The 115,343-nt window shown below is 57.6% G+C and carries 70 protein-coding genes and 4 tRNA genes; 49 read left to right on the forward strand and 25 right to left on the reverse strand.

Annotated elements, in window-relative coordinates:
• Nucleotides 1-126: hypothetical protein (locus Q6A51_RS17745; protein ID WP_304574676.1), on the reverse strand; the 126-nt coding region annotated here is incomplete at its 3' end.
• A gap of 366 nt (nucleotides 127-492) precedes the next feature.
• Between Q6A51_RS17745 and Q6A51_RS17750 the strand changes: the two genes are divergently transcribed.
• From Q6A51_RS17750 to Q6A51_RS17765, 4 genes are read left to right on the forward strand one after another with little or no spacing between them, the layout of a single operon-like run.
• Complete coding sequence (locus Q6A51_RS17750; RefSeq protein ID WP_304575380.1) at nucleotides 493-3,906, forward strand: amino acid adenylation domain-containing protein; 3,414 nt, start codon at nucleotides 493-495, stop codon at nucleotides 3,904-3,906.
• Nucleotides 3,903-11,717, forward strand: coding sequence for a non-ribosomal peptide synthetase (locus Q6A51_RS17755; protein WP_304575381.1), 7,815 nt, complete (start codon nucleotides 3,903-3,905; stop codon nucleotides 11,715-11,717). Before Q6A51_RS17750 ends, Q6A51_RS17755 begins: the two co-directional genes overlap by 4 nt.
• 14 nt (nucleotides 11,718-11,731) lie before the next feature.
• Complete coding sequence (locus Q6A51_RS17760; RefSeq protein WP_304575382.1) at nucleotides 11,732-18,187, forward strand: non-ribosomal peptide synthetase; 6,456 nt, start codon at nucleotides 11,732-11,734, stop codon at nucleotides 18,185-18,187.
• Nucleotide 18,188: 1 nt separating this feature from the next.
• Nucleotides 18,189-26,816 carry a non-ribosomal peptide synthetase gene (locus tag Q6A51_RS17765; RefSeq protein ID WP_304575383.1) on the forward strand — a complete coding sequence of 2,876 codons (8,628 nt, stop codon included), beginning with the start codon at nucleotides 18,189-18,191 and terminating at the stop codon, nucleotides 26,814-26,816.
• Between the two features lie 243 nt (nucleotides 26,817-27,059).
• Here Q6A51_RS17765 and Q6A51_RS17770 read toward each other — a convergent pair whose 3' ends face one another.
• The 6 genes from Q6A51_RS17770 to pvdM form a co-directional block, all read right to left on the reverse strand.
• Complete coding sequence (locus tag Q6A51_RS17770; protein ID WP_304575426.1) at nucleotides 27,060-29,411, reverse strand: TonB-dependent siderophore receptor; 2,352 nt, start codon at nucleotides 29,409-29,411, stop codon at nucleotides 27,060-27,062.
• A gap of 343 nt (nucleotides 29,412-29,754) precedes the next feature.
• The gene (locus tag Q6A51_RS17775; protein ID WP_374063493.1) at nucleotides 29,755-32,193 is read right to left on the reverse strand and encodes a TonB-dependent siderophore receptor; all 2,439 of its coding nucleotides are present in this window, start codon (nucleotides 32,191-32,193) and stop codon (nucleotides 29,755-29,757) included.
• Between the two features lie 308 nt (nucleotides 32,194-32,501).
• On the reverse strand, nucleotides 32,502-34,166 hold the full coding sequence (locus Q6A51_RS17780) for a cyclic peptide export ABC transporter (protein ID WP_304575384.1): 1,665 nt from the start codon (nucleotides 34,164-34,166) through the stop codon (nucleotides 32,502-32,504).
• Between the two features lie 199 nt (nucleotides 34,167-34,365).
• Complete coding sequence (gene pvdO, locus Q6A51_RS17785; protein ID WP_371856538.1) at nucleotides 34,366-35,226, reverse strand: dihydropyoverdine dehydrogenase; 861 nt, start codon at nucleotides 35,224-35,226, stop codon at nucleotides 34,366-34,368.
• A gap of 41 nt (nucleotides 35,227-35,267) precedes the next feature.
• A complete protein-coding gene (pvdN, locus tag Q6A51_RS17790; protein ID WP_304575385.1) occupies nucleotides 35,268-36,548 on the reverse strand; it encodes a pyoverdine-tailoring periplasmic protein PvdN in 1,281 nt (426 codons plus the stop codon).
• A 42-nt stretch (nucleotides 36,549-36,590) separates the two neighbouring features.
• The gene (pvdM, locus tag Q6A51_RS17795) at nucleotides 36,591-37,934 is read right to left on the reverse strand and encodes a pyoverdine-tailoring dipeptidase-like protein PvdM (RefSeq protein WP_304575386.1); all 1,344 of its coding nucleotides are present in this window, start codon (nucleotides 37,932-37,934) and stop codon (nucleotides 36,591-36,593) included.
• A 183-nt stretch (nucleotides 37,935-38,117) separates the two neighbouring features.
• Between pvdM and pvdP the strand changes: the two genes are divergently transcribed.
• Nucleotides 38,118-39,761, forward strand: coding sequence for a pyoverdine maturation tyrosinase PvdP (gene pvdP, locus Q6A51_RS17800; protein WP_304575387.1), 1,644 nt, complete (start codon nucleotides 38,118-38,120; stop codon nucleotides 39,759-39,761).
• A gap of 146 nt (nucleotides 39,762-39,907) precedes the next feature.
• Here the strand turns inward: pvdP and Q6A51_RS17805 are convergent, their stop codons facing one another.
• The 6 genes from Q6A51_RS17805 to Q6A51_RS17830 form a co-directional block, all read right to left on the reverse strand.
• On the reverse strand, nucleotides 39,908-41,302 hold the full coding sequence (locus tag Q6A51_RS17805; protein WP_304575388.1) for an efflux transporter outer membrane subunit: 1,395 nt from the start codon (nucleotides 41,300-41,302) through the stop codon (nucleotides 39,908-39,910).
• Nucleotides 41,303-41,309: 7 nt separating this feature from the next.
• On the reverse strand, nucleotides 41,310-43,283 hold the full coding sequence (locus Q6A51_RS17810; protein WP_201020428.1) for a MacB family efflux pump subunit: 1,974 nt from the start codon (nucleotides 43,281-43,283) through the stop codon (nucleotides 41,310-41,312).
• Nucleotides 43,284-44,456 carry an efflux RND transporter periplasmic adaptor subunit gene (locus tag Q6A51_RS17815; protein ID WP_221607172.1) on the reverse strand — a complete coding sequence of 391 codons (1,173 nt, stop codon included), beginning with the start codon at nucleotides 44,454-44,456 and terminating at the stop codon, nucleotides 43,284-43,286.
• A 201-nt stretch (nucleotides 44,457-44,657) separates the two neighbouring features.
• The gene (locus Q6A51_RS17820) at nucleotides 44,658-45,152 is read right to left on the reverse strand and encodes a hypothetical protein (protein ID WP_201002610.1); all 495 of its coding nucleotides are present in this window, start codon (nucleotides 45,150-45,152) and stop codon (nucleotides 44,658-44,660) included.
• 175 nt (nucleotides 45,153-45,327) lie between these two features.
• Nucleotides 45,328-45,744 carry a hypothetical protein gene (locus tag Q6A51_RS17825; RefSeq protein WP_201002608.1) on the reverse strand — a complete coding sequence of 139 codons (417 nt, stop codon included), beginning with the start codon at nucleotides 45,742-45,744 and terminating at the stop codon, nucleotides 45,328-45,330.
• Nucleotides 45,745-45,933: 189 nt separating this feature from the next.
• Nucleotides 45,934-47,130, reverse strand: coding sequence for an amino acid aminotransferase (locus tag Q6A51_RS17830; protein WP_201020426.1), 1,197 nt, complete (start codon nucleotides 47,128-47,130; stop codon nucleotides 45,934-45,936).
• 344 nt (nucleotides 47,131-47,474) lie between these two features.
• Between Q6A51_RS17830 and uvrB the strand changes: the two genes are divergently transcribed.
• The 10 genes from uvrB to Q6A51_RS17880 all read left to right on the forward strand — a co-directional run bounded on the left by uvrB (nucleotide 47,475) and on the right by Q6A51_RS17880 (nucleotide 54,647).
• Nucleotides 47,475-49,490, forward strand: coding sequence for an excinuclease ABC subunit UvrB (gene uvrB, locus Q6A51_RS17835; protein ID WP_201002605.1), 2,016 nt, complete (start codon nucleotides 47,475-47,477; stop codon nucleotides 49,488-49,490).
• A gap of 152 nt (nucleotides 49,491-49,642) precedes the next feature.
• Entirely contained in the window at nucleotides 49,643-51,124 is a 1,482-nt protein-coding gene (gltX, locus tag Q6A51_RS17840) for a glutamate--tRNA ligase (RefSeq protein WP_201002603.1), read from the forward strand.
• A gap of 178 nt (nucleotides 51,125-51,302) precedes the next feature.
• Nucleotides 51,303-51,378: transfer RNA gene (locus Q6A51_RS17845), tRNA-Ala, on the forward strand.
• 85 nt (nucleotides 51,379-51,463) lie between these two features.
• A tRNA-Glu gene (locus tag Q6A51_RS17850) sits at nucleotides 51,464-51,539 on the forward strand.
• Nucleotides 51,540-51,591: 52 nt separating this feature from the next.
• A tRNA-Ala gene (locus tag Q6A51_RS17855) sits at nucleotides 51,592-51,667 on the forward strand.
• Nucleotides 51,668-51,712: 45 nt separating this feature from the next.
• Nucleotides 51,713-51,788: transfer RNA gene (locus Q6A51_RS17860), tRNA-Glu, on the forward strand.
• Between the two features lie 204 nt (nucleotides 51,789-51,992).
• Nucleotides 51,993-52,532, forward strand: a complete 540-nt coding sequence (locus Q6A51_RS17865; protein ID WP_304575389.1) for a TetR/AcrR family transcriptional regulator — start codon at nucleotides 51,993-51,995, stop codon at nucleotides 52,530-52,532.
• Nucleotides 52,533-52,643: 111 nt separating this feature from the next.
• The gene (locus tag Q6A51_RS17870; RefSeq protein ID WP_304575390.1) at nucleotides 52,644-53,102 is read left to right on the forward strand and encodes an acyl-CoA thioesterase; all 459 of its coding nucleotides are present in this window, start codon (nucleotides 52,644-52,646) and stop codon (nucleotides 53,100-53,102) included.
• 29 nt (nucleotides 53,103-53,131) lie between these two features.
• Nucleotides 53,132-54,091, forward strand: coding sequence for a tRNA dihydrouridine synthase (locus Q6A51_RS17875; protein WP_304575391.1), 960 nt, complete (start codon nucleotides 53,132-53,134; stop codon nucleotides 54,089-54,091).
• Between the two features lie 112 nt (nucleotides 54,092-54,203).
• The gene (locus tag Q6A51_RS17880) at nucleotides 54,204-54,647 is read left to right on the forward strand and encodes an Hsp20 family protein (RefSeq protein ID WP_304575392.1); all 444 of its coding nucleotides are present in this window, start codon (nucleotides 54,204-54,206) and stop codon (nucleotides 54,645-54,647) included.
• Nucleotides 54,648-54,689: 42 nt separating this feature from the next.
• Here Q6A51_RS17880 and Q6A51_RS17885 read toward each other — a convergent pair whose 3' ends face one another.
• Together Q6A51_RS17885 and Q6A51_RS17890 are read right to left on the reverse strand one after the other, a co-directional pair.
• Nucleotides 54,690-56,864 (reverse strand): putative bifunctional diguanylate cyclase/phosphodiesterase, encoded by a 2,175-nt coding sequence (locus tag Q6A51_RS17885; RefSeq protein ID WP_304575393.1) that lies wholly within the window; start codon nucleotides 56,862-56,864, stop codon nucleotides 54,690-54,692.
• Between the two features lie 107 nt (nucleotides 56,865-56,971).
• Nucleotides 56,972-57,841, reverse strand: a complete 870-nt coding sequence (locus Q6A51_RS17890; protein ID WP_095066917.1) for a LysR family transcriptional regulator — start codon at nucleotides 57,839-57,841, stop codon at nucleotides 56,972-56,974.
• A 149-nt stretch (nucleotides 57,842-57,990) separates the two neighbouring features.
• Between Q6A51_RS17890 and leuC the strand changes: the two genes are divergently transcribed.
• The 4 genes from leuC (at nucleotide 57,991) to asd (ending at nucleotide 62,449) form a co-directional block, all read left to right on the forward strand.
• The gene (gene leuC, locus Q6A51_RS17895; RefSeq protein WP_095066918.1) at nucleotides 57,991-59,415 is read left to right on the forward strand and encodes a 3-isopropylmalate dehydratase large subunit; all 1,425 of its coding nucleotides are present in this window, start codon (nucleotides 57,991-57,993) and stop codon (nucleotides 59,413-59,415) included.
• A gap of 10 nt (nucleotides 59,416-59,425) precedes the next feature.
• Nucleotides 59,426-60,067, forward strand: coding sequence for a 3-isopropylmalate dehydratase small subunit (gene leuD / locus Q6A51_RS17900; RefSeq protein ID WP_095066919.1), 642 nt, complete (start codon nucleotides 59,426-59,428; stop codon nucleotides 60,065-60,067).
• Nucleotides 60,068-60,178: 111 nt separating this feature from the next.
• Nucleotides 60,179-61,261: a 3-isopropylmalate dehydrogenase gene (gene leuB, locus Q6A51_RS17905; RefSeq protein WP_095066920.1), complete on the forward strand. Its 1,083-nt coding sequence runs from the start codon at nucleotides 60,179-60,181 to the stop codon at nucleotides 61,259-61,261.
• Between the two features lie 75 nt (nucleotides 61,262-61,336).
• Nucleotides 61,337-62,449 carry an aspartate-semialdehyde dehydrogenase gene (gene asd, locus Q6A51_RS17910; protein WP_201002591.1) on the forward strand — a complete coding sequence of 371 codons (1,113 nt, stop codon included), beginning with the start codon at nucleotides 61,337-61,339 and terminating at the stop codon, nucleotides 62,447-62,449.
• 58 nt (nucleotides 62,450-62,507) lie between these two features.
• On the opposite strand, the gene Q6A51_RS17915 is transcribed toward asd, so the two are convergent.
• Nucleotides 62,508-63,674, reverse strand: coding sequence for an acyltransferase family protein (locus Q6A51_RS17915; protein WP_201020421.1), 1,167 nt, complete (start codon nucleotides 63,672-63,674; stop codon nucleotides 62,508-62,510).
• Nucleotides 63,675-63,951: 277 nt separating this feature from the next.
• Here Q6A51_RS17915 and Q6A51_RS17920 point away from each other — a divergent pair, with 277 nt between their 5' ends.
• The 4 genes from Q6A51_RS17920 (at nucleotide 63,952) to Q6A51_RS17935 (ending at nucleotide 68,188) form a co-directional block, all read left to right on the forward strand.
• Entirely contained in the window at nucleotides 63,952-64,956 is a 1,005-nt protein-coding gene (locus tag Q6A51_RS17920) for a 2-dehydro-3-deoxygalactonokinase (RefSeq protein ID WP_304575394.1), read from the forward strand.
• 1 nt (nucleotide 64,957) lies between these two features.
• Nucleotides 64,958-65,584, forward strand: a complete 627-nt coding sequence (locus tag Q6A51_RS17925) for a 2-dehydro-3-deoxy-6-phosphogalactonate aldolase (RefSeq protein WP_304575395.1) — start codon at nucleotides 64,958-64,960, stop codon at nucleotides 65,582-65,584.
• 51 nt (nucleotides 65,585-65,635) lie between these two features.
• Entirely contained in the window at nucleotides 65,636-66,784 is a 1,149-nt protein-coding gene (gene dgoD / locus Q6A51_RS17930; protein ID WP_198725817.1) for a galactonate dehydratase, read from the forward strand.
• A gap of 93 nt (nucleotides 66,785-66,877) precedes the next feature.
• Nucleotides 66,878-68,188 (forward strand): MFS transporter, encoded by a 1,311-nt coding sequence (locus Q6A51_RS17935; protein WP_201002584.1) that lies wholly within the window; start codon nucleotides 66,878-66,880, stop codon nucleotides 68,186-68,188.
• Nucleotides 68,189-68,279: 91 nt separating this feature from the next.
• Here Q6A51_RS17935 and Q6A51_RS17940 read toward each other — a convergent pair whose 3' ends face one another.
• The 4 genes from Q6A51_RS17940 to Q6A51_RS17955 all read right to left on the reverse strand — a co-directional run bounded on the left by Q6A51_RS17940 (nucleotide 68,280) and on the right by Q6A51_RS17955 (nucleotide 77,939).
• Nucleotides 68,280-69,218, reverse strand: coding sequence for a diguanylate cyclase (locus tag Q6A51_RS17940; protein WP_201020418.1), 939 nt, complete (start codon nucleotides 69,216-69,218; stop codon nucleotides 68,280-68,282).
• Complete coding sequence (locus Q6A51_RS17945; RefSeq protein ID WP_304575396.1) at nucleotides 69,215-74,080, reverse strand: PAS domain S-box protein; 4,866 nt, start codon at nucleotides 74,078-74,080, stop codon at nucleotides 69,215-69,217. The genes Q6A51_RS17940 and Q6A51_RS17945 overlap by 4 nt, the downstream gene beginning before the upstream one ends.
• Nucleotides 74,081-74,301: 221 nt before the next feature.
• The gene (locus Q6A51_RS17950; protein WP_304575397.1) at nucleotides 74,302-75,369 is read right to left on the reverse strand and encodes an HD domain-containing phosphohydrolase; all 1,068 of its coding nucleotides are present in this window, start codon (nucleotides 75,367-75,369) and stop codon (nucleotides 74,302-74,304) included.
• 44 nt (nucleotides 75,370-75,413) lie between these two features.
• Nucleotides 75,414-77,939 carry an ATP-binding protein gene (locus tag Q6A51_RS17955; RefSeq protein ID WP_304575398.1) on the reverse strand — a complete coding sequence of 842 codons (2,526 nt, stop codon included), beginning with the start codon at nucleotides 77,937-77,939 and terminating at the stop codon, nucleotides 75,414-75,416.
• Nucleotides 77,940-78,179: 240 nt separating this feature from the next.
• Between Q6A51_RS17955 and Q6A51_RS17960 the strand changes: the two genes are divergently transcribed.
• Nucleotides 78,180-78,989 carry an IclR family transcriptional regulator gene (locus Q6A51_RS17960; RefSeq protein WP_201020414.1) on the forward strand — a complete coding sequence of 270 codons (810 nt, stop codon included), beginning with the start codon at nucleotides 78,180-78,182 and terminating at the stop codon, nucleotides 78,987-78,989.
• A gap of 48 nt (nucleotides 78,990-79,037) precedes the next feature.
• Here Q6A51_RS17960 and Q6A51_RS17965 read toward each other — a convergent pair whose 3' ends face one another.
• Complete coding sequence (locus tag Q6A51_RS17965) at nucleotides 79,038-80,090, reverse strand: NAD(P)-dependent alcohol dehydrogenase (protein ID WP_304575399.1); 1,053 nt, start codon at nucleotides 80,088-80,090, stop codon at nucleotides 79,038-79,040.
• A gap of 177 nt (nucleotides 80,091-80,267) precedes the next feature.
• Here Q6A51_RS17965 and Q6A51_RS17970 point away from each other — a divergent pair, with 177 nt between their 5' ends.
• Nucleotides 80,268-81,173: an AraC family transcriptional regulator gene (locus tag Q6A51_RS17970; RefSeq protein WP_304575400.1), complete on the forward strand. Its 906-nt coding sequence runs from the start codon at nucleotides 80,268-80,270 to the stop codon at nucleotides 81,171-81,173.
• 61 nt (nucleotides 81,174-81,234) lie between these two features.
• On the opposite strand, the gene Q6A51_RS17975 is transcribed toward Q6A51_RS17970, so the two are convergent.
• Nucleotides 81,235-82,890: an electron transfer flavoprotein-ubiquinone oxidoreductase gene (locus Q6A51_RS17975; protein ID WP_201020411.1), complete on the reverse strand. Its 1,656-nt coding sequence runs from the start codon at nucleotides 82,888-82,890 to the stop codon at nucleotides 81,235-81,237.
• Nucleotides 82,891-83,408: 518 nt separating this feature from the next.
• Between Q6A51_RS17975 and Q6A51_RS17980 the strand changes: the two genes are divergently transcribed.
• The 9 genes from Q6A51_RS17980 (at nucleotide 83,409) to Q6A51_RS18020 (ending at nucleotide 90,630) form a co-directional block, all read left to right on the forward strand.
• The gene (locus Q6A51_RS17980) at nucleotides 83,409-84,158 is read left to right on the forward strand and encodes an electron transfer flavoprotein subunit beta/FixA family protein (protein WP_201020410.1); all 750 of its coding nucleotides are present in this window, start codon (nucleotides 83,409-83,411) and stop codon (nucleotides 84,156-84,158) included.
• Entirely contained in the window at nucleotides 84,159-85,088 is a 930-nt protein-coding gene (locus Q6A51_RS17985) for an electron transfer flavoprotein subunit alpha/FixB family protein (RefSeq protein WP_201002564.1), read from the forward strand.
• A gap of 102 nt (nucleotides 85,089-85,190) precedes the next feature.
• Complete coding sequence (locus Q6A51_RS17990) at nucleotides 85,191-86,021, forward strand: substrate-binding periplasmic protein (protein WP_201020409.1); 831 nt, start codon at nucleotides 85,191-85,193, stop codon at nucleotides 86,019-86,021.
• Nucleotides 86,022-86,031: 10 nt separating this feature from the next.
• Nucleotides 86,032-86,385 carry a DUF4398 domain-containing protein gene (locus Q6A51_RS17995; protein WP_201020408.1) on the forward strand — a complete coding sequence of 118 codons (354 nt, stop codon included), beginning with the start codon at nucleotides 86,032-86,034 and terminating at the stop codon, nucleotides 86,383-86,385.
• On the forward strand, nucleotides 86,382-87,197 hold the full coding sequence (locus Q6A51_RS18000; RefSeq protein WP_201020407.1) for an OmpA family protein: 816 nt from the start codon (nucleotides 86,382-86,384) through the stop codon (nucleotides 87,195-87,197). The genes Q6A51_RS17995 and Q6A51_RS18000 overlap by 4 nt, the downstream gene beginning before the upstream one ends.
• Before the next feature lie 219 nt (nucleotides 87,198-87,416).
• Nucleotides 87,417-88,856, forward strand: a complete 1,440-nt coding sequence (locus Q6A51_RS18005; RefSeq protein WP_201020406.1) for an aminotransferase-like domain-containing protein — start codon at nucleotides 87,417-87,419, stop codon at nucleotides 88,854-88,856.
• A gap of 96 nt (nucleotides 88,857-88,952) precedes the next feature.
• Nucleotides 88,953-89,621: a translation initiation factor 2 gene (locus Q6A51_RS18010; protein WP_304575401.1), complete on the forward strand. Its 669-nt coding sequence runs from the start codon at nucleotides 88,953-88,955 to the stop codon at nucleotides 89,619-89,621.
• Nucleotides 89,622-89,711: 90 nt separating this feature from the next.
• Nucleotides 89,712-89,969 (forward strand): YkgJ family cysteine cluster protein, encoded by a 258-nt coding sequence (locus tag Q6A51_RS18015; RefSeq protein WP_201020404.1) that lies wholly within the window; start codon nucleotides 89,712-89,714, stop codon nucleotides 89,967-89,969.
• Nucleotides 89,970-90,024: 55 nt separating this feature from the next.
• Nucleotides 90,025-90,630 (forward strand): START domain-containing protein, encoded by a 606-nt coding sequence (locus Q6A51_RS18020; protein WP_201002551.1) that lies wholly within the window; start codon nucleotides 90,025-90,027, stop codon nucleotides 90,628-90,630.
• A 66-nt stretch (nucleotides 90,631-90,696) separates the two neighbouring features.
• Here the strand turns inward: Q6A51_RS18020 and gltA are convergent, their stop codons facing one another.
• Nucleotides 90,697-91,986, reverse strand: a complete 1,290-nt coding sequence (gltA, locus tag Q6A51_RS18025; RefSeq protein ID WP_201002549.1) for a citrate synthase — start codon at nucleotides 91,984-91,986, stop codon at nucleotides 90,697-90,699.
• A gap of 364 nt (nucleotides 91,987-92,350) precedes the next feature.
• On the opposite strand from gltA, the gene sdhC reads away from it, so the two are divergent.
• The 10 genes from sdhC (at nucleotide 92,351) to brnQ (ending at nucleotide 105,567) form a co-directional block, all read left to right on the forward strand.
• Nucleotides 92,351-92,725, forward strand: coding sequence for a succinate dehydrogenase, cytochrome b556 subunit (gene sdhC / locus Q6A51_RS18030; protein WP_122317824.1), 375 nt, complete (start codon nucleotides 92,351-92,353; stop codon nucleotides 92,723-92,725).
• Nucleotides 92,719-93,087 carry a succinate dehydrogenase, hydrophobic membrane anchor protein gene (sdhD, locus tag Q6A51_RS18035; protein ID WP_201020403.1) on the forward strand — a complete coding sequence of 123 codons (369 nt, stop codon included), beginning with the start codon at nucleotides 92,719-92,721 and terminating at the stop codon, nucleotides 93,085-93,087. The genes sdhC and sdhD overlap by 7 nt, the downstream gene beginning before the upstream one ends.
• Nucleotides 93,088-93,090: 3 nt before the next feature.
• Nucleotides 93,091-94,863 (forward strand): succinate dehydrogenase flavoprotein subunit, encoded by a 1,773-nt coding sequence (gene sdhA, locus Q6A51_RS18040; protein ID WP_201002545.1) that lies wholly within the window; start codon nucleotides 93,091-93,093, stop codon nucleotides 94,861-94,863.
• Nucleotides 94,864-94,874: 11 nt separating this feature from the next.
• Nucleotides 94,875-95,579 carry a succinate dehydrogenase iron-sulfur subunit gene (locus tag Q6A51_RS18045; protein ID WP_117164259.1) on the forward strand — a complete coding sequence of 235 codons (705 nt, stop codon included), beginning with the start codon at nucleotides 94,875-94,877 and terminating at the stop codon, nucleotides 95,577-95,579.
• Between the two features lie 259 nt (nucleotides 95,580-95,838).
• On the forward strand, nucleotides 95,839-98,670 hold the full coding sequence (locus Q6A51_RS18050) for a 2-oxoglutarate dehydrogenase E1 component (RefSeq protein WP_201002543.1): 2,832 nt from the start codon (nucleotides 95,839-95,841) through the stop codon (nucleotides 98,668-98,670).
• A gap of 41 nt (nucleotides 98,671-98,711) precedes the next feature.
• Nucleotides 98,712-99,938, forward strand: coding sequence for a 2-oxoglutarate dehydrogenase complex dihydrolipoyllysine-residue succinyltransferase (gene odhB / locus Q6A51_RS18055; protein WP_201020402.1), 1,227 nt, complete (start codon nucleotides 98,712-98,714; stop codon nucleotides 99,936-99,938).
• Nucleotides 99,939-100,112: 174 nt separating this feature from the next.
• Entirely contained in the window at nucleotides 100,113-101,549 is a 1,437-nt protein-coding gene (gene lpdA / locus Q6A51_RS18060; protein ID WP_201002539.1) for a dihydrolipoyl dehydrogenase, read from the forward strand.
• 209 nt (nucleotides 101,550-101,758) lie between these two features.
• Complete coding sequence (gene sucC / locus Q6A51_RS18065; RefSeq protein ID WP_201002537.1) at nucleotides 101,759-102,925, forward strand: ADP-forming succinate--CoA ligase subunit beta; 1,167 nt, start codon at nucleotides 101,759-101,761, stop codon at nucleotides 102,923-102,925.
• Entirely contained in the window at nucleotides 102,925-103,809 is an 885-nt protein-coding gene (sucD, locus tag Q6A51_RS18070) for a succinate--CoA ligase subunit alpha (protein WP_025260628.1), read from the forward strand. Before sucC ends, sucD begins: the two co-directional genes overlap by 1 nt.
• A 444-nt stretch (nucleotides 103,810-104,253) precedes the next feature.
• Nucleotides 104,254-105,567 (forward strand): branched-chain amino acid transport system II carrier protein, encoded by a 1,314-nt coding sequence (brnQ, locus tag Q6A51_RS18075; protein WP_304575402.1) that lies wholly within the window; start codon nucleotides 104,254-104,256, stop codon nucleotides 105,565-105,567.
• Between the two features lie 108 nt (nucleotides 105,568-105,675).
• Here the strand turns inward: brnQ and Q6A51_RS18080 are convergent, their stop codons facing one another.
• Nucleotides 105,676-105,933, reverse strand: a complete 258-nt coding sequence (locus Q6A51_RS18080; RefSeq protein WP_304575403.1) for a hypothetical protein — start codon at nucleotides 105,931-105,933, stop codon at nucleotides 105,676-105,678.
• 366 nt (nucleotides 105,934-106,299) lie between these two features.
• On the opposite strand from Q6A51_RS18080, the gene htpG reads away from it, so the two are divergent.
• From htpG to Q6A51_RS18105, 5 genes are all read left to right on the forward strand, one after another.
• Nucleotides 106,300-108,207, forward strand: coding sequence for a molecular chaperone HtpG (gene htpG, locus Q6A51_RS18085; protein WP_304575404.1), 1,908 nt, complete (start codon nucleotides 106,300-106,302; stop codon nucleotides 108,205-108,207).
• Nucleotides 108,208-108,290: 83 nt separating this feature from the next.
• Nucleotides 108,291-109,019, forward strand: a complete 729-nt coding sequence (locus Q6A51_RS18090) for a dienelactone hydrolase family protein (protein WP_201002530.1) — start codon at nucleotides 108,291-108,293, stop codon at nucleotides 109,017-109,019.
• Between the two features lie 1,072 nt (nucleotides 109,020-110,091).
• Nucleotides 110,092-111,309, forward strand: coding sequence for a glycosyltransferase family 4 protein (locus tag Q6A51_RS18095; protein WP_236250280.1), 1,218 nt, complete (start codon nucleotides 110,092-110,094; stop codon nucleotides 111,307-111,309).
• 19 nt (nucleotides 111,310-111,328) lie between these two features.
• The gene (locus tag Q6A51_RS18100; protein WP_201020399.1) at nucleotides 111,329-111,952 is read left to right on the forward strand and encodes a hypothetical protein; all 624 of its coding nucleotides are present in this window, start codon (nucleotides 111,329-111,331) and stop codon (nucleotides 111,950-111,952) included.
• Nucleotides 111,953-111,957: 5 nt separating this feature from the next.
• Nucleotides 111,958-114,099 carry a hypothetical protein gene (locus Q6A51_RS18105; protein ID WP_304575405.1) on the forward strand — a complete coding sequence of 714 codons (2,142 nt, stop codon included), beginning with the start codon at nucleotides 111,958-111,960 and terminating at the stop codon, nucleotides 114,097-114,099.
• Nucleotides 114,100-114,232: 133 nt separating this feature from the next.
• On the opposite strand, the gene Q6A51_RS18110 is transcribed toward Q6A51_RS18105, so the two are convergent.
• Nucleotides 114,233-115,213, reverse strand: a complete 981-nt coding sequence (locus Q6A51_RS18110; RefSeq protein ID WP_304575427.1) for an IS5 family transposase — start codon at nucleotides 115,211-115,213, stop codon at nucleotides 114,233-114,235.
• Nucleotides 115,214-115,343 lie beyond the last annotated feature (130 nt).

Below are 115,343 nucleotides of genomic sequence, written 5' to 3' on the forward strand. Positions count from 1 at the left end.
CAGTTCCAGCTCAAAGACAAAGGGCTGGTTGATGGCCTCCGTGCCGGTAAAGGCCAGCACCTGAAAGTCGTGTCTGACGTCCTCCAGATGCAGGCTGAAATGTGTTTGATGGGCGGGTGCGGACATCCCTTGTTCCTCCGTCTGTATGGGCAATAACGCCCGTTGAGCGGAGAGACGTATGTCAAAAATCATGCCGACTGGTTTTTATCCAGCAAATACAAGCACATGGCATTTTGCTGCTTGAAAAAGAGGCGACTTTTTCAGCAAAAAGTGCGCAAGAGCTTGCGCACCCGCGCAATTCTTTGCGCAGTGATCGAAAGCCTTTAAATACGAGGCTTACAGCGATTATTAGCGTTTTTGCATGCGCATGTTTTTGCGCATAAGGGCGATGTGCTACCGACCATTAATTTCCGTTAAATATTTTGCTTCCAATTCGTTCTTGTTCATACGACCAAGCCTCATGGTCAGGCCTATTCAGCAAGGACCCAATGCATGAATCCCGAACACGCCCATAAACTGGCTCGCCGTTTTGTCGAGCTGCCCCCTGAAAAACGTCGGTTGTTTCTCGACGGTATGCGCCAAGAGGACATGGACTTTTCGTTGTTCCCGATCCCGTCCTGCGTTGGGCTTGTTGAGCGTGATGGCTTGTCCTATGCGCAGCAGCGCATGTGGTTTCTCTGGCAACTCGACCCTGAAAGCTCAGCCTATAACCTGCCGATGTCGGTGTGCCTGAACGGTTCGCTGGATGTTGCCGTGCTGGAGCGCGCATTCAGTGCCTTGGTAGAGCGCCATGAAAGCCTGCGCACGACCTTCGGTCAGGACGGCGAACGTGCATTCCAGCGGGTGGCCGAGCCTGCGCCGGTGACCATCGAATTGCTGGACCTGAGCACCTTGCCACTGGAACAGCGCTGGTCGAAGGCTCATCGGGAAATGGCTCGCCAGGCCGAACAGTCTTTCGATCTGGAGAAAGGCCCGCTGTTCAGCATTCGCCTGTTGCGTCTGCAAGAGCAGGAGCATGTGTTGCTGTTGAACCTGCATCACATGATCACCGACGGCTGGTCGATGAATGTACTGATCGATGAATGGTTGCGCGGCTACGATGCGCTGATTGCCGGCAAGCCTCTGCAACTGAATCCGCTGGCCGTGCAGTACCGCGATTATGCGTTGTGGCAGCGCAGTTGGCTGGAGGCGGGTGAGCAGGAACGTCAGCTCGATTACTGGCGTGCGCATCTGGGGGAAGAGCATCCGGTGCTGGAGCTGCCCACCGACCGGCCACACCCGGCGTTGCCGACGCATCAGGGCGCGCGTCTTGAAATCTCGTTGGATACCGCGCTGTTGCGCGACCTGAAAACCCTGGCCCAGCGCCAGGGCGTCACCTTGTTCGTGGTGTTGCTGGCCTCCTTCAAGAGCCTGCTGCATCGCTACAGCGGGCAGACCGATATCCGCGTCGGCGGGTTGATTGCCAACCGTACGCGCAGTGAAACCGAAGGCCTGATCGGCTGCTTCATCAACACCCAGGTGCTGCGCAGCGAAGTGACGGCGGGCACCCGTTTTGTCGATCTGTTGCAGACCGTGCGTCAGGCGGCGATGGGCGCGCAATCGCATCAGGAGTTGCCGTTCGACGCCGTGATCGATGCCTTGCAGCCTGAGCGTAGTCAGAGCCATAACCCGCTGTTCCAGGTGATGTTCAACCATCAGCCGGTGGTTGCCGATCTGTTGGACAAGCAATTGGAAAGCGGCCTGCGGGTCGCGAATCTGCCAGCGGAACAACAGGCCGCCGCCGGGCGCGCCCATGCCGCTGCCAGTGACCTGATGCTGGCCACCAGTGGTGAAGGCGAACAGCTCAATGCCGCCTTTACCTATGCCACCGATATCTTCGACGAGGCGACCATCGCCCGTCTGGCCGGGCATTGGCGCAATCTGCTGGCCTCGGCTTGTGCCAATCCGCAGCAGTCGGTGGGTGAGTTGTCGATGCTGGCGGCTGAAGAGCGTCAGCAGTTGCTGGATGTGGATGCCGCGCCACGAGCCAGCATTTCCACGCCCGCGCATCGTCTGTTCGAGGCACAGGTCAAGCGCACGCCCCAGGCTCAGGCTCTGGTCATGGCGGGCGAACGCCAGGCTCCCGGCCTGAGCTACGAACACCTGAATAAACTCAGCAATCGTCTGGCTCATCGCTTGCGCGAGCAGGGCGTTGGTCCTGACGTATTGGTAGGCATTGCGCTGGGCCGTTCGCTGGAAATGGCCGTGGCGTTACTGGCCGTTCTCAAGGCGGGCGGGGCCTATGTGCCGCTGGACCCCAAGACACCAACCGAGCGCTTGAGCCATGTGTTGCAGGACAGCGGTCTCAAATGGCTGCTGACCCGCAGCGAGCTGCTGGCGAGCCTGCCGCCGCTGGGTGATATGCAGTGCCTGTGTCTGGACCTGCTGGATGGGCAGGCTGAAGCCACTGAACATGATCTGGATGTAAACGTCGATCCGGCCAATCTGGCTTACGTGATCTACACCTCCGGCTCCACCGGTCGTCCCAAGGGCGTGGCCATCAGTCATGGGGCGCTGGCCGAGTTCGTCACCCTGGGGGCGGCCTACAGCGATTTGCGCGAAGGCGATAAGGTCCTGCAATTCGCAACCAACAGTTTCGACGGCTTTGTAGAGCAGTTCTATCCGCCGCTCTGCAATGGCGCCTGTGTGGTGCTGCGCGATGATCGGCTCTGGGACAGTGCCACTTTCCATCAAGCGGTTGTCGAGCACGGTATTACCCTGGCGGACTTGCCAGCCGCGTACTGGCTGACGCTGGTTCAGGATTACGCTGCCCGGCCACCCGCTCACTATGGCGCGTTGCGTCAGATCCACGTGGGCGGCGAAGCCATGGCGGTTGAAGGTTTGCGCTTGTGGCGCAAGGCCGGGCTGGGCCATGTGCGTCTGCTCAACACTTACGGGCCGACCGAGGCCTCGGTGGTTTCGAGCATCTACGATTGCAGCGCATTGACGCCTGAAGCCGTTTCCTGGCGTGGCGTGCCGATTGGTCAGGGGCTGGCGGGACGTCGCCTTTACGTGCTCGACGACCAGTTGAACCTGCTGCCGCAAGGCGCGGTGGGTGAGTTGTATATCGGTGGGCCGGGTCTGGCCCGGGGTTATCACGGCCAGCCGGCACTGAGCGCCGAACGCTTTATCGCCGACCCGTTCGTGGCGGGTGAACGGCTTTATCGAACCGGCGACCGGGCGCGGCTGGGAGCCGATGGTGCGCTGGAATACATCGGTCGCGTCGATCATCAGGTGAAGATCCGTGGGTTCCGGATCGAGCTGGGAGAAATCGAATCGCGCCTGCAGCAGTGCTCCGGCATTCGCGAAGCCGTGGTTCTGGCGCTGCCACTGGCAGGCAGCACGCAACTGGTGGCTTATCTGGTACCTGAAACCGCTGCGACCAGCGATGCCGAGCAGGTGGCGTTGCGTCAGAACATCAAGTCCCAGCTGCAAGCCAGCCTGCCGGACTACATGGTGCCGACTCATCTGCTGTTATTGCCGGACCTGCCGCTGACCCCCAGCGGCAAGCTCGACCGCAAGGCCTTGCCGGTTCCTGACCCAAGCCAGTTGCAGGCCACGTATCGCGCACCGCAAACCGAGTTGCAGGTCTGTCTGGCCGCCATCTGGGTGGAAGTGCTGCACGTCCCTCAGGTTGGTCTGGACGACCAGTTCTTCGAGCTGGGCGGTCATTCCCTGCTGGCCGCGCAAGTGATTGCCCGGATCAAGACGCAACTGGGTGTCAGCCTGCCGCTGCGCACGCTGTTCGAGAAACCTGTACTGAGCGATCTGGCCGCAGAAGTGGCGTTGCTCACCGATGACACCGCCGACAACGACTGGAGCGATATGGACCAGTTCATGGATTCACTGGAGGAATTTGGCGCATGACCGGGACTACTGCTGCACGTATCGCTAAACGCTTTGTCGGGCTGCCCCTCGAACAGCGTCAACAGTTCCTCGCCAGGCTGCGCCAGGAAGGCAAGGACTTCAGCCTGTTGCCGGTGCCGGTCAGTCGTCATGATTTTGCGCAGATCCCGCTGTCCTTCGCACAACAGCGTCTGCTGTTTCTCTGGCAGCTTGATCCGCTGAGCGATGCCTACAAGATGACCACCGGCCTGCGTTTGCGCGGTGAGCTGGACGAGTCGGCCTTGTTGCACTCGTTCGATCATCTGATCGAGCGCCATGAAGTGTTGCGCACGGTGTTCCACACCGAAGGCGATCAACCGCATCAAGTGATTCTCGACAACCAGCATGTGGCGCTGGAGCGTGTCGATCTGTCGGCGTTGTCGGTGGATGTGCGCGAGATCGAGCTGGCTCAGCAGGTCGAGCAGAGCACCCGTCAGCCGTTCGATCTGCAAAAGGGGCCGTTGCTGCGTGCCAGCTTGTACCGCCTGGCTGCCGACGAGTACGTGCTGGTGGTGAGCATGCACCACATCGTCTCCGATGGCTGGTCGATGGATGTGATGATTCAGGAGTTCGTGCATTGCTATCAGGCTTACAGCGAGATCCGTGAACCTGTGTTGCCGGAATTGCCCTTGCAGTATGCCGACTATGCGATCTGGCAGCGCAAATGGCTGGAGGCGGGCGAGGGCGAGCGGCAGCTCGATTACTGGCGTCAGCAACTGGGTGATGAGCAGCCACTGCTGGAGGCTGCCCATGACTTTCAGCGGCCTGCGACCCAGAGCTTTCAGGGCGAGCGCCTGCACTTCGACTTCGGCCTCGACCTGTCCAGGCAACTGAACACCTTTGCCCGTAGTCAGGGCATGAGCCTGTTCATGCTGGTACTGGCCGGTTTTTCCCTGTTCCTGTCCCGTAAGGCCGGGCAACGGGATATCCGTATCGGTGTACCCAATGCCAACCGTGGCCGGGCTGAAACCGAAGGCCTTATCGGCTTTTTCATCAACACTCAGGTGCTGCGCTGCGAAGTGGACGAACGCCTGAGCTATCTCGATCTGCTGGCCCGGATTCGTGAGACTTCCTTTGGTGCCCAGGCTCATCAGGATGTGCCGTTCGAGCAACTGGTGGATCAACTGGCACCGGAGCGCAGCCTGGGTCACAACCCGCTGTTCCAGGCCAAGTTCAACCAGAACGTGGTCCTCAAGCAGAAAGTGGCGCTCAAGCTGCCGGGGCTGGAAGTCAGCGAGTATGAGTTCCACAAGGATGGCGCGCATTTCGATCTGGCGCTGGATATCACCGACGACGGCACGTTGATCCATGGCGACATGACTTTCGCCAGCGATCTGTACAAGCGCTCGACCATCGAGGGCTTCATTCCTGCCTTGCTGGAGCTGTTCAAAACCTTGCTGGCGGCTCCCGAAGCGCCTTTGTTCAGTCTGGGCGCGTTGCCGGTCCAGCAGCCGCAAGTTGCCCGTGAACCTGCTGCGCAGGTGCTGCAACAATGGAATGTTCAGGTCGAGAAGCAGCCCCATGCCTTGGCCGCTCGTTGCCTTGAACATACCTTGAGCACTGCCGAGCTGGATCAGGCGGCCAACCGCCTCGCACATCATCTGGCGAGCCTGGGCGTGGGCGAAGGCCAACCCGTGGCCGTGCTGATGGAGCGTTCGCTGGAATGGCTCACGGCGGTGTTGGCGATCTTCAAGGCGGGCGGCGTCTACATGCCGCTGGACGTCAAGGCGCCGGATGCGCGCCTGCAACAGATGTTGGAGGGTGCCCGCGCGCGGGTACTGCTGTGTGCCGAAGGCGATCAGCGCCAGACCTCGCTGGCAGTCGCTGGCTGTCAGGGCCTGGCCTATGCGCCGACGCAGTGGCAGCACCAGTCTGTGAGCAGTCCGGTTATTGAGGTTTCGGCACAGTCGCCAGCCTATGTGATTCACACCTCCGGCTCCACTGGCCAGCCCAAGGGTGTACTGGTCAGTCATGGCGCGCTGGCCAGCTATGTGCGCGGCCTGCTTGAACGTCTGGGTCTGGCGCCGAACGCCAGCATGGCGCTGGTCTCGACCATCGCCGCCGACCTGGGCCATACCGTGCTGTTCGGTGCCCTGTGTTCAGGGCGTCCGTTGCACGTGCTGACCGAAGCACTGGGTTTCGACCCGGACGGTTTTGCCGAGTACATGGCCGAGCATCGCGTCGGCGTATTGAAAATCGTGCCCGGCCATCTTGCGGCCCTGTTGCAGGCCGCGAATCCCGCTGACGTGCTGCCACAGCATGCGCTGATCGTGGGTGGCGAGGCTTGTCCGCCAGGCTTGTTCGAGCAGGTTCGTCAGCTCAAGCCGGGCTGCCGTTTCATCAACCATTACGGCCCCAGTGAAACCACGGTCGGTGTGCTGACCCATGAAGTCCGGGCCATCGATCCGTCCCGCTCCGTGCCGGTGGGGACGCCGTTGCCGGGTGCTCACGGTTACGTGCTGGACGATGTGCTGAACCTGAGCGACGAACAGGTTGCGGGCGAGTTGTACATTGGTGGCGACAGCGTGGCGCTGGGTTATCTCGGGCAACCGGGCCTGACGGCCGAACGTTTTGTGCCGGACCCCTTTGCCGGTGAAGGACAGCGCGCCTATCGCAGTGGTGATCGGGTGCGTCGCAGCCGCCAGGGGCTGCTGGAGTTCATCGGTCGCAGCGACGATCAGGTGAAAGTGCGCGGTTATCGCGTGGAGCCTGCCGAAGTGGCGCGGGTACTGCTGCGTTTCGAGTCAGTGGCCGAGGCTGCGGTGGTGGCGCAAGCGGTTGAAGGTGACGAGTCCCGTCTGCAACTTGTGGCTTATTGCGTGGCCGCTGCGGGCACGACGTTGCAGGTCGAAGACCTGCGCGAACAACTGACCGCCAGCCTGCCGGAATACCTGGTGCCTGCGCAGTTCGTGGTGCTGGAGCGTCTGCCGCTGACCGCCAACGGCAAGCTGGATAAACGCGCCTTGCCCAAGCCGGGCGTGGTCAAACAGCGCTATACCGCACCGGTCGGCGAGATCGAGGAAAAACTCGCGGCGGTCTGGGCCGATGTACTCAAGCTGGATAAGGTCGGCACCACCGATAACTTCTTCGAGCTGGGCGGGGATTCGATCCTCAGCCTGCAAATCATCGCCCGTGCCAAGCGTCAGGGCCTCAAACTGAGCCCCAAGCAACTGTTCGAGAAACAGACCATCGCCCAGTTGGCGACGGTGGCCAAGCTGATCCAGAAGAAGCCTGCTGCGGTGGTCGAGCAGGTCAGCGGAAACCTGCCGCTGCTGCCGATCCAGGCACGCTTCTTCGAGATGAAGATTCCCGAGCGCCATCACTGGAACCAGTCGGTGATGCTCAAGCCCAACAGCCCGCTGGAAGCCAGTCATCTGCTGGCCGCCTTGCAGGCCTTGATCGAGCAACATGACGCCTTGCGCCTGGGTTTTGCCCAACAGGATGGCGAGTGGCAGGCGACCTTCGGGCCGCTGTCCACCCGCGACCTGCTGTGGGTGCATGAGCTGGACGATCTTTCGCGCCTGACCGAACTGGCCGACGAAGCCCAGCGCAGCCTGGACCTGAAGAGCGGCCCGCTTGTGCGCGCAGTGCTGGTGAGCCTGCCCGAAGGCGAACAGCGCCTGCTGCTGGTCATCCATCACTTGGTAGTGGACGGCGTATCGTGGCGTGTCTTGCTGGAAGACCTGCAACAAGCCTATGTCGCCCTGAATACCGGCAAGGCCCTGGCGTTGCCTGCCAAGACCAGCTCTCTCAAGGCCTGGGCCGAGCAACTGCATCGTTATGCCGCCAGCGAAACCCTGGCTGCCGAACGTGATTACTGGCGACAAACCCTCAGTGGCGATATCCAGCCGCTGCCCCGCGATAAGCCCGAGGGCACGCAGCGCAATCGTGACGTTGCCCATGCTTCGTCCTGGCTGAGCAAAGACCTCACCCACAAGCTGCTCAAGGTGGCGCCAGCGGCTTACCGGACTCAGGTCAACGACCTGCTGCTGACCGCGCTGGCGCAGGTGCTGTGCCAGTGGAGCCAGCAGCCATCGGTGTTGATCCAGCTTGAAGGCCACGGCCGCGAAGACCTGTTTGACGATATGGACCTGAGCCGCACGGTCGGCTGGTTCAGCAGCCTGTTCCCGGTCAAGGTGACACCGCAGGCCGATACGGGCGCCAGCATTTGCGGCATCAAGGAGCAATTGCGGGCCGTGCCGAACAAGGGTGTCGGTTATGGCGTTCTGCGTTATCTGGGCGATGCCGGTTTTGGTCGTGAACTGGCTGCCTTGCCGCAAGCGCAGGTTACCTTCAACTACCTGGGACAATTCGACGGCAGCTTCAGTGAACGTGACGGCGCATTGTTTGTGCCGAGCGCGGACAGCTGCGGCCATGCCTTGAGTGAAGACGGGCCGTTGAGCAACTGGCTGAGCATCAATGGCCAGGTATTCGATGGACAGTTGCAACTGGACTGGGCATTCAGTGCCGAGGTCTATCAGGCTTCGACCATCGAGGCTCTGGCGCGTCAGTACGAGCAGGCGCTGACAGAGGTCATCGAACACTGCCTCAATGGCCAGCAGGGCGTTACGCCATCGGACTTCCCGCTGGCGGCCCTGACTCAGGCGCAGTTGGACCGCTTGCCGATTGCCGCCGCAAATATCGACGATATCTACCCGCTGGCACCGATGCAGCAAGGCATGTTGTTCCATAGCCTTTTCGAGCATGAAGCAGGCAACTACATCAACCAGTTGCGCGTCGATGTGTCGGGTCTGGACGTCGAACGCTTCAAGGCTGCCTGGCAAGCTTCTGTGGATGCTCATGAGGTGCTGCGCAGTGCATTCGTCAGTCATCTTGAGCACTCGCTGCAAGTGGTGCAGCGTCAGGCAACCCTGCCGTTCATTGAACTGGACGCTCGCGGACAACAGGCGACATGGCTGGATGACTGGGCGCAGGCCGACCGCCAGAAAGGCTTCGATCTGACCCAGGGGCCATTGTTGCGTCTGGCGCTGCTGCGTACGGCGGACAATACCCATCACCTGATCTACACCAGCCATCACATCCTCATGGACGGCTGGAGCAGTTCGCGCTTGCTGGGCGAAGTGCTGCAACGCTACAGCGGCCAGCCGCTGCCACAGCAGGGCAGCCGTTATCGCGATTACATCGAATGGCTGCAACGCCAGGATGCCCAGGCCAGCGAGCGCTTCTGGACGGAACAGGTGGCCGAACTGGACGAGCCGACCCGTCTGGTCCAGGCGCTTAAATCCAGTGCAGGCGGGCAGGGTTATGGCGATTACTTCCACCTGATCGATGCTGCCGGCACCCAGCGCCTGAGCGAGTTTGCCCGCGAGCAGCGCGTGACGCTCAACACCTTGGTGCAATCGGCGTGGCTGTTGCTGTTGCAGCGCTACACCGGTCAAGCCAGCGTGACCTTTGGCGCAACCGTGGCAGGACGCCCGGCGGACTTGCCAGGGGTTGAAGAGCAGCTTGGCCTGTTCATCAATACCTTGCCGGTCATCGCCAGCCCGCGACCTGAACAGACCGTCGCTGACTGGGTGCAGCACGTGCAGGCCAAGAACCTTGCCCTGCGCGAGTTTGAGCACACGCCGCTGTACGAAATCCAGCGTCTGGCGGCCAGCGGCGGCGAGGCGTTGTTCGACAATATTCTGGTGTTCGAGAACTACCCGGTGTCCGAAGCCTTGCAACAGGCCCCGGCAGGCTTGGCTTTCAGTGGGTTGCACAATCAGGAACAGGCGCATTATCCGCTGACGCTGGTTGTCGAGGCTGCCGATGTGCTGTCGGTACGTTTCAGCTACGACCGCCAGCACTTTGGTGCAGAGGCCGTGGCGCAACTGGCCAGCCATTTCGATCACTTGCTGCAAACCCTGAGCGCTGCACCATCGGCCTCGTTGGGCGAACTGGCATTGCCCACCGGCTGGACGCAAGCCGTGCAGGCGTGGCCAAGCGCGCAGTGCGCTCACCAGTTGATCGAAACCCAGGCCGCTCGTGTGCCTCAGGCCATTGCCCTGACTCTGGGCAATGAGCAACTGACCTACGATGCACTGAACCGTCGCGCCAACCAGTTGGCTCACAAGTTGCGCGAGCAGGGCGTTGGCCCGGATGTGCGGGTCGGTCTGGCGGTGGAGCGCAGCCTGGAAATGATCGTCGGCCTGCTGGCGATTCTCAAGGCGGGTGGCGCCTATGTGCCGCTGGACCCGGATTCCCCATCTGAGCGCCTGAACTACCTGATGGACGACAGCGGCATTGCCTTGCTGCTGACCCAGGATCACCTGCTGGCCAGTCTGCCGCTGCCGCCGCAGGTGCAGACCTTGTCGCTGAGCGATTCCCTGAGTGGTTATGCCGACAGCAACCCGGTCAACCTGACGACGCCGGATAACCTGGCCTACGTGATCTACACCTCGGGTTCCACTGGCAAACCGAAAGGCACGCTGCTGCCGCATCACAACCTGATGCGTTTGTTCGCGGCCACCGATGACTGGTTCAAGTTTGACGATCAGGACGTGTGGACGCTGTTCCATTCCTACGCCTTCGACTTCTCGGTCTGGGAGATTTTCGGCGCATTGCTGCACGGCGGTCGCCTGGTGATTGTGCCTCGCGACGTCAGCCGTTCGCCGGAAGATTTCCATGCCTTGCTGGCGCAGGAAAACGTCACGGTGCTGAACCAGACGCCATCGGCGTTCAAGCAATTGATGCGGGTGGCTTGCGACAGCGACAAAGCGCTGGCCCTGCGCTCGGTGATCTTTGGCGGCGAGGCGCTGGACGTCACCAGTCTGGCTCCATGGTTCGAGCGATTCGGCGATCAAAGCCCGCAACTGATCAATATGTACGGCATCACCGAAACCACGGTTCACGTGACCTATCGCCCTATTACCCAGGCGGACACCCTGAGTGCCGCCAGCCCGATTGGCGAGGCGATTCCTGATCTGTCCTGGTACGTGCTGGACGCGGATTTCAACCCGGTAGCGCTGGGTTGCAGTGGCGAACTGCATATCGGTCATGCCGGTCTGGCGCGGGGTTATCACAATCGTGCAGCCCTGACGGCCGAACGCTTCGTACCGGACCCGTTCTCTCAGGACGGCGGTCGCCTGTATCGCACTGGCGACCTGGCCCGCTATCGCGCCGAAGGGGTAATCGAGTACGCCGGACGTATCGACCATCAGGTGAAGATTCGCGGCTTCCGTATCGAACTGGGTGAAATCGAGGCGCGCTTGCAGGCTCAGGCCAGCGTTCGCGAAGTCACCGTGCTGGCGCTGGACGGGCAACTGGCGGCGTATCTGGTGCCTCAGGATTCAAGCATCGATCCGCAAACCTTGCGTGAAGAACTGAAAGCCGAACTCAAGGCGCATCTGCCGGATTACATGGTGCCTACCCATTTCGTGTTGCTGGACGCCATGCCGTTGACCGGCAACGGCAAGCTGGACCGCAAGGCCTTGCCGAAACCGGATGCCAGCCAGTTGCAGAACAGCTATGTCGCGCCGCAAAGCGAGCTGGAGCAGCAACTGGCAGCCATCTGGGCGGACGTGCTGAAAGTCGAGCGAGTCGGGCTGAATGACAACTTCTTCGAGCTGGGCGGTCATTCGCTGGTGGCGGTGCAGGTGCTGGTCCGTGTGCGCGAGCAATTGCAGCACGAGGTTTCGCTCAAAGAGTTGTTCGAACAACCTTGTGTGGCGGGTCTGGTTGCCGTGATCGAGCAAAAAAATGGCAAAAGTGACCCTGCACTGGACGAATTGACTAAATCGCTAGAGGCACTCAAACGTTTATCAGCGGAGGAAATTGATAATTTGATTGCTTAGCAGGAGATACCCCCGTGCAAGAGTTGCTTGAGTCCGTAAAATCGCTGTCCGCCCGTGAACGCAAGGCGCTGGCGGTACTGCTGAAGCGACAGGGGGTGAATCTCTACGCCGTCACGCCAATCTTCAAGAGAGAGTCGCAGGAAGGTTCTGCGCTCTCTTTCGCCCAGCAGCGGCAATGGATCATCTGGCAGCTTGAGCCACAAAGCGCCGCCTACAACATCCCCCTGGCCCTGCGCCTGCACGGCACCCTGAATGTCGAGGCCTTGCGCCGCAGTGTCGAGCACTTGATCGCCCGTCATGAAACCCTGCGCACGACCTTCGAGCAGCAAGGCGATAACGCCCTTCAAGTGGTTCATCCGGCTGGCGCTTTTGCCCTGAGCGTGGACCGGCTTCAGAGCGGTGCAACGGTCGAGACGTACGTCGAACAGGAAGTGCAACGGCCCTTCGATCTGCAACAAGGGCCGCTCTTGCGGGTCAAGCTATTGAGCTTGAGCGATGACGAGCATGTGTTGGTCCTGACCCAGCACCATATCGTCTCAGATGGTTGGTCGATGCCGATCATGGTCGATGAGCTGCTGCGCTTTTACGAAGCCTGCAGCCAGGGACGCGAGCCGGAACTGGCCGCGCTGCCGATCCAGTACGCCGACTATGCGCTCTGGCAACGTAACTGGCTGGAGATGGGTGAGCAGGAGCGCCAGCTGACCTATTGGAAAAACCAGTTGGGCGACCAGCCGCCAGTGCTTGAACTGCCCACCGATCGTCCACGCCCGGCCGTGCGGACCTATGGCGGCGCACGCCTCAATGTCGAACTGGATGGCGCATTGCTGGGCCGTTTGAAGGACGTGGCGCGGCAACAGGGCGTTACCTTGTTCATGCTGTTGCTGGCGTCGTTCCAGACCCTGCTGCATCGCTACACCGGGCAAAGCGATGTGCGTGTCGGCGTGCCGATTGCCAACCGCAACCGCGCCGAAACCGAGGGCCTGATCGGCTTTTTCGTCAACACCCAGGTGCTCAAGGCAGAGTTCGATCCGCAGACAACGGTTGTCCAGTTGTTGCAGCAGATCAAGCAGACTGCCTTGCAGGCTCAGGCTCATCAGGACCTGCCATTCGAGCAACTGGTGGAAGCCTTGCAGCCGGAGCGTGACTTGAGTCGCAGCCCGTTGTTTCAGGTTGCCTATAACCATCAGACCCAAGGCCGGAACGAGGCTCGCCAGTTGCCCGGCTTGCGTCTGGAATATCAGGTGTCGGACAAGCACACCGCGCAGTTCGACCTGACCCTGGATACCTGCGAGCGGGAAGACGGCCTGGGTGCTTCGCTGATCTACGCCACTGACCTGTTCGATGCCGCCACCATCGAGCGCATGGCCGAGCACTGGCGCAATGTGCTGCACGCCATGACGGCCAATCTCCATCAGCGCATTGCGGACCTGCCCTTGCTGAGCGCAGCAGAGCGTGAGCAAACGTTGCAGGACTGGAACCGTGATGTGGCGGTTTACCCCAGCGAGCAGTGTGCCCATCAAGTGATCGAAACCCAGGCCACTCGCGTGCCGCAGGCCATTGCCCTGACTCTGGGCAATGAGCAACTGACTTACGACGCACTGAACCGTCGCGCCAACCAGTTGGCTCACAAGCTGCGCGAGCAGGGCGTTGGCCCGGATGTGCGGGTCGGTCTGGCGGTGGAGCGCAGCCTGGAAATGATCGTCGGCCTGCTGGCGATTCTCAAGGCGGGTGGCGCCTATGTGCCGCTGGACCCGGATTCCCCATCCGAGCGCCTGAACTACCTGATGGATGACAGCGGCATTGCCTTGTTGCTGACTCAGGATCACTTGCTGGCCAGCCTGCCGGTTCCGCCGCAGGTGAAAACCCTGTCCCTGAGCGATTTGCTGGAAGGCTATGCCGACAGCAACCCGGTCAATCTGACGACGCCGGATAACCTGGCCTACGTGATCTACACCTCGGGTTCCACTGGCAAACCGAAGGGCACGCTATTGCCCCATCACAACCTGATGCGTTTGTTCGCGGCCACCGATGACTGGTTCAAGTTTGACGATCAGGATGTCTGGACGCTGTTCCATTCCTACGCCTTCGACTTCTCGGTCTGGGAGATTTTTGGCGCGTTGTTGCACGGCGGTCGCCTGGTGATCGTGCCTCGCGACGTCAGCCGCTCGCCGGAAGATTTCCATGCCTTGCTGGCGCAGGAAAACGTCACGGTGCTGAACCAGACGCCGTCGGCGTTCAAGCAGTTGATGCGGGTGGCGTGCGACAGCGAAAAAGCTCTGGCCCTGCGCTCGGTGATCTTCGGTGGCGAAGCGCTGGATGTGGCGAGTCTTGCTCCATGGTTTGAACGTTTTGGCGACCAAAGCCCGCAACTGATCAATATGTACGGCATCACCGAAACCACGGTTCACGTGACCTATCGCCCGATCACCCAGGCCGACACCCTGAGTGCCGCCAGCCCGATTGGCGAGGCGATTCCTGATCTGTCCTGGTACGTGCTGGACGCGGATTTCAACCCGGTAGCGCTGGGTTGCAGTGGCGAACTGCATATCGGTCATGCCGGTCTGGCGCGGGGTTATCACAATCGCGCAGCCCTGACGGCCGAACGCTTCGTGCCGGACCCGTTCTCTCAGGACGGCGGTCGCCTGTATCGCACTGGCGACCTGGCCCGCTATCGCGCCGAAGGAGTAATCGAGTACGCCGGACGTATCGACCATCAGGTGAAGATTCGCGGCTTCCGTATCGAACTGGGTGAAATCGAGGCGCGCCTGCTGGCTCAGGCCAGCGTTCGCGAAGTCACCGTGCTGGCGCTGGACGGGCAACTGGCGGCGTATCTGGTGCCTCAGGATTCAAGCATTGATCCGCAAACCTTGCGTGAAGAACTGAAAGCCGAACTCAAGGCGCATCTGCCGGATTACATGGTGCCGACTCATTTCGTGGTGCTGGACGCCATGCCGCTGACCGGTAACGGCAAGCTGGATCGCAAGGCCTTGCCGAAACCGGATGCCAGCCAGTTGCAGAACAGCTATGTGGCGCCGCAAAGCGAACTGGAGCAGCAATTGGCAGCCATCTGGGCAGACGTGCTGAAAGTCGAGCGGGTTGGTTTGAACGACAACTTCTTCGAGCTGGGCGGTCATTCGCTGGTGGCAACTCAGGTGATTTCCCGGATTCGTCAGCAGCTGAACCTCGAACTGTCATTGCGTAACCTGTTTGAAGCTCAGAGTCTGGCCAGTTTTGCTCAGGCTGCGGATCAGGGCCAGAGCAGCAAGGCTCCAGGATTCGTTAAAGCAGACCGAAGCCAGCCGCTGGGCTTGTCCTATGCCCAGCAACGTCAGTGGTTCCTCTGGCAACTGGAGCCGGAAAGCACCGCGTACAACATGCCTGCGGCCTTGCGCCTGAGCGGGTCGCTGGATATCGAGGCTTTGGAGCAGAGCTTTACGGTCCTGATTGCCCGTCATGAAACCCTGCGCACGACCTTCCGCCAGAACGGCGAGCAGGCTGTACAGATCGTGCATCCTGCGTCGCTGTTCACCCTGCCTGTCGAACACGTGCCTGCGGGGCAGACACTGCAAGCCTGCGTGCAACAGGAAGTGCAGCGTTCCTTCGATCTGGAGCAAGGGCCGCTTTTGCGGGTCAAGCTGCTTAACCTGGGCGAGAACGAGCATGTGCTGGTTCTGACCCAGCACCATATCGTCTCCGATGGCTGGTCGATGCCGATCATGGTCGATGAGCTGGTGCGCCTGTACGAAGGCTACAGCCAGGGGCATGAAGTCGATCTGGGTGAACTGGCGATTCAGTACGCCGATTACGCCCTGTGGCAGCGCACCTGGATGGAGGCGGGTGAACAGGCCCGTCAACTGGCGTACTGGAAAGAACAGCTGGGCGACGAGCAGCCGATTCTGGAATTGCCTGCGGACCGGCCAAGGCCCGTCGTGCAAAGCCATGCTGGTGCAAGATTCGGCCTTGAGCTGGAAAACGGTCTGGTGGATAGCCTCAGAAACGTGGCGCGTCAGGAAGGCGTGACGCTGTTCATGTTGCTGCTGGCCTCTTTCCAGAGCCTGCTGCATCGCCATTCGGGACAAAACGATATTCGGGTCGGTGTGCCGATTGCCAACCGTACCCGTGCTGAAACCGAAGGTTTGATTGGCTTCTTCGTCAACACTCAGGTGCTGCGCGCCGGGTTCGACCTGCACACCACGTTCAGCGAGCTGTTGCAGCAGGTCAGGCAGACGGCCTTACAGGCTCAGGCCCATCAGGAACTGCCATTCGAGCAACTGGTGGAAGCCTTGCAGCCACAGCGCAGCCTGAGCCATAGCCCGTTGTTCCAAGTGATGTTCAATCACCAGACCCAAGGCAATGCCGAGGTTCGTGAGTTGTCCGGGCTGAGTGTTCAGGGCCTTGAGTCGGACAGCCATGCGGCGCAGTTCGACCTGAGCCTTGGCACCACGGAGCATGCCGATGGCGTGAGCGTAGGCCTGACTTACGCGACCGCGCTGTTCGACAGCGCCACCATCGAGCGCATGGCCGAGCACTGGCTGAGCTTGCTGAAAGCCATCTGCATCAACACCCGCCAGCGGGTCAGCGAACTGCCGATGCAAAGCGAGGCCGAGCGTCAGCAGATTCTGCAAGGCTGGAACCACAGCGCCGCCGCTTACCCGAGCGAGCAATGCCTGCCGGCACTGATCGAGGCTCAGGTTCAGGACACGCCGGATGCGGTGGCATTGGTTCTCGGCAATGAACAACTGACCTATCGCCAGCTCAACAGCCGCGCCAACCAACTGGCCCACAAGCTTCGCGAACTGGGCGTCGGCCCGGATGTGCTGGTGGGTGTCGCGGTGCAGCGCAGCCTGGAGCAGGTAGTCGGTCTGCTGGCAATCCTCAAGGCGGGCGGTGCCTATGTGCCGCTGGACCCGGATTTCCCTCAGGACCGTCTGGCCTACATGATCGAAGACAGCGGCCTGCAATTGCTGCTGACCCAGACGGCGCTGCGCGAGCGTCTGCCGATCCCGGCATCTGTCCAGAGCCTGTGCCTGGATCAGGCCGGTGAGTGGCTGGCAGGCTACAGCGACGAGAACCCGATCAACCCGGCGCATCCGCAAAACCTGGCCTATGTGATCTACACCTCCGGCTCCACCGGTCTGCCAAAAGGCGTGACCATCGGCCATCAGGCGCTGGTCAACTTCCTCCATAGCATGGCGGAGCAGCCGGGGCTGAGTGCTCAAGATAAAGTCCTGTCCCTGACTTCGCTCTCGTTCGATATCGCCGGGCTGGAGCTGTACCTGCCGCTGATGCGCGGCGCTTCGGTGGTGCTGTTGCGCCCTGATGAAAACAAGGACCCGCAAGCCTTGCTGGCGGTGATCGAACAACAGGCTGTCAGCGTGATCCAGGCCACACCGTCTACCTGGCGCATGCTGCTGGACAGCGCTCCGGCAGGCGCCTTGCACGGCAAGACTCTGCTGTGTGGCGGCGAGGCCTTGAGCGTCGAGCTGGCCCAACGGCTGATCGATCAGGCCGGGCATGTCTGGAACGTCTACGGGCCGACGGAAACCACCATCTGGTCGGCGCGCCATTACCTGACCCGCAGTGACGATATCTGGCTGGGCCGGCCTTTGGCCAATACCCGTCTGCACATCGTCAGTGACGATATCAATGTGTTGCCGATCGGCACCCGAGGCGAGCTGCTGATCGGTGGCGATGGCCTGGCTCGCGGTTATCACCAGCGTGCTGCGTTGACCGCCGAGCGCTTCATTCCCGATCCGTTCGGCCCGCCCGGTTCGCGGCTGTACCGCACCGGCGACCTGACGCGCTATCACGCCGACGGTGTGATCGAGTACGTCGGGCGCCTGGACCATCAGGTGAAGATTCGCGGTTTCCGTATCGAGCTGGGTGAAATCGAAGCCAGCCTGCAGGAGCACCCAGGCGTGCATGAAGGGGTGGTCATCGATATCGACGGGCCGGCGGGCAAGCAACTGGTGGCTTATCTGGTTCCCGCCGAGGAGGGGCAAGACCCCAACACCCTGCGCGATGAACTGAAGGCGCATTTGCGGGCCGGTCTGCCGGATTACATGGTACCGAGCCACTTCGTCTGCTTGCAGCATATGCCGCTGACCCCCAACGGCAAGCTGGACCGCAAGGCACTGCCCAAGCCCGATGCCAGCCAGTTGCAGCGCAGCTATGTCGCGCCGTCCACCGAGCAGGAACGGCAGATCGCCGAGATCTGGGCGCAGGTGCTGAAGGTCGAGCGTGTCGGCCTGACTGATGACTTTTTCGAGCTGGGCGGGCACTCGCTATTGGCGGCCCAGCTCATTTCCAGAATCCACTCGGGCCTGGGGATCGATGTCCCCCTGCGCCTTATTTTCGAGAAGCCGCAATTGAACGAATTTATCCAGGCATTTGAAAACAGCGGCTTGTCGCTGACCGAGGACGGTTTGTCCGATATCGAAAAAATGATGAATGAAATGGCGGGTATCTGACATGGACAAGTCTGCAGCAGAACGTATTGCCCAGCGTTTCGTCGGCCTGCCTGTGGAGCAGCGCCGCCAGATCCTCGCCAAGATGAGCGAGACCGGGCAAAGCTTCAGGTTGTTGCCCATCGCGGTGACTCGCCATGACGTACAACGTATTCCGTTGTCCTACGCGCAGCAGCGCATGCTGTTCCTCTGGCAACTGGAGCCGGGCAATATCGCCTACAACGTGCCGCTGGCTGTGCGTCTGAATGGCCCGCTGGATGAGCGCTCCCTGGCGCAGGCTCTTGAACTGCTGGTGCAGCGCCATGAAACCCTGCGCACCCGATTCGTATCGGTAGACGGCGAGTTTCATCAGGAAATCCTTGAACAGGCGACCGTCGCACTGGACGTCGCCTATGCCAGCCACGACGACATTGAGGCGCAGGTCAAAGCCGAATTGCAGGCGCCCTTTGATCTGCTGAGCGGCACGCTGCTGCGGGTGAAACTGTTCCGCCTGAACGACGCCGAGCATGTGTTGACCGTGTGCATGCATCACGTGGTCTCCGATGGCTGGTCGGGTGAGTTGCTGATTCGTGAATTCGTTCAGCTCTATGAGGCGCAGGTCGCCGGACAGCCTGCTCAATTGCCGCCACTGGCGATTCAATATGCCGACTACGCCATCTGGCAGCGCGCCTGGCTGGAAGCCGGCGAGGGTGAGCGTCAACTCGAATACTGGAAGCAACAACTGGGCACCGAGCATCCATTGCTGGAATTGCCGCTGGACCATGAACGGCCTGTCCAGCCGAGCTATCGCGGTGCCATTGTGCGGGCAGACCTGCCGGAAAAACTCTCCGCCCGGCTCAAGACTCTGGCGCGCAACAACGGTCAGACCGTATTCATGCTGACCCTGGCCGCGCTGTCGGTGGTGTTGTCGCGCTACAGCGGTCAGGCCGATATCCGCATCGGCGCGCCCAATGCCGGTCGTACCCGCAATGAACTGGAAGGCCTGATCGGCTTCTTCATCAATACCCAGGTGCTGCGCATTCAGGTGGATGAGCGCCAGACCTTCGTCGAGCTGCTGGATCAGGTCAAGAACGTGGTGATGGGGGCGCAGTCCCATCAGGAGTTGCCGTTCGAGCATCTGGTGGATGCCTTGGCCCCCGAGCGTAATCTGGGCCACAACCCGCTGTTCCAGTTCAAGATCAACCAGCATGTCTTTGCCGGTGATCAAGGCAACGCCGGTACGGCTGTGGCCGGGCTGACCGTGGCCGAGTTCCCGGTGGGCGGCGGTGATGCGCGTTTCGACCTGGCCTTTGACTTCACCGACACCCCGTCGGGGTTGCGCGGTTATTTCACCTACGCCACCGACCTGTTCGAGGCTTCGACCATCGAGCGTATCGCGGCGTCGTTGCATGACGTGCTGGAAGCGCTGGTGGCGCATTCCGGCGAGCGCCTGGCGGATCATCCGCTTGCCGTCACGGCTCCGGCTGCACCTCGAACTGCCGATTTCGCCAGTTCCGATTTCCTGACCCTGTGGCAAAAAGGCCTGCAAGCCGGGCAGGGCAAGCCGGCATTGCGTGTTGGTCAGCAAGTGCTGAGCTATGACGAGCTGGAACAGCGCTCCAGCCAGTTCGCCCGTTATCTGCAAGGCGAAGGCATTGCCTCTGGCATGACCGTGGCGCTGTGTCAGGACCGTTCGGTGGAGTGGGTGGTCAGTCTGCTGGCTGTGCTGAAACTGGGTGCGGTTTACCTGCCGCTGGATACCCAGCAACCTGCCGAGCGCTTGCAGCAACTGGCCAGAGACAGCGGCGCGGTGCTGCTGATCCACGCCCGAGGCGATGACAAGGCTGCCAGCCTGGGTGTCTGCCCGGTGCTGGCCTATGACGCCAGCCTGTGGGCCGATGTCGATAAAAGCCCGTTGAATATTCAAGTGCTGGCGCAGCAACCGGCCTACATCATCTACACCTCCGGCTCCACCGGGCAGCCCAAAGGCGTGGTCATCAGCCATGGCGCGCTGGCCAACTATCTGCAAGGCGTGCTCCAGCGTCTTTCTCTGAGCGCCGAGGCGAGCATGGCCATGGTGTCCACCGTGGCTGCGGACCTTGGGCATACGCTGTTGTTCGGCGCCCTGGCATCCGGTCGTCAACTGCATTTGCTGTCCCATGAACAGGCATTCGATCCCGATGGTTTCGCCGCGTACATGGCCGAGCATCAGGTGGCAGTGTTGAAGATCGTGCCGAGCCACCTGCAAGGCTTATTGCAGGCGGCAAGGTCCTCCGATGTGCTGCCGGAGCAGATGCTGATTCTGGGTGGCGAGGCCAGTTCCTGGGCCTTGATCGAACAGATCAGAACCCTCAAACCGGGTTGCAGGATCGTCAACCACTACGGCCCGACCGAAACCACGGTGGGTATTCTGACCCATGAGGTGCAGGAAAAACTCGAGGCCTGCCGCAGCGTGCCCGTGGGACAACCCCTGGCCAACGGCAAGGCGCGGGTGCTGGACGCCTGGCTGAACCCGATGGCCGAGCGGGTGGCCGGTGAGTTGTATCTGGGTGGTCGCGGCCTGGCTCAAGGTTATCTGGGACGCGCGGCCATGACTGCCGAGCGTTTCGTGCCGGACCCGCAAGGCGATGGCGAGCGTCTGTATCGCGCCGGTGACCGTGCGCGCCGGGTAGACGGTTTGCTGGAATACCTGGGCCGTGCCGACGATCAGGTAAAGATTCGCGGCTATCGGGTCGAGCCGGGTGAGGTCGGCCAGGTGCTGCAAGCGCTGGATGGCGTGGCCGAAGCCGTGGTGCTGGCCTTGCCGCTGGAAAGCGACGAATCCCGCCTGCAACTGGTGGCCTATTGCGTGCCAACGGCGGGTACGAAGCTGGAAGTGGAAGCCCTGCGCGAACAATTGACCGCCAGCCTGCCGGAATACCTGGTGCCTGCGCAGTTCGTGGTGCTGGAACGCCTGCCGCTGACCGCCAACGGCAAGCTGGATAAACGCGCCTTGCCCAAGCCGGGCGTGGTCAAACAGCGCTATACCGCACCGGTCGGCGAGATCGAGGAAAAGCTCGCCGCCGTCTGGGCCGATGTACTCAAGCTGGAGAAGGTCGGCACGACCGACAACTTCTTCGAGCTGGGCGGGGATTCTATCCTCAGCCTGCAAATCATCGCCCGTGCCAAGCGTCAGGGCCTCAAGCTGAGCCCCAAGCAACTGTTCGAGAAACAGACCATCGCCCAGTTGGCGACGGTGGCCAAGCTGATCCAGAAGAAGCCTGCTGCGGTGGTCGAGCAGGTCAGCGGAAGCCTGCCGCTGCTGCCGATCCAGGCACGTTTCTTCGAGATGAACATTCCCGAGCGCCATCACTGGAACCAGTCGGTGATGCTCAAACCCAACAGCCTGCTGGAAGCCAGTCATCTGCTGGCCGCCTTGCAGGCCTTGATCGAGCAACATGACGCCTTGCGCCTGGGTTTTGCCCAACAGGATGGCGAGTGGCAGGCGACCTTCGGGCCGTTGAACACCCGTGACCTGCTTTGGGAACACGAACTCAATGATCTGTCGCGCCTGACCGAACTGGCCGACGAAGCCCAGCGCAGTCTGGACCTGAAAAATGGCCCGCTGCTGCGAGCAGTGCTGGTGGGCCTGCCCGAAGGCGAACAGCGCCTGCTGCTGGTCATCCATCACTTGGTAGTGGACGGCGTATCGTGGCGTGTCTTGCTGGAAGACCTGCAACAAGCCTATGTCGCCCTGAATACCGGCAAGGCTCTGGCGTTGCCTGCCAAGACCAGCTCTCTCAAGGCCTGGGCTGCGCAGTTGCACACTTACGCCCAAAGCCCGGCGCTAGAATCGGAACTGGCTTACTGGCAAGCGCAGTTGCAGCACGTCAGCGATGCCTTGCCGGTCGACCATCCGGACGGCGGGCAGCAGCAGAAACACGCCACCTCCGTGACCACTCACTTGAACGGCGACCTGACACGGCAATTGCTACAGGACGCTCCGGCCGCCTATCGCACCCAGATCAACGACCTGCTGCTGACCGCACTGGCCCGTGTGATCAGCCGCTGGACCGGCAAGCCCGATGCCTTGATCAAGCTGGAAGGCCATGGCCGCGAAGACCTGTTCGACGACATTGACCTGAGCCGCACCGTTGGCTGGTTCAGCAGCCTGTATCCGGTCAGGCTTACTCCGCATGCGGAGCTTGCCGATTCGATCATGTCGATCAAGGAGCAACTGCGTGCCATCCCCAACAAGGGCATCGGTTACGGCGTGTTGCGTTATCTCGGCGCAGAACCTGTGCGGCAGAGTCTGCAACAACTGGCGCAGGGCAGCATTGTCTTCAATTACCTGGGCCAGTTCGATGGCAGTTTCGATGCCAGCGATGCGCTGTTCGCACCCTCGGGGGAAAGCAGTGGCACGTCCCAGAGCAGTGAGGCCCCGCTGGCGGCCCCGATCAGCATCAATGGTCAGGTCTACAACGGCGAGTTGCGCCTGAGCTGGAGTTTCAGCGCGGCGGTTTTCGAGCCCGATACCGTACAGCGCCTGGCCGATGAATACGCCCGGGAATTGCAGCAACTGATCGCCCATTGCACCACCGAGGGTGCGAGCGGCATTACCCCGTCCGACTTCCCGCTGGCCCGTTTGAGTCAGAAACAACTGGGGCAACTGTCGATCAACCCGCGTGAAATCGAAGACATCTACCCGCTCTCGCCGATGCAGCAAGGCATGCTGTTCCACACCCTGTTCGAGGAAGAGGCGGGCAACTACATCAACCAGATGCGCGTCGATGTGGCCGGTCTTGATGTCGGGCGTTTCCAGGCTGCGTGGCAGGCGACGGTGGATGCCCATGAAGTGTTGCGCAGCGGATTCGTCAGCCATCTGGAACACTCGCTGCAAGTGGTGCAGCGCACAGTGAACGTGCCGTTTGTCGAGCTGGATGCTCAGGGGCAATCCTCTGTCTGGCTGGATAACTGGGCACAAACGGATCGGCAGAAAGGTTTCGATCTGGCTCAGGGGCCGCTCTTGCGTCTGGCGGTATTGCGCACCGGCGACAATACCCATCACCTGGTCTACACCAGCCATCACATCCTCATGGATGGCTGGAGCAGTTCGCGTCTGTTGGGCGAAGTGCTGCAACGCTACAGCGGTCAGCCAATGCCACAACAGGGCAGCCGTTATCGCGATTACATCGAATGGCTGCAACGCCAGGATGCACAGGCCAGCGAGCGCTTCTGGACCGAGCAGGTGGCCGAGCTGGATGAGCCGACCCGCCTGGTGCAGGCGCTCAAGTCCCATGCCGGCGGGCAGGGCCATGGCGATCACTTCCAGTTGATCGATGCTGCCAGCACTCAGCGCCTGAGCGAGTTTGCCCGCGAGCAGCGTGTGACACTGAACACGCTGGTGCAATCGGCATGGCTGCTGCTGTTGCAGCGCTACACCGGGCAATCCAGCGTGACCTTCGGTGCAACCGTGGCAGGACGCCCGGCGGATTTGCCGGGGGTTGAAGAGCAGCTTGGCCTGTTCATCAATACCTTGCCGGTCATCGCCAGCCCGCGACCTGAACAGACCGTCGCTGACTGGGTGCAGCAAGTGCAGGACAAGAACCTTGCCCTGCGTGAGTTTGAGCACACGCCGCTGTACGAAATCCAGCGTCTGGCGGCCAGCGGTGGCGAAGCGTTGTTCGACAACATTCTGGTGTTCGAGAACTACCCGGTGTCCGAAGCCCTGCAACAGGCGTCGCCGGACGGCCTGGCCTTCAGTGGCCTGATCAACCAGGAACAGACGCATTACCCGCTGACCCTGGTGGTGAATCTGGGCGAGACGCTGTCCCTGCGCCTGAGCTACGCCCGTCAGTACTTCAGTGAAGACGTGGTGACGCAACTGGCAACCCACTTCCAGCACCTGCTTCAGGCGCTGGTGCGTGATCCGGCTGCTGCCATCGGCGAGCTGTCGTTGCTGGATGAACGGGAGCAGCAACAGATTCTGCACGAATGGAACGCCACCTCTGCCGAGTTCCCGGGCGAGCGGTGCGTACAAACCCTGATCGAAGCCCAGGTGCTGGCGACCCCCGATGCTCCGGCGCTGATCTTCGACAATCAGCAGATGAGCTATGCGCAACTGAACGCCCGCGCCAACCAGTTGGCCCACAAACTGCGCGAGTCGGGTATCGGCCCGGATGCGCTGGTGGGGATCTGTATCGAACGCAGCCTGGAACTGGTAATCGGCTTGCTGGCGATTATCAAGGCCGGTGGGGCTTATGTGCCGCTGGACCCGGATTATCCGCAGGATCGTCTGGCCTATATGCTGGCTGACAGCGGCATTGGCCTGTTGCTGACCCAGACTTCGCTGCTGCAAGGCCTGCCGGTGCCCGATCATGTTCAGTCGTTGTGCCTGGATCAGGAAGGTGACTGGCTGGAGGCTTACAGTCAGGACAACCCGGTCAATCGCACCCATCCCGAAAACCTGGCGTATGTGATCTACACCTCAGGTTCGACGGGTAAACCCAAAGGCGCTGGCAATAGCCATCGTGCCCTGGTCAACCGCCTGCACTGGATGCAGAAAGCCTACGGGCTGGATGCCAGTGACACCGTGTTGCAGAAAACCCCGTTCAGTTTCGACGTCTCGGTCTGGGAGTTCTTCTGGCCGCTGCTCACCGGCGCACGTCTGGCGATAGCCTTGCCGGGGGATCATCGGGACCCTGAGCGTCTGGTGCAGACCATTACCCGCTACAACGTCACGACCCTGCACTTCGTACCCTCGATGCTTCAGGCCTTCATGACCCATGAGCAGGTGGAAAACTGCCATAGCCTGCGCCGCGTGGTGTGCAGTGGTGAGGCCTTGCCGGCTGAGCTGGCGTCGCAAGTGCTCAAGCGTTTGCCGCAAGCCGGTCTGTTCAACCTCTATGGCCCGACCGAAGCCGCCATCGACGTGACCCACTGGACCTGCACGCCGGACGATACCCTGAGCGTGCCGATCGGCCAGCCTATCGATAACCTCAAGACGCACATTCTGGATGACGGCCTGCTACCGGCAGCCCGTGGCGCTGCGGCCGAGTTGTACCTGGGCGGTGTGGGGCTGGCGCGGGGTTACCACCAGCGTGCTGCGCTGACTGCCGAACGCTTCGTGCCCGATCCGTTCTCGGCCAATGGCGGTCGCCTGTATCGTACTGGCGACCTGGCACGCTACGGTGCCGATGGGGTGATCGACTATGCAGGCCGGATCGACCATCAGGTCAAGATCCGCGGGCTGCGCATCGAGCTGGGTGAAATCGAGGCGCGGCTCAATGAACATCCGGGCGTGCGCGAAGCCCATGTGATCGATATCGACGGCCCGAGCGGCAAGCAGCTTGCAGCCTACTGGGTCGCGAACGATGGCGCGCAGGATGCGAATGGATTGAAGGAGCATCTCAAGACGCTGCTGCCGGATTACATGGTGCCGACGCACTTTGTCGCGCTGGAAGTCATGCCGCTGACCGCCAACGGCAAGCTGGACCGCAAGGCCCTGCCAAAGCCCGATGCCAGCCAGTTGCAACAAGGTTATGTGGCGCCACGTACCGAACTGGAAGAGCGGCTTGCCGGTCTCTGGGCGGACGTGCTGAAAGTCGAGCGTGTGGGCCTCAACGACAATTTCTTTGCTCTTGGTGGCCACTCGCTGTTGGCGGTGTCCCTGGCGGGCAGGATTCGCGAAGCGTTCGATATCTCCATCAAACTGCATGATTTCCTGTTGATGCAGACTCTGGGCGAACTGGCTGACTTCCTGCGGGCAGGCAAGGCGAAGGTCAAGTCTGCGGTCATCCGCATGAACAACAGCCAGTCTGACAAAACCCCGCTGTTCTGCTTGCCGCCCGGTGGCGGCGGCACTTACTCCTATTACCCGCTGGCAGGCAGGCTGAGCGAAGATCGGCCGGTGTATGGTCTGGTCAACAAGGCCTATGTGGTGCCGGGCTGGTTCGACAGGTCATGGGAGGAAATGGTCGGTTACTTCGTCGAGCAGATCAGACTCACCCAGCCTGTCGGACCATACAACCTGCTGGGCTGGTCCCTGGGCGGAGCCTTGGCCATCGATGTCGCTCATATCCTGGAGCGCGGCGGCGACAAGGTGAACTTCCTGGCGCTGGTGGACACGATGCTGCCAGCTTGCGCAGGCCTGAGCTGGATCGAGGAAGACCCTGAAGTCCGGGCACGGAATCAGGACCAGAACCTGTTCCAGAGCCTGATCCAGAGTCTGGTGGCGTTCGTGCCGGGGCTGGCCCGTGAGCGTGTTATCGAGTTGATCGCAAGCGCCAGGGTATCGCTCAAGGATGAACGTGAAATCGCTGACCGGGTGATCGAACAGGTTGCACAGGATGCCGGTATCGGCGTCGAAAGCCTGCGCAGCGTGTTCCAGGACATCGCGATCCAGGATGAAATCGAAACCGGCTACAAACTGCTGCACGCCAATGCCGTACTGGCCGAAGCCTTCACCCTCAAGACACTGGACGTGAAAGTGGATTGCTGGTGGGCAGGACAAAGCCGCGAACCGGATCAGATCCTCAAGGCGCAAGCCGTGGTTGAAGAACAATGCTCGGTAAACGGGCTGCGCTCCTCGACCACAATTCAGGAGCGACACGACAATATTGTGATAGGGGAGGCGTTTTTGGATGGGGTTGTAGAAGAACTGAAGGGGAGGTGAGCGGCAAGTGGCAAGTGGCAAGTGGCAAGTGGCAAGCTTTAAGCTTTAAGCTTTAAGCTTTAAGCTTTAAGCTTTAAGCTTTAAGCTTTAAGCTTTAAGTCAAAAGCTTGTAGCTTGTAGCTTGTAGCTTGTAGCTTGTAGCTTGTAGCTTGTAGCTTGTAGCTTGTAGCTTGTAGCTTGTAGCTTGTAGCTTGTAGCTTGTAGCTTGTAGCTTGTAGCTTGCCGCTGCTGCCTTCGGCAGCTCTAAAACTCCCCACGCAATGTGAGCATGTAATTGCGCGGGTCGCCGTAATAATTCCCTCGGTCGACATCCCCGGTCGCCTTGTAATACTTGCGATCCAGCAGGTTATTGCCGTTCAGGGCCACGCTCCAGTTTTCGTCGATTTTCCAGGAGGCTCTGGCGTCCCAGATAGCGCGGCCGGGGTTTTTGATTTCTGCTGATGATTCCGCTTCCGAATAGCCGCTCTGGGCCGAAACCCCGGCGCCGAGGGTCAGACGGTTCCAGGTGCCGGGCAGGGTGTAGTTGCCGGTCATGCGGAACAGGTGTCGGGGTGTTTCGGCCGAAATGGACTGGCCGTCGCTGCCACGGGTCATATTGAAGGTGTAGCCCGCCACGGTTTGCAGGCCGGGCAAGGGTTCGCCGCTGGCTTCTACTTCAAAGCCCTTGCTGCGCCGGATATTGCCGTTCAGGTAGCAGGTGCCGTAGATATCGTTCATCAGGCACTCGCCAGGGTGGGTGTTGTCCTCTATGGCCACATCCTTTTGCTTGACGTAGAACAACGCAAACGAAAGGTTCAGGCGCTGATCGAACAGTTCGCCCTTGATGCCGGTTTCGTAGTTGGAGCCTATGGCCGGTTCCAGCAGGTTGCCAGCGGCATCCCGGTAAACGCTTTGCGGCAGAAAGATATCGGTGTAGCTGGCATACAGCGACCAGTTCGGGTCCAGGTCGTAGATCGTGCCTATGAACGGCGTGACTTCATGTTCCTCCCTGGACTTACGGGTGACGCCTGCCGCCTGGGTCTGGTAGTCATACCAACTGAGGCGACCGCCCATGACCAGGCTCAACGATTCGGAGAGATGCAGGCGCAGATTGGTGTAGGCACCATAGCGTTTGTCGCTGAAATCGGTGATGGAAGTCCAGTCGGGCTGTGCCGGTTCGGCAATCAGGTGGTTGTCGGGGTTGAAGATGTCGATTGGCTGGTTGGACGTTACGTTGACCTGCCTGGACTTGCGCGTCTGCTCCGACCAGTTGCCGCCGAAGGTCAGTTGGTGCTCCAGGCCGAAGGCCTCGAAATGACCATCCATGTGCGCGTCGAAGCCGTTGCTTTGCAACTGGTCGGAGCGAAACAGGGTCCGGGCGATACGGGAGCCGGTCAATGTCGTCGGGTCGATGGCGCCTTGGGCATAAGCCACTTTCTGCTCGAATGAACCCGTGGAGTGGGTGGCGGACAATGTGCCCGACCAGCTCTCGCTGAAGTGATGATCCAGCTCCGTGAACACTTCGTCCGTACTGGTCTGGTGACGGTTCCAGTCCTGAGCCAGAGAGGTCGAGCGCGGCAGGTCGATGGCACCGCCATCGCTGTAGCGGGGCAGGCCGAAGATGGTGAATCCTTTGATGTCGGCTTCCTGGCGACGCAGACCTACAGCCAGGGTCGTGTCGTCACTCAGATCGGTTTCCAGGATGCCGTACAGCAGAGGTGCAGACTTCTCCAGGCCATCGATGAAGTAACCACGATCCGCATAGGACGCCACGAAACGGCCACGAATGCTGCCTGAATCGTTCAGCTTGCTGCTGCCATCCAGATCGACCCGATAGTTGTCCCAGGTGCCGGCGCGGGTAGTGATCGAAAACTGCGGTATGGCGGTAGGACGTTTACGTACCAGATTCACCGTGCCGCCGGGGTTGCCTGCGCCGATCAGCAGCCCTGCAGCGCCCCGGAGGATTTCCACCCGGTCATAGATTTCCATATCGGGGGTCATCCAGCCGGTCACGCTATAGCCCTGACCGGATATGCCGTCGATGGTGTAGCTCTCGTCCTCCATGGCAAAGCCACGGGAACTGAAGACATGGGAACCGAAATTGCGCTGGGAAAAGGTGACGCCGGTGGCCTGGGCCATCACGTCTTCCAGGCTGTAGAGGTTCTTGTCGTCCATCAACTGGCGGGTCACGACACTCACCGACTGCGGAATTTCACGCAGGGACTGGGCGCTTTTGGTGATGCTCACTGCGGACGTGGTGTAAGAACCCGAGCCTTCGGTCGTCAGGCCTGTCGGCGGCGCCTGAATCGACAAGGGCTTGAGGCTGACCGGAGGCACAATGGCGGTTAGCGTCAGGGTGTTGTTTTCAAGGTTGTAAGGCACTCTGGCCTGTTCGAGCAGGTTTCTGGCTGCCTGCTCGGGGGTGAACCTGCCGCGCACGGTCTGGCTGCTTTTGCCCTTGATATCGTCCGGGTTGTACAGCACTTGCAGATCACCCTGGCGCCCCAGCTCATTCAGGGCGCTGTTCAGGGGTTGGGCGGGGATATCGAACTCGATTTCCTGAGCCAGGGCCTCACCCTTGAACGCCATCAGCAGCGCAAGGCTCACCACTCTCATCGCAGGCCTTGGCTGGAGCAGCAGGCGGACAGGCAGTGGAGGGCGGGTGCGTGATTGCATAGTGATGGCTCTTCGATCAGTAACGCAGGGTAAACCATACAGCCGTATGGGGCACTGCCTCTGGTCGTCCTTTACCAGGCTATGTGAAAACTACTGCGTTCGGTCATGCTGCGTTGAAAGCAGTCTGTTCACGGCACGTTTTTTCAGCGTGATTCATAAAGAATCCATACGAATGAGGTCGGAATCAATTTAGTGAATTCTGTAAATAAAAAAGACCAGAGGTTGGCCTCTGGTCTTTTTGTGGTGCGCTGCGGATCGATTCATCCGCAGACAGTGAGCGGGATCAGAAGTCGCCGCGCAGGGTCAGGACGTAGCTGCGTGGTTCGCCGTACAGGTTGGAGCGATCCAGAGCCACGGCTGTGGTGTAGTACTTGCGATCAAACAGGTTGTCGGCGTTCAGAGCGACGGTCCAGTGCTCGTCGAGCTTCCAGGAGGCGCGTGCATCCCAGATGGCGCGGCCTGCAACACCCAGTTGATCGTTGGACGGTACTGTGTAACCGGAGTCAGCCGATACGCCAGCGCCCAGAGTCAGACGGTTCCAGGCGCCGGGCAGGTTATAGCTGGTGTTCAGACGCAGCATGTGTTTTGGCGTCTCGTAGGCCACTTCCATATCGGAACTGTTTGCCAGCTGGTTGAAGGTGTAGCCGCCAAAGACCTGAAGCCCTGGCAGTACTTCGCCACTTGCTTCGATTTCAACACCTTTGCTGCGCTTGATGCCGCCCTGGACGTAGCAGGTGTTGTCAGAGCCGCCTGGGCAGAGCTCTTCTGTCGTCTGGTCGACATAGGCCACGTCTTTCTGCTTGATATAGAACAGAGCCATCGACAGGTTCAGTCGCTTGTCGAACAGTTCACCCTTGATACCCGTTTCGTAGTTGGAGCCAATGGCCGGGTCCAGCGGGGCGCCGCCGACCTGTCTGTAAGCGGCTTGCGGGGTGAAGATATCCGCATAGCTGGCATACCAGGACCAGTTGTCGTTGATGTCATAAATCAGGCCGGCGAAAGGTGTAAATTCCTGAGTCTGTTTGGATTCATAGGACAGGGCCGGGCCGTATTTGGCGTTGTAGTCATACTCGAACCAACTGAGGCGTCCTCCCAGTACCAGGCTCAAAGGCTCGGTCAGGTGGATGCGGGTATTGGCGTAGAGGCCAGCTCGTTCTTCAGTCGAGACGTAATTGCTTGTCCAGCCTGTATTCACCGGTTTGGCAAGTGAGCTGGTGTCGACATCGAAGATATTGATGGCAAGGGGAGTCGCGATTGTGACGTTCTTGTTGTCTGCTCTCTGTCTCGACCAGTCAGCACCCAAAGTGACCTCATGGGACAGGCCGAAGGCGTCGAACTTGCCTTCCAGCTGGCTGTTCAAGCCCAGGCTGTTGACTTCATCATCGCGAAACAGCGTGCTCTGGAAGCGTGAGCCAGCCAGTGTTGTCGGGTTGACTGCACCACGTGCAAATGCAACGGCCTGATCGAATCCGCCTTCGGAGTAGGTCAGGGAGGTCTTGTTGAGCCAGTTTTCGTTGAAGCGATGCTCGACTTCAAAGAAGGCTTCGTTCATGTAGGTTTCGAGACGGTTCCATTTGGGAGCCAGGTTCGTCGAACGGGAAAGATCCAGCGACTGCCCGTTGCTATAACGCGGCAGGCCGTAGATCGAGTAGCCGTTGATGACCTTTTCCTGACGACGCAGGCTCATGGTCAACGTGGTGTCGTCGGTCACATCGGCTTCGAGGATGCCATACAGCAGGGGCGTGCGGCTGTTGCGGTTATCCTGATACGAGCCGTTGTCTTCATAAGCGGCCACCATGCGGCCACGGACAGTGCCCGAATCATTGAGCTTGCCGCTGCCATCCAGATCGACGCGGTACTGATCCCATGAACCCGCACGGGTGGTGATCGAGAACTTGTTCTCGGCGGTCGGACGCTTGCGCACCAGATTCACTGCACCACCGGGTTGGCCTGCGCCCACCAGCAGGCCCGAAGCGCCGCGCAATACTTCAACACGGTCATAAATCGCCATGTCCGGCTGCATCCAGCCGGTGATCTGGTAGCCCTGGCCGCCAATGCCATCGACCAGGAAGCTTTCCGCCAGCAGCGAGAAGCCACGGGAGGTATACACGTGACCACCGAAGTTACGGTACTGGAAGCTGATGCCAGGGGTGTCTTCCAGCACTTCGCTCAGGCTGGTGAGGTTATTGTCGTCCATGACCTGACGGGTCATGACCGTGACCGATTGCGGCGTTTCACGCAACGATTGTGCTGCGCCCTTGCCGATAGTGGTCGCACCGGTGGTGTAGGAGCCGGTGCCGTCAGTGGTGGTGCCCAGAGACTGGGAGTCAATCGCGGTCGGTGCCAGGTTGATGGCCGCCGATGAGTCCTGCGCACTCAGGGTCAGTGCATTGCCTTGCAGGCTGTAGGTCAGGCCTGCTCCGGCCAGCAGTTTCCCCGCTGCCTGTGCCGGAGTGAACTTGCCTTGTACTGCGCCGCTGGTTTTACCTTGTACGTCCGCCGGGCTATAAACCGCGCGCACACCACCCTGGCTTTCCAGTTGACTCAGGGCACTGCTCAGCGGTTGGGCCGGGATACTGAACTCGATTTCCTGGGCTTGTACCTGGGCGGCCATGGGCATGCTCAGCGCCAGACCAATTGCTGCCATGGCAGGTCTTGGGCGGAACATGCGGCTGATCAGCAAGGCCTTGCTCAGTGGTGTGAGTCGTGATGGTGTGTACATGGAGTGGCTCTTTCTAGTTGGTATTGGCAGGGAGATCAAAGAGCGTTGTTCAGGCCTGTCCGGAGGCTGGCTTGTGCAGAATCGGAGCAAACGCTGTTCAACTTTTTACAGGGAGCCAGGCTGACGACAGATGCCCGCGCAGGTTTGTTGCTAAAGAGAACGAAAATGCCTCTCAGTTATTTAATGAATTTTTCACATTTGCCTTTAAAAAGATGGCGCAAGGCCATTTCTGGTGTTTCCCAAGAGCAAAAAAAGCCCCGCTCGCGGTCTGAGCCGGGCGGGGCCATGTCATGGATAACGGGCTGGATTCAGGCAGATACCTGTTCGGCCTGCACCTGTTCCACGTCGATCTTGCCGGCCTGCATGCGCACCAGTTGGTCGGCAATCGGGAAATACCGGTCGTCGTGGGAGATGACGATGATGGTCTTGCCTTGCTGCTTGAGTTCGGGCAACAGCTCGGTGTAGAACACGCGGCGGAACGCCGGGTCCTGATCGGCGGCCCATTCGTCGAACACCAGCACCTGACGCTCGTCCAGCCAGGCATTGATCAGGGCCAGGCGCTTGCGTTGGCCGGTGGACAGGTCGGTGGTGGTAAAAGCGCCATCGCGGATGCTGACCTTGTGAGCGATATCCAGACGCTCCAGGTATTTACCCGCATCGGCAGGCAGTTTCGCTTCGCCCTGCATCGGTTCGTCGAACAGGTGGTAGTCGGCAAAGATGGTGGTGAACAACTGGCGATAATCGTCCAGCTCTTCTGGCATGACCGCTTTGCCGTTGAGGCGGATTTCACCTTGCTGTGGCTTGTACAGCCCCAGCAGCAGCTTGATCAGCGTGGTCTTGCCGCAGCCGTTCTCGCCCACGATGAATACGATATCGCCCTGTTTGATGCTCAGGTTGACCGGGCCGAGATGGAAGGACTCGCTGCCTTCCACGGGTGGGTAGTCATAACGCAGTTGATGCAATTCCAGGGTCTGCATGTTTGCCAGCGTATTGGGGCGATCGCTGACCAGCAGGTGCGGCTCGGGGCTGGAGAACTTCCACGACAGTTCGGCGATGCGGCGCATGGCGATCTGTGCGCGGCTGATGCCGGGCAGGGCGGTGATCAGGCGTTCCAGTGGGCCTTTCATATACAGCATGACCAGCACGAAACCGCCCAGCACAGTCTTTTCGGTGCTTGGCCATAGCGCCTGAAAGGCAATGGCGATGCCGATGACGGCGAAGAACAGCATCGAACCGAAGGTTTCTGCGCTGACGAAAATGTTGGCGGCGCGTACGTTGGATCGGCAGATGCGCTCGGTCGCGCCATGGATCTGCTCATCAAGCATGTGCTGACGGCGTTTGCGCTGGATGCGCAGTTCCTTGGCACCGGCCGACAGGGCCTGATAGTGCTTTTGCAATTCGTCTTCGCCGTTACGTGCTGCGATGATGCTGCGGGTTCCGAAATGATGAGCCAGGTACTGCGCGCCAGTGCCCAGCACCACGGTCAGTACCGTCAGGGCCAGAATTTGCCACGAGAGCAGGGCCAGATACGTCAGGCAGCCCAGAGTGACGGTGAACGAAATCACCATCGGCGCAATCGACAAGGCGAAGGTGCTGAGGGTGTTCACGTCATTGAGCAGCACCGGGATCAGGCGATGTGAGCGGTAGCGCTCCAGTTGCTCGATGGGCGCGACCAGCACCTTGGCGGCCAGCTCCCGGCGCAGGTTGGCGACCACACGCTGGCCGACATAGTTGGTCGACAGGTTCGAGACGGTAGAGCAGGCCAGGGTCAGCACGCACAGGCCGGCGAACAGCAGAGCGGTGTGGGTGTCGGGGCCGCCTGCCATGTTCATCGCATTGTTGATGGTGGCCAGCAGGGCGGTCACGCTCAGGCCGCTGACAACCCCCAGCACAGTGGAGAGAGCCACCAGCCACCAGAATGGCTTGAGGATCCTCAGGGTTTCCCGGGCGAGGCTTTCTGATTTGGGTGTCATGCTGTTGTCTCGTTATTGTCCGTTGTAGCGGTAATGCCGATCAGTCAAGGCACAAGCAAAACCTGTGGGAGGCAGCTTGCTGGCGAAAAGGCCTGAAAACTGGCAGATATTCTGCGTCTGTACGCCAGAGTCGCCAGCAAGCTGCCTCCCGCAAAGTGATTCATTGACCTTGACTGATCGGCATTGCGTTGTGAAAGCGTCAGAGTTCGCGAACGACCCGAAAGCCCAGCCAGTCGCCACGTACATCGGGCTTGCGGCTGTTGCGGTTACCGGAGCGGGAGAAGATCGGCGCTTCGGTCCAGTCGTTGCCGCGAATCATCTTCCAGCTGCAATCACCGGCCAGCCAGGCACTGCCATCGGTGGGGGCGCCGTTGTAGTTGCTGGTTTCGCAATCGGCGGTCCACTCATACACGTTGCCGTGGGCGTCATAGATGCCGAAGTCATTGGGGCTGTAGCTGCCGGCGGGGGCTGTGACGCTGAAGCCGTCTTCCGGGCCGTAGGTGTTGGCATGCTTGGCGATGCCGTATTGCTTGCCTTCATCCATGGGGAAGGGGAACGGCCCGGTGCTGCCGCCACGGGCTGCATACTCACGCTCGGCCTCGCTGACCAGCCGGTAGGTTTTGCCGGTCTTCTTCGACAGCCAGGCGGCGTAGGCCTTGGCTTCGTTCCAGTCCATGCACACCGCAGGCTGGCGATCGGTCAGTGGATAGCGCGGCTGTCCGGCCTTGCACTCGCGACCCGGACGGGTATCGCCATCGGGCATCTTGTAGCCGGTGCTTTTGATATAGGCCTTCCACTCGCCGCTCAGCACCTGGAACTGACTGATGGCGAACGGTTTGGCAAAGGTCACTTCATGCAGCGGGCCTTCGTCGGGCTGGCGGCCGAGTTCGGATTCCGGTGCGCCCATGGTGAAGGTGCCGGCAGGCAACACGACCATTTCCGGACAGTCCTTGCAGTCCTTGAACACCTTGCCCGGTTCGGGCGTGGCGGCCATGGCGGCTGCGGGCAACAGCGCACCCAGCAGGGCGGTCAGGGACAGAGTGGACAGCATGTTGTTCATAACGGGCCTCAAGGCAGAAAACTGAAAGCGGGTGACAAGCGTCATGGGCGTTGGCCGAGGACGGCCAGGAAGCGATCTATTTCGGCCTCGTTATTGAGCAGGCCCGGAGCGGTGCGCACGACCGGTCCTATATCTCGATCCACGGCATCGACCACTACATGGTTTTTCATCAGCCAGGCCGCCACGTCGTCGCAGTTGCGGTCCTTGACTCTGAAGAAACTGAACCCCGACGACAGTTCGGGCGCCATGGGCGTGACCAGTTCTATGCCCGGCTGTTCTTTCAGGCGTTGCTTGATGTAGGTGTTGAGCTGGTGGATGCGCGACTGGACATCGGCCTTGCCCAGTTGCAGGTGCAACTCAAAGGCCTTGTCTACCGCCCATCGGTGCTCGAAGGAGTGGTAGCCGCCGGGTGTCATGATCGTGCCGAAGTGGGTCGCTTCCGAAAAACTGGGGATCAGCGGGGTGACATCTTTCAACTGCTCCGAGCGGGCGCAGATGATGCCGGTGCCTCGTGGTCCGAACATCCATTTATGGGTCCCGGCGACGAAGAAGTCGCAGTTCATGCTCGGGAAGTCCAGGTTCTCGACCCCGAAACCGTGTACGCCATCGATCACGTACAGGATGCGGTCCTTGTCGTCGCGATTACGGTTCTGCTCCTGAACCAGGGCACCAATCTCACCGACCGGCAGCTTGACGCCGCTGCCCGATTGCACCCAGGTCATCCCCAGTACGCGGGTTTCGGGACGAATGGCCCGGGCGATATTGCCGATGATTTCGTCGGTCGAAACGGTGCTGGAATCCTTGAACAGGCGGATCTTGCGGACCTGTGTGCCTTCTCTCTTCTTGCGCGAGTTCAGGATGTTGCGGGTACAGAAGTGTTCATGTTCGGTGGTGAGAATTTCCTGATCCGGCCGTACATGAATGCCGCCATAGATAATGGCCAGACCTTCGGTCGTGCTGCCGGTCAGGGCGATCTGACCGGGCCTGGCATTGAAGTACTTGCCGGCCCACTCGCGAACCTTGTCTTCGCGGCGGCTGGTTTCCTGCAGGTCCCAGTCCATGGCCAGGCCGGGGTTACGATCGATATTGGCCCGGTGTTGCTCGATGGCATCTTTTACCGGCCTGGGGTGCGAAGTAATCAGGAAGTTGGCGAAGTGGATATAGTCCGGGTCCTGATTGAACAGGCCGCGCAAGGTGGTCCATTTGTCCTTGGGAGCCAGTTCGATAGCGGCCGCCGTGGCCGAGTGGGTCAGGCTGGCACCCATGGGCAGTGCAGCCGCGAGCAGGCCAGCCTGTTTGAGAAAGGTTCTGCGGTCAGTCATGAGCGGCCATACCTGAAATGTCGGTGTGCAAGCTGTAGAGGTTCATTGGCGGGTGACCGGTCTGGCCGAGTTCTGCACCTGCTCCCAGACCCGCAGGAAGTTGCCACCCCAGAGCTTGGCAATGTCGGCTTCGGCATAGCCGCGCTCGATCAGTTCGGCGGTCACGTTGCGGATCTCGCTGACATCCTTGAAGCCATCCACGCCGCCGCCATCGTTGAAGTCGGAGCTGATGCCCACGTGATCGATGCCGATCTTCTTCACCGTGTAATCGATGGCGTTGACGAAGTCCTTGACGGTGGCCTTGGGCTCTTCTTCGAGGATGGCGTACAGCTTGCTGGCGTAAGCACCGAAACGTTGCTCCGGCCAGACGGTAATGATCGCGTCGCCCGGCATCAGCGCCATGGCCAGGTTCGGCAGTGGCGGCAGGTCGAAGTCCTTGCGCAGCTTGTTGAGCTTGTCCTGGGTCTTCTGGGTCAGGGGTTTCAGGTAGGCCGGGAACGCCACGACCTGCACCACGCCGCCACTCTGCTTGATGAGCTGCAATTCCTCGTCGCTCAGATTACGTGGAATGTCCACCAGCGCTCGTGGCGCGGAGTGTGAGGCCACCAGTGGCGTGCGGCTCAGCTTGCTGACCTGTTCCAGGCCTTTGCTCGACATTTGCGACACATCGATGATCACGCCCAGATCATTCAGGCGATGCACCGCCTGCTTGCCGATCTCGGACAGCCCGCCCAGCGGGTCCTGGGAGTCATTGAAGAACGGCAACGGACGAGAAGAGTCCGCCCAACTGTTGTTGCCCACATAGCTGAAGCCGAACATGCGCATGCCGCGCGCCGTCCACTGGTCCAGCAGATTGATGTCGTTGCCCAGCGGGTAGGCGTTGAGCATGCTGATGAAAATCGCAAACTTGCCTTCGCCATGCAGGCGGCGCATGTCGTCCGGGGTGTAGGCGATGCCGACCTGGTTCGGGAAATCGCGGACCATGCCGGTGATGATCTTGTAGCGGACCTCTTGCTGATGGCGCGCCTCATCCACGAAGCCCGGTGTCGGGCGGTGCGGTGCATTGGGGCCGTTCCAGATTTCCGGCCAGCCAAATACCGTCAGTGCCGCACCCGACAAACGCCCGCGTGCGGTCTTCACCAGATCGAATTGCCCGGAGCCATCCTTGTCCGCTTCGTTGCGCTCGCTGCCGAACTTCAAAGGCACGGTGATGTGGCTGTCAAAGGAAATGATTCGTTCCTGCAGCTCTTCGGCCTGTTTCATCACCTTGACCGGGTAACCCGATGGCGACCAGTAATTCCAGGCCAGCCAGCCTGCGCCTGCACTGATCGCCAGAGCCAGGGGCAGGCCAATGAAAAGAGCCTTTTTCCAACGCGGTTTTGTCATTGCCATCTCTTTCAGGTTCGCCGTTCAGAAGCACGCACAAGGGCCTTTGCTATCTGGGGAGAACGAGCGGATGACGGAAAAATTTAGCGCGGATGCAGTTCGCGGTTCTGCCCCTAAATTTCTCCGTCGATGCTACGTCCTAGCTTGGATAAAGACCGTTTCGGGGCGTTAACAGGTAGGGCAATGACGATTTCTCGACGAGGTTTTATAGCGGGCCTGGCGCTGACCGGTGCTGCGGTACCGGCTGCTTATTACGCACATCGCGAACTCACGCGCGTCGAAGAGCCCGTTACACCGGGGGAAGCGACTGCCGCAGCGGCCGACACCGCCACCCAGAGGCTGGCCGATAAGCTGCGCGGGATATGGGATATCCGTTTCGAGGGGCGTGATGCTGGACTGGCCGGAGCACCGCTCAAGGGCCTGGAAATGTTCCTGGACATTGCCCCGCGTGGTCGTGGCCTGCGGGGTTATATCGACACCGCTGAGCGTCTGCGTGGCGAGGCTGAGCCGCGCTTTCGGGTGATCGGCGACCTGCGTTCTGCCGACGCCTCGAAGCTGTATTTTCGGGTCATTGACGGCCATCTCGATGACAGCCCGCAAAGCGATGCGCCGGACTATGAATTCAGCATGGTTCTGGATGAAGTCTGGGGCAGCTTCGGTAATGCGGGCAGCGGCACCTTGAGTGGGCGCATCGAGCGTCTGGATCGTCCGCTGGCGTTGCCTGAGCTGGAAAATCGTTTTATTGCCACCAAGCAAGTGTTCCCCGAAGCCCGTGACCGTATCGGGCTGACGCCGCCGTTTCTGGCCTGGCTGGTTTCAAAGGAGCATCGCCTGTTTCACCAGCTCTGGCATGCCAGCCGCGACAAGTGGCATCGCCTGCCCGAAGAAAAACGCAATGCCCTGCGCGGTATCGGCTGGCAGCCAGGTCCGCGAGACAAGGAGCGCGATGCCCGTGGTGAGCGCAAGGACCGTAATGGCTCGGGCATCGACTTTTTCTATATGCATCGGCACATGCTGATTCAGGCCCGTCAGTTTCAGGAGCTTCCTTCCTGGCCGCGCTTTCCCTTGCCGCAACCGGAGCTGGAGCGGGATCGTCAGGGCTTTGCCCGTTACTTCGATAATCACGATGGCTGCGCGTTGCCACCGCCCTGGCAGGCCAATGGCGATGCGGAATATAGCCAGTTGGTCAGCGATATCAAAAGCGACGAGACATTCAGCACGCATTTTCAGGCGTGGGAATCCCAATACCGGGACCCGCGCTTCTTGTCGAAACTGACCCTTGGCCAGTTCGGTTCCCAGGTTGAGCTGGAGCTGCATGACTGGTTGCACATGCGCTGGGCGTCCGTTGCGCGAGACCCTTCAAATGGCGAGCCGGTGCCCATGGCCCGTGACTCGGCGGATTTCGCGGCACGCTGGTTCGAGCCGGAAAACGACTTTCTCGCTGACCCGTTTTCATCCCATGTGCATCCGGTGTTCTGGATGTTCCATGGCTGGATCGATGACCGGATCGACGACTGGTTCCGTGCCCATGAGCGCTTTCATCCGGGAGAGGTGAGCCGTCTTGAGGTCAATGGCGTGCCATGGTTCGCGCCGGGGCGCTGGGTTGAGATCAGCGATCCCTGGCTCGGCCCGCAGACTCATGGATGCAGCACCACACCGGGCCTGAATGCCGGGACCACCATGGAAATGGAACCGGAGGTCATGAAACTGGCGCTGCGCATTACTTTTGCGGCTGATGACAAGCTCGGTAACCTCCTGCGCCGCGTGCCGCGTCGGCCGTGGTATGCGAGGAACCTGCTGCCGGAGAAGTGGTTTGGCGGGGTTTGATTCCTGAATCTGTAGGATCGAATTTATTCGGGAAGGCATTATTTCTTCAGATAAAGATGCGGCGGATGTACAGGCCCTTTCCCGGATAAATCCGGTCCTACTCTAGTACGGTGCAAATCTGTAGGAGCGAATTTATTCGCGAGACATTAGTGAAGGGTTTGTGTCCAACCGCCACCCAGGGCCTTGTACAACGCAATACTTGCCTGCACCCTCGACAGCCGAAGCTGCACGCTCACATCCTGGGCCAGATACAGCGTGCGTTGGGTTTCCAGCACGGTCAGCAAATCCTCCGCGCCAGCCTCGTAACGGCTCTGGGCGATGCGGAATGCGGTCTGGGCCTGTTTGAGTTCTTCGTCGTGCCAGTACCTTTGCTGGTCCAGGCCGCTGATGCTGTTCAAGGCTTTCTCCACGTCGGCGAAGCTGTTGATGATCGCGCCGCGATAGGTTTCCAGCAGTTCTTCCTGACGGGCCGTGGCCTTGTCGCGCTCTGCGCTCAGGCGTCCGTTATTGAAGATCGGTCCGGTCAGGCCGGCAGCCAGACTGCTGAAGGGCGCTCGCAGCCAGTCTTCGGCCCGAACCACCTCCGTGCCTAAAGTAGCGCTCAAGGTCAGTTTGGGCAGCAGGGCAGCGCGGGCTACGGTGACATCGGCTTGGGCGGCGGCCAGTTCGGCTTCGGCCTTGGCGATGTCAGGACGACGGGTCAGCAGTTCGCTGGGCAGCCCTGTGCCGATCTGTGGCCAGCTCAGGTTCTCGAAATCCTGATTGCCCAACTGCAGATGTTGCACGGGTTGGCCGAGGAGGGCAGCGAGGGTGATCTGTTGCTCATTGGCCAGTTGCTGAATACGCGGCAGTTCACGTTGCTGAGTCGCAACCAGGTTCTTCTGCTGAGCCAGTTCCAGTGCCGTGGCGGAACCCGAGTCGTAGCGAGTCTGCACCAGTCTCAGCACGTTCCTGGCATTGGCCAGGTTCAGCTCGGCGATATGGCTCTGCTCTCTGGCTGACAGGGTTTGCGCGTAGCGATCGGCCACGCTGCTGAGGAGGGTCAGTTCCACCGTAGCCCTGTCGAACTCACTGGCCTTCAGGCTCTGTAGCGCACTGTCGCGAGCAGCCGATACGCCACCCCAGAAATCCACTTCGTAACTGGCGGTCAGGCTGGTGGTAAAGGCGTCGGTATTGTTGTCATCCGAAGGGCTGGCCTTGCGGTCGCTGCTGCGCAGGAACTTGTTGCGCTCGCCCCGGATGTCGTAAGTGAGTTCAGGGCGCGTGGGTGCTCCGGCGATGGTCGCCGTTGCCTGAGCCTGACGTACACGGGCCATGGCGGCGGCGACTTCATGGCTGTTGACCCGGGCCTGTTCGATCAGGCGGTTCAGGTCCGGGCTGCCGAATTGTTGCCACCACTGAGCATCAGTGCGCTGCAAGGCGGCGCCTTGGGCGAATTCCCAACTTGGCGGTGGCTGGATGCCGCTGTCGATGGAGGGTGTAGAAGTGTTGCAGGCCGCCAGCAGCAGGCAGCAGGTCAGCAAGGTGAGGGTTGGCTTCATCGATAGATCATTCGCTGGTTAGGGCTGCAACCGGATCGAGCCGGGCAGCTTTGCGGGCAGGCATGAAACCGAAGACCACGCCGGTCACCAATGCACAGGCAAAGGCCCCGACAACGGCAAACAGCGAAAACGCCACGGCGATCTTGCCGAGCAGCAGCGCTGCGCCCATGCCGAGGGCCAGTACGATGCCAGCCAGCCCGCCGACCACCGAGAGCATCACGGCTTCGGTGAGGAACTGACGCAGAATGTCGCCCTGGCGTGCGCCGGTGGCCATGCGGATACCGATTTCCCGAGTGCGTTCCCGTACGGTCATCAGCATGATGTTCATTACGCCGATACCGCCCACCAGCAGCGAGATGGCGGCAATCGAGCCGAGCATCAGCGACAGGGTGTTCTGGGTCCGGGCTTCGGCCTGGATCATTGCGGCGTTGTTGGTCAGTTCATAATCGTTCTTGCCGTTGTGCAGGCGCTGCATCAGGTCATTGATCGAACGTTCGGCTTCCTTGACCTTGCCGGCATCCTTGGTGGCGATGGCGATGTATTCCGGGTTCTGGGTACCGAACAGCCTGATGCTGGCCGAGGAGTAGGGGATGGCAATGCGGTTGTCGCTGTCCAGGTCGCCGGAACTGGCGCCTTTTTCCTGCAGGACGCCAACCACCTGGAAGGGCACGTTCTCGATCAGGATGTACTGGCCGATGGGGCTGGCCATATCCTTGAACAGCTTTTGCCGGACCTTATGGCCGATCACTGCCACGGCTGCTGCGTTTCTTTCGTCGGCTTCGGTGAAGTAACTGCCTTCGACCACCGGCCAGTTGAAGATGGCCGGGAAGTGCGTGTCGTTGCCGCCCACGTAGCTGGAGTGATCGGCATTGCCAAAGCGCACGCCTGCCTGTCCGCCATTGACCGGCATGATCATTTTCACCTCGGGCAGTTCGCCCAGTGCGGCGACTTCCTCCAGCGTGATGATGCCTTTGGGAGTGCGCGGGCTGGGGGACTTGCCGTTGAGGTAAATGATGTTGGAGCCGAAGGACGACATCTGCGCCATGACCTGACGCTTGCTGCCTTCGCCCACCGCCAGCATGACCACCACCGAGGCAACGCCGATCACGATGCCCAGCAAGGTCAGTGCGGTACGGAACCGGTTGATCCACATCACCCGCCAGGCGGCCTGGATGGCATCGAGCAATTCACCTTTCCAGGCGCCATTGCGGGTACTGCCTTCGCTCAGGCGCTGGCGCAGGTCGACGGCCTGCAAGGCGGCCGGATTGGTCGGGGCTTGTGCCTGCGGGTTGCCGGATGCCGTATCGCTGACGATCAGGCCGTCACTGACTTCAATGACGCGCCTGGCGCGGGCGGCGACTTCCCGGTCGTGGGTGATCAGAATCACCACATGCCCCTGGCTGGCGAGTTCGTCCAGCAGGGTCATGACTTCTGCGCCGCTATGGCTGTCCAGTGCGCCGGTAGGTTCGTCGGCGAGGATGATATGCCCGCCATTCATCAGCGCCCGTGCGATGGAAACCCGTTGCTGCTGGCCGCCGGATAGCTGGTGCGGGCGGTTTCCGGTGCGCGAGGCCAGCCCCAGTCGGTCGAGCAGGGCGGCGGCGCGGGCATGGCGTTCAGCAGCGGGTGTTCCGGCGTAGATGGCTGGCATCTCGACGTTTTCCTGGGCCGAGCCCGACGGAATCAGGTGATAGCCCTGAAACACGAAGCCAAAGGCTTCACGCCGCAACCAGGCCAGTTCGTCGCTGTCCAGCCCGGCCACATCCTCTCCGGCGAACAGATATTGCCCGGAGCTTGGGCGGTCGAGGCAGCCGAGAATATTCATCATGGTCGACTTGCCCGAGCCGGAGGCGCCGACAATGGCCACAAACTCGCCGGCATGGATCGACAGGTCGATCCCTCGCAGCACGTTGACCAGCGGGCTGTCGCCACCCCCGTAGGATTTGCGGATATCCCGCAGGTCGATCAGCGGCGTTTGCATTCAGCCTCCGCTGCCGATGGACGGGCCGATCAACAGCCGGTCACCTTCATTCAGCCCTTCGAGAATCTGCACCCGCAAACGGTCGCTGATGCCGGTACGGACTTCACGGTTCTGTATGTCGCCGCTGGCGGTGAGAACCCGTGCGGTCTGCAGATCGGCCTGTGGTCCGCTTTTCAGGGCGGCAAGAGGAGCGGTCAGGGTGTTCTGGGCGCTATTGGCGACAAAGAAGATCTGCGCGGTCATTTCCGCCATCAGTGCCTGATCGGCGTTATCGACATCCAGCAACACGGTATAGAGCACCACGCGGCCGCTGCCGTTCTTGCCCGAGCTGCTCGGGCTGCCGCCACCCTGATTGGCTTGCTCCAGAGGCTTGGGCGGCACCGGGAGAATCTGCCGCACCGTACTGCTCCAGCGCCGGGTACCGCCGCTCAAGGTGGTGAAGTAGGCGTTCATGCCGGGTTTGACGTGGCCGATATCGGCTTCGGACACCTCGGCCCAGACGGTCATGGGCGAGAGGCGGGCGATGCGCAGGATCAGCGGTGTCTGCTGCTGGGCATTGAGGGTCTGGCCTTCCCGTGCATCCAGCGCGACCACGGTGCCGGACATCGGCGCGTAGATGCGGGTGTAGCCCAGCGCGGCTTCGTCACTGCGCAGGCTGGCCTGGGCCTGGAGAATCTGCGCCTTGAACATGTCGACCCGTGCCTGAGTGGCGCGAAACTCGGATTCGGCGGCCTGCACATCCTCGGCGCGAGTGGCACCACCGGCAGCCAGGCTTCTCTGACGCTGCTGTTTCTGCTGGGCCAGTTCGTGCAGGGCACGCTGCTCCTGAAGTTGCGCCTTGAGGTTCTCAATGGCATAGCGTGCGGCGTCGAGCCGGGCCTTTTGCGTGGACGGATCGATCTCCACCAGCAACTGGCCTTCCTTGACCTGATCGCCGACCTGCGCGTGGATCTTCATGATCTGGCCGGTGGCCTGGGAACCCACATCCACATAACTGCGCGGTTGCAGAGTGCCCAGCGCCGTCACGCTGCTTTGAATGTCGCTGCGGGTGACGAGCGCGGTGGCTGCATCGTTGTTGCCCGAAGGCATGATTTGCCAGGCGCATACGGCGATGACCGGAAACATGCACAGCGCCAGAAGGACGGCGCGTCCAGGGTGTCGAGAGCGTTTCATGCAGGGTTCCTGCTTGGAGAATTCAGCCCGTCGGCAGGCGACGGCCACGGGAACTGTCCATTAAACGAGGAGCGGGGGCGGGAATTTAGCGGTATGAGTCAGCAGGTAAGGGCGCCGTGTCTTTTGTCGGAAGGCTCCAGAAGGGGGGTGGTATGGGTAACAGGAGCCCATACCACCCAGGCTTTCTGTTTTGCGTCGCAATCAATAAAAAAGCCCGACATTGTCTTGTTTTCTACCTTCCAGCTTTCCCCAGGGGTCACTAGGGAGGTAGACCTGGACTTTCGTCGCCGTTGAATTACTGAAAGGGAGAGTGGCAAGTTGGGAGTTGGTATTAGTGGTTTTCCCCAGTAAACCATTGGCCACGGCGCGAACCAGAAGGTGCTCGCAGTTGTTGGCCCCTTTCAGATACATGGAGTGCCCGCCCGACACGGTCGGCAGGCAATAGGCGCACAAGATGTTTTTCGCATAGGCATTGGGTATGCCCATGATATGGAAGACTTCCGTACGGCTTTTCCATCTGTCAAAGGCATTATCGGCATAGCCCACATAGGTTGAGTTCTCATGGGTGTTATGAATGATATATATGCAGGCGGTGGTAGCCGGTGCCGGGTTACTTGAATTCGTGATGGTGGTGCCGCAGGCAGGTCCCATGTTCCATGCGTTCTGTGTCTGGAAGTAAAATTCTACTGTGGCCATAAAACGCTCCAATGCCTGACCTGAAATCAAAGAAGTGATACGCAGTTTGTAAATAAGGTGTTGTGTTGTTTTTCCATGCTCAAAGCGTTGCGGTTTTACAGGAGCACACTCATGAAAAAGGGAAGCCAGACTTGCGTCTGCTTCCCTTGTTGTCCTAATCGGCGTGCGCCAATACTTACTGCGACATCATGAAATGGATTTTGTAGTTGTAAGGTGCCGACCATTTCTTGGAAACGTATTCATAGCAGGCACCATCCGAGAGTTGTCCGTAACCCTTGGCGCTGCTGGTGTATTGCGGGCCGGTCGAATATTCCTTGTGGCCTGCCTGGAATCGGCATCCGCCGGTGGACTGGCCGCTCGCATAATCAGCCTGCACATCGCTGCTGCTGAAGCCGGATGGCGCGATGAACGTGACGGTTTGATAAGGAGCCAGAGTGGACGGGAAGCCGCTGGTTGAAGAAACAAGCGTCAAGGTCTTTGGCGTGTTGTTCTGCATGGTGACTTCAATGACGGCCGCCATCGATGCCAGTGGGCTCAGCGACAGGGCCAGGGCTGCTGCAGTGAAGGGGAGTTTGAAAGATTTGAACTTCATGTAATCTCCGTATTGTCCTGAATACATTCTGATGCAGGCGATATCGCCTGCTTGTCCATGTGGGCTTTCATCCAGAAAACCACGGACAGATTAGCGGCCCTGCCGGAAATAACTTGAGGTGTTTTTTGCAGGTACAAAAAAAGGAAGCCGGATTCTCGCCCGGCTTCCCTTTCATGTTGCAGTGCAGATTTACAGCACTTGCTTGATCGCGTCACAGACCGCGTCGATGTTCTTCTGGTTCAGTGCTGCCACGCAGATACGGCCGGTATCCAGAGCGTAGATACCGAACTCGTTGCGCAGGCGTTGAGCCTGTTCGGCAGTCAGGCCCGAGTAGGAGAACATGCCGCACTGACGGCCGACAAAGCTGAAGTCCTGACCGGCCGGGTTGTTGGCCAGACGCTCGACCATGGCTTTGCGCATGCCGTGGATGCGCACGCGCATTTCGCCCAGTTCTTCTTCCCACATGGCACGCAGTGCCGGGTCATTGAGGACCGCAGCAGAGATGATTGCGCCGTGGGTCGGCGGGTTGGAGTAGTTGGTGCGGATCACGCGCTTGACCTGGGACAGGACGCGGGCGGTCTCTTCCTTCGACTCGGTGATGATCGACAGTGCGCCGACACGCTCGCCGTACAACGACAGGGACTTGGAGAACGAGCTGGAGGCGAAGAAGGTCAGGCCCGAATCGGCGAACAGACGGACTGCCAGTGCATCTTCGTCGATGCCTTGACCGAAGCCCTGGTAAGCCATGTCCAGAAACGGTACGTGACCTTTGGACTTGACCACTTCCAGAACCTTTTTCCAGTCTTCCAGAGTCAGGTCGACGCCGGTCGGGTTGTGGCAGCAGGCGTGCAGCACAACGATGGAACCGTTCGGCAGGTTTTGCAGGTCTTCGAGCATGCCGGCACGGTTGACGTCGTGGGTCGGAGCATCGTAGTAGCGATAGTCCTGAACCGCGAAGCCCGCCGCTTCGAACAGGGCACGGTGGTTTTCCCAGCTTGGGTCGCTGATGGCGACTACGGCATTTGGCAGCAGGCGCTTGAGGAAGTCTGCGCCTATTTTCAGAGCGCCAGTACCGCCGACGGACTGGGTGGTCAGCACGCGGCCGGAGGCGATCAGTGGCGAGTCGGCACCCAGCAGCAGTTTCTGCACGGCCAGGTCGTAGGCCGAGATACCGTCGATTGGCAGGTAGCCGCGAGGAGCGTGTTGTGCCACGCGAATCTTCTCGGCCTCGGCAACTGCGCGCAGCAGCGGAATGCGCCCGTCTTCGTCACAGTAGACGCCCACGCCAAGGTTGACCTTGGTGGTGCGGGTGTCGGCGTTGAATGCTTCGTTGATACCCAGGATCGGATCGCGGGGCGCCATTTCGACAGCGGAGAACAGGCTCATTGTTTGCGGCAGCTCTGAATGAAGAGTGAAGGGGAGTGCAGTGCATGCTCCGACAGAATGCGCCAGAGCGGTGCACAAACGGGGAGTCAGTATAAAGAGCATCCACTCCGGGAGCGACAGGGCGTAACAGGTTTTTTCAAGGTTTTTCCGGCTTATGGGACAACGTTCGTCTATTCGATAGGCAATCGATGACTTGAAAGATGAGTATATGGCTCCATCTACACTGCATCACTTCAAGCACTGCACGTCCTTCCCGGCGGGATCGGGCGTTGGCGGTGATTTCGTTTTTGCGTGTAGGCTCTGCGCAGACGAACCCTTTGCGCGAACGAATCAAGAGGTAGGTCATGTCCGAGTTTCAGCTCGTCACCCGTTTTGAGCCAGCCGGCGATCAGCCCGAGGCCATTCGCCTGATGGTGGAAGGGATCGAGGCCGGGCTGGCGCATCAGACCCTGCTGGGTGTGACCGGCTCGGGCAAGACCTTCAGCATTGCCAACGTCATTGCCCAGGTGCAGCGCCCGACGCTGGTCCTGGCGCCGAACAAGACCCTGGCAGCCCAGCTATATGGCGAGTTCAAGACGTTCTTCCCCAATAACGCGGTGGAATATTTCGTCTCTTATTACGACTACTACCAGCCTGAAGCCTATGTGCCGTCGTCGGACACCTTCATCGAGAAGGATGCCTCGATCAACGACCATATCGAGCAGATGCGTCTTTCCGCGACCAAGGCTCTGCTGGAGCGCAAGGACGCCATCATCGTCACCACGGTGTCCTGCATCTATGGCCTGGGCAGCCCGGAAACCTATCTGCGCATGGTCTTGCATATCGACCGTGGCGACAAACTCGACCAGCGGGCCTTGCTGCGCCGTCTGGCGGACCTGCAATACACCCGCAATGACATGGATTTTGCCCGGGCGACCTTCCGGGTCCGTGGCGATGTCATCGATATCTACCCGGCCGAATCCGATCTGGAGGCGATCCGCGTCGAACTGTTCGATGACGAAGTGGAGAGCCTGTCGGCGTTCGATCCGCTGACAGGGGAGGTGATTCGCAAGCTGCCGCGTTTTACCTTCTACCCCAAAAGTCACTATGTAACGCCGCGCGAGACGCTGCTTGAAGCGATGGAAGGCATCAAGGTCGAGCTTCAGGAGCGTCTGGAATACCTGCGCAACAACAATAAGCTGGTGGAAGCCCAGCGTCTGGAGCAGCGAACCCGTTTCGATCTGGAAATGATTCTGGAGCTGGGTTACTGCAACGGCATCGAAAACTACTCGCGCTATCTTTCGGGCCGCCCGTCGGGAGCACCGCCGCCCACGCTTTACGACTATCTGCCGCCTGACGCCTTGCTGGTGATCGATGAATCCCACGTCAGCGTGCCGCAGGTCGGCGCGATGTACAAAGGCGACCGCTCGCGCAAGGAAACCCTGGTGGAATATGGCTTCCGGCTGCCTTCGGCGCTGGATAACCGGCCCATGCGTTTCGACGAGTGGGAGGCGGTCAGCCCGCAGACCATATTCGTTTCGGCCACGCCCGGCAATTACGAGGCCGAGCATGCGGGGCGTATCATCGAGCAGGTGGTGCGCCCGACAGGGCTGGTGGACCCGCAGGTCGAGATTCGTCCGGCGCTGACTCAGGTCGATGACCTGCTCTCGGAAATCACCAAGCGTGTGGCGCTGGAGGAACGGGTGCTGGTCACGACCCTGACCAAGCGCATGGCCGAGGATCTGACCGATTACCTGGGCGACCATGGGGTGCGGGTCCGGTATCTGCACTCGGACATCGATACCGTTGAGCGCGTCGAGATCATCCGCGATCTGCGTCTTGGGGCTTTCGATGTGCTGGTGGGGATCAACCTGCTGCGTGAAGGCCTGGATATGCCGGAAGTGTCGCTGGTGGCGATTCTCGATGCCGACAAGGAAGGTTTTTTGCGTTCCGAACGCTCCCTGATCCAGACCATTGGTCGGGCCGCGCGTAACCTCAATGGTCGGGCGATTCTGTATGCCGACCGTATTACAGGCTCCATGGAGCGGGCCATTGGCGAGACTGAGCGGCGTCGTGAAAAGCAGATCGCCCACAACCTGGCCCATGGCATCACGCCCAAGGGCGTCATCAAGGACGTGGCGGACATCATGGAAGGCGCGACGGTCCCCGGTTCGCGCAGCAAGAAACGCAAAGGCATGGCCAAGGCCGCCGAAGAAAATGCCCGCTACGAGAACGAACTGCGTTCGCCCAGCGAAATCACCAAGCGTATCCGGCAACTGGAAGAGAAGATGTACCAGTTGGCCCGGGATCTGGAGTTCGAGGCCGCGGCGCAGATGCGCGACGAGATCGCCAAATTGCGCGAGCGGTTATTGGCAGTTTGATGGGGTATTGGGGCCGCCTCTGTCGCTGCCAAGGCCCCTCCCACTTCAGCCTTGTGCAAGTTTCGTGGGAAGGGGCTTGCCCGCGAAGCTTTTACCCGTGCTGGAGCGCCTGTTAAGATTCCGCGCTTGATCGATCTATTTCGGAATTTTTCATGACCACCGTTCGCACTCGCATTGCGCCATCACCCACTGGCGATCCCCACGTTGGCACCGCCTACATCGCGCTTTTCAACTACTGCTTTGCCAAGCAGCACGGTGGCGAGTTCATCCTGCGTATCGAAGATACCGATCAGTTGCGTTCGACTCGCGAGTCAGAGCAGCAGATTTTCGATGCATTGCGCTGGCTGGGCATTGAGTGGAGCGAAGGTCCGGATGTTGGCGGGCCTCATGGTCCGTATCGGCAGAGCGAGCGGGGCGAGATTTATCAGAAGTACGCTCAGCAACTGGTCGATCTTGGTCATGCCTTCCCTTGCTTCTGTACCGCTGAAGAGCTGGACCAGATGCGCGCCGAACAGATGGCCAGGGGCGAGACGCCGCGCTATGACGGTCGTGCCTTGCTGCTCTCCAAGGAGGAAGTGCAACGTCGTCTGGATGCAGGCGAACCGCACGTCATCCGCATGAAAGTGCCGACCGAAGGCGTTTGCGTGGTGCCGGACATTCTGCGTGGCGAAGTGGAGATCCCTTGGGATCGCATGGACATGCAGGTGCTGATGAAGACCGATGGCTTGCCGACCTACTTCCTGGCCAACGTGGTCGATGACCACCTGATGGGCATCACCCACGTACTGCGTGGTGAAGAATGGCTGCCGTCCGCGCCGAAACTGATTCTGCTCTATGAGTACTTCGGCTGGGACAAACCGCAGCTGTGCTACATGCCGCTGCTGCGTAACCCCGACAAGAGCAAACTGTCCAAGCGCAAGAACCCGACGTCGGTGACGTTCTACGAGCGCATGGGCTTCATGCCCGAGGCGATGCTCAACTACCTGGGTCGCATGGGCTGGTCGATGCCGGACGAGCGCGAGAAGTTCTCTCTGCAGGAAATGGTCGATAACTTCGACCTGTCCCGTGTCTCCCTGGGCGGTCCGATATTCGATATCGAGAAGCTGTCCTGGCTCAATGGCCAGTGGCTGCGCGAGCTGCCTGTCGAAGAGTTTGCCAGCCGGGTGCAGAACTGGGCGCTGAACCCCGAATACCTGATGAAGATCGCGCCCCATGTTCAGGGTCGTGTCGAAACCTTCAGCCAGATTGCGCCATTGGCCAGCTTCTTCTTCGCGGGCGGCGTGACGCCGGATGCGAAGCTGTTCGAGCACAAGAAGCTGTCGGGCGATCAGGTCCGCCAGTTGATGCAGTTGATCCTCTGGAAGCTTGAGTCCCTGCGTCAGTGGGAGAAGGACCCGATCACGGCCTGTATCCAGGCCGTCGTCGATCATCTGGAGCTGAAGTTGCGCGATGCCATGCCGTTGATGTTCGCTGCGATTACCGGGCAGGCCAGTTCGGTTTCGGTGCTCGATGCGATGGAAATCCTCGGTCCGGACCTCACTCGTTTCCGTCTGCGTCAGGCCATCGATCTGCTCGGTGGCGTTTCCAAGAAGGAAAACAAGGAGTGGGAAAAACTGCTGGGCGCCATAGCCTGATGCAGTAGAGGATCACTGTGCGCTCGCAGGGCAGGGCGCACAGTGGTCGATTCGACCTCGGTTTTTCGGGGGCGAAGCGTTAAGTGTTTGTTATGTCGACGAAAAATTTTCAAAAATGTTGAAAATAAATTTGACAGGTTAGCGACTCACGCTTAACATGCGCCCCGTCCACTGATGTGGGGCTATAGCTCAGCTGGGAGAGCGCTTGCATGGCATGCAAGAGGTCAGCGGTTCGATCCCGCTTAGCTCCACCAAACAAAGAGTTTCAAGGTCGGCTACATTACCTTGAAACAGTACGATGACCGGAACCAGCGCCGGTCATGTACGAAAGAAGGTTTTGTCCCCTTCGTCTAGTGGCCTAGGACACCGCCCTTTCACGGCGGTAACAGGGGTTCGAGTCCCCTAGGGGACGCCATTTTCAAAGAGTGATGCCGCAAGGTTGATCTCCGCCGCGAGGCGATAAATCCGGGGCTATAGCTCAGCTGGGAGAGCGCCTGCATGGCATGCAGGAGGTCAGCGGTTCGATCCCGCTTAGCTCCACCAATTTTGCCAGGGTTCGCTGTTAGCGAATCTGCTCGAAGGTTTTGCGTCCCCTTCGTCTAGTGGCCTAGGACACCGCCCTTTCACGGCGGTAACAGGGGTTCGAGTCCCCTAGGGGACGCCACGATTTCTCGCTATGCGAGACCAAGGGTCATTCGATTATTGAATGGCCCTTTTGTTTTTTGGGCCTGTTTTAATTTCGCCCGCTCTGCTGCCACTTCCTCTTTTCCTTTCAGGCAACTTCTCTGTCTTCGGCAGATAAGCCGCGTTGCGCTTGTCATTCGGGATTATGCGAATAATATTATCTGCGTAATTTCTGGAGGTCGGCATGACAGATAAAAAAGCGCAAACTCGTGAGCGGATTCTCGATGCTGCCAGCGCGGCCATGATCAGTCGTGGCCTGGAGCAGCCGAGCGTCAATGAGATCATGAGTGCTGCCGGGCTGACGGTGGGTGGTTTCTATGCCCACTTCGATAGCAAGGAGTCGCTCATGCTTGAGGCCTTCGACCGACTGTTGAAGCAGCGACGGTCTTCCATTGCTCAAATCGATGAGCAGCTTCCCTGTCATGAACGGCGTGCCTTGCTGGCAGCGTTCTATCTGTCACGCAAGCACCGCGACGCCACCGATGAAGCGTGTCCGCTCCCTTCTACGGCGGGGGACGTGCCGCGCTTGCCGGAAGGCTTTCAGGCGGCCTTGGCCGAGCATGTGGAGTTGATGGTGGCGCAATTGTCCTCGAACCCTGAAGAGGCGGACAAGGCCCTGGCTGACCTCGCTCTGATGGTGGGCGGTCTGGTGCTGGCCCGTGCGCTGGGCACCGGAGAGTTGTCGGATCGTGTGTTGCGGGCGGCCAAGTCGGCAGTGGTTTAGACTGACCTTTGCCAACTTGTCCGGTGCAGCTGTGCGTAGGAGCGGATTCGTCCGCGAAGACGTCGGTGCAGGGATATAGAGGGCATTCCCTTCGCGACAACAGGAGCAAGTATGGTCTGGGATCGGGCAACGCCTTTTGTGATCGACCTCAATGTGGCAGCCGATGATATCGATGGCCTGGGACACGCCAATAACGCGGTGTATGTTTCCTGGCTGGAGCGCTGCGCCTGGCGGCATTCCCAGCATCTCGGGCTGGACCTGAGCGAGTATCGGCGTCTGGACCGGGCCATGGCGGTGGTGCGGCATGAAATCGATTACCTGGCCAGCGCCTACGAAGATGACGAACTGCAACTGGCCACCTGGATTGTCGACTGGGACAAGCGTCTGAAAATGACCCGCTGCTTTCAATTGAGGCGTCCGGTGGACGGCGTGACCCTGCTGCGCGCCCAGACCACCTTTGTCTGTATCGAGTTGTCCAGCGGCAAGCCCAAGCGCATGCCCGGCGAGTTTATTGAGGGTTATGGGGCTGCCATGTCGGGCGACATTCCAAATCCCGCCGCCGGGCAGTAAACTGCCGGACTTTTTTTCGAGTGTGACCCATGCAAATTGCTCTGGCGCCCATGGAGGGGTTGGTCGACGACATCCTGCGTAATGTGTTGACCCGCGTCGGCGGCGTTGACTGGTGCGTGACCGAGTTCATCCGGGTGACCGAGCGGGTCATGCCTGCCGCCTATTTCTACAAGCTGGCCTCGGAGCTGCACACTGATGCCAAGACAGCGGCAGGTGTGCCGTTGCACCTGCAATTGCTGGGTTCGGACCCTGTCTGTCTGGCAGAAAATGCCGCGTTTGCCTGTGAGCTGGGCGCGCCGGTGCTGGACCTGAACTTCGGCTGCCCGGCCAAGACCGTCAACCGATCTCGTGGCGGTGCGATCCTGCTCAAGGAGCCTGAGCTGCTGCACTCCATCGTCAGCCATGTGCGACGTGCTGTGCCCAAGGGCATTCCGGTCACTGCCAAGATGCGTCTGGGTTACGAAAATACCGACGGTGCCCTGGATTGTGCGCGAGCGCTGGTGGATGGCGGTGCCGAGCGGATCGTGGTTCATGCCCGGACCAAGGTCGATGGCTACAAGCCGCCTGCCCATTGGGAGTGGATTGCCAGGATTCAGGAAGTGGTCAAGGTCCCTGTGGTTGCCAATGGCGAGATCTGGACGGTGGATGACTGGCGGCGCTGCAAGGAGATTTGCGGTGCGCGGGACATCATGATCGGTCGCGGGCTGGTGGCACGTCCGGATCTGGCCCGGCAGATCGCTGCGGCGAATGCGGGTGAAGAGGTTGTCGAGATGACCTGGGCCGAGCTGCAGCCGATGTTGCGCACTTTCTGGAAGGATTGCCTGGCCAAGATGACTCTGGTCCAGGCGCCCGGACGTCTCAAGCAATGGCTGGTGCTATTGACCAAGAGCTACCCGCAGGCGGTTGTCATGTTCGATACCCTGCGCCGCGAAACGGACTGCGACCGGATCAGTGCATTGATCGGTTTTTCTCCCGACGAACGGTCGTAAACGCTGTAAAAAACGGCTCTTGAAATCTGCAGGGCAGACCTTAATTTGGTGGTTAAGCGATACCGGATACGGATCGCATGACTACCGTCTCACTGATTAAGGAGAACCATTTATGGCAACTGCATTCTCTTTGGCCCCACTCTTTCGCCATTCAGTGGGCTTCGACCGCTTCAATGACTTGTTCGAGTCCGTGGCCCGAAATGATTCAACCAGCAGTTATCCGCCTTACAACGTGGAAAAGCACTCCGACGATCACTATCGCATCGTGATTGCGGCTGCCGGCATGCAGGAAGAGGATTTCGAACTGCAGATCGAAAACGGCGTGCTGACCGTCAGTGCGGGCAGGCGGGGTGATGAAGTCGAAGGTATTACCTATCTGCACCAAGGCATTACCCGGCGAGAGTTCAAGCTGTCCTTCCGCCTGGCGGACCATATCGAAGTCAAGAATGCCAGCCTTTCCCACGGCCTTCTGAATATCGATCTGATCCGGCTGGTGCCTGAAGAGGCCAAGCCAAAGCGTATCCCCATCAATCAGCAGAAAGTTCTGCAGCATTAATGTCAGGTACAGGAAGGCATCCCGCGGATGCCTTCCTTTTTTCTATTCCTGCTCCAGCAGGGAGTGCATGTTGTTTTCGGGCAATCCTCTTTCCAGTCGCAGCAAGGCTTCAAACTCCGCATGGGGCACGGGTTCGCTGAACAGGTAGCCCTGATAGGTGTGGCAATCCAGTTGTTCGAGAAACGCCAGTTGCTCGATGGTTTCCACCCCTTCGGCGATGACGTTCAGATTGAGGCTCTGGGCCATGGCCACGATGGCTCGAACGATCTCGGCATCGTTGGGGTCGGTGGCGGCTTCGTGGACGAACGACTGGTCGATCTTCAGAACGTCTACCGGCAAACGCTTGAGATACGTCAGGGATGAATAGCCGGTGCCGAAATCATCCATGGCAAAGCTGACGCCGATCTTTTTCAGGCGAAGCATCTTGGCGATGGTGTCGTCCAGGTTCTGGATGACAATGCCTTCGGTGATTTCCAGCTTGAGCATGGTGGGCGGCAGGCGATGGCGTTTCAGGCAGCTTTCCACTTGTTCGACAAAGTCGGTCTGGCGGAACTGGCGCGGGCTGATGTTCACGCCCAGCAGGAATTCGTTCAGCGGCAGCAGGCCTTGTTGCAACAACTTGCCTCCGACCTTGCAGGCCTCTTCCAGCGCCCAGCCACCGACTTCCAGAATCATCCCGCTTTCTTCGAGTATCTGGATGAACTGTGTAGGTGCCAGCAGACCGTAATCGGGATGCTGCCAGCGCAGCAAGGCTTCCGCGCCAATGATCTTGTCGCTCTGGGTGTTGACCTGGGCCTGGTAGTACAGGTGCAGTTCGTTGCGGGTCAGCGCCATGCGCAGGTCGTTCTCCATGCGCAGGCGCTGGCTGGCAGCTTTCTGCATGGAGCGGTGGAATAGCTGTGCGGCATTGCGGCCGGAGTCCTTGGCGCGATACAGCGCAATATCGGCACGCTTGAGGATATCGGCGGGGTTCGAGCCGTGATCGGGGATCAGGGCAATACCGATGCTCGGTGTCACTTGCAGCCGCTGCCGGTCGATGAACATGGGTTCTGCCAGCAGCTTGCGCAGGTTGTCGGCCAGTTCCTGCACTTGAGTGGCGACTTCATGCCGTGAACCTTCAAGGCCGCCAATCAGTACCACAAACTCATCGCCGCCCAGGCGTGCGACGGTATCTTCAAGGCGTACGCTGGCTTCAAGGCGGGCGGTCACGATGGTCAGTACGCAGTCGCCCATCGGGTGACCCAGCGAATCGTTGATGTGCTTGAAGTGGTCCAGGTCCAGAAACAGCAGGGCACCGCGCAGGTTGTCCTGCTTGAGCTGAGCGAGTTGCTGGCTGAGCCTTTCCATCAGCATGGCGCGGTTGGGCAGGTTGGTCAGCGGGTCGTGATAGGCAAGGTGCTGGACCTGGGCCTGGGCGTATTTCAACTGGCTGATGTCCCGTGCTGTCACCAGCAGGCAGGCGGTTGCATCCAGCGTGATGCACTCGGCCGATACATCGAGAACGAGAGGGGTGCCATTCTTGTGGCGCCCGTTCATTTCCATATGGTGGAGCTGTCCTTCCTTGCGCAGTTGATCAATCAGTTGCTGAAGCTGGTCCGGTTCTACCCAGAGTCCCGCTTCATAGGCTGTGCGCCCCAGTACTTCCTGGCTGGTGAAGCCGGTCAGGCGGCAGAAACCGTCATTGACCTCTATATAGTGGCCCGATTCCAGTTCGGTGATGGTGATCGAGTCGGGGCTTGAGTGAAACGCCTTGGCGAATTTCTCCTCGCTGGCCAATAACGCCGAGCGGGCATGCTGCTGGGTGATGTCCAGCAAGGTGCCGGACAGCTTCAGCGGCGCGCCGTTTTCATCCCGATACAGACGGGCGCGGCCTTCCAGCAGGCGGGGTGCGCCATTTTTCAGTTGCAGCCGGTAAGTGATCTGGAAGTGGTCGCTCTGGCTGTCGAGCATGGCGTTGTACGCCTGGCGCATGCGGTTGCGCTCTTCGACAGGTACGTCAGTGAAAAAGATATGCAGGCTGTCGTGGAATGACAGTGCTGGCATCCCGTGCAACTGTGCTGCCTGCGCCGATGCATGCAGCATGTCGCTGGGAATGTCCCAGTCCCAGGTTCCCATCTGTGCAGCCCCCAGAGCCATCTCCAGACGGTCGCGCAGTTCCTTTAACGTTTGTTGCGCACTGATGTGCGTCAGGGAGGAGCTATCTACTGGGATGGACATGTGATCACGAGCCTTTAACGAATAAAGCCACTAAAACGATCGAGTTACATCATGTAACCCATATATCAGGGTTACGGTGTTCTGTCTTGGAAATAAACGGCCGGCTGTCAGGCCTGGGCATCCAGGAGCGCCATGAACGCCTTGGCGGCATTCGAGAGCGTGCGCTCGGTGTGCAGGATGTAGCCTAGCTGGCGATTGAGTTGCACGCCTGGCAACGGAATGCGCGCCACCTGTTCATCGAGCATGGTGCGCGGCAGAACGCTCCAGGCCAGACCGATGGAAACCATCATTTTGATGGTTTCCATATAGTTGGTGCTCATGGCGATATTCGGTTTGAGGCCCTGGGCTTCGCACAGGCCGCTGACGATGTGGTGGGTAAAGGTGTTGCCTCCGGGAAATACGGCCGGATAGCGCACGATGTCTTCGAGTTTCATCGGGCCGCTGTTGGTCAGCGGGTGTTCCGGCGCGGCGACGAAATCCAGGGGGTCATCCCAGACCGGCACGGCACGCACCAGTGCGTGTGGATGGGGGGCGAGGGTTATGACCGCCAGTTCTGCGCGGCCATGGAGAATCTCTTCATAGGCCACTTCGGAATCAAGGAACTGAATGTCCAGTGCCACTTCGGGATAGGCGCGAGTGAACTCCCTTAATAAAGGCGGCAAACGGTGCAGGCCGATGTGATGACTGGTAGCCAGGGTCAGACGGCCGGTGACTTCGCCAGTGAGGTTGGTCAGTGCCCTGCGGGTGTCATCCAGGACATTGAGAATCTGATAGGCGCGAGGCAGAAGGGCGCGGCCAGCCTCGGTCAGGCTGACTTCCCGGCCCAGGCGATCGAAGAGGCGCACATTCAATTGTTGTTCCAGACCGGCAATGCGTTTGCTGATGGCTGGCTGGGTCAGATGCAGTTGTTCGCCTGCTCCCGAGAAGCTGCCGGTTTCGGCAATGGCGATAAAGGCGTTGAGGTTGGCGAGATCCATGGTCGGATTCCAGTTGGTTATCCAAAGCATAAAAAATATGAATTTGAGTTATTTAAGCATATTCCATAGCATTGTCCGCACAAGCCAAGGGGTCATCGATGTCCGATTGCCCAAGGCATAGAAAGAAAGCTGATGAGGAAGTACGTCCGATGGCCGGCAAAACGCTCTACGACAAGCTCTGGGATTCGCATTTGGTCAAACAGCGCGACGATGGTTCGGCGCTGATCTACATTGACCGCCATATCATCCATGAAGTGACCTCGCCACAAGCCTTCGAAGGCTTGCGTCTGGCCGGGCGCAAACCATGGCGCATCGACTCCATCATTGCGACCCCGGACCACAACGTTCCGACCACATCGGAGCGCAAGGGCGGTATCGGTGCCATCGAAGACGAAGTCTCGCGTCTGCAGGTCCAGACCCTGGACGACAACTGCGACGAATACGGCATCACCGAATTCAAGATGAACGACCCGCGTCAGGGCATCGTTCACGTGGTTGGCCCGGAGCAGGGCGCTACCTTGCCGGGCATGAGTGTCGTTTGCGGCGACTCGCACACGTCGACCCACGGTGCATTCGGTGCGCTGGCCCACGGCATCGGCACTTCCGAGGTCGAGCACGTGCTCGCGACCCAGTGCCTGGTCGCCAAGAAAATGAAAAACATGCTGGTATCGGTCGAAGGCCAGTTGCCGTTTGGCGTCACAGCCAAGGACATCGTGCTTGCGGTCATCGGCAAGATCGGTACGGCAGGCGGCAACGGTTACGCCATCGAGTTCGCTGGCAGCGCGATTCGTGACCTGTCCATCGAAGGCCGCATGACCATCTGCAACATGTCCATCGAAGCGGGCGCTCGCGTCGGCATGGTGGCCACCGACGAGAAAACCGTCGAATACGTCAAGGGTCGTCCGTTCTCGCCCAAGGGCGCAGAGTGGGACCTGGCTGTCGAGGCCTGGAAGGACCTGGTTTCCGATCCTGATGCGGTGTTCGACACTGTGGTCGAGCTGGACGCTGCGCAGATCAAGCCGCAGGTCAGTTGGGGTACTTCGCCTGAAATGGTGCTGGCCGTCGATCAGAACGTGCCCGATCCTGCCCAGGAAGCGGATCTGGTCAAGCGTGGCTCCATCGAGCGCGCCTTGAAATACATGGGCCTGAAAGCCAACCAGCCGATCACCGATATTCAGCTGGATCGCGTGTTCATCGGCTCCTGCACCAACTCGCGGATCGAAGACCTGCGCGCCGCGGCGGATGTCGCCAAGGGCCGCAAGGTGGCTGCGACTGTCAAGCAGGCCATCGTGGTTCCGGGTTCGGGCCTGATCAAGGAGCAGGCCGAGAAGGAAGGTCTGGACAAGATCTTCATCGAAGCCGGTTTTGAATGGCGTGAGCCGGGCTGCTCGATGTGTCTGGCCATGAACCCGGACCGTTTGGGTTCCGGCGAGCATTGCGCCTCCACCTCGAACCGTAACTTCGAGGGACGCCAGGGTGCCGGTGGTCGTACTCACCTGGTCAGCCCGGCGATGGCGGCAGCGGCAGCGGTCAACGGTCGTTTCATCGATGTCCGTGACTTGATCCAGCACTAAGGAGCCCAGCATGAAAGCGTTTACCCAGCACAACGGCCTTGTCGCTCCTCTGGATCGTGCCAACGTCGACACCGACCAGATCATCCCCAAGCAGTTTCTCAAGTCGATCAAGCGCACGGGTTTTGGCCCGAACCTGTTCGATGAGTGGCGTTACCTGGATGTGGGTCAGCCTTATCAGGACAACTCCAAGCGTCCGCTGAACACCGATTTCGTGCTCAACCATGCCCGTTATCAAGGCGCCAGCGTGTTGCTGGCCCGCGAGAACTTCGGCTGCGGCTCCAGCCGTGAGCACGCGCCATGGGCGCTGGAAGAATACGGTTTCTGCGCAATCATCGCGCCGAGCTATGCCGACATCTTCTTCAACAACAGCTTCAAGAACGGCCTGCTGCCGATCATTCTGGCTGAAGACGAAGTCGATCAGTTGTTCCAGCAGGTTGAAGCCAATGAAGGCTACCAGTTGAGCATTGATCTGCAGGCGCAGACCGTGACCCGTCCTGACGGCAAGGTCCTGAGCTTCGAGATCGACGCCTTCCGCAAACACTGCCTGCTCAACGGTCTGGACGATATCGGCCTGACCCTGGTGGACAGCGATGCCATCGCGGCCTTTGAGAGCAAGCACCGCGCCAGCCAGCCTTGGTTGTTTCGTGGCTGATCTTTGATCGCGAATGAATTCGCTCCCACACACCCGTAGGAGCGAATTCATTCGCGAAAAGCGACATGTCAGGTGCCGCCCAAGGCACCGATGCACAAAATTGAGGATGTTATGAGCAAGCAGATTCTGATTCTCCCAGGCGATGGTATTGGTCCGGAAATCATGACCGAAGCGGTCAAGGTGCTGGAAGTGGCCAATGAGAAGTATCAACTGGGCTTCGAGCTGACCCACGACGTGATCGGCGGTGCCGCCATCGACAAGCATGGCGTGCCTCTGGCTGACGAAACCCTGGACCGTGCCCGTGCTGCCGATGCGGTGTTGCTGGGTGCCGTGGGTGGTCCGAAGTGGGACACGATCGAGCGTGACATTCGTCCTGAGCGCGGTCTGCTGAAGATCCGTTCGCAACTGGGCCTGTTCGGCAACCTGCGTCCGGCGATTCTGTACCCGCAACTGGCCGATGCTTCCAGCCTGAAACCGGAAATCGTTGCTGGCCTGGACATCCTCATCGTCCGTGAGCTGACCGGCGGTATCTACTTCGGCGCGCCACGTGGCACCCGCGAACTGGAAAACGGCGAGCGTCAGTCCTACGACACACTGCCTTACAGCGAAAGCGAGATTCGCCGTATTGCGCGTGTCGGTTTCGACATGGCCATGGTTCGTGGCAAGAAGCTGTGCTCGGTGGACAAGGCCAACGTACTGGCTTCCAGCCAATTGTGGCGTGAAGTGGTCGAGCAGGTCGCCAAGGACTACCCTGAAGTCGAACTGAGCCACATGTACGTCGACAACGCCGCCATGCAACTGGTACGCGCGCCCAAGCAGTTCGACGTGATAGTGACCGACAACATGTTCGGCGATATTCTCTCCGACGAAGCTTCGATGCTGACCGGTTCCATCGGCATGCTGCCGTCGGCCTCGCTGGATGCCCACAACAAGGGCATGTACGAGCCTTGCCACGGTTCGGCGCCGGATATCGCCGGTCAAGGCATTGCCAACCCGTTGGCGACCATCCTGTCGGTATCGATGATGTTGCGTTACAGCTTCAACCTGACCGCTGCCGCTGATGCCATTGAACAGGCTGTCAGTCTGGTTCTGGATCAGGGTTTGCGTACCGGCGACATCTGGTCGGCCGGTAACGTCAAGGTCGGCACGCAGGAAATGGGCGACGCAGTAGTCGCCGCGCTGCGGAATCTGTAATCTCTCTGGCCCGCTGCTCGCTGTGCATGGCACATGTGCGGCAGCGGTCCCACTTTTATTCAAGGTGTAGTTGCGATGAAACGTGTAGGTCTGATCGGTTGGCGTGGCATGGTTGGTTCCGTGCTCATGCAGCGGATGCGGGAAGAGCAGGACTTCGATCTCATTGAACCGGTGTTCTTCACTACCTCCAATGTCGGTGGCCAGGCTCCGTCGGTAGGCAAGGATGTTGCGCCGCTGAAGGATGCTTACAGCATCGACGAACTGAAAACCCTCGACGTGGTTCTGACCTGTCAGGGCGGCGACTACACCAATGAGGTGTTCCCGAAGCTGCGCGAAGCCGGTTGGCAGGGCTACTGGATCGACGCGGCCTCCAGCCTGCGCATGCAGGATGATGCCGTGATCGTGCTGGATCCGGTGAACCGCAAGGTCATCGACCAGCAACTGGACGCGGGCACCAAGAACTACATCGGCGGCAACTGCACCGTCAGCCTGATGCTGATGGGCCTGGGCGGCCTCTTCGAGGCCGGTCTGGTCGAGTGGATGAACGCCATGACTTATCAGGCGGCCTCCGGTGCCGGCGCGCAGAACATGCGTGAACTGATCAAGCAGATGGGTACTGTCCATTCGTCGGTTGCCGATGACCTGGCCAACCCGGCCAGCGCCATCCTCGACATCGACCGCAAGGTTGCTGAAGCCATGCGCAGCGAAGCCTTCCCGACCGAGAACTTCGGTGTGCCACTGGCTGGCAGCCTGATTCCCTGGATCGACAAGGAACTGCCGAACGGCCAGAGCCGTGAAGAATGGAAAGGCCAGGCCGAGACCAACAAGATTCTGGGTCGCTTCAAGAGCCCGATTCCGGTCGACGGCATCTGCGTTCGTATCGGCGCCATGCGCTGCCACAGCCAGGCACTGACCATCAAGCTGAACAAGGATGTACCGATTGCGGACATCGAAGGTTTGATCAGCCAGCACAACCCGTGGGTCAAGCTGGTCCCGAACCATCGCGAAGCCAGCATCCAGGAACTGAGCCCGACTGCTGTAACCGGCACCATGAGCGTTCCGGTGGGTCGTCTGCGCAAGCTGAACATGGGTTCGCAATACCTGGGCGCCTTTACCGTAGGCGACCAGCTGCTGTGGGGCGCGGCCGAGCCGTTGCGTCGCATGCTGCGGATTCTGCTGGAGCGTTGATTCGCTGAAGCCGTACAAAAGAACGCCCCTTGTCCGGGGCGTTTTTTATGGCTGCGATTCAGGGGGCCGTTTCCTGGTGTTGTGCTCGGGCGTCGGCAGTACCCGTGACCTTGCGACCCCATGCCTTGCCCAGTTCAATGCCCGGTAGCTCGATATAGCGGTACGTCAGCATCGACAGCAGCAATACCATCCCCAGGCTGATCGCAATGATCAGATTGTCGAGCGCCATGCTTTGTGTGTGGATGTAGCGCAGAGCAACGCCCGGGATTTCACTCGGAATGTCGATCAACAGTTCCTGTCCGGTGATCTTGCCGTACAGCATCAGGCCCGTCGTCACGGAGAAGAGCACGATGGTGTGAGTCATGTAGATCGAAAAGGACAGGGTGCCAGCCCATTTGAATGGCCGGGTACACAGCCCTCGCGAAATCCCGCCAGCCTCAAAGGCAAATAGACCGATCACCCAGCAGAACAGCAGGCTCAGGGAAATGTTCTGCGAGGGGCCGCTGTAGGTGATTGCCATGTACACCGCAACCAGACTCAGTGCCTCCAGCAAGGTCGCCCAGCCTTTGTGGAACTCAAAGCCTTTGAATCTTGCATACAACCGATAAGTCATTACTCCGCTGAAGAAGCACGCCAGGCCTGTCAGTGCTCCTTCGTTGAAGAAGGTGTCTTTGAAGTACAGCGCGACGAAAGCCAGAACAGCGATGGCCGCGAATATCTGCCGCGACATCCCTGGTATCCCGACGGCAATCAGGGCGAAGAGCAGGTACAGATAGAACTCGACGCTGATGCTCCATGACGGGAAGTTGAACGACAGCTGATTGAAGCCAGGCCACCAGGATTGCAGCAGCAACAGATTGGGCAGGATTTCTTCGGCAGCTCTGGGGCCGGTAAAGCTGCCCGCGGCAAAAAGGATGCCCTGTTGTTCGGCGGCCAGCTTCAGGAACTCGAACAGCAGAGCCGCTAGCAGGGTCGCCAGATGCAGCGGGTACAGGCGGCAGATGCGTGCAATCACAAATCGTTTGAGCTGTGCGGTGCTGCCCAGTCGGTCGGCGTAGATGTGATAGAGCACAAAGCCGCTGAGCACGAAGAAAAAATTCACCAGGTAATTGGCGTGCTGGAAAAACGGCAGCTCAGTGACGCTTTGCGTTGCATGAAAGTGATGCAGGACCACCGCAAGGGCACAAAGCCCGCGAAAGCTGTCGAGCACAAGAAATCGCTTCATGGCTTGGGTTCCTTGAAGGGCGTTTGAGGCTGCAAACAGCGCAGGAGGGCAGTGCTGAGGGATGGGGCGTCGATATGTCGGGCACGTTACCACTGCGGCAAGGCTGCCGAGGGAAAGGGTATTTAGAGAGACGTTACCAACGTTAGCGCATTACGACGCAAGGCAGGGTTTAAATTAATCCCTATATATGGGATTGAAAATTACATATTGAGATTTATCGTTCGATGGGCTTATAGTCCGCCTCGCACTCACTTTTAAAAAAACAACAGGTGAAGCGATGGCGGCGCAATTGATCGCGCTCGATTGGGGGACAACCTCACTTCGTGCTTATCGACTTGGCGAACACGGCCAGGTCCTGGAACAACGCTCCTTGAGCGCAGGCATCATGCAATTGCCGGATACTCCCCGGCTGATCGCAGGTGCCATGTGCAGCGATGGTTTTGAACTGGCCTTTGATCAGGCCTGTGGCGACTGGCTCGATGCGCAACCGGATCTGCCGGTGATTGCCTGCGGCATGGTGGGCAGTGCCCAGGGCTGGCGCGAGGCGGTGTACCGGGAAACTCCGGCCAGCGTCGGTGAACTGAGCGCAGCCTTGCAGACCGTGCGCAGCCTGCGCGGTGTCGATATCCATATCATCCCCGGTGTATTGCAGCGCTCGACCCTGCCCAATGTGATGCGTGGTGAAGAAACCCAGGTGCTTGGCGTACTTGCCTCGCTTGATGAGGAGTCGACCCGTCGATCGCTGTTGATCGGTCTTCCCGGCAGCCACTCCAAATGGGTGCGTGTGGTTGAGGGCTGCATCGTCCATTTCGATACCTTCATGACCGGCGAGGTATACGCCGCCTTGTGCGGGCACACCATTCTCGGCCGTACCATGCGGCCCGGCGAAACCTTCGATACCAATGCGTTCGACTGCGGGCTGTCCATTGCCCTGTCGCCAGAGGGCGCGTCCGGTCTGCTCTCGACCATTTTCAGTTCCCGGACCCTGGGCCTGACCGGCCAGCTTGATGCCAGCGCCCAGCCTGACTATCTGTCCGGCCTATTGATCGGGCATGAGCTGGATGCCCTGACCAGAATCCAGCAAAGAAGCCTGAAGCAACTGCCTGCCGTGATCCTGATCGGCAGCGAGTCGCTTTGCGCACGCTACACACGCGGCCTTACGGCTTGCGGTTTCGATCAGGTGACCACAGCCGCGCAAGCGACCGAACGGGGCCTGTGGCAAGTGGCCGTTCAGGCCGGCCTGATCGCGTCCGGGCCTTCAACAGATCCCTACGAGGTGTGAAATGCTCAAGCAAGCCCTGAAGGAAAACGGACTGGTCGCGATTCTGCGCGGCCTGCGTCCCGAAGAAGCTCCAGCCATTGGCGAGGTCTTGTATCAGGCCGGTTTCCGGGTGATCGAGGTGCCGCTCAACTCGCCGCAGCCTTATGACAGCATCACTCTGTTGCGCCAGTACCTGCCTGCCGATTGTCTGGTCGGTGCCGGAACCGTGCTGACACCGGAGCAGGTCGATCAGGTCAAGGAGGCGGGCGGTCAGGTCATTGTCATGCCACATAGCGACCCGAAGGTCTTGCGTGCGGCCAAGGCTGCCGGATTGTTCCTGTCGCCAGGTGTCGCCACGCCGACCGAAGCCTTTGCGGCTCTGGCCGAAGGCGCCGATGTGCTCAAGCTGTTTCCGGCCGAGCAAATGTCGCCTGCGGTGGTGAAGGCCTGGCTGGCGGTATTGCCAGCCGGAACGGTGCTGTTGCCAGTGGGTGGCATTACGCCGGAGAACATGAAGGTCTTCCTCGATGCTGGCGTCAAAGGCTTTGGCCTGGGCTCCGGGCTGTTCAAGCCGGGCATGAGCGCGGCGGATGTGGAGCTGCGCGCCAAGGCTTACGTCAGCGCCTGGCATGAACTGACTTCCAACTGATCGGCGCGCCGAGCGCTTCTTCCCCTACCTAATAAGAGAGAAATTGCACACATGAAAATCACCAAGCTCACGACCTTTATCGTTCCGCCACGCTGGTGCTTTCTGAAAGTCGAAACCGATGACGGTGTTGTCGGCTGGGGCGAGCCGGTTGTCGAAGGCCGTGCCCATACCGTCGCTGCGGCAGTGGAGGAGCTTTCCGATTACCTGATCGGCAAGGACCCGCGCAACATCGAGGATATCTGGACGGTGCTGTATCGCGGCGGTTTCTACCGTGGCGGCGCTGTACACATGAGCGCGCTGGCCGGTATCGATCAGGCGTTATGGGACATCAAGGGCAAGGCATTGGGCGTTTCGGTCAGTGATCTGCTGGGTGGTCAGGTGCGGGACAAGATCCGCGTCTATTCATGGATCGGCGGCGACCGGCCAGCCGATACCGCACGTGCTGCCAAAGAGGCCGTAGGGCGCGGCTTCACTGCCGTGAAAATGAACGGCACCGAAGAGCTGCAATTTCTCGACACCTTCGACAAGGTCGATCTGGCACTGGCCAACGTTGCGGCGGTGCGTGATGCGGTCGGGCCGAATGTCGGCATTGGCGTGGACTTCCATGGCCGGGTTCACAAACCTATGGCCAAGGTGCTGATGAAAGAGCTGGACCCCTTCAAGCTGATGTTCATCGAAGAGCCGGTCCTCAGCGAGAACTACGAAGCGCTCAAGGAGCTGGCGCCACTGACCAGCACGCCTATCGCTCTGGGGGAGCGGCTGTTCTCGCGCTGGGACTTCAAGCGGGTCTTGAGCGAAGGCTACGTCGATATCATCCAGCCGGATGCCTCTCATGCAGGCGGTATCACCGAAACCCGCAAGATCGCCAATATGGCCGAAGCCTACGACGTCGCGCTGGCGCTGCATTGCCCGCTTGGGCCGATTGCGCTGGCGGCCTGTCTGCAACTGGATGCTGTTTGTTACAACGCCTTCATTCAGGAGCAGAGCCTGGGTATTCACTACAACGAAAGCAATGACCTGCTGGATTATGTGAAGCACCCTGAAGTGTTCGATTACGACAAGGGCATGGTGAAGATCCCCAACGGGCCGGGCCTGGGCATCGAGATCAATGAAGAGTACGTCAAGGAGCGTGCCGCCATCGGTCATCGCTGGCGCAACCCGATCTGGCGCCATGCCGACGGCAGCTTTGCTGAATGGTGATGGAGATCTGAATGATCGTGCAGCGCTCTATCGCTGCACGATCAGGCATTGCAGAACGCAGTCCTCACATAAATCCAACAAGGGGCAATCTTCATGCAAACCCGCACTCTCGAAGGGGCGGCGTCTTTAGTCACGCCTACTCGCAAGCGTTTCTTCATCATGGTGCTGCTGTTCATTACGGTGGTGATCAACTATCTGGACCGCAGCAACCTGTCCATCGCGGCGCCGGCCTTGACCAGCGAATTGGGCATCGATCCGGTTCATGTCGGCCTGATTTTCTCGGCTTTCGGCTGGACCTACGCGGCCATGCAGCTTCCAGGCGGCTGGCTGGTGGATCGTGTTCCGCCGCGCATTCTCTACACCGCCGCGCTGCTGCTGTGGTCGATTGCTACCGTCATGCTGGGCTTTGCGGCGAGTTTCATTGCGTTGTTCGTGCTGCGCATGGCCGTGGGTGCGCTTGAAGCGCCTGCCTATCCGATCAACAGCCGCGTGGTCACCACCTGGTTTCCCGAGCGTGAGCGGGCGACGGCCATCGGTTTCTACACCTCGGGGCAGTTTGTCGGCCTGGCGTTCCTGACCCCGGTACTGGCCTGGCTGCAAGCCCATTACGGCTGGCATATGGTGTTTGTCGTCACCGGTGGCGTCGGCATACTCTGGGCCGTGATCTGGTATGCGGTGTATCGTGAACCGCGTGATTTCAAAGGCATCAACAAGGAAGAAATCGACCTGATCCGCGAAGGTGGCGGGCTGGTGGATATTCAGGTCGATACCGAAAAGCAGAAGCGTGGCTTCAGTTGGAAGGACCTGGGTGTAGTGCTGAGCCAGCGCAAGCTGTGGGGCATTTATCTGGGGCAGTTCTGCCTTAATTCGACTCTCTGGTTTTTCCTGACCTGGTTCCCGACCTATCTGGTCAAGTACCGCGGCATGGACTTCATCAAGTCCGGGCTACTGGCGTCGCTGCCGTTTCTGGCAGCCTTTGTCGGCGTGCTCTGCTCGGGGTTCTTCTCTGACTGGCTGATCCGTCGCGGCCACAGTATTGGTCTGGCCCGCAAGCTGCCGATCATTGCCGGTCTGCTGATCTCGACATCGATCATCGGTGCCAACTATGTGGAATCCACGCCCCTGGTGATCGCGTTTCTGGCGTTGGCGTTCTTTGGCAATGGTCTGGCATCGATTACCTGGTCACTGGTCTCGACCCTGGCGCCGGCCCGTCTGCTGGGGCTGACCGGCGGCACCTTCAACTTCATCGGTAACCTGGCGGCCATTGCCACACCTATCGTGATCGGCTTCCTGGCGTCGGGCGACTCCTTTGCGCCTGCAATTACCTATATCGCCATACTGGCGCTGATTGGCGCGCTGTCCTACATCCTGCTGGTGGGCAAGGTGGAGCGTATCGAGTTGTGATCACTGGCATGCAGAAGAGCTGGCGATGATAATGCTGCCAGCTTTTCATAGGCCCGCTCTGGCCCTTGAGCGTGAAACTAAAACCCGGTGTTCACCCCCCAGCAGCGACCACCTGATGACGACCAGACTTCTTGGCCATATAGAGCTGACTGTCTGTTTCTCGTAAAAAGGCATCCGGTGTTGTTGCGGGGGTCGCAATAGTGCTGGCAACTCCAAGGGAAATGGTGACTTTCTGCCCGATATCGGAGCTCAGGTGTTCCATCCCGAGGGCATCAACAGCGTCTTTCATGGATTCGGCTACCCTGGCCGCTCCTGAAATATCGGTATGGGGCAAGATGCAAACGAACTCTTCTCCCCCATAACGTGCCAGTAGATCAAAAGGGCGTCGGATCAGTTCTGACAAGGAGTGGGCAATGGACTTCAAACAGTGGTCTCCTGCCTGATGGCCGTACCGGTCATTGTAGAGCTTGAAGTAGTCGACATCGATCATTATCAGGGAAAGGGGAGTGCTGTTGCGTTCACTCTGACGCCAGCATTGCTCGAACATGTCATCAAACTTTCTCCTGTTGGAAACGCCTGTCAATCCATCGGTGAATGCACTGCGCCTGAGAAGATCGCTTTGCAGTTTTAACGTGAGGTGAGTAATGACGCGGGCTCTGACGATCGTTGGGTTGATGGGTTTGGTTATAAAGTCCACAGCCCCTAATTCAAAGCCTTGTACTTCATCGAGTTCATCTCGCTTGGCGGTGACGAAAATGATGGGGATGTGTTGTGTCAGTGGCGATTCTTTCAGTTGACGACATACTTCATGTCCGTCTGTCCCCTCCATGACGACATCCAGCAGTACCAGATCCGGAAGTTGAGTGGCAGACAACGTCAACGCTTGCTGGCCGTCGGTCGCCATGATGATGTCGCAGGACTCTCGAAATATTTCCCTGAGAATTAAAATGTTGCTTGCCTGATCATCGACAATAAGAATCTTGGGTCTGGCAATGATCCCGGGTTCCCACACGTCATGGATGAAATTCATTCTTCCGGTTTCCGGCTGTAGTCATCGATAATTTTTAGTGCTGAGCGAAAGTCCAACTCGTTTATTCGTTGGATGAGCAGTTGAAGCTGAGACTTTTCAATAAAGGGAATCCCTTGGGTAAGCGTATCGATCTGCTCAAGGACGTCGAGGTTTCCAGCACCAAGCAATCCTCTGAGTGTTTTCAGTCTGCTTTCCCAGCCCTCGGTGTTTGACGCTGTACCAACAAGAGCAGGGGGGCTTTCTGTTTCGTGGAACATGGACTGTAGAGCCTGCTCGTTGTCGTGAAGCACTTTGCGAAATGTTGGGATGTCGAGATGAGAAATCGTATGGGCTGCCTCGTTGCGTGCGCTGGATCTCAACAACTTTTCCGATTCGGCGGCCAGTTCGGAGAGTGATTTTGCTCCCATCGTTGATGCGCTGCCTTTAAGGGTATGCAGAAGGTTAAGGGCCGCGGTGAGATCGTGATCGAGTAGTGCTTTTTCCAAGGCTGTTAATTGAATTTCCGTATTGGGCAGGAAGCTACACAGAACCTGCCTGATAAGAGAAGTGTTGTTGCCGAATCGCGCCAGAATAGAGTCTCTCTCCTCCACGACGGGGCCGGATAACCGAGGTGTTCCTGATTCGACCCGAAGAGGAGGGTCAACGTTTGAAATATGGCTCAGCAGGCATGAAATCAGGCGTTCGTTGTCTATGGGCTTCGCAATATGGTCGTTCATGCCGGCTCTCAAACATGCCACTTGATCATCCTGGGTGACATTGGCAGTCATCGCCAGAATCGGGAGCGTGGCGAATCTCTTGTCATCGCGGATTCGGCGGGTTGCTTCCAGCCCATCGATATCGGGCATTTGCATATCCATCAATACGGCATGAAAAGGATGTCTGGACTCCAGCACTGCTTGAACGCCCTGCAGCCCACCTGTAGCCATTGCGACGACGGCACCTTCGGCTGCCAGCAATTCGGAGGCGATCTGTCGATTTAAAAAGTTATCTTCCACGACCAGTACGCGGACACCTTCCAGCCTCTTGTTCTTTTTCTCTATGGCGCTGACAGGGGCAGAGGGTTTTTCGAGTGCTCTCGTTATCGCGTTGCTCAACTGGAAAGGGGTCACGGGTTTTGCCAGAACATCCGAAAAAACAGAAGTAAGGTTGTTCTGTTCCCTGGCCAATACTTCGCTGCCAAAGGCCGTAATCATTATGATTCCGGGCTCATCTGTCATGCCTTGAATGATTCTGGCGGCTTCCAATCCATCAAGTTCTGGCATTTGCCAGTCCATCAACACGACATCGTAATGCCGGTTTTTAAAACCGGCTTCGCGAACTCGCTCCACAGCCTTGAGTCCGCTGTTGACACACTCTGCTCGCCATCCAAGCGCTGTAATCATTTGTGTCAGAGAAACGGCGGACTCTTGATTGTCGTCCACGATCAGGATGTTCAAGACTCTTTTGAATGTGCCGCACAGGTCAATCAGGGAGCTATCACTGTCAATGGCCAAGTCAATCTCGAACCAGAAACAACTTCCTTTTCCCAGTGTGCTGCTTACCTGCAATTCCCCACCCATTAACTGGACGAGGCGTCTCGAAATGACCAGTCCAAGCCCTGTACCGCCGAACCGGCGAGAAATGGAGGCCTCTGCTTGAGTAAAGCCATCAAAGATAATGCGTTGCTGTGCTTCGCTTATACCGATTCCAGTATCTTTGACCGAGATTCGCAAACGAATGCTTTCAGGTTTTCGGAGCACCTCTCTGATGCCGATGGTGATCTGGCCCTGAGGCGTGAACTTCAACGCATTGCCTGCGAGATTGATGAGAGTTTGTTGTAGCCTCATCCGGTCTCCGATCAAGATGCCTGGAATGTTGTAATCCAGGTCATACATGATCTCGACATTCTTGCCGTCCTGATTGCCGGACAACACGGTCGAGAGCTCTTGCAATAGAGAGTCCACTGTAAACGCATGGATATCCAGAATCAGCTTTCCGCTCTCTATCTTGGAGTAATCCAGGATATCGTTAAGCAGGCCTAATAATGACGTTGCCGCCGAATGGGCTTTTGTGACGTAGTCCTCCTGTCGCCGATTGAGATCGGTCTGTTTGACTAGATGCAGCATGCCCAGTACGGCATTCATGGGGGTACGGATTTCATGGCTCATATTGGCCAGGAACGATGACTTGGCAGCGCTCGCGGCGTCTGCCAGATCCTTGGCTTCTCGCAGTGAGGTTTGAAGCTTTCTTTCTTCGGTTATATCAAGGTTAATACCGGTTATTCGTGTTGCCGCTCCTGTTGCATCGTAATGAACGCGCGCCGCTGCCTGGATGAAACGAATTTCTCCATTGGGCAGAAGTGCACGAAATATCGGGTCGTAGACACCGATACCCAGTATGGCGTTATTGAGTTTAAGTTCGGTTTCTTCGATATCGTCGGGATGGACGCGGGCTCTCCAATGCTCATATTTCAGCCCGCCATTTTGCAGTTCAATGGGGAGCGCATAGAGCTTGTACATCTGATCGTTGAATTCAAGGTGTGCCTTGATCAGGTCCCAGTTCCAGATGCCCAGATTGGCGACTTCTGCAGCCAATGTCGTATGGTCGTGAGCCGCAAGGATTTCGTCGCGTTGTCGCCGTTGCTCGGTAAGGTCCGCTACGATTGCCACAAACATGGGGTCTTCAGAGGTGCCCATTATGCCCAGGCTCATTTGAGCCGGGTATGAACTGCCCTCTTTTCTTAATACTCCAACCTCTAGGCCAGAACTATAGTTTTCGACACATTGCCGGGTGAGGAAGTCACTGACAGGGGTATCGCCCTGATCCGTAAATAGTCTGGGCATCAGTTCCCTGATGTTGATACTTTCCAGTTCATCGCCGTTGTACCCAAATGCACGTTCTGCAGCAGGGTTGTAGGTCTTTAAAATACCTTCACCATCCAGGGTTATTACTGGATTTACAGCCGTAGCCAGAATGGCACGAGTCGTTGCCAAGCTGCTGGCCAACTCCTTCTCGAAGGTTTTGCGTGAGGTGATATCTGTTGCGATACCGAGATAGCCGACAATACTGCCGTCAAGATGACGGACCACCGTGACGGACAGTGATACGTTTATATGAGAGGTGTCCTTGCGAACATAAGTCCATTCGCGAGTCTCCGATCCCTCCTGTTCTGCAATCTCTACAAAGGTTCTAATCCCTTCAATAGGTTTATGGAAATACGCGGACAGTTCAGATTGCCTCTCTATTACTTCTGATTCCAGGTGGAAGAGGCTCGGTGTATAGTGGTCAATCACTTCATCTGCACTGTAACCCAGCATATTCTGGGCGCCGCGATTGAAGATCTTCACAATGCCTTGCATGTCGGTGACGACAACTGATATTTCCGAGGCTGATTCAAGTATGCTGCCCAACAGCACATTGAGCTTTTCAAGCTCGACTGTTCGTTCTGATACCTGGCGCTCCAGATCGGCATTCAGATCCTGAATTCTGGCTTCGGCAGCTTTTTGTTCGGAAATGTTTCGTACGGTTTTGGAGGCCCCGGATACTGAACCGTCGGAAGCAAAGATGGGCGATACGCTAAGTGAAACATCAATGAGATGACCGTCTTTATGCTGTCGCACGGTGTGGTGATTGGTAAAACGATCGCCATCCAGTATTCGGGATAATATTTCTGTTTCTTCTTGGGCCAGAGCGTCTGGCGTGACCAGCTCTCGTATGGTTTGTCCTATCGCTTCCTCAGAGGAATACCCGAACATCACTTCCGCGCCGTGATTCCAGCTTGTAATTACCCCTTGAAGGTCTTTGCCAATGATTGCATCGGTTGAGCTTTCAACGATGGTGCTTATCCGGGCCTGCTGATTGGAGTACTGTCTGCGTCTTATGGAGGCCGTTTCCATCAAGCTGGCTAACAATGCCAGCAAGGCGCTGATCAACAGCCCACTCAACATGACTGAACGTGGTGAAGTCAGGTTCAGACTGCTGGCAAAGGCAGGCTGAGCAGCGGTAGTCAGTTTCCAGATGCGCCCATATAGTTGGATTGTTTTCTCGGTCTTGATCTCATCGGGTGTTTCATGGGGCGCTCTGTCTGTCGTGTAAAAAGGCGATGAGTCATTACCTTCGGTGATATCGCTGAGTGTAATGGTCAGTCTTTGTGGGTCGATATTCATCCCGGCCAACACCTCGGATATCACGAGCGGAGCGTAACTCCAACCTAGGCAACTGTTTTCGCGGTTTTTTTCATCCTCTGGAGTTTTACCGTCTTTATAGATGGGAAGAAGTATCAGAAAGGATTGCTGCGGTTTTCCTGACTCCTGAACCAATGTAATAGGGCCGCTCAGGGTTGTTTTCCCGGTTTTCATCGCGCTCAGGGCTGCCTGGCGACGAGTGTCTTGCGATGCTATATCCAGCCCTATCGCGGATAAGTTTCGATCGACGGGTTCTATGTACTGAATGACGTATCGCTCGCCTGTGTTGGGCGAGAGCTCTCGTATATTGAAGTCTTTTTTTCCGTCTGCCCGGGCACGGGCCAGAAAGAGTGCTTCTTCTTCGGTCGCCACACGGCGAATGAATCCAAATCCCCGAGCGCCGGGAAACTCTTTGCTGATATCGCGGGTCTGGCTGTAGCGATAAAACAGGTCACGGTTTATGTTTTCACCGGCAGTAAGGATTACGCCTCGTACACCGCGAAGTCCGTATTGATAGAGATCGACTCTTTCTACTGTTGCTTGCGCGAGGCTTTCTGCTTCGTTGGTCAAGCGTGAGAGGACATATTTCCTGTTCTGTATGTCCACCAGCCAGGCACTCAGCAGAGACACTATGATGCCGACCGCAAGTGTGAGGTAGAGGGAAGGGCGTAGCTGGGGAATACTCAGGTTCTTGACCACTGGGCCTGTCCACTCGCGAATGACCAGTCATGCGACTCTGCGGTAATGGACGCTTTCAGCTTTCCATTTTTGTCTTCAGCATAGTTCGCATTTTTTATCTTGCAGTCTGTCCTTTCATATATCGGAAGGAGAAAAAATCGATTTGTGCAATGACTGACACTCTATGGCTGTTTGCAACGGGGCTTTCATTTCGTGCTGCCATGTGGCGTCCCGAACGGTTTTCACTGTTCGGGAGTTGACAGGTCTTGCAGCCTGAGTCTCTCGACCTTATCGAGCAATCCGCAGAATATGTCTGTCAGGAGTGGATCGAAATGCTGCCCGGATTGTTCTTTTATGTAGGCAGTGGTTGCCTCCAGTGTCCAGGGCTGTTTGTAAGGGCGTGGCATGCGCAATGCATCAAATACGTCGCACAGGGCAACGATTCTTGCGCTCAGTGGAATGTCTTCTCCTTTCAAACCGGATGGATAACCACTCCCATCCCATTTTTCGTGATGCCCTAACGCAATTTCTGCAGCCATGTCTGTCAGGTCCGAACCGTTGGCGTCATAAAGAATTTCATAACCGATGCGAGCGTGGGTCTGTATGTGTTGGCGTTCTTCAGTCGTGAGTGCGCCCGGCTTTTGCAGAATGCTATCGGCAATGCCTATCTTGCCAACATCATGCATCGGTGCTGCCTGTTCGATCAGTTCGCACCAGGCACTGGGCATACCGATGGCTCTGGCCAGCAAGGCCGCTGATGCACCAATGCGAAGGATATGGCTTCCTGTGTCGTCATCGCGGTAGCTGGCTGCACGGCTCAGGCTTTTCAGCATGGCACGGTAGCTTTCCTGAAGTTGGGCTGTGCGTTGTTCAACCTTTTGTTCGAGTTCTCGCTTGGCGTTCTGTAGAAGACGACCACTTTGTGAGAGCTCCAGGCAACTGCGTACCCTGAGTAGCACTTCTGGCAGGTCGATTGGTTTTGAAATGAAATCGTTGGCCCCTTTTTCAAGACCTATACGGCGACTTTGAGGATCGTTCAGTGCCGTGACAATAATGATCGAAGAGGCCGTTCTGTCTCTGGTGTTCAGATGGTCAAGAATCTCGAAACCATCCGGTGCCGGCATATCGATGTCCAGAAGGAGCAAGTCCCAGTCATTGGCCTGACACCACTGCAGGCCCTCAAGGGAGTTGGAGAATGTCTCGAATCGGTGCATGCCGAAAGCACGGAGGCAGGATTCCAGCAGCCGCAGATTGGTGGCCACATCGTCGATGATGACAATCACGGCATCGTTTCTTATCCTGGAAAACATTACGTCACTCCTATGGATAGCCTCAAAGATGTGTGTGCAGGCTGTTATTTGAATTCATGCGTATCCGGTTTGGCGATGACGCCATTCTGAAAGAGCGGCAAACTTATCCAGAAGTGACTACCCACTCCTGGTTCACTGGTGACTCCCATTTCTCCATTCATCAACTCTGCCAGTTCTCGACACAGCGCTAACCCGATTCCAGTGCCTTTAATGGCTGAGTTTTCCTTGCCCAGACGCTGGAAGGGTTTGAACAGTTGTTTCTGCAGTTCATGCTCGATGCCCGGGCCGCTGTCACTCACGAAAAGACTTGCCATCTGGCAGGCTTTATCAATATCTACTCCAATCACGATTGAGCCTCCCTTGCGGTTGTATTTGATGGCGTTGGAAAGCAGGTTGATCAATACCTGCTTGAGGCGTCGGTTGTCTGCCAGCACAAGGCAAGACTGAGCGGGAAGGCGCAGTTCAACCTTGATACCTTGGGTGATGGTCTGGGTACGAATCATGTTCAGGCAGTCTTGTGCCAATACAGCTGCATCGACCGGTCTGAGCGATAGATGAGGGGCTTCGGCCTGTAAGCTAGACCAGTCCAGAAGGTCGTCTAACAGTTGGCTTAAATGTTCACTGGCACTGATGATTTCATTCATGTCGGCGAGATCATCGGCATTTTTCGTGTCTGTAGAGGCCAGTTTCATTCTGCGAAGCTGAGCGAAGCCGAGGATGGCATTCAACGGTGTCTTGAGTTCATGACTCATGCCGGATATGAAGCGCGATTTTGCCTGACTGGCGGCCTGAGCCTCTATGGTCTTCTCCCGCAGGGATTGCTCAACCTGTTTGAGTGCTTCTATGTCGACGCAGGTGCCTGCTACGGGAGGTATGGATATATGCAGGCCCGAGAGGGTCCGGCCGCGGCAAAGCAGCCAGACCATTTCATCCTGTCTGGTCGACAGGCGAAATTCGACTTCGACGACATGGTCTTCGTTGTTCTGGGTTGCGCTGAGGAACTGGCAGAATCTTTTACGATCTTCTTCAGGCATTCGCGCCAACAAGTGTTCGGAGTCAACAGGATGGACGGGGAGGTTGAAGCGCTCACACAGCGCGCCTTTGAAGCTGAAAAGGTTTGTCGATGGCTGATATTCCCAGAGGCCTTCGGTAGCGCTTTCAATGACCAGTTCCAAGCGTTGTTGAGCTGCTCCCCGGCGGGCTTCGGCATGAGCCAGTTGGCTACCCATAGCCAGTGCCTGTTCCGAAATGGCTGCCAGTTCCTTTATTCTGGTGCGGCCGGGGGGTGGGCTCCATTTACCTTTGCCGATTTCCTCCAGCATGTTTGAAATCCCGATTATGGCCGTACTGAGTTGATTGCTCAGTTCTCGGGAGCGGAACCACAAGAACGCGAAAAATAATGAGTAAAAGACTATCAGGCCGGCGACCATCAGGTAGCCGATATCCTGATAATGCCTGGCCAACTGTTGTGTCTCCTGCATGATCACACTTTCGTCGACCACGGCCAGTAAATGCCACCCTGCTGGCAGGATATCGCTCCAGCTCACCAGATGAGGATGGTCGTTCAACTGAATTGGCAGCAACCCTTTGACTTGCTTACGCAGTGCATCGACCAATGGTTCCAGGTTTGAGTGCGTGGTCAGGTTGAAGCCGTCTGGCTGGAAGTGATCGTGCTTCATCCTTTTATAGTCAATGATACTTTTCATCTGCGACAGACTGAAATCACGTTCTGCTGCCGTTGGTAGCGCCATGATGTTCAGTTTATTGCTTACCAGTACCAGATAACCCGCCGACGGCACATGTAGCCTGGCGATTCGCTGCAGAATCGTGTCGACCGTGATGTCAATTCCCACCACGCCTTCGAGGGTATCGTCTTTGTAAACCGGCGTTATGACAGACATCATCCAGCCATGGCCTGCCGGATCCAGATAAACATCGGTCCAGACAGTCTGTCGTGCGGGATTGTGGGCGGCATCGGCCAGGTAATAAAAGTTGTACCGGGTCGAGTCCATATTGTGAGGGTATTGCGACAGCGTATTGAACCAAGGGTAAATGTGGTTATAGCCATCGGAGCTGTTGAAGTACAGGCTTACAATCGAAGGGTTTCCGGTTTTAAGGGTTTTCATCATGAAGTCGACATGCCTGAGACGATAGACCTTGTCGAGATCCTGTTGATCCAGAGGTGTGATACTTGAATAGAAGGAGGCTGCGCCGCCGTCATCGGTAGCGCTGTAGCGTGCGCCGTCGGGGCTGATGGTGAGTTCGGCTGGGTGATAGGGCAAGTCTTCTGCCAGTTCTGTCTCTATCGTTCTGGCAAGCAGGGTGGCCATGCTGCTGAGCTGCACTAGCTGGCCTTCGATGATTTCAGCGCTCTGCATGACGGATGCCTGAAGCTCGCGAGCGGCACTGTGATGCAAATACTCTCTCTGAGAATCCCTGATGGATTGATTACTCAGGAAGTATGCGGCCAGCAACGCGACCTCGACCACAATCAGCGGTATGAGAGAGGTACTCAGGAATGCTCTCCAGATCCAGCTACGCAAAGTCAGTGAAGATGGGGCCCGAATCATCGAGTAGTCCTCTCTAACGTCGTGATTGCCGAATTAGTGATGTTGCAGTGATATCAACTGTGGCACCAATCACCTAAAAGTCCAATCTATTGGCAGGTTTCAACGTGGGATATGCCGATCAGGACACGAGGAGTCTTTGTCCTGTCTGCGCTTGTGAGCGTGTGTCGAATGGTGATCACTGGCATGCAGAGGAACTGGCGACGATAATGCCGCCAGCTTTCCGATCTTATAAGGGCTGATATGCACAATGATCCACTCACGTCCGTGAGCACCGCGGGCAAGGACTCCGCACCGACCGGGACGCAAACCCTGTTGCGCGGTCTGGCGGTAGTGCAGGCCGTTGCCAGTGGTGCCAGGGACCTGAAAGCCATTTCCAGCCTGATCGGTACGACGCGCAGCACGACCCATCGGCTGGTCAGTTGCCTGGTCGAGGAGCGTTATCTGCGGGTTTTGCCTCAAGTGGGCTATCTCTTGGGGCCTCGCTTGATCGAGCTGGGTTTCCAGGCTCGGGAAGAAGTGCCACTGGCGATTCTGGCCCGACCTTATCTGGACGAGCTGTCGGAACTGACTGGCGATACCGTGCATCTGGCGATTCGCGACGGTGACGAGGTGCTTTATCTGCACAAGAACCCTGGTCGTAACGGGCCGGAGATGCGCTCTCGGGTAGGGCATCGCATGCCGCTGGTGCGCACAGGCATCGGCAAGGCGCTGCTGCTGGACAGTCAGGAGCAGGAGTGGCAAAGGCTGTATGAAATCAGCCTGCCCGTTGCAGGAAAGAACCCGCAGTGGCCGACCCACGAGCAGCAGACCTGGGAACAGTTACGTCAGCGCAGGCAAGAATACGTGCAGGGCGGTTATGCGTTCGACCTGGAAGACAACGAGCCGTCGATTCGCTGTGTGGCTGCACCGGTTCGTGATGCGGGCAAGCAGATTGTCGCGGCTATCAGTATTGCCAGTACCGTACCGTATATGCCGCTGGAGAAGATGACTGACCTGGTGCCGGTCATCAAGCAAGCGGCGGCAAGGCTTTCGGCGGAACTGGGCGGGTAACGGCGTAGGAGCGAATTCATTCGCGAATGAATTCGCTCCTACGGTTTTTTATGCCTGCAGAGTCGCCATATCGATCACGAAGCGGTATTTCACGTCACCCGCCAGCATGCGCTCGTAGGCCTCGTTGATATTGCGGATATCCAGCATTTCGATATCGCAGGTAATGTCGTTTTCCGCGCAGAAGTCCAGCACTTCCTGGGTTTCTGCAATTCCGCCGATCAGCGAGCCTGCGATCACGCGACGTTTCATGACCAGATGGGCGGCGTGGATTGGCGGTTCTACCGGCTCGATCAGGCCGACCAGAATATGGACGCCGTCAAAACTCAGGGTCTCCAGGTAGGGGTTCAGGTCGTGCTGCACAGGAATGGTGTCCAGCAGGAAGTCGAAGCGACCTGCGGCGGCTTTCATCTGTTCGGCGTCGGTGGAGACGATCACATGATCCGCGCCTTGGCGACGTGCTTCCTGGGCTTTTGATGCCGAGCGGGTGAAGAGGGTGACTTCGGCACCCATGGCCTTGGCGAACTTGATGCCCATGTGGCCCAGGCCGCCCATGCCGAGAATCCCGACCTTGTCGCCGGCCTTGACGCCATAGTGTTTGAGGGGCGAGTAAGTGGTGATGCCAGCACAGAGAATCGGTGCGGCGGCAGCCAGGTCGAGTTTTTCCGGGATGCGGACGACGAATTCCTCGCGAACCACGATGCTGTTGGAGTAGCCGCCCATGGTGTTGCTGCCGTCCACGCGATCAGGGGTCGCGTAAGTCATGGTCGGGCCTTCAAGGCAGTATTGCTCAAGGTTCGCCTGGCAGGCTGAGCACTGTTGGCAGGAGTCGACCATACAGCCGACACCGACCAGATCACCCACTTTGTATTTGCCTGCGTTCGGGCCGGTGGCTGTGACCTTGCCTACGATCTCGTGGCCAGGCATCAGCGGGTAGACAGCAATGCCCCACTCGTTACGTGCCTGGTGAATGTCGGAGTGGCAGACGCCGCAATAAAGGATCTCGATGGCGACGTCATTGGCCCGCAGGCTGCGGCGTTCAAAAGTCATGGGGGCGAGGGGGGCAGTCGCGGACTGGGCTGCGTAACCGATGGCTGTGTACATGTTGTTCCTCGCGGATCAAGGGTGAATAGTGATGACTATTTTCCGGGTCCGGGCCGCTGAAGGCCATGAGCATTCCTCCGTGAGTCATGCCTATTCCTACGGAACTGGCCGCTCGGGCATGGCTGTGAAGCTGATATCTGCGATGATACGCATGTCTGATTCTCTACCCGGTGTTCCATGTCGCGACTTCATCCCCAGGATGCCAATGCCACTCTTGTTTACTTGATAAAGCCTCTGGCCACGAGTCCCGGATTCGTGACGACGTTATTGCCGGAGGTCAAGGTGGTTTCGGCCTATGAGTATGTGGCCAGCAGCCCGCAGATTTATGAGCCGAGCCTGATGATCGTCGCTCAGGGTGGCAAGTTGGCCAGCCTCGGTTCGCGCACGCTGGATTACGGTGCCGGACACTATCTGGTGCAGGCGCTTTCCGTGCCGTTCATGTGCGAAACCTTTGCCACGCCTCAAGCGCCATTGCTCGGCGTTTCGGTGGCGATTGACCGTGTCATGCTGGGCGAACTGGTGCAGTTGATGGGGCCGGTGCCTGATCACACGGTCGAGGCTCAAACGCCGGAATCAATGACATCTGCTGTGCTGGATGCGTCGATGCGCGAGAGTGTGGAGCGGTTGTTGCGCTGCCTGCATGATCCGCTGGATTGTCATGTCATGGGGCAGTCACGGTTACGCGAGGTGCTGTATGCGGCGCTACGCGGTCCACAGGCGGGCGTGTTGCGGGCGCTGGTTGCGCAGCAGAGTCATTTCGCCCGGATCGCGGCCTCTCTGGCGTACCTGCACAGCCACTACGCCGAGCCTTTGAATATCGATATCCTGGCGCGGCAGGCGAACATGAGCGCTTCGACATTCCACGAGCATTTCAAGCGCAGCACCTTGCTGTCGCCGGTGCAATACCTCAAGCGCCTGCGTCTGCTCAAGGCCCAGCATATGCTGGTCGCCCAGGGAATGGGCGTGGCCCAGGTCGCGCACGCTGTCGGCTACCAGAGCACATCCCAGTTCAGCCGCGAATACAAGCGCTACTTCGAGCGTAACCCCGTCGAAGAAAGCACTTATCTGCGAATTCCTGCATAAACAAGAAAGCCCCAAAAGGGGCTTTCTTGCAGCTTGCCGCTAAAAACTTGCAGCTTGTTTCCTACATGTTCGGGTAAGTCGGCCCGCCAGCCCCTTCCGGCGTCACCCAGGTGATGTTCTGCGCAGGATCCTTGATGTCACAGGTCTTGCAGTGAACGCAGTTCTGAGCGTTGATCTGGAAGCGCTTCTCGCCATCTTCCTGAGTAATCACTTCATAGACGCCGGCAGGGCAGTAGCGCTGGGCCGGTTCGTCATAGAGCGGCAGGTTGCTGGTGAGCGGAATGCTCGGATCGGCCAGCTTCAGGTGGCAAGGTTGTTCCTCTTCATGGTTGGTGCTGGAGAGGAATACCGAGCTGAGCTTGTCGAAGCTGAGCTTGCCGTCGGGTTTCGGGTAGTCGATCTTCTTCGAGTCGGCTGCCAGCTTGAGGCAGGCGTAGTCCGGCTTGGTATCGTGCAGGGTGAACGGGATCTTGCCGCCGAAAATGTTCTGGTCGATAAAGTTGAACGCGCCGCCCACGACTGTGCCGAACTTGTGCAGCGCCGGGCCGAAGTTGCGGCTGGCGAACAGTTCTTCATGCAGCCAGCTGGCCTTGAAGGCGTCCACGTACGAGGTCAGGACATCGCCGCCTTCCTTGCCGGCGAGCAGGGCGTCGGCCACCGATTCCGCAGCGAGCATGCCGGATTTCATGGCTGTGTGGCTGCCCTTGATCTTGGCGAAGTTCAGGGTGCCGAGGTCGCAACCGATCAATGCGCCACCCGCGAAAACCATTTTCGGCAGGGAATTCAGGCCGCCCTTGCAGATGGCGCGGGCACCGTAGCTGATGCGTTTGCCGCCTTCCAGGTACTGTTTGATGACCGGATGGTGCTTGTAACGCTGGAATTCGTCGAAAGGCGACAGGTAAGGGTTGCTGTAGGACAGGTCGACGATCAGGCCGACTACCACCTGATTGTTTTCCAGGTGATACAGGAAAGAACCGCCCATGTTCTGGTCGTCCAGCGGCCAGCCGGCGGTATGCACCACCAGGCCTTGCTCGTGCTTCGCCGGATCGACTTCCCAGATTTCCTTGAGGCCGATGCCGTAATGCTGGGCATCGGCTTCGCTGTCCAGGTTGAAGCGCTTGATCAGTTGCTTGCCGATATGGCCACGGCAGCCTTCGGCGAACAGGGTGTACTTGCCGCGCAGTTCCATGCCGGGTGTGTACAGGCCTTCTTTCGGGTTACCTTCACGATCTACGCCCAGATCGCCGGTGACGATCCCGCGCACTACGCCGTTTTCGTCGATCAGCGCTTCCTGTGCGGCAAAGCCCGGATAGATCTCGACACCCAGGTTTTCGGCCTGCTGGGCGAGCCAGCGGCACAGGTTGCCGAGGGAAATGATGTAGTTGCCCTGGTTGTGCATGGTCTTGGGCACGAACAGGTCAGGTACTTTTATGGAGGTGTCGGCGCTGCGCAGCATATAGATGTCATCACGCTTGACCGGCGTGTTGAGTGGCGCGCCAAGTTCCTGCCAGTTCGGGAAGAGCTCGTTCAGGGCGCGAGGTTCGAATACCGCGCCGGACAGAATGTGTGCACCGACTTCGGAGCCTTTTTCCACCACGCAGACGCTGATTTCCTGGCCCGCTTCGGCAGCCTTCTGTTTAAGACGGCACGCGGCAGAAAGCCCGGAAGGGCCGGCTCCGACGATGACGACGTCGAATTCCATGTATTCGCGTTCCACAGGCTATCTCCTACTCTCAAGGCTCACGGTATTTTTTTATATGAAGCGTACAAACCGACGTGCGGAGGCATGAGATGCCTGCCCGTCTTTTCAAGGAGCGCATTATATCTACACCACTTTGCAGGTCCAATACAAACGTTCGTTTGAATTGGCCGCAGGCCAGATAAATCAAAGACGCGAGACTCATGACTGGCCGATATGTCGTATTGACCGGAAAAGGCGTTGCGGTCAAGATACGGGCGGTTTTGCGCTCGCCGTAGGCTGAAGCGAGGTTCAATGAAACCTCTGAAAAGGCATCAGGTGAGCGTAGTGCAGGCAGTCCGGCCATTGCGCGCGGCGCATTCTACACGCCATGGAGGCGCTTGATGGGTGTGATCTGGCCTTGTATACGGTTTTTTGGCGGTTGTTTTGATAGACATCCCCGATGCCTGCACTGAAACGATTGCTTGTTGAGGGCACACATATCGATCGTCTGGTCATGCCGGGCGACTTTCTTTTCACCGGAGAGTGAGGAATCCATGAAGGTTCTTGTAGCTGTCAAACGAGTGGTCGACTACAACGTCAAGGTTCGCGTCAAGGCGGACAACTCCGGCGTCGATCTTGCCAACGTCAAAATGTCCATGAACCCCTTCTGCGAAATCGCTGTGGAAGAGGCTGTCCGCCTGAAAGAAAAGGGCGTGGCGAGCGAAATCGTCGTGGTTACCATCGGCCCGACTACCGCACAGGAGCAACTGCGTACTGCCCTGGCGCTGGGTGCTGACCGTGCCGTGCTGGTCGAGTCCGCCGAAGAGCTGACTTCCCTGGCTGTCGCCAAGCTGCTCAAGGCCGTGGTCGACAAGGAGCAGCCACAGCTGGTGATCCTGGGTAAACAGGCCATCGACAGCGATAACAATCAGACCGGCCAGATGCTGGCTGCCCTGAGCGGTTACCCGCAAGGTACCTTTGCTTCCAAGGTCGAAGTGTCGGGTGACAAGGTTGCCGTGACCCGCGAAATCGACGGCGGTCTGCAAACCGTATCCCTGAGCCTGCCGGCTATCGTGACCACAGACCTGCGTCTGAACGAGCCACGTTACGCTTCGCTGCCCAACATCATGAAGGCCAAGAAAAAGCCGCTTGAAACGCTGACTCCCGATGCTCTGGGCGTTTCCACGGCGTCGACCAACAAGACTGTCAAGGTCGAAGCGCCGGCAGCACGTAGCGCCGGTATCAAGGTCAAGTCTGTGGCTGAACTGGTCGAAAAACTGAAAACCGAAGCGAAGGTAATCTAAATGACTATCCTGGTTATCGCTGAACATGACAATGCAGCCGTGGCTCCTGCCACGCTGAACACCATTGCTGCTGCCCAGAAGATCGGTGGCGATATCAATGTCCTGGTGGCCGGTTCCGGCGTGAGTGCTGTGGCTGAAGCTGCTGCCCGAATCGCAGGTGTTGCCAAGGTTCTGGTTGCCGACAACGCTGCCTACGCGCATCAGTTGCCGGAAAACGTTGCGCCGCTGGTTGTCGAACTGGCCTCTGGCTACAGTCACATCCTGGCTGCCGCGACCTCCAACGGCAAAAACATCCTGCCTCGCGTTGCGGCGCAGCTGGATGTGGATCAGATCTCCGAAATCGTTTCGGTTGAATCGGCTGACACCTTCAAGCGTCCGATCTATGCCGGTAACGCCATTGCCACCGTGCAATCGAGCGCGTCGGTCAAGGTCATCACCGTGCGTGCGACCGGTTTCGATCCGGTAGCCGCAGAAGGTGGTTCGGCTGCGGTCGAAGCGGTCTCTGCTGCTCATGATGCAGGCAAATCGTCCTTCGTTGGCGAAGAGCTGGCCAAGTCCGATCGTCCGGAACTGACCGCTGCCAAGATCGTTGTTTCCGGCGGTCGCGGCATGCAGAACGGCGACAACTTCAAGCACCTGTACGCACTGGCGGACAAACTGGGTGCTGCGGTGGGTGCGTCCCGTGCCGCGGTCGATGCCGGTTTCGTACCCAACGACATGCAGGTCGGTCAGACTGGCAAGATCGTTGCTCCTCAGTTGTACATCGCGGTGGGTATTTCCGGCGCGATCCAGCATCTGGCGGGCATGAAGGACTCCAAGGTGATCGTCGCGATCAACAAGGACGAAGAAGCTCCGATCTTCCAGGTGGCCGATTACGGTCTGGTGGCTGATCTGTTCGAAGCTGTGCCTGAGCTGGAAAAACTGGTTTAAACCAGTTTCGAGAACCCGTTCAATCCGGCCGTGCATACCTGTCCTGACAGGGTGCGTGGCCTGAGTGAACGGGTTTTTTGTTGTGCTGAAAAAGGATTATCCATGGGCCAGCCAAGGCTGTTTTTGTCCTCGCTTCTTCTGGGGCTGCTGGTGCTGCCGTCGCTTGCAACTGCAGCAGGCAAGTGCGAGCGGCTGATCGTGACCGGCAGCCCGGATGCGCCGCCTTATCTGTGGCGTGATCCGCAGGACCCCAGGCATTTGATCGGGGCCAATGCCGACTTGCTCAGGCAGGCGGCGGAGTCGCTGGATCTGGATGTCGAGTTTCTGTATGCAGGCAAGCGCAGTCAGGCGCTTGAGGAAGTGCGAACCGGTCGTATGGACCTGCTGGCTGATGCGCCGTTGAATCAGGCGCAATCTGGCTCACTCGATTACATCGATCCCCCGATTGTCCAGAATGAAATCCTGGTCTGGACTCGTCATGATCGTGCCTTGCCGTTCAATTCCCTGGCTGACTTGCACGGGCAGCCGGGTGCAATTTCCGAGAGGACCCGTCTGACCCAGTCATTCGAGGCGACTGCGAAAGAACACCTGGTTCTGGAACGCTTGCCCAATCTGACCCTGGCTTTTCAGAAGCTGGCGCTTGGGCAGGTCGAATATGTATTGGCCGGGCGTTATTCAGGCATGGTCATGGCGCAGACGCTTGGCTTGTCGGCGGATCTGGTTGCTCAGCCTGAGCCTCTTGATAAACCGGGTCTGCATCTGGCGTTATCGGTGAATTCGGCCTGCAACGATCCATGGTTGCGCGGACAGTTGGTGAAAAAGATGACAGAATCGGCGGCTTCGGGCCTTGCGGGTCAAGTCATCCAGCGCAATCTGGAATTGTGGAAAGCCCAGTTGCTGCAACCTGCCAGCACCAGCGCCCCAAACAAGTAGGAATGTTTTTGTGAGTATTCGCCCTTTAATTGCATTCATGGCCATCGCCACATTGACCGGCTGTGCCAATGATCCGGCACCGATCGAACAATTCAAGCTGACCGAGCAGGCTCTGGAGCAGGCCAAGGCGGTCGGTGCTACCGATGAGCAGCCCGAGCTTGTCACGGCAGAATCCAGATTTACCCAGGCACGTGCCGACATGGCCGATAAATCCTATAAGGATGCGCGCATGAATGCGGAGCAGGCCGAGCTTGATGCGCGTCTGGCCGAGGCGCGTGTACTGACCCTGAAAAGTCAGGAGCAGATCAATCAGTTGAATGTTCGCCTCAATCGTCTGCGCAAGCAGTTGGGGGAAGCTCAATGAATGGTATTTCGCGTGTATTGAGCGGATGTCTCTTGCTGGGAGTGGCGGGGCTGTATGGCTGCGCCGGTCATCAGGACAGTGAGCAGGCCTTGCGTCAGGCCAGTACAGATTTCCAGAAAGTGAAAGAAGATCCCGATGTTCTACGCAGCGCGCCCAAGGACGTGATTCGCTCCGGTGAATCGCTGGCGCGGGCAGAGCGTCTGTCGAGTTATCTGGGCAGCGGGAGCGATGTCAGTCACTACGCTTACCTGAGTACCCGTTACAGTGAAATTGCCCGTGAGCACAGCAACTTGCTGCTGGCTCAGGAGCAACTGGCGAAACTGGAACTGGAGCGTCAGCGCCTGCAACTGGCCTTGCGCGAGGCCAAGCTGGCCAGCGCGCAGCAGCATGGCAAGTGGCTGGAAGACCAGATACTCAGTCTTGCCACCACGCAGACCGACCGTGGTCTGGTCATGACGTTGGGTGATGTGCTGTTCGATCCGGGTCATGCCGAGCTGAAAAGCTCTGCCAATCGCACCGTTCTTAAGGTCGTACAGTTCTTGCTGCTTAATCCTCGTCGAACCGTAAGGATCGAGGGTTATACCGACAGCACTGGTGATCGACAGGAAAACCTGAAACTGTCCAGGGATCGTGCGCAATCGGTTGCCGATGTTCTGACCGATCTAGGTGTGGATGACAAGCGCATTCAGGTCGAAGGCTATGGTCAGCAATATCCGGTCGATGTGAACGCTTCCGAGCGTGGACGGGCACAAAATCGTCGGGTCGAAATCGTCTTTTCCGACGATAAGGGCCAGTTGGGCGCTGCCCGGTAATAAAAAAATCTGAAAAAAGCCCGACGTCGGAAACGGCCTCGGGCTTTTTTTGGCTTAAAAGGCCGTGTTTTTGGCATCTTTGCCCGACAATATTTTTTGTCAGAGCGCACAATAACGGGCTTGAAGAGAAACTGTCCCAGTACACTTTATGACTGTTATGGTCTTTGGGCTATTATCTCCCCTACAAAAACAAATTGCGGGTCGGTGCGAGGCTGTGTAATGACCAATCTTTTGCTTTATCAGCGTATTGCTCAGCAGTTGGCGGAAGACATTCGTCGAGGTGTCTATCAGCCCGGCGAGCGTGTGCCATCGGTCCGCAAGATGAGCTCACAGCTCAATGTCAGCCATGCAACGGTGTTACAGGCTTACGCGAATCTTGAGGATCAGGGGCTGATTCGTGCTCGCCCGCAGTCCGGCTATTACGTACATCAGACGCCCGCATTGACGGCGTCGACGCCTGATATCGCGCGGGTTGAGCGCCCGGGTCTGGTGACCCGCAGCAGCATCATCCAGCAAGTGCTGGAGGAGTCGCGCCGCGAGGGTGTTTTCGCACTTGGCGCTGCTGTGCCTCACGTGGACTATCTGCCGGTTCGCGCCCTGCACCAGCAATTGGCAAAGGTGACGCGCTTTCACAGCCCGCGTGCGTTCAGTTACATGTTCAGCCCTGGCTTTGAGCCGCTGCGCAGGCAGGTTGCCATCCGTATGCGTGATGCTGGCGTGGTGGTTGATCCGTATGAAGTGGTGATTACCCACGGTTGTGTCGATGCCTTGCAAATGGCCTTGCGAGTGCTGACCCAGCCCGGAGACCTGATCGCGGCCGAGTCGCCTGCCTATTACGGCCTGCTGCAACTGGCGGATCTGCTGGGGCTCAAGGTCATCGAGATTCCCAGCGATCCATCGACAGGTATCAGCCTGGAAGCCTTGCAACTGGCGGCCAATCAGTGGTCGATCAAGGCTTTGGTGTTGACTGCGCGCTTGAGCAATCCATTGGGCGGCACCATGCCGGAAGAGCGGCAGAAGAACCTGCTGCGACTGGCGTCGGACTTCGATATACAGGTCGTTGAAGACGATGTGTATGGCGAGCTGATGTTTGAAGTAGGGCGCACCAAGGCCTTGAAGGCGTTTGATCGTCTTGGCCGAGTGATTTATTGCTCCAGTTTCTCCAAGACACTGTCGCCAGGTGTGCGTATCGGCTGGATGATTGCGGGGAAATATCAGGCTGAAATACAGCGTTTGCAGACCTTCAGTACCCATTCGGCCTGTAGCGTCACGCAGATGGCTATTGCTGCTTATCTGGAAAATGGCGGTTATGACCGGCATTTACGCTTTATTCGCCTGGAATATCGCAAGAATCTGAGTGCCTTCCAGTTAGCGGTGCAGCAGTTTTTCCCTGAGGGCACTCAGATGAGTCGCCCGCTCGGTGGCTTCATCCTGTGGGTCAGCCTGCCGGGGCGCGTCAATACCCAGGAATTGCATGTGCGGGCGCTGGAGCAGGGGATCAGTATCGCGCCGGGCCTTATTTTCAGTAATACAGAGCAGTTCAATCACTGTATTCGCCTGAACTGTGGCATGCCCTGGAACCGTGAAGCGGAGCGGGCCTTGATGACCTTGGGGATGCTGGCCAAGCAATTGTGTCAGGAAACGGTGCCAGCTTATTGAGCGCAAGTGCTTTTTGTCTGATCGTGGGCACTCTTGCCTTGTCAGGCGTGTTGCAAAAGGACAGCATGTGTACTTTCTGCCTCTGCCGTTTTATCTATGAATAATGCGTTTCGTTGTTTCGGATTGGTCGTCGCGGTGTTGTTGAGTGCGTGCGACTCTCAAGACGCGCCGGCCCCAAAGCCGAAGGTTGAGGCTGTTTCTGCGCCTGCCCGGCCATCGGCGGCGGTCGTCGCTCCCGATTCTGTGCCTGCCAGGCAGGTGGCACCTGCGCCTGTGCCTGCACCACCTGTGCATGAGTTGAAACCCAGTGCGCCGGTTGTCCCGGTGGTGGCGGGCAAGGAGGCGGTAATACCGCCGCGCCCTGTTTCTGCCAGCAAAGTCCCTGATTCCAGGCCTGTACAGGCCAAGGCTGCGACTGCAAAGGCTCCAGTGGCCAAGGTCAAGGAGAAAGCCGCTGTTGTGTCTGGGCGTGAAAAAAACAAGGCCGGCAAAGGCTCGGTCAAGGATGTTCGATTGGCTCAGCCCAAGCTCGATCTGAGCCTGCCGCCAGAGATGGTCAAGGAGCTTTCTCCTCCTGCCAATGTCATTACGGCCAAGCGCAAACCTTTGCTGCCGCAGATGTTCGGTAATAAAGGTTCTTCGTCTGATCCAAGTCCTTTCGAGCTTAATGGGCGTTTGCTGAGCAATGAAATGCAGCTGCAAATGCGCAATGAAAGCCGGCGCGATATCGAAGGGGCAGCGCTGGATTTCAAATTCAAGCAGTAAGGCCTTGTTGCTCGTCTGATATGGCGTTTTGAAACGTCCGTTTTAGCAGCTACTATCTTTCTTTTTCATCTTCAGCAAGGGTGTCTGGTCATGGACTGCCGCTCCGGTTGTGGTGCATGTTGCATCGCTCCCTCCATTACTTCTCCTATTCCGGGCATGCCAGCGGGCAAGCCTGCCGGAGAGCGTTGCCTGCATTTATCTGCCGAGTTGCTATGTGGCCTGTTTGGCAAGATTGAACGACCTGCTGTCTGTAGTCAGTTCAAGGCGGCGGAAGATGTTTGCGGTGTTGATCAGGCTGAGGCTATTCGTCTGATTGGCTGGTGGGAAAAGGCTACTGCTGTTGCATGAAGAATGTCGCTGCGCGGAATTGCTTTATCAGAACTTCAACAATAAGGAATAAACAATGGATACGCTGCATCGCATGGCTGTTGTCTGTGGGTTGACTGTGCTGCTGGCTGGTGTGGCTCAGGCTGAAGATTGGCAGGTGGCCAAGGACGAGGAGGGGATCAAGGTTTCCCTGAGCGATGTGCCGGGCTCCAAATACAAGGCTTATCGCGGCGTGACTACCATCAATGCCAGTGTTGCCAAGCTACGCGCCCTTCAGGAAGATGTGGTGGGTGCCTGCGCCTGGATTCATGAATGCCAGTCACAGAAGCTGCTCAAGCATGAAGGCAACAAGGCCTGGACTTATACAAAATTCAATACGCCATGGCCTGTTACCCCTCGTGATTCGATTCTGCTGATTACAAGCGAGGAGGGTGCTGATGGCAGCCTGACGCGCAATATTGACGAGCAATCAAGCTATCTGCCCGAAGAAAAGGGTTTTGTGCGGGTCGCAGAGGTCAAGGGCTTCTGGAAGCTGGTGCCCAAAGGGCCGAATCAGACCGAGGTGACCTATCAGGTGCATACCGATCCGGGCGGCAGTGTGCCGTCCTGGCTGGCCAACAAGTTTGTTGTGGATGCGCCGTTCAATACTCTGAAAGCATTGAAGGAAAGGTCGCAAAAGTAAGTCTGAAACTATCGAAGCACAAAAAAGGGCTGCCATTGGCAGCCCTTTTCATTGCTGGAAAGTCGCTTACTTGCGGTCTTCCAGTGGCACGATATCGCGTGTCTCGTTGCCGGTGTACAGCTGGCGTGGACGGCCAATCTTGTACGGGCTGGAGAGCATTTCCTTCCAGTGCGAGATCCAGCCGACAGTCCGCGCCAGGGCGAAGATTACGGTGAACATGCTGGTTGGAATGCCGATGGCCTTCAGGATGATGCCCGAATAGAAGTCGACGTTCGGGTATAGCGAGCGCTCGATGAAGTACGGATCGGTCAGGGCGATCTCTTCAAGGCGCATGGCCAGTTCGAGTTGTGGGTCATTGGTGATGCCCAGCTCGCGAAGTACTTCGTCGCAGGTCTTTTTCATGACCGTGGCGCGTGGATCGCGGTTCTTGTAGACGCGGTGACCGAAGCCCATCAGTTTGAACGGGTCGTTCTTGTCCTTGGCCTTGGCGATGAACTTGTCGATGTTGGAAACATCGCCGATTTCATCGAGCATGGTCAGTACGGCTTCGTTGGCGCCGCCGTGAGCCGGGCCCCAGAGTGCCGCGATACCGGCTGCGATACAGGCGAACGGGTTTGCACCCGACGAGCCGGCCATGCGCACGGTGGAGGTCGAAGCGTTCTGCTCGTGGTCGGCATGCAGGATGAAGATCTTGTCCATTGCCTTGGCCAGCACCGGGCTGATCGGTTTGATCTCGCAAGGGGTGTTGAACATCATGTGCAGGAAGTTTTCGGCGTAGCTGAGGTCGTTACGCGGGTACATCATGGGTTGGCCCATGGAGTACTTGTAAACCATCGCTGCCAGGGTCGGCATCTTGGCGACCAGGCGAACTGCCGAGATTTCACGGTGTTGCGGGTTATTGATGTCCAGCGAGTCGTGGTAAAACGCGGACAGGGCACCGACTACGCCACACATGACAGCCATCGGGTGGGCGTCGCGGCGGAAGCCGTTGAAGAAGCTCTTGAGCTGCTCGTGGACCATGGTGTGGTTCTTGACCACGGCAACGAACTGGGCTTTCTGTTCGCTGGTTGGCAGCTCGCCATTGAGCAGAAGGTAGCAGGTTTCCAGATAATCGGACTGTTCGGCCAGTTGCTCGATCGGATAACCACGGTGCAGCAGAATGCCATTGTCACCATCAATGTAGGTGATCTTCGACTCGCAAGAGGCGGTCGACATGAAGCCAGGGTCGAATGTGAAGCGGCCGGTGGCGGTGAGTCCGCGCACGTCGATCACGTCAGGACCCACGGTGCCGGTCAGTATAGGCAGCTCGACGGGGGCTGTGCCCTCGATGATCAACTGCGCTTTTTTGTCAGCCATGTGGCCTCCTATTTATGCTTCAAATCATCAGACAGGCCCCCCACGCAGGGCCCGCACCACTATAGTTAGATAAATTCTAAAGTCAATTTGCCTAAAGTCGTGTTCCGCAAGGCCTTTATGCTGATGTTTCTGCAAGCCATTGCTGCCGTTTACGCCTTTTATTCAATCCGCGCAATCCGCTATTGGCTGTAAGTCTGCGCGTTGTCATTAGTTCCCTAACTGTCTATACTCGGCGTCCGACCGCCAAGGGCTTTTGGGCCCGTTTTAAGGGGGTTGTCACTTCCTGGGTGGTGGGTACCTGACCAGTGCACTTCCCAACAACTTGCCCTGATTGTTAGGGGCTCTTCAGTGTGAAAAAAAAGCCGTGAAAAGCCAACGACCTGTAAATCTAGACCTAAGGACCATCAAGCTCCCAGTCACTGCTTACACGTCCATCCTTCACCGTATCTCCGGTGTCATCCTCTTTGTCGGCATTGCAATCATGCTTTATGCAATGGACAAGTCGCTGGCCTCCGAAGAAACCTTCGGTGAAGTGAAAGCGTGTCTGACCAGCCCGCTGGCCAAGTTTGTAATCTGGGGGCTGCTATCTGCCCTGCTGTATCACCTGGTGGCCGGTGTTCGCCACCTGATCATGGACGCGGGTGTCGGTGAAACGCTGGAAGGCGGGAAACTGGGCTCGAAAATCGTTATCGCCGTCTCCGTGGTGGTGATCATCCTGGCGGGAGTTTGGATATGGTAACCAACGTCACTAACCTGTCGCGTTCGGGCCTCTATGACTGGATGGCGCAGCGCGTTTCAGCGGTCGTGCTCGCGGCTTATTTCATTTTCCTGATCGGCTACCTCGTCGCTCACCCTGGCCTGACCTATGCCCAGTGGCATGAGCTGTTCTCGCACAACGGGATGCGTATCTTCAGTCTGTTGGCCCTCGTTGCCCTTGGCGCTCACGCCTGGGTCGGCATGTGGACCATTGCGACCGACTACCTGACGCCTATGGCGCTGGGCAAGTCCGCGACTGCAGTTCGTTTTCTCTTTCAGGCAGTAAGTGGCGTTGCAATGTTCGCTTACTTCGTCTGGGGCGTGCAGATTCTTTGGGGTATCTGATTCATGGCTAACACAAATACACTTTCCTTCGACGCCATCATCATCGGTGGCGGCGGCGCTGGCATGCGCGCTGCCTTGCAACTGGCTCAGGGTGGTCACAAGACCGCTGTTGTCACCAAGGTATTCCCGACTCGCTCGCACACCGTTTCTGCACAGGGCGGCATCACTTGCGCAATCGCTTCGGCCGACCCGAACGATGACTGGCGCTGGCACATGTACGATACCGTCAAGGGTTCCGACTATATCGGTGACCAGGACGCTATCGAATACATGTGTTCCGTAGGCCCGGAAGCGGTCTTCGAGCTCGAGCACATGGGCCTGCCGTTCTCCCGTACCGAGCAGGGCCGCATCTACCAGCGTCCTTTCGGCGGTCAGTCCAAGGACTTCGGTAAGGGTGGTCAGGCTGCACGTACCTGCGCCGCTGCCGACCGTACCGGCCACGCTCTGCTGCACACCCTGTATCAGGCCAACCTGAAAGCAGGCACTGTATTCCTGAACGAATACTATGCCGTGGATCTGGTGAAGAACCAGGATGGCGCCTTTGTCGGCATCATCGCTATCTGCATCGAAACAGGCGAAACCTCCTACATCCGCGCCAATGCAACCGTACTGGCAACCGGTGGTGCAGGTCGTATCTACTCGTCCACCACCAACGCCCTGATCAACACCGGTGACGGTGTCGGCATGGCTCTGCGTGCCGGTGTTCCTGTTCAGGACATCGAAATGTGGCAGTTCCACCCGACCGGTATTGCCGGCGCAGGTGTACTGGTTACCGAAGGTTGCCGTGGTGAAGGTGGTTACCTGATCAACAAGCATGGCGAGCGTTTCATGGAGCGTTATGCTCCGAACGCCAAGGACCTTGCCGGTCGTGACGTTGTTGCCCGTTCCATGGTTAAAGAGATCATCGCCGGTAACGGTTGTGGTCCGGATGGCGATCACGTGATGCTCAAGCTCGATCACCTGGGCGAAGAAGTGTTGCACAGCCGCCTGCCAGGCATCATGGAGCTGTCCAAGACTTTTGCTCACGTCGATCCTGCTCTGGCTCCGATCCCTGTCGTTCCGACCTGCCACTACATGATGGGCGGCATTGCCACCAACATTCATGGTCAGGCGATCACTCAGGACGCTGCTGGCACCGACCAGATCATTCCTGGTCTGTTCGCTGTAGGTGAAGTGGCTTGCGTATCCGTGCATGGCGCCAACCGTCTGGGCGGTAACTCGCTGCTCGACCTGGTGGTCTTCGGTCGTGCTGCCGGTCTGCACCTTGAGCAGAGCCTGCGTGAAGGCGTCGACTACCGTCGTGCTTCCGAGTCCGATGTCGATGCTGCCCTGGCGCGTCTGTCCGGCCTCAATGAGCGCACTACCGGTGAAGATGTTGCTTCGCTGCGTAAAGAGCTGCAAAGCTGCATGCAGAACTACTTCGGTGTATTCCGTACCGGTGAATACATGCAGAAGGGTATTGCCCAGCTGGCTGGTCTGCGCGAGCGCATTGCCAACGTCAAGATCAACGACAAGAGCCAGGCGTTCAACACTGCCCGTATCGAAGCGCTTGAACTGCAAAACCTGCTGGAAGTTGCCGAAGCCACGGCGATTGCCGCAGAACATCGTAAGGAATCGCGCGGCGCCCACGCCCGTGAAGACTTTGAAGATCGCGATGACGAAAACTGGTTGTGCCACACCCTGTACTTCCCGGGTGACAAGCGTGTAACCAAGCGTGCCGTGAACTTCTCGCCGAAAACTGTTCCGACTTTTGAGCCTAAGGTTCGGACTTATTAAGGGTGACCGATATGTTGCAAGTCAGTGTTTATCGTTACAACCCTGATCAGGACGCCGCGCCGTTCATGCAGGAGTTCCAGGTCGATACCGGTGGCAAGGACCTGATGGTTCTTGATGTGCTGGCCCTGGTCAAGGAACAGGATGAAGGTTTCTCGTACCGTCGCTCCTGCCGTGAAGGCGTGTGTGGTTCCGATGGCATGAACATCAACGGCAAGAACGGTCTTGCCTGCATCACTCCACTGTCTTCCGTGGTCAAGAATAACAAGCTGGTAGTGCGCCCATTGCCTGGTTTGCCGGTTATTCGTGACTTGGTAGTGGATATGAGCATCTTCTACAAGCAATACGAGAAGGTGAAGCCTTTCCTGCAGAACGACACTCCGGCTCCGGCCATCGAGCGTCTGCAATCTCCGGAAGAGCGCGAAAAGCTGGATGGTCTGTACGAGTGTATTCTGTGCGCTTGCTGCTCGACTTCCTGCCCGTCCTTCTGGTGGAATCCGGACAAGTTCCTCGGTCCGGCTGCGCTGCTGCAAGCCTATCGCTTCCTGGCTGACAGCCGTGACACCCGGACTTCCGAGCGTCTGGCTTCGCTTGATGACCCGTTCAGTGTTTTCCGCTGCCGCGGGATCATGAACTGCGTAAACGTTTGCCCGAAAGGTCTTAACCCGACCAAGGCAATCGGACACGTACGTAACATGCTTCTGCAAAGCGGCGTCTGATTTACCGCAGTACCGTAACACCGTTGCACGTAAAGTAGCCGCGGCGCAGGCTTCAACCGGCGTCGTGGCTTTAACCTGAGCAGTGGCTCGCAAGGCTGCCGCTCTTATTTTGAAGAAATGAGACCAGCAGGGGCATCCGGGCTGGTACCCGGGCTATCTGCGTGATCCTTAGTGACTTGATATGGTCGCTGCACACGACTGTTTCATGTTTGCTATGGCGTCTTCGCCGGTGGTGTCCCCTTACCGAGGGTGACCAAGCATGCAAGAAAGCGTGATGCAGCGCATGTGGAACAGTGCCCACCTATCCGGTGGTAACGCTGCCTATGTGGAAGAGCTTTATGAGCTCTACCTGCACGACCCTAACGCTGTGCCAGAAGAATGGCGCACCTACTTTCAGAAGTTGCCAGCAGACGGCAACTCTGCCACCGATGTATCGCATTCCACGATTCGCGATCATTTTGTGTTGCTGGCTAAAAACCAGCGCCGCGCTCAACCGGTATCTGCCGGGAGCGTGAGCAGCGAGCACGAGAAGAAGCAAGTTGAAGTATTGCGACTGATCCAGGCATATCGTATGCGCGGCCATCAGGTTGCTCAGCTCGATCCGCTGGGCCTGTGGCAGCGTCCTGCCCCGGCCGATCTGTCGATCAATCACTACGGCTTGACCAATGCCGATCTGGATACGACTTTCCGCGCCGGCGACCTGTTCATCGGCAAAGAGGAAGCGAGCCTACGCGAAATTCTCGAAGCGTTGCAGCAGACATATTGTCGCACCATCGGTTCGGAGTTCACGCACATCGTTGATTCCGAGCAACGCAACTGGTTCATGCAGCGTCTTGAAAGCGTGCGTGGCCGTCCTGCGTTCTCTGCTGAAATCCAGGGTCACCTGCTTGAGCGCGTCACTGCCGCTGAAGGGCTGGAAAAATACCTGGGTACCAAATATCCGGGCACCAAGCGCTTCGGTCTGGAAGGTGGCGAAAGCCTGATCCCGATGCTGGACGAACTGATCCAGCGTTCCGGTTCCTACGGCACCAAGGAAGTCGTGATCGGCATGGCCCACCGTGGCCGTCTGAACGTGCTGGTCAACACCTTCGGCAAGAACCCGCGCGAGCTGTTCGACGAGTTCGAAGGCAAGAAGAAAGTGGAGCTTGGCTCCGGTGACGTCAAATATCACCAGGGTTTCTCTTCCAACGTAATGACCGCAGGTGGCGAAGTTCACCTGGCCATGGCATTCAACCCGTCCCACCTGGAAATCGTTTCTCCGGTGGTCGAAGGGTCCGTGCGTGCGCGTCAGGATCGTCGTAACGATCCGAACGGTGACAAGGTTCTGCCGATTTCCCTCCACGGTGATGCTGCTTTCGCAGGTCAGGGCGTGGTCATGGAAACCTTCCAGATGTCGCAGACCCGCGGCTTCAAGACTGGCGGCACGATCCATATCGTCATCAACAACCAGGTTGGTTTCACCATCAGCAACCCGCTGGACTCACGTTCCACCGAGTACGCCACCGACGTTGCCAAGATGATCCAGGCTCCGATTCTCCATGTGAATGGCGATGACCCGGAAGCCGTGGTGTTCGTGACCCAGCTGGCTATCGATTACCGCATGCAGTTCAAGCGTGACATCGTGATCGATCTGGTCTGCTACCGTCGTCGCGGTCACAACGAAGCGGACGAGCCTAGCGGCACCCAGCCGTTGATGTACCAGCAGATCACCAAGCAGCGCACGACTCGCGAGTTGTACGCCGATCAGTTGATCAAGGCCGGTGTTCTCACTGAAGAGCGTGTCCAGGCCAAGATCGATGACTATCGCAATGCGCTGGACAACGGTCAGCATGTTGTGAAAAGCCTGGTCAAGGAGCCGAACAAGGAGCTGTTCGTCGACTGGCGTCCGTATCTGGGCCATGCCTGGACTGCGCGTCACGACACTCGTTTCGACCTCAAGACCTTGCAGGAACTGTCCGCCAAGCTGATGGAGCTGCCGGAAGGCTTCGTCGTTCAGCGTCAGGTCCAGAAGATCTACGAAGACCGTCAGAAGATGCAAGCCGGCGGCCTGCCGATCAACTGGGGTTACGCTGAAACCATGGCGTACGCGACCCTGGCGTTCGAAGGTCACCCGATTCGCATGACGGGTCAGGACATCGGTCGCGGTACGTTCTCGCACCGTCACGCTGTTCTGCACAACCAGAAAGACGCAAGTACCTACATTCCTCTGAAGAACCTGTTCGCCGGTCAGCCGCGTTTTGACCTGTACGACTCGTTCCTGTCCGAAGAAGCGGTACTGGCTTACGAATACGGCTACTCGACTACCGAGCCTAACGCTCTGGTTATCTGGGAAGCCCAGTTCGGTGACTTCGCCAACGGCGCGCAAGTGGTTATCGACCAGTTCATCACCAGCGGCGAGCACAAGTGGGGCCGTCTGTGCGGTCTGACCATGCTGTTGCCTCACGGTTATGAAGGGCAGGGGCCTGAGCACTCGTCCGCACGTCTTGAGCGTTATCTGCAGCTGTGTGCCGAGCACAACATTCAGGTATGTGTGCCGACCACTCCAGCGCAGATCTACCACTTGCTGCGTCGTCAGGTGATCCGTCCGCTGCGCAAGCCGCTGATCGTGTTGACGCCAAAGTCGCTGCTGCGCCACAAGCTGGCAATCTCGACTCTGGAAGAACTGGCCGAAGGCTCGTTCCAGACAGTCATACCGGAAGTCGATGCACTCGACCCGGCCAAGGTGACCCGTCTGGTGCTGTGTGGCGGCAAGGTCTACTACGATCTGCTGGAAAAACGCCGTGCCGAAGGCCGCGAAGACATCGCCATCGTACGTATCGAACAGCTGTATCCGTTCCCTGAAGATGATCTCATGGAAGCGATCGCGCCTTACACCAACCTGCAGAATGTAGTGTGGTGTCAGGAAGAGCCGATGAACCAGGGTGCCTGGTACAGCAGTCAACACCACTTGCGTCGCAGCATGAGCAACCACAACCGCAGCCTCGTTCTCGAGTATGCCGGTCGTGACGCTTCTGCAGCTCCCGCGTGTGGTTATGCTTCGATGCATGCCGAGCAGCAGGAAAAACTCCTGCAAGATGCCTTCACTGTTTAACGCCTTCGAGCATTAGAAACCGAATTAAGGAATTACAGATAATGGCTATCGAGATCAAAGCCCCCTCTTTCCCGGAATCCGTTGCCGACGGCACCATTTCCAAGTGGCACAAGCAACCGGGCGAAGCGGTAAAACGTGACGAGCTGCTGGTCGACATCGAGACTGACAAGGTTGTCCTCGAAGTTCTGGCCGAAGCAGACGGCGTGCTGGCATCGATCGTGAAAGGCGAGGGCGACACCGTCCTGTCCAACGAAGTGATTGCAACCCTGGACGCCGGTGCTACTGCATCTGCTGCTCCTGCCGCCGCTGCTGCGGCTCCAGCTGCTGCACCGGCACAGGCTGCTGCGTCGGCTGCTGACGAAGATGCAATTGCTGCTCCTGCCGCTCGCAAGCTGGCTGAAGAAAACGGCATCAACCTGGCCAGCGTCAAAGGCACTGGCAAGGACGGTCGTGTAACCAAGGAAGACGTGGTTGCCGCTGTAGAAGCCAAGAAATCCGCACCGGCCGCAGCTCCTGCCGCCAAGCCTGCTGCAGCCGCTGCTGCTCCTGTGCTGGCTGCCGGCGACCGCGTCGAGAAGCGTGTACCGATGACTCGCGTTCGTGCCACCGTTGCCAAGCGTCTGGTCGAAGCCCAGTCGAACATGGCGATGCTGACCACGTTCAACGAAGTGGACATGACCGAAGTCATGGCTCTGCGCGCCAAGTACAAGGACCTGTTCGAGAAGTCCCACAATGGCGTGCGCCTGGGCTTCATGTCGTTCTTCGTCAAGGCAGCTACCGAAGCGCTGAAACGCTTCCCGGCAGTCAACGCTTCGATCGACGGTGGCGACATCGTTTACCACGGTTATGCCGACGTCGGTGTTGCCGTATCCAGCGATCGTGGTCTGGTCGTACCGGTTCTGCGTAACGCCGAGCTGATGAGCCTGGCTGAAATCGAAGGCGGCATCGCCACCTTCGGCAAGAAGGCTCGTGACGGCAAGCTGTCCCTGGACGAGATGACCGGTGGTACCTTCACCATCACCAACGGTGGTACCTTCGGTTCGATGATGTCGACGCCGATCGTCAACCCGCCACAGGCCGCCATTCTGGGCATGCACAACATTCTGCAGCGTCCTATGGCGATCAATGGTCAGGTTGTGATTCGTCCGATGATGTATCTGGCTCTGTCGTACGATCACCGTTTGATCGACGGTAAAGAAGCGGTAACCTTCCTCGTTACCATCAAGAACCTGCTGGAAGATCCGGCTCGTCTGCTGCTGGATATTTGATGGCGTAGCCTCAAGCTGCAAGTCGCGAGCTTCAAACAGAAGCGCAGCGGCGTGCAGCCTGGGCTGGTATGTTGCATCTAATTAACAGGTTGCAAGCCCGCTCTGCAGAGCAGAGCGGTGCAGATCGGTTTGCAGCTTGCAGCTTGAAGCTCGCAGCTAAAAGGAATCTTTTTTATGTCCCAGAAATTCGACGTGGTAGTGATTGGCGCAGGCCCTGGCGGTTATGTTGCCGCCATCAAGGCTGCGCAACTTGGTTTCAAGACTGCCTGCATCGAGAAGTATCAGGACAAGGAAGGCAAGCTGGCCTTGGGCGGTACTTGCCTGAACGTTGGTTGCATTCCTTCCAAGGCGCTGCTGGACAGCTCCTGGAAATTCTACGAAGCCAAGAACGGCTTCGGCGTTCACGGTATCTCGACTTCGGATGTCTCCATTGACGTTCCTGCGATGGTTGGCCGCAAGTCCACTATCGTCAAGAACCTGACTGGCGGCGTTTCCAGCCTGTTCAAGGCCAACGGCGTGACCACTCTGCAAGGCCACGGCAAGCTGCTGGCTGGCAAGAAAGTCGAGCTGACCGCTGCTGACGGCACCGTTGAAATCATCGAAGCCGAGCACGTGATCCTGGCTTCCGGTTCGCGTCCGATCGACATTCCACCGGCTCCGGTCGACCAGAAAGTCATCGTCGATTCCACTGGCGCTCTGGAATTCCAGGCAGTGCCAAAGCGTCTGGGCGTGATCGGCGCTGGCGTCATCGGTCTGGAACTGGGCTCGGTATGGGCTCGTCTGGGTGCTCAGGTTACTGTTCTGGAAGCCCTGGATAAATTCATCCCGGCTGCTGACGAAGCTGTTTCCAAGGAAGCGCTGAAAACCTTCACCAAGCAAGGCCTGGACGTAAAGCTGGGCGCTCGCGTGACCGGTTCCAAGGTCAATGGCGAAGAAGTCGTGGTCAGCTACACCGACGCAACCGGCGAGCAGTCGATCACTTTCGATCGCCTGATCGTTGCTGTTGGCCGTCGTCCAGTGACCACCGACCTGCTGGCTGCCGACAGCGGTGTGGACCTGGACGAGCGTGGCTTCATCTACGTCGACGACTACTGCACCACCAGCGTACCGGGCGTTTACGCCATCGGTGACGTGGTTCGTGGTCTGATGCTGGCGCACAAGGCGTCGGAAGAGGGCATCATGGTTGTCGAGCGCATCAAGGGCCACAAGGCCCAGATGAACTACAACCTGATCCCTTCGGTTATCTACACTCACCCGGAAATCGCGTGGGTTGGTAAAACCGAGCAGACCCTGAAGAGCGAGGGCGTTGAAGTCAACGTCGGCACTTTCCCGTTTGCAGCCAGCGGCCGTGCCATGGCAGCCAACGACACCGGCGGTTTCGTCAAGGTCATCGCCGATGCCAAGACCGACCGCGTATTGGGCGTTCACGTCATTGGTCCAAGCGCTGCCGAGCTGGTACAGCAGGGCGCGATTGCAATGGAATTCGGTAGCAGTGCAGAAGACATCGGCATGATGGTCTTCTCGCACCCGACTCTGTCCGAATCGCTTCACGAAGCGGCCCTGGCAGTGAATGGCGGCGCCATCCACATCCAGAACCGTAAAAAACGCTAAGACAACAAGAGAAAACCACGACGGTCTGCCCGTCGTGAGCCTTGCGAGCAAGACTCACCGCGGAAAGTCCGTCGGACTCGAGCTCTCGGGCGGCTCCAGGGTGTTGAAGGACACCTCTGGAGTTATCCGGGAGTAGCGGTCACAGGTGGTGCGGCACACTGAATGTGCAGCACCGAATGCGCAGTACTTAAACGAAGACGGTAATAAGCATGAATCTTCACGAGTATCAGGGTAAGCAGCTGTTCGCTGAATACGGCCTGCCAGTATCCAAAGGCTACGCAGTCGACACCCCGGAAGCAGCAGCAGAAGCTTGCGACAAGATTGGTGGTACCGAGTGGGTCGTCAAGGCCCAGGTTCACGCTGGTGGTCGCGGTAAAGCGGGCGGCGTCAAGCTGGTTCGCAGCAAAGAAGACGCAGCAGCATTCGCACAGCAATGGCTGGGCAAGCGTCTGGTGACTTACCAGACCGACGCCAACGGTCAGCCAGTGACCAAGATCCTGGTTGAATCCTGCACTGACATCGCCAAAGAGCTGTACCTGGGCGCTGTAGTCGATCGTTCCAGCCGTCGTATCGTGTTCATGGCTTCCACCGAAGGTGGCGTGGACATCGAGAAGATCGCTCACGACACTCCTGAAAAGATTCTCAAGGCTACTATCGATCCACTGGTTGGCGCTCAGCCATTCCAGGGTCGTGAGCTGGCTTTCCAGCTGGGTCTGGAAGGCAAGCAGGTTGCTCAGTTCGCCAAGATCTTCACCGGTCTGGCCAAACTGTTCCAGGATCACGATCTGGCCCTGCTGGAAGTGAACCCGCTGGTGATCAAGGCTGACGGCGATCTGCACTGCCTGGACGCCAAGATCAACATCGACGCCAACGCCATGTACCGTCAGCCAAAGCTGAAGGCTTTCCACGATCCGTCGCAGGATGATCCTCGTGAAGCTCACGCTGCCAAGTTCGAGCTGAACTACGTAGCGCTGGAAGGCAACATCGGTTGCATGGTCAACGGTGCCGGCCTGGCCATGGGTACCATGGACATCGTCAACCTGCACGGCGGCAAGCCAGCCAACTTCCTGGACGTTGGTGGTGGTGCTACCAAAGAGCGCGTTACCGAAGCGTTCAAGATCATCCTGTCCGACACCAATGTCGCAGCAGTACTGGTCAACATCTTCGGCGGCATCGTTCGTTGCGACATGATTGCCGAAGGCATCATCGGTGCAGTGAAAGAAGTCGGCGTTAAAATCCCGGTTGTTGTTCGCCTTGAAGGCAACAACGCTGAGCTGGGCGCTAAAGTACTGGCAGAAAGCGGTTTGAACATCATCGCGGCTACCAGCCTGACCGACGCTGCTCAACAAGTTGTCAAAGCTGCGGAGGGCAAGTAATGAGCGTTCTGATCAATAAAGACACCAAGGTTATCTGCCAGGGTTTCACTGGTTCGCAAGGTACCTTCCACTCCGAACAAGCCATTGCCTACGGCACCAAAATGGTTGGCGGCGTGACTCCAGGCAAAGGTGGCACCACTCACCTGAACCTGCCAGTGTTCAACACTGTGAAAGAAGCTGTAGCCGCTACCGGCGCTGACGCATCGGTCATCTACGTTCCGGCTCCTTTCTGCAAGGACTCCATCCTTGAAGCAGCTTTCGGCGGTATCAAGCTGATCGTCTGCATCACCGAAGGCATTCCTACCATCGACATGCTGGAAGCCAAGGTCAAGTGCGACGAGCTGGGTGTAGTCCTGATCGGCCCTAACTGCCCAGGCGTCATCACTCCGGGCGAGTGCAAGATCGGCATCATGCCAGGTCACATCCACTTGCCCGGCAAGGTAGGTATCGTGTCGCGTTCCGGCACCCTGACCTACGAAGCTGTGAAGCAGACCACTGACGCCGGTTTCGGTCAGTCCACCTGCGTCGGTATCGGTGGTGACCCGATCCCGGGCTCCAACTTCATCGACATCCTGAAACTGTTCCAGGAAGACCCGAAGACCGAAGCGATCGTCATGATCGGCGAGATCGGCGGTTCGGCTGAAGAAGAAGCGGCTGCCTACATCAAGGCAAACGTGACCAAGCCGGTTGTTTCCTACATCGCTGGTGTGACTGCTCCTCCGGGCAAGCGCATGGGCCACGCAGGTGCAATCATCTCTGGCGGTAAAGGTACTGCAGACGAGAAATTCGCTGCACTGCAAGACGCTGGCGTGAAAACCGTGCGTTCCCTGGCAGACATCGGCAAGGCCCTGGCTGAGCTGACTGGCTGGGAAGTCAAGAAGTAAGCTTCGGCTGACCGATTGATGCTTCAACAAAGGCCACCTTCGGGTGGCCTTTGTGCGTTTGGGCATTTATTTATCAGGGTAGGAGCGGACTTGTCCGCGAGACGGCATTTCAGGCGACGCATGTCTTTGGGATGTACCGTCCTTTTCGCGACTGAAGTCGCTCCCACGGAAAATACGTTCCTACCTGTTTGTCGCATCCGGCTTTCGCGCGTTTCATGCACGAATGCGTGCTAAACCGCTACATTCAAGTGCGACTCGTCGCCATGACGCTCTTTTATAGTGCGTTTTATGGTCCATTTCGTTAGGCTAGCAACCTTTTCGCGTCGTCCGTTTCCCACAAGGAAACCTGGCGCTTTACTGCCAGCCTTAAAAGGGTAGGCATAACTTCCCTGACCCTCGGGAATCCTCTCTTTTAATCCTGATTTGGCAGTGTGGTTCCCCTCGATGAAAGTGTTGAAAGGCCAGGACGTCCTGGCACTGGGTTTCATGACCTTTGCCCTGTTTGTGGGCGCCGGTAATATCATCTTCCCGCCTATCGTAGGCTTGCACGCCGGTCCCCATGTGTGGATGGCTGCGCTGGGTTTTCTTGTGACAGCTGTCGGTTTGCCTGTCATCACAATCATTGCGCTGGCCAAGGTCGGTGGCGCGATGGACGACCTGAGCAGCCCTATCGGCAAGGTGGCTGGAGTTATCCTGGCTGCGGTCTGTTATCTGGCCGTCGGTCCGTTGTTCGCCACTCCGCGTACAGCCACTGTGTCCTTCGAAGTCGGTCTGGCGCCTCTGACAGGGGAAAGCCCGCTGGCACTGTTCCTCTACAGTCTGGTTTATTTCCTCGTGGTGTTCTGGGTTTCCATGTACCCGGGCCGTCTGCTGGATACCGTCGGCCGTTTCCTGGGCCCCCTGAAAATCATCGCTCTGGCGGTGCTCGGGGTTGCAGCCTTCATGCTTCCGGCGGGTGATGTCGGTCCTGCCGAGGCAGCCTATGTGGCAGCACCTTTTTCCCAAGGCTTCATCAATGGTTACCTGACCATGGATACGCTTGGGGCGCTGGTCTTCGGTATTGTCATCGTCAATGCCATTCGTTCGCGAGGTGTTGAATCGCCACGCCTGATTACCCGCTATGCAGTCATCGCTGGCCTTATAGCTGGTGTGGGCCTGGCGCTGGTGTATATCAGTCTGTTCCGCCTGGGTGCTGGCAGCCATGCAGTGGCGGCGGGTGCGACCAACGGCGCGGCAGTGCTGCATGCCTATGTGCAACATACCTCGGGTGCCTTGGGCAGTGGTTTCCTGGCAGTGCTGATTTCACTGGCTTGTCTGGTGACTGCTGTGGGCCTGACCTGTGCCTGTGCCGAGTATTTCAGCCGCATCCTGCCACTGTCATACAAGACTCTGGTCATCATCCTGGCACTGTTTTCCCTGTTGGTATCCAATCTGGGCCTGACCAATCTGATCAAGGTCTCGATTCCCGTGCTCACGGCGATCTATCCGCCATGCATCGTGCTGGTCGGGCTGAGCTTCTGCAAAGGGCTTTGGAACAGCCAGGGACGTGTGATCGCGCCGGTCATGCTGGTTTCCCTGCTGTTCGGCATCATCGATGCCTTCAAGGGGGCGGGTTTTGCCGATAAGCTGCCGAGCGTACTGGCAAACCTGCCGCTGAGTGAGCAGGGGCTGGCCTGGCTGGTGCCATCGGTGATTACTTTGTTCGGTGCTGTTGTAGTTGACCGTATCGCCGGAAAGCGCAGTGAAGCGTTGGCGTGAAGTGTTAGTGAGTCAATACACTGCTGTAACGGCAGTTTTACAGTGAAACCAATAAAGCCCGTTAAATAACGGGCTTTATTATTTTCTACGAAGTCTCTTGTCCCTGGCTTATTTGCTTGGCGCTGTCTCTGGCGCTGTGGCAGGGGTTTCGGCGGCGCGCTGTTGTGCTGCTTCCGCACTCTTCTGAGCGGCTTCCTGGCTTTCCTTGGCCGCGTCATTCACTTTTTCCTGAGCCTTCTCCATTGACTCCTGGGATTGTTGAGCTGCCTTATTGGCTTCTTGCTGGGTGTTTTCGGATTTTTTGTCGCAGGCGGCAAGACCCAATGTGGCAGAAAGCATCAAGGCATAGGCTAAAGATTTACGCATGGGGTATTTCTCCTTATTGATTATCTACGAGCCTGAGAACCCAGCCTTGTAAGTTAAGTTCCAACGGATTATCGGAATATTCAATGCGCCTGTTCCGTCGACCTTACAGGCTCGAATTCACTGTCGACGAGCCTGGATTGGCTGTCATGTACATGTGTCTTGCCAGTGAAACGCTTTGCATATGAAGGGCTTGTCCTTACCTTGCCCCAGGCTTTCGCGACGAAGCGTTTGCAGACAAGAATTGCGGTTGATGTTTTTGCGCTCTTGAAATCCTGCTCCCAGCCCCCACCTTGATGACTACCCGCTGCCACGCAGAGCTGAGTCTGGATGTGGCGGCTTATATCATCCACTTGGAGTTTGATGACCATGAGTGTGGAAACTCAAAAGGAAACCCTGGGCTTCCAGACCGAGGTAAAGCAACTGCTGCACCTCATGATCCATTCGCTGTATTCCAACAAGGAAATCTTCCTTCGCGAATTGATCTCGAACGCCTCCGACGCAGTCGACAAGTTGCGCTTTGAAGCCCTGTCCAGCCCTGAACTGCTGGAAGGTGGCGCTGAACTGAAAATTCGTGTGACCTTCGACAAGGACGCCAAGACCGTCACTCTCGAAGACAACGGCATTGGTATGAGCCGTGACGATGTGATTACCCACCTTGGGACCATCGCCAAATCCGGTACCGCAGATTTCATGAAAAACCTGTCGGGCGATCAGAAGAAGGACTCGCACCTGATCGGCCAGTTCGGTGTAGGTTTCTACTCGGCATTCATCGTTGCCGATCAGGTTGAAGTATTCAGCCGCCGTGCAGGCTTGCCTGCCAGCGAAGGCGTGCACTGGTCCTCCAGAGGCGAGGGCGAGTTTGAAGTTGCCACCATCGAAAAGGCCGAGCGCGGTACCCGTATCGTTCTGCACCTGAAAAGCGGTGAAGACGAGTTCGCCGATGGTTACCGTCTGCGCAACATCATCAAGAAGTATTCCGACCATATCGCCTTGCCGATCGAGCTGCCTAAAGAGCAGGCTCCGGCCGCAGAAGGCGAAGAGGCTCCTGAGCTTGAGTGGGAAACCGTCAACCGCGCCAGCGCGCTCTGGACACGTTCTCGCTCCGAGGTGAAGGACGAGGAATATCAGGAGTTCTACAAGCACGTTGGCCACGACTACGAGAACCCGCTGAGCTGGAGCCACAACAAGGTCGAAGGCAAGCTGGAATACACCTCGCTGCTGTATGTTCCTGCTCGTGCGCCGTTCGATCTGTATCAGCGTGAAGCGCCTCGCGGGCTGAAGCTGTACGTACAGCGCGTGTTCGTCATGGATCAGGCCGAGTCCTTCCTGCCGCTGTACCTGCGCTTCATCAAGGGCGTGGTCGACTCCAACGACCTGTCGTTGAACGTCTCTCGTGAAATCCTGCAGAAAGATCCGATCATCGACTCCATGAAGTCCGCGCTGACCAAGCGCGTGCTGGACATGCTGGAGAAGCTGGCCAAGAACGAGCATGAGCAATACAAGGGCTTCTGGAAAAACTTCGGTCAGGTGCTGAAAGAAGGCCCGGCCGAAGACTTCGCCAACAAGGAAAAAATCGCCGGCCTGCTGCGGTTCGCTTCCACGAACGATGACAGCGGCGAGCAAAGCGTTTCCCTGGCCGAATACCTGGCTCGCGCCAAGGAAGGTCAGGACAAGATCTACTACCTCACCGGTGAGTCCTACGCTCAGGTCAAGAACAGCCCGCACCTGGAAGTCTTCCGCAAGAAAGGCATCGAAGTGCTGCTGCTGACCGACCGCATCGACGAGTGGCTGATGAGCTACCTGAGCGATTTCGATGGCAAGGGTTTTGTCGATGTAGCGCGTGGTGATCTGGATCTGGGCAAACTTGATTCCGAAGAGGACAAGAAGGCTCAGGAAGAGATCGCCAAGGATAAGGAAGGTCTGATCGAGCGTCTCAAGACTGCTTTGGGCGATTCCGTCAGCGAAGTCCGTGTTTCGCACCGTCTGACCGACTCTCCGGCGATTCTGGCCATTGGTGAGCAGGATCTGGGTCTGCAGATGCGTCAGATCCTGGAAGCCAGCGGCCAGAAGGTCCCGGATTCCAAGCCGATCTTCGAGTTCAACCCGTCTCACCCTCTGATCGGCAAGCTCGATCTGGAGCAGAGTGAAGAGCGCTTCGGCGACCTGTCGCACATCCTGTTCGATCAGGCGGCACTGGCCGCTGGTGACAGCTTGAAAGACCCGGCTGCCTATGTGCGCCGTCTGAACAAGTTGCTGGTCGAACTGTCGGTTTGACAGTCGATTGAAAGAAAACCCGCTTCGGCGGGTTTTCTGATTTTACGGTTTATCACTTCCCCTTTAATGATCAGGAGTCAGCGATGAGCAGCACTATTACTGTCCGTTCCGTGGTTTATCAGATCGATGGCCAGCCTTACGAAAGCCGTCTGGTGTACGACGCGGCTGCAACCTCTGCGCGCCCGGGATTATTGATGGCCCCCAACTGGATGGGCGTCAGCCAGGGCGCTGAAACCATCGCCAGGTCGGTTGCCGAACAGGGCTATGTCGTCTTGCTGGCCGACCTGTATGGGCAGAGCATTCGTCCGTCCAACAATGACGAGGCGGGCGCCGCCATGACGCCGCTCAAGAATGACCGTGCCTTGCTGCGCAAGCGCATGCAGGTCGCTCTGGATCAGTTGCTGGCTCAGGGCGATGTTTCGCTTGATGCGAGCAAGATCGCAACCTTCGGCTTCTGCTTTGGTGGCTGCTGCTCCCTTGAGCTGGCCCGTACCGGCGCAGAACTGAAAGCGGCCATCTCTTTCCACGGCACCCTGGATACCCCGAACCCTGCCGATGCGAAAAACATCAAGGGCGCGGTACTGGTCTTGCACGGTGCTTCCGACCCGTTGGTGGCCAAAGAGCAATTGCCAGCCTTCGAGGAAGAAATGAATGCGGCAGGCGTGGATTGGCAGTTGCACAGCTACGGCGGTGCCTTCCACTCGTTCACCGATCCAGGCGCCAACGTGCCCGGCATGATGATGTACGACGCCAAAGTCTCGAAGCGTGCGTTCACTACCATGCATAACCTGCTGGATGAAGTGTTCGGCTGAGCCTTGGCTCGGTAGGAGATCACCCGCCGCCTTGGCACCTCGCTGTCGCGCAGTAAACAGAGGGCGATGTAGGAGCGGATTTGTCCGCGATCGGCTGCATAGCAGTCGTAGATTTGCGAGCGCTTCGCACTCGATCGTCGGAATGCCGCCCAAGACAAGTCCGCTCCTACAGAAAAACGTTTTAATTCATCATGTTGCGTGTATGTTTGATGAGAGCGACTTCAGTCGCGAAGTTGCATGCCCTTTGTCAATGAAGTGCGCTCCTGAAGTTGGAAGCTCATCCAACCTCTGGGGTTTTTCATGTACAAGTACACAACTCAAGCTATCCTCCATCACCGCCTTCCTTGATCAAAGCCGAAAATTTTTCCAGATCGCCAATCGCCAAGCAACTCCAGATGGACCCCTCCTTGTTGCTCTGTGGCTCGGAAGCTTATCGACTGTACGGTGAGGTCAGTTTCAAGCTTCTGGCAAACATCGTAGTATCGAATTCCAACTGTCTGTTCTCCAGCACATGGCTCGTGAGTCCCTTCTTGGTGCTACCGATGCGCCGGGTGATCGCCCATCAAGCACAATGAGTTGCATTAATTACATTATCGATGGGCGCTCAGTTGGACCGTAATGCTGTATAGAAACGTAGATTTTACGAGCGCAGCCGCCCTCTACTCCGAAGAAACGGGTTTTTATGCATGAAACCGTTGAAACCCTGTCGTGCCATCGTGTGTTTGAATTTGTGCAGATTTAAGGCTGGTGAAGTACAAACGATATGCACTTTTTTGATGCTCGCTGGGGCGGTGGCTGGGCTTTACTGGGGCAGATTCTTATATCTGTAAGCTATCACAATAAAAAATGTAGACTTTGGCACCAGAGTGGATACATTGCCGTAGCCCTGTTATCAGTAAACCAATATTTCTATAAAGAACAAGCCAAGGCATGAGTTTGATCATTCTCATCCCACGGATACGCACTCAAAGGCGTTTCTGAAGAGCGCTGATTTATAGAAAAATAATTTGTAACAAAAATAGGGAGATTTAAATGCTAAATAAATATTTCCAGTTTGAGAGTGGCGTGATAGATGTTGAACGTACTGGTTATTCATCAAAATTTCCCCGGGCAATTCCGTAACTTGGTAAAAAGATCAATTTTGTCAAGTGATATTGATGTCTTGGGTGTGGGCCTTGATACTGCTCCTGGGATGCCAGGAGTAAAACTGATCAGATATAAGCCTACGCGTGGTTTTTCGGAAAAAACACACCCGTATTTAAGAAATTATGAAGAATGCATTTTGCGTGGACAGCAAGTGTCACGATTGTTAAGTGATCTGAAACGTAATGGTTATAGACCAGATGTTATTTTGGCCCATCCAGGGTGGGGGGAGACGCTTTTCGTTAAAGATGTATTTTGTAATGTGCCATTAGTGCATTACTGCGAATATTTTTATCATGTTGAAGGTGCCGATGTCGGGTTTGATCACGAATATCCAAGTGATATTGATACCTTTGCAAAGTTGAGAGCTAATAATGCAATGCATTTATTGAATCTTGAACAATGTGATTTGGGTATCACGCCTACGGCTTGGCAGTTTAAATTGCATCCTCAAGCCTACCAGTCGAAACTAAAGATATGTCACGAAGGTATCGATATAGAGAGCGGTGGTAGGGGGCTAGTAGAAAGATGTAAGGTTGCCGATGATTTATCAATAAGTTCAGATGATAAGATCATTACATATGTAGCAAGAAATCTCGAGCCGTATAGAGGGTTTCACAGCTTTATGCGTGCCATAAGTATTGTGTTAAAAAATAATCCTACGGTTAGAGTCGTTGTGGTTGGAGGCGATGATGTGAGTTATGGTCGACAACCGATTGGATATGATAACTGGCGACTGAAAATGCTTGATGAGCTTGAGTTGGACAAGAGTCGAATACATTTTACTGGGAAAGTTTCTTATCAAGAGTATAAAAGAATATTGGCTATATCCACAGTTCATATCTATCTGACATATCCGTTTGTGCTTTCTTGGTCTTTGCTGGAGGCTATGTCATCGGGATGTATTATAGTTGGATCAAAAACTAGCCCTCTTGAAGAGGTCATAGAGGATTCACATAATGGATTTCTAGTAGAGTTTTTCGATTATGAAGGTATAGCAAAAAAAGTGCTTGATGTGCTTGATAATGAACAGGATATGGGTGTGATAAGGGAAAACGCTAGGAAAAGTGTATTGAGGTTTGACTCTAATAGCTGTACTGATAAATATATAAGCATCTTGCATTCGGTGTTGAATCTAGACAAATAATCAGTGAAAAAGGAATCTTATGCCAGTTATCATAGCGATTGCTGTTTTGGGGAGTTTTGTACTCCTGTTGGTGATTACATGGTTGTTTCATAAGTCTTTTAATGATAAGAAAAAAACCACAATTGTTTTTTGTTCGATATTTGCCATTTTTTATGGTGATGGAATACTGTCAAGTACATATTGGGAGATAGTGTGCTCTGGTGCTGGTATCACTGTTAATAAAAGTATTTCAGTTGAGGGTTTTTATTCAAGCGGTCTAGAGGCAGATTTCGCAGAATATTATCTAGATAAAGGGTATGAATATGTAGAAAGTGATAGCTCGTCTGGATATGTCAGGTTTTCCAAAGGAGAAGATGGCGAATTGGTCAGTCTGGCTGTTGAGGCACCATACAGTAGATACGAGGCTCGCCGTGAACGTTTTTCATTAAACAATAGGGTTTCCGGAAGTGTATTAAAAGTAGTGGATAGGGTGGAGGGGGATCTAATAGGTAGTAGTATTAGATACTCTTATAGAGGAGGGTATTACTATTATTTGATAAGTCGTTATTTTTTTTCTTATGAGGTGCCTGCAGGTTCTTGTGTCGGGGATGCAGGTGGGCGAAGTGTAATTATTGAAGCGGTACCACCAAAAAATAAAGGATGACTATAATGTCGCTGGATGTTTATTCAAAGTATGGGGTTATTGCTGAGGCTACCTATGCGGGGTTTGATAGTTATGAGCCTGATGACGTTGTGGAGGCTTTGTCTCAAGACGGTATAACACAAGAGTTGGCTAAAGATTTTTCTGCTAAATATGCTGTGGTTGAACAACATAAAAACGATAATGTTGGATTTGCAGGTACTCTCTTTAAAGATAAAGAAACGGGAGAGTATATTATTGCTTTTCGTGGTACGGAAGGTTTTGTTGATGTCACAGAAGACATTCTAGGGATAGGTGTTCAAGGCATTGCAGCTAATCAGATAGTGAGTATGTTTAATTGGTATCTCATGATGAGCGCCAAGGCAGGCGATGCTGTATTGCAATACGTTTATACATCTATGGAAGAATCAGTTGAAGAGCGGATATTAAGTACCAAATTTGTGACCGCAGTTGTAGATGGTCCATTGCTTGGAAAAAATGTCACTTCAGTTGGGCATTCTTTAGGGGGGCAATTAGCATTATTATTTAGTCGGCTCGCAGGTGATACAGTCGATGCTGTGTATACATACAATGCTCCCGGGTTCGATTTCTTAGTCAGTAATAGCCGCTCTGAGGGGTTTATACAGCAACTCAAATCCATGCAAGTCAAAGCGCAAGGAGTTTCGACTGTTACAGATGAGTATGTGAATTCCGATATCACAAATCTTGTGTTGGAGCCGGACTGGGTGATGCGGATTGGAGATGTGCCTAATGGGCAGGTTTCTTCATATAGTGAAGCAACTAATCCAGCTACGGCTCACTCAATAATTGGGTTTAATGAGTCTTTAATGGTTCAGTCATTGTTTGGTGTGATTGATCAAGCTTTGAGTTTGGCCGCGGCTAAAAGTATCTTTGAAGGAAGTAGCATTGACCCTGAAAGTACATTGGAGGCAGTACTTTTAGCTTTTAGAAAGATAGTCGTTGGTCAATCCATAGGCTCCAATGCTACACCGATTGAAAGTGGTAACAAGGCGGCATTTTATAATGAGATCGATGCCTTAAGAGAGTTGATAAAAGAAAAAACCTTGGATTCTGGGGCTTATACTGTAAGTAATCTCTCCGCTATGTCAGCTGACTCATTGTATGCTCGTATGAAGGAGGATATAGGGTATCGATATGCGGCTTATGAGAAGAATGCTTTCGCTATCATTGGCGATGGTCTGTATCAGCAGGTTACAAGCTCAAAATCATTAAATATTTACGATGAGGCGACGGGCCAGGGTGGTGTAACTTTGCGATGGTTGCAAGACCGGGCTGAGTATTTGTTTTATTACTTGCGAGCAGCTACAACTGATGCGAAGGGGCCTCTTAGGGCAGAGGGTGATGTATTAAAATTTGAAGATGTATTTAAGTATGTGGGCAGTGAGTTATATGTAAATAGTGGTGAGGTGCCGATAAGTATAATTTTTGGTGGGGAAGAAGGAGATGATATCAGTGGTGCCGAAAAGGCAGATCGTTTATATGGCGGTGCAGGAGCTGATGATATAGAGGGCGGATCAGGTTTCGACTATATAGAGGGAGGGTTAGATAATGACAGCATGCGCGGAGGTGAGGGCAACGATACTATTGTTAGGATGTCAGGAGATGATTCATTAAGCGGTGGTAAGGGGAGTGATGAATTATTAGGTGGTCTTGGAATAGATAAGTATATATTTTTCAGTGGTGATGGTTCGGATGTTATAACGGATACTGACTCAGGTGGGACCATATCCATTAATGGTAAGGGCGTGCCTGTTGGTATTAAGCTTAGTAATGGGGCTGATTCTTGGGAGAGCGCTGATGAAACTATTTCATTTGTGTTAATGGCAGGAAATCAGGGTCAGAAGGATTTGGTGATAAATTATGGTTTGAACGATAAGATTATAATTAAAAATTTCAAGCCCGGAACGATGGGCATTGTTTTAGAAGAGCGGGAAGAGGAGGAGGAAGAGGAAGACGGGCAGGGGATTACGGTTTTTGGAGATCTCAAGCCTACAGCTGACAAAGATAATTACAGATACGATATGTTTGGAAATGTTATTGTGCATCCAGATATTCCGGAGCTCAATAGAAACGACATATTATATGGTTCCGCGTTCACTGATAAGCTTGTGGGTCTAGGGATGGTCTGAAGTAGGCAGCTATTTCTCAACTGCTGAGCCATAGCGGTTTCAAAAAACGGCAGCCGTTCAAAATCGATCAAGTCTGCCGCTTATTTCATGCATTTTTTCCGCAGCAAGCACCTTGCAGCGGCTATTTCCCTCATTACGGGCGCACCTCTCCCGCGCCAGAAAGCAACTGTCGACGTGCCATCCACAGGTTCGACAGGGCGAACAACGTCACCATCTGAGCAGTGTTTTTCACCAAGCCTCGGAAGCGCACTTTCGTATAACCAAACTGACGCTTGATCACCCGAAATGGATGCTCAACCTTGGAGCGAACCTGAGCCTTGGCTCTCTCGATCTTGCGTATTGCTTTGTACAACACGCTGCGTTTTCCGTGCTTCTTGTAGGTGCTGCGCCGGGCTGCAACCTGCCAGATGACTTGGCGTCCAGCATGCTCTTTGCGCTTCTCGACACCGGTATAGCCTGCATCGGCGCAGACCACGTTCTCAGCACCGTGTAGCAGTTTGTCGACTTGGGTCACGTCCGTCACGTTGGCCGCAGTGACCACCACGCTGTGCACCAGCCCCGAGTCATCGTCGACACCAATGTGCGCTTTGGCGCCGAAGTAATACTGGTTGCCCTTCTTCGTTTGGTGCATTTCCGGGTCGCGTTTACTGTCCTTGTTCTTTGTCGAAGTGGGCGCATGAATCAGCGTGGCATCGACGATGGTGCCTTGTCGCAGTGACAGGCCACGCTCGCCCAGATAGCCATTGATCACGCCGAGAATGCCAGTGGCCAACTCGTGTTTTTCCAGCAGGCGACGGAAGTTGAGAATGGTGGTTTCGTCCGGGATTGGCTCCAGGCTCAGGCCGGAAAACTGGCGCAAGATCGTCGTCTCGTACAGCGCCTCTTCCATCGCCGGATCACTGTAACCAAACCAGTTCTGCATGAGATGAACCCGCAGCATCGCCATCAACGGATACGCCGGACGACCGCCTTCGCCCTTCGGGTAATGGGGTTCGATCAGAGCGATCAAACCCTTCCAGGGCACGACCCGATCCATCTCGATCAGGAACAGTTCCTTACGGGTCTGCTTGCGCTTACCGGCGTACTCGGCGTCGGCGAAGGTCATTTGCTTCATCATCGAAAAGCTCGGCGATTGGTGTCCGGGGATTCTGCCAAATCAGGAAGTCTTTTTCAGAATTTCCCTAAACAGTCATTTATTTGTTTTGAGCGTCACGCCCGGATGCTTATTGATAGTATGGAGTGAT

Origin of the sequence: Pseudomonas serbiensis (assembly GCF_030580745.1) — a bacterium.
GTDB lineage: Bacteria > Pseudomonadota > Gammaproteobacteria > Pseudomonadales > Pseudomonadaceae > Aquipseudomonas > Aquipseudomonas serbiensis.

Bases quoted from the DNA above. Each gene is read 5' to 3' on its own strand.
- Q6A51_RS17980 (WP_201020410.1), top strand. From the start codon at position 83,409: ATGAAGGTTCTTGTAGCTGTCAAACGAGTGGTCGACTACAACGTCAAG.
- Q6A51_RS18010 (WP_304575401.1), top strand. From the start codon at position 88,953: ATGAATAATGCGTTTCGTTGTTTCGGATTGGTCGTCGCGGTGTTGTTG.
- Q6A51_RS17940 (WP_201020418.1), bottom strand. From the start codon at position 69,218: ATGAATTTCATCCATGACGTGTGGGAACCCGGGATCATTGCCAGACCC.
- htpG (WP_304575404.1), top strand. From the start codon at position 106,300: ATGAGTGTGGAAACTCAAAAGGAAACCCTGGGCTTCCAGACCGAGGTA.
- Q6A51_RS18020 (WP_201002551.1), top strand. From the start codon at position 90,025: ATGGATACGCTGCATCGCATGGCTGTTGTCTGTGGGTTGACTGTGCTG.
- sdhD (WP_201020403.1), top strand. From the start codon at position 92,719: ATGGTAACCAACGTCACTAACCTGTCGCGTTCGGGCCTCTATGACTGG.
- dgoD (WP_198725817.1), top strand. From the start codon at position 65,636: ATGAAAATCACCAAGCTCACGACCTTTATCGTTCCGCCACGCTGGTGC.
- Q6A51_RS17780 (WP_304575384.1), bottom strand. From the start codon at position 34,166: ATGACACCCAAATCAGAAAGCCTCGCCCGGGAAACCCTGAGGATCCTC.
- Q6A51_RS17775 (WP_374063493.1), bottom strand. From the start codon at position 32,193: ATGTACACACCATCACGACTCACACCACTGAGCAAGGCCTTGCTGATC.
- Q6A51_RS17815 (WP_221607172.1), bottom strand. From the start codon at position 44,456: ATGAAACGCTCTCGACACCCTGGACGCGCCGTCCTTCTGGCGCTGTGC.
- sdhA (WP_201002545.1), top strand. From the start codon at position 93,091: ATGGCTAACACAAATACACTTTCCTTCGACGCCATCATCATCGGTGGC.
- leuB (WP_095066920.1), top strand. From the start codon at position 60,179: ATGAGCAAGCAGATTCTGATTCTCCCAGGCGATGGTATTGGTCCGGAA.
- Q6A51_RS17880 (WP_304575392.1), top strand. From the start codon at position 54,204: ATGGCAACTGCATTCTCTTTGGCCCCACTCTTTCGCCATTCAGTGGGC.
- odhB (WP_201020402.1), top strand. From the start codon at position 98,712: ATGGCTATCGAGATCAAAGCCCCCTCTTTCCCGGAATCCGTTGCCGAC.
- Q6A51_RS18015 (WP_201020404.1), top strand. From the start codon at position 89,712: ATGGACTGCCGCTCCGGTTGTGGTGCATGTTGCATCGCTCCCTCCATT.
- asd (WP_201002591.1), top strand. From the start codon at position 61,337: ATGAAACGTGTAGGTCTGATCGGTTGGCGTGGCATGGTTGGTTCCGTG.
- Q6A51_RS17885 (WP_304575393.1), bottom strand. From the start codon at position 56,864: ATGTCCATCCCAGTAGATAGCTCCTCCCTGACGCACATCAGTGCGCAA.
- Q6A51_RS17955 (WP_304575398.1), bottom strand. From the start codon at position 77,939: ATGATTCGGGCCCCATCTTCACTGACTTTGCGTAGCTGGATCTGGAGA.
- Q6A51_RS18110 (WP_304575427.1), bottom strand. From the start codon at position 115,213: ATGAAGCAAATGACCTTCGCCGACGCCGAGTACGCCGGTAAGCGCAAG.
- pvdN (WP_304575385.1), bottom strand. From the start codon at position 36,548: ATGACTGACCGCAGAACCTTTCTCAAACAGGCTGGCCTGCTCGCGGCT.
- Q6A51_RS17805 (WP_304575388.1), bottom strand. From the start codon at position 41,302: ATGAAGCCAACCCTCACCTTGCTGACCTGCTGCCTGCTGCTGGCGGCC.
- brnQ (WP_304575402.1), top strand. From the start codon at position 104,254: ATGAAAGTGTTGAAAGGCCAGGACGTCCTGGCACTGGGTTTCATGACC.
- Q6A51_RS17765 (WP_304575383.1), top strand. From the start codon at position 18,189: ATGGACAAGTCTGCAGCAGAACGTATTGCCCAGCGTTTCGTCGGCCTG.
- lpdA (WP_201002539.1), top strand. From the start codon at position 100,113: ATGTCCCAGAAATTCGACGTGGTAGTGATTGGCGCAGGCCCTGGCGGT.
- Q6A51_RS17875 (WP_304575391.1), top strand. From the start codon at position 53,132: ATGCAAATTGCTCTGGCGCCCATGGAGGGGTTGGTCGACGACATCCTG.
- Q6A51_RS17960 (WP_201020414.1), top strand. From the start codon at position 78,180: ATGCACAATGATCCACTCACGTCCGTGAGCACCGCGGGCAAGGACTCC.
- Q6A51_RS17920 (WP_304575394.1), top strand. From the start codon at position 63,952: ATGGCGGCGCAATTGATCGCGCTCGATTGGGGGACAACCTCACTTCGT.
- Q6A51_RS17750 (WP_304575380.1), top strand. From the start codon at position 493: ATGAATCCCGAACACGCCCATAAACTGGCTCGCCGTTTTGTCGAGCTG.
- pvdP (WP_304575387.1), top strand. From the start codon at position 38,118: ATGACGATTTCTCGACGAGGTTTTATAGCGGGCCTGGCGCTGACCGGT.
- Q6A51_RS18005 (WP_201020406.1), top strand. From the start codon at position 87,417: ATGACCAATCTTTTGCTTTATCAGCGTATTGCTCAGCAGTTGGCGGAA.
- Q6A51_RS18080 (WP_304575403.1), bottom strand. From the start codon at position 105,933: ATGCGTAAATCTTTAGCCTATGCCTTGATGCTTTCTGCCACATTGGGT.
- Q6A51_RS17770 (WP_304575426.1), bottom strand. From the start codon at position 29,411: ATGAGAGTGGTGAGCCTTGCGCTGCTGATGGCGTTCAAGGGTGAGGCC.
- Q6A51_RS17755 (WP_304575381.1), top strand. From the start codon at position 3,903: ATGACCGGGACTACTGCTGCACGTATCGCTAAACGCTTTGTCGGGCTG.
- Q6A51_RS18105 (WP_304575405.1), top strand. From the start codon at position 111,958: ATGTCGCTGGATGTTTATTCAAAGTATGGGGTTATTGCTGAGGCTACC.
- Q6A51_RS18000 (WP_201020407.1), top strand. From the start codon at position 86,382: ATGAATGGTATTTCGCGTGTATTGAGCGGATGTCTCTTGCTGGGAGTG.
- Q6A51_RS17990 (WP_201020409.1), top strand. From the start codon at position 85,191: ATGGGCCAGCCAAGGCTGTTTTTGTCCTCGCTTCTTCTGGGGCTGCTG.
- Q6A51_RS17950 (WP_304575397.1), bottom strand. From the start codon at position 75,369: ATGTTTTCCAGGATAAGAAACGATGCCGTGATTGTCATCATCGACGAT.
- Q6A51_RS17830 (WP_201020426.1), bottom strand. From the start codon at position 47,130: ATGAGCCTGTTCTCCGCTGTCGAAATGGCGCCCCGCGATCCGATCCTG.
- Q6A51_RS17810 (WP_201020428.1), bottom strand. From the start codon at position 43,283: ATGCAAACGCCGCTGATCGACCTGCGGGATATCCGCAAATCCTACGGG.
- Q6A51_RS17915 (WP_201020421.1), bottom strand. From the start codon at position 63,674: ATGAAGCGATTTCTTGTGCTCGACAGCTTTCGCGGGCTTTGTGCCCTT.
- Q6A51_RS17935 (WP_201002584.1), top strand. From the start codon at position 66,878: ATGCAAACCCGCACTCTCGAAGGGGCGGCGTCTTTAGTCACGCCTACT.
- leuD (WP_095066919.1), top strand. From the start codon at position 59,426: ATGAAAGCGTTTACCCAGCACAACGGCCTTGTCGCTCCTCTGGATCGT.
- Q6A51_RS18095 (WP_236250280.1), top strand. From the start codon at position 110,092: ATGTTGAACGTACTGGTTATTCATCAAAATTTCCCCGGGCAATTCCGT.
- Q6A51_RS17925 (WP_304575395.1), top strand. From the start codon at position 64,958: ATGCTCAAGCAAGCCCTGAAGGAAAACGGACTGGTCGCGATTCTGCGC.
- gltA (WP_201002549.1), bottom strand. From the start codon at position 91,986: ATGGCTGACAAAAAAGCGCAGTTGATCATCGAGGGCACAGCCCCCGTC.
- pvdM (WP_304575386.1), bottom strand. From the start codon at position 37,934: ATGACAAAACCGCGTTGGAAAAAGGCTCTTTTCATTGGCCTGCCCCTG.
- Q6A51_RS18100 (WP_201020399.1), top strand. From the start codon at position 111,329: ATGCCAGTTATCATAGCGATTGCTGTTTTGGGGAGTTTTGTACTCCTG.
- Q6A51_RS17890 (WP_095066917.1), bottom strand. From the start codon at position 57,841: ATGGATCTCGCCAACCTCAACGCCTTTATCGCCATTGCCGAAACCGGC.
- Q6A51_RS17865 (WP_304575389.1), top strand. From the start codon at position 51,993: ATGACAGATAAAAAAGCGCAAACTCGTGAGCGGATTCTCGATGCTGCC.
- uvrB (WP_201002605.1), top strand. From the start codon at position 47,475: ATGTCCGAGTTTCAGCTCGTCACCCGTTTTGAGCCAGCCGGCGATCAG.
- Q6A51_RS17820 (WP_201002610.1), bottom strand. From the start codon at position 45,152: ATGGCCACAGTAGAATTTTACTTCCAGACACAGAACGCATGGAACATG.
- leuC (WP_095066918.1), top strand. From the start codon at position 57,991: ATGGCCGGCAAAACGCTCTACGACAAGCTCTGGGATTCGCATTTGGTC.
- Q6A51_RS17970 (WP_304575400.1), top strand. From the start codon at position 80,268: ATGTCGCGACTTCATCCCCAGGATGCCAATGCCACTCTTGTTTACTTG.
- pvdO (WP_371856538.1), bottom strand. From the start codon at position 35,226: ATGAACAACATGCTGTCCACTCTGTCCCTGACCGCCCTGCTGGGTGCG.
- sucC (WP_201002537.1), top strand. From the start codon at position 101,759: ATGAATCTTCACGAGTATCAGGGTAAGCAGCTGTTCGCTGAATACGGC.
- gltX (WP_201002603.1), top strand. From the start codon at position 49,643: ATGACCACCGTTCGCACTCGCATTGCGCCATCACCCACTGGCGATCCC.
- Q6A51_RS18045 (WP_117164259.1), top strand. From the start codon at position 94,875: ATGTTGCAAGTCAGTGTTTATCGTTACAACCCTGATCAGGACGCCGCG.
- Q6A51_RS18090 (WP_201002530.1), top strand. From the start codon at position 108,291: ATGAGCAGCACTATTACTGTCCGTTCCGTGGTTTATCAGATCGATGGC.
- Q6A51_RS17825 (WP_201002608.1), bottom strand. From the start codon at position 45,744: ATGAAGTTCAAATCTTTCAAACTCCCCTTCACTGCAGCAGCCCTGGCC.
- Q6A51_RS17965 (WP_304575399.1), bottom strand. From the start codon at position 80,090: ATGTACACAGCCATCGGTTACGCAGCCCAGTCCGCGACTGCCCCCCTC.
- Q6A51_RS17870 (WP_304575390.1), top strand. From the start codon at position 52,644: ATGGTCTGGGATCGGGCAACGCCTTTTGTGATCGACCTCAATGTGGCA.
- sucD (WP_025260628.1), top strand. From the start codon at position 102,925: ATGAGCGTTCTGATCAATAAAGACACCAAGGTTATCTGCCAGGGTTTC.
- Q6A51_RS18050 (WP_201002543.1), top strand. From the start codon at position 95,839: ATGCAAGAAAGCGTGATGCAGCGCATGTGGAACAGTGCCCACCTATCC.
- Q6A51_RS17985 (WP_201002564.1), top strand. From the start codon at position 84,159: ATGACTATCCTGGTTATCGCTGAACATGACAATGCAGCCGTGGCTCCT.